The sequence below is a fragment of the Lysinibacter sp. HNR genome (genome assembly GCF_029760935.1).
Classification (GTDB): domain Bacteria; phylum Actinomycetota; class Actinomycetes; order Actinomycetales; family Microbacteriaceae; genus HNR.
Genome location: NZ_CP121684.1, coordinates 344235 through 459577 on the forward strand (window position 1 = coordinate 344235; position 115343 = coordinate 459577).

General features: G+C 56.2%; 103 protein-coding genes, 3 tRNA genes, 1 pseudogene and 1 CRISPR repeat array (2 of these 108 cut by a window edge). Of the genes and pseudogenes, 45 read left to right on the plus strand and 62 right to left on the minus strand.

The genetic code is table 11. From position 1 onward, the window contains the following. The 3 genes from FrondiHNR_RS01500 to FrondiHNR_RS01510 form a co-directional block, all read right to left on the minus strand. On the minus strand, window positions 1-932 hold the 5' portion of the coding sequence (locus tag FrondiHNR_RS01500) for a beta-propeller fold lactonase family protein (RefSeq protein WP_279353488.1). 520 nt of this gene lie to the left of the window's left edge; 932 of the gene's 1452 nt are visible here — the first part of the coding sequence; its start codon is at window positions 930-932; its stop codon lies beyond the left edge, outside the window. A gap of 66 nt (window positions 933-998) precedes the next feature. Beyond that, window positions 999-2078, minus strand: a complete 1080-nt coding sequence (locus FrondiHNR_RS01505) for a YncE family protein (RefSeq protein ID WP_279353489.1) — start codon at window positions 2076-2078, stop codon at window positions 999-1001. Window positions 2079-2704: 626 nt separating this feature from the next. After that, entirely contained in the window at window positions 2705-3667 is a 963-nt protein-coding gene (locus FrondiHNR_RS01510) for a cation diffusion facilitator family transporter (RefSeq protein WP_279354442.1), read from the minus strand. Between the two features lie 52 nt (window positions 3668-3719). Here FrondiHNR_RS01510 and proC point away from each other — a divergent pair, with 52 nt between their 5' ends. Then, complete coding sequence (gene proC / locus FrondiHNR_RS01515) at window positions 3720-4574, plus strand: pyrroline-5-carboxylate reductase (RefSeq protein ID WP_279353490.1); 855 nt, start codon at window positions 3720-3722, stop codon at window positions 4572-4574. A gap of 125 nt (window positions 4575-4699) precedes the next feature. Next, complete coding sequence (locus tag FrondiHNR_RS01520; protein WP_279353491.1) at window positions 4700-5254, plus strand: hypothetical protein; 555 nt, start codon at window positions 4700-4702, stop codon at window positions 5252-5254. Window positions 5255-5275: 21 nt separating this feature from the next. Here the strand turns inward: FrondiHNR_RS01520 and FrondiHNR_RS01525 are convergent, their stop codons facing one another. The 4 genes from FrondiHNR_RS01525 to FrondiHNR_RS01540 all read right to left on the minus strand — a co-directional run bounded on the left by FrondiHNR_RS01525 (window position 5276) and on the right by FrondiHNR_RS01540 (window position 8427). Beyond that, complete coding sequence (locus FrondiHNR_RS01525; RefSeq protein WP_279353492.1) at window positions 5276-5530, minus strand: helix-turn-helix transcriptional regulator; 255 nt, start codon at window positions 5528-5530, stop codon at window positions 5276-5278. Beyond that, complete coding sequence (locus tag FrondiHNR_RS01530; protein ID WP_279353493.1) at window positions 5530-6105, minus strand: hypothetical protein; 576 nt, start codon at window positions 6103-6105, stop codon at window positions 5530-5532. Before FrondiHNR_RS01530 ends, FrondiHNR_RS01525 begins: the two co-directional genes overlap by 1 nt. A gap of 221 nt (window positions 6106-6326) precedes the next feature. Beyond that, complete coding sequence (locus FrondiHNR_RS01535; protein ID WP_279353495.1) at window positions 6327-6992, minus strand: TrkA family potassium uptake protein; 666 nt, start codon at window positions 6990-6992, stop codon at window positions 6327-6329. After that, on the minus strand, window positions 6985-8427 hold the full coding sequence (locus FrondiHNR_RS01540; protein WP_279353496.1) for a potassium transporter TrkG: 1443 nt from the start codon (window positions 8425-8427) through the stop codon (window positions 6985-6987). The genes FrondiHNR_RS01535 and FrondiHNR_RS01540 overlap by 8 nt, the downstream gene beginning before the upstream one ends. 96 nt (window positions 8428-8523) lie before the next feature. Between FrondiHNR_RS01540 and FrondiHNR_RS01545 the strand changes: the two genes are divergently transcribed. Beyond that, the gene (locus tag FrondiHNR_RS01545) at window positions 8524-8955 is read left to right on the plus strand and encodes a metalloregulator ArsR/SmtB family transcription factor (protein ID WP_279353497.1); all 432 of its coding nucleotides are present in this window, start codon (window positions 8524-8526) and stop codon (window positions 8953-8955) included. Window positions 8956-9102: 147 nt separating this feature from the next. Beyond that, window positions 9103-9201, plus strand: a complete 99-nt coding sequence (locus FrondiHNR_RS01550; protein WP_003792170.1) for an AURKAIP1/COX24 domain-containing protein — start codon at window positions 9103-9105, stop codon at window positions 9199-9201. 56 nt (window positions 9202-9257) lie between these two features. Here FrondiHNR_RS01550 and FrondiHNR_RS01555 read toward each other — a convergent pair whose 3' ends face one another. After that, window positions 9258-9503: a helix-turn-helix transcriptional regulator gene (locus FrondiHNR_RS01555; RefSeq protein ID WP_279353498.1), complete on the minus strand. Its 246-nt coding sequence runs from the start codon at window positions 9501-9503 to the stop codon at window positions 9258-9260. 155 nt (window positions 9504-9658) lie between these two features. Between FrondiHNR_RS01555 and FrondiHNR_RS01560 the strand changes: the two genes are divergently transcribed. After that, window positions 9659-9931: a glutaredoxin family protein gene (locus tag FrondiHNR_RS01560; RefSeq protein WP_279353499.1), complete on the plus strand. Its 273-nt coding sequence runs from the start codon at window positions 9659-9661 to the stop codon at window positions 9929-9931. Continuing rightward, window positions 9932-10234, plus strand: a complete 303-nt coding sequence (locus FrondiHNR_RS01565; protein WP_279353500.1) for a Dabb family protein — start codon at window positions 9932-9934, stop codon at window positions 10232-10234. Between the two features lie 12 nt (window positions 10235-10246). Here the strand turns inward: FrondiHNR_RS01565 and FrondiHNR_RS01570 are convergent, their stop codons facing one another. From FrondiHNR_RS01570 to FrondiHNR_RS01580, 3 genes are all read right to left on the minus strand, one after another. Beyond that, complete coding sequence (locus FrondiHNR_RS01570) at window positions 10247-10906, minus strand: HAD-IA family hydrolase (RefSeq protein WP_279353501.1); 660 nt, start codon at window positions 10904-10906, stop codon at window positions 10247-10249. Between the two features lie 16 nt (window positions 10907-10922). After that, complete coding sequence (locus tag FrondiHNR_RS01575; RefSeq protein ID WP_279353502.1) at window positions 10923-11411, minus strand: YajQ family cyclic di-GMP-binding protein; 489 nt, start codon at window positions 11409-11411, stop codon at window positions 10923-10925. 75 nt (window positions 11412-11486) lie between these two features. Next, on the minus strand, window positions 11487-12116 hold the full coding sequence (locus FrondiHNR_RS01580) for a hypothetical protein (RefSeq protein ID WP_279353503.1): 630 nt from the start codon (window positions 12114-12116) through the stop codon (window positions 11487-11489). Window positions 12117-12291: 175 nt separating this feature from the next. Between FrondiHNR_RS01580 and FrondiHNR_RS01585 the strand changes: the two genes are divergently transcribed. Further along, window positions 12292-12373, plus strand: a tRNA-Tyr gene (locus FrondiHNR_RS01585). 263 nt (window positions 12374-12636) lie between these two features. On the opposite strand, the gene FrondiHNR_RS01590 is transcribed toward FrondiHNR_RS01585, so the two are convergent. Together FrondiHNR_RS01590 and FrondiHNR_RS01595 are read right to left on the minus strand one after the other, a co-directional pair. Further along, on the minus strand, window positions 12637-13257 hold the full coding sequence (locus FrondiHNR_RS01590) for a hypothetical protein (RefSeq protein WP_279353504.1): 621 nt from the start codon (window positions 13255-13257) through the stop codon (window positions 12637-12639). A gap of 320 nt (window positions 13258-13577) precedes the next feature. Continuing rightward, entirely contained in the window at window positions 13578-15236 is a 1659-nt protein-coding gene (locus tag FrondiHNR_RS01595) for a glycoside hydrolase family 13 protein (RefSeq protein ID WP_279353505.1), read from the minus strand. Window positions 15237-15492: 256 nt separating this feature from the next. Between FrondiHNR_RS01595 and FrondiHNR_RS01600 the strand changes: the two genes are divergently transcribed. The 3 genes from FrondiHNR_RS01600 to FrondiHNR_RS01610 all read left to right on the plus strand — a co-directional run bounded on the left by FrondiHNR_RS01600 (window position 15493) and on the right by FrondiHNR_RS01610 (window position 17666). Next, a tRNA-Thr gene (locus FrondiHNR_RS01600) sits at window positions 15493-15564 on the plus strand. A 49-nt stretch (window positions 15565-15613) separates the two neighbouring features. Next, window positions 15614-15687: transfer RNA gene (locus tag FrondiHNR_RS01605), tRNA-Met, on the plus strand. Window positions 15688-16226: 539 nt separating this feature from the next. Beyond that, a complete protein-coding gene (locus tag FrondiHNR_RS01610; RefSeq protein ID WP_279353506.1) occupies window positions 16227-17666 on the plus strand; it encodes a M1 family aminopeptidase in 1440 nt (479 codons plus the stop codon). Between the two features lie 105 nt (window positions 17667-17771). Here the strand turns inward: FrondiHNR_RS01610 and FrondiHNR_RS01615 are convergent, their stop codons facing one another. After that, window positions 17772-18587, minus strand: a complete 816-nt coding sequence (locus tag FrondiHNR_RS01615; RefSeq protein ID WP_279353507.1) for a serine protease — start codon at window positions 18585-18587, stop codon at window positions 17772-17774. A 284-nt stretch (window positions 18588-18871) separates the two neighbouring features. On the opposite strand from FrondiHNR_RS01615, the gene FrondiHNR_RS01620 reads away from it, so the two are divergent. Further along, a complete protein-coding gene (locus FrondiHNR_RS01620) occupies window positions 18872-19546 on the plus strand; it encodes a GAP family protein (protein WP_279353508.1) in 675 nt (224 codons plus the stop codon). Window positions 19547-19662: 116 nt separating this feature from the next. Continuing rightward, window positions 19663-20904: an acyltransferase gene (locus tag FrondiHNR_RS01625; RefSeq protein WP_279353509.1), complete on the plus strand. Its 1242-nt coding sequence runs from the start codon at window positions 19663-19665 to the stop codon at window positions 20902-20904. On the opposite strand, the gene FrondiHNR_RS01630 is transcribed toward FrondiHNR_RS01625, so the two are convergent. From FrondiHNR_RS01630 to FrondiHNR_RS01640, 3 genes are read right to left on the minus strand one after another with little or no spacing between them, the layout of a single operon-like run. Further along, a complete protein-coding gene (locus FrondiHNR_RS01630) occupies window positions 20893-21369 on the minus strand; it encodes a GerMN domain-containing protein (protein ID WP_279353510.1) in 477 nt (158 codons plus the stop codon). The two genes, FrondiHNR_RS01625 and FrondiHNR_RS01630, sit on opposite strands and share 12 nt — an antisense overlap. Then, on the minus strand, window positions 21366-22811 hold the full coding sequence (locus tag FrondiHNR_RS01635) for a HAMP domain-containing sensor histidine kinase (RefSeq protein ID WP_279353511.1): 1446 nt from the start codon (window positions 22809-22811) through the stop codon (window positions 21366-21368). The genes FrondiHNR_RS01630 and FrondiHNR_RS01635 overlap by 4 nt, the downstream gene beginning before the upstream one ends. Continuing rightward, window positions 22808-23482 carry a response regulator transcription factor gene (locus FrondiHNR_RS01640; RefSeq protein ID WP_279353512.1) on the minus strand — a complete coding sequence of 225 codons (675 nt, stop codon included), beginning with the start codon at window positions 23480-23482 and terminating at the stop codon, window positions 22808-22810. Before FrondiHNR_RS01640 ends, FrondiHNR_RS01635 begins: the two co-directional genes overlap by 4 nt. A gap of 126 nt (window positions 23483-23608) precedes the next feature. Between FrondiHNR_RS01640 and FrondiHNR_RS01645 the strand changes: the two genes are divergently transcribed. The 10 genes from FrondiHNR_RS01645 (at window position 23609) to FrondiHNR_RS01690 (ending at window position 32732) form a co-directional block, all read left to right on the plus strand. Further along, window positions 23609-24373, plus strand: coding sequence for an SGNH/GDSL hydrolase family protein (locus tag FrondiHNR_RS01645; protein ID WP_279353513.1), 765 nt, complete (start codon window positions 23609-23611; stop codon window positions 24371-24373). A 149-nt stretch (window positions 24374-24522) separates the two neighbouring features. Then, window positions 24523-25908 carry a glycine--tRNA ligase gene (locus FrondiHNR_RS01650; protein WP_279354443.1) on the plus strand — a complete coding sequence of 462 codons (1386 nt, stop codon included), beginning with the start codon at window positions 24523-24525 and terminating at the stop codon, window positions 25906-25908. Window positions 25909-25910: 2 nt separating this feature from the next. Next, the gene (locus FrondiHNR_RS01655; RefSeq protein ID WP_279353514.1) at window positions 25911-26915 is read left to right on the plus strand and encodes a type II CAAX endopeptidase family protein; all 1005 of its coding nucleotides are present in this window, start codon (window positions 25911-25913) and stop codon (window positions 26913-26915) included. Window positions 26916-26959: 44 nt separating this feature from the next. Next, window positions 26960-28369 carry an FAD-dependent monooxygenase gene (locus FrondiHNR_RS01660; protein ID WP_279353515.1) on the plus strand — a complete coding sequence of 470 codons (1410 nt, stop codon included), beginning with the start codon at window positions 26960-26962 and terminating at the stop codon, window positions 28367-28369. 89 nt (window positions 28370-28458) lie between these two features. Then, on the plus strand, window positions 28459-28998 hold the full coding sequence (locus FrondiHNR_RS01665) for a hypothetical protein (protein ID WP_279353516.1): 540 nt from the start codon (window positions 28459-28461) through the stop codon (window positions 28996-28998). Further along, window positions 28995-29402 (plus strand): phage holin family protein, encoded by a 408-nt coding sequence (locus FrondiHNR_RS01670; protein ID WP_279353517.1) that lies wholly within the window; start codon window positions 28995-28997, stop codon window positions 29400-29402. The genes FrondiHNR_RS01665 and FrondiHNR_RS01670 overlap by 4 nt, the downstream gene beginning before the upstream one ends. Beyond that, complete coding sequence (locus FrondiHNR_RS01675; RefSeq protein WP_279353518.1) at window positions 29392-29802, plus strand: DUF3618 domain-containing protein; 411 nt, start codon at window positions 29392-29394, stop codon at window positions 29800-29802. The genes FrondiHNR_RS01670 and FrondiHNR_RS01675 overlap by 11 nt, the downstream gene beginning before the upstream one ends. 262 nt (window positions 29803-30064) lie before the next feature. After that, the gene (locus FrondiHNR_RS01680; protein WP_279353519.1) at window positions 30065-30838 is read left to right on the plus strand and encodes a uroporphyrinogen-III synthase; all 774 of its coding nucleotides are present in this window, start codon (window positions 30065-30067) and stop codon (window positions 30836-30838) included. 68 nt (window positions 30839-30906) lie between these two features. Beyond that, window positions 30907-31368: a hypothetical protein gene (locus FrondiHNR_RS01685; RefSeq protein ID WP_279353520.1), complete on the plus strand. Its 462-nt coding sequence runs from the start codon at window positions 30907-30909 to the stop codon at window positions 31366-31368. A gap of 65 nt (window positions 31369-31433) precedes the next feature. Further along, window positions 31434-32732 carry an alpha/beta fold hydrolase gene (locus FrondiHNR_RS01690; protein ID WP_279353521.1) on the plus strand — a complete coding sequence of 433 codons (1299 nt, stop codon included), beginning with the start codon at window positions 31434-31436 and terminating at the stop codon, window positions 32730-32732. A gap of 58 nt (window positions 32733-32790) precedes the next feature. Here FrondiHNR_RS01690 and FrondiHNR_RS01695 read toward each other — a convergent pair whose 3' ends face one another. The 4 genes from FrondiHNR_RS01695 to FrondiHNR_RS01710 all read right to left on the minus strand — a co-directional run bounded on the left by FrondiHNR_RS01695 (window position 32791) and on the right by FrondiHNR_RS01710 (window position 35846). Next, window positions 32791-33810, minus strand: coding sequence for an MDR family oxidoreductase (locus tag FrondiHNR_RS01695; RefSeq protein WP_279353522.1), 1020 nt, complete (start codon window positions 33808-33810; stop codon window positions 32791-32793). A 70-nt stretch (window positions 33811-33880) separates the two neighbouring features. Beyond that, complete coding sequence (locus tag FrondiHNR_RS01700; RefSeq protein ID WP_279353523.1) at window positions 33881-34699, minus strand: ABC transporter permease; 819 nt, start codon at window positions 34697-34699, stop codon at window positions 33881-33883. Then, on the minus strand, window positions 34696-35595 hold the full coding sequence (locus tag FrondiHNR_RS01705; protein WP_279353524.1) for an ATP-binding cassette domain-containing protein: 900 nt from the start codon (window positions 35593-35595) through the stop codon (window positions 34696-34698). The genes FrondiHNR_RS01700 and FrondiHNR_RS01705 overlap by 4 nt, the downstream gene beginning before the upstream one ends. Window positions 35596-35690: 95 nt before the next feature. Beyond that, a complete protein-coding gene (locus FrondiHNR_RS01710) occupies window positions 35691-35846 on the minus strand; it encodes a hypothetical protein (RefSeq protein ID WP_279353525.1) in 156 nt (51 codons plus the stop codon). A gap of 113 nt (window positions 35847-35959) precedes the next feature. Here FrondiHNR_RS01710 and FrondiHNR_RS01715 point away from each other — a divergent pair, with 113 nt between their 5' ends. Further along, entirely contained in the window at window positions 35960-36526 is a 567-nt protein-coding gene (locus FrondiHNR_RS01715; protein WP_279353526.1) for an acyl-CoA thioesterase, read from the plus strand. A gap of 114 nt (window positions 36527-36640) precedes the next feature. On the opposite strand, the gene FrondiHNR_RS01720 is transcribed toward FrondiHNR_RS01715, so the two are convergent. Beyond that, window positions 36641-37483: a siderophore-interacting protein gene (locus tag FrondiHNR_RS01720; RefSeq protein WP_279353527.1), complete on the minus strand. Its 843-nt coding sequence runs from the start codon at window positions 37481-37483 to the stop codon at window positions 36641-36643. 104 nt (window positions 37484-37587) lie between these two features. Between FrondiHNR_RS01720 and FrondiHNR_RS01725 the strand changes: the two genes are divergently transcribed. Continuing rightward, the gene (locus tag FrondiHNR_RS01725) at window positions 37588-41337 is read left to right on the plus strand and encodes a bifunctional proline dehydrogenase/L-glutamate gamma-semialdehyde dehydrogenase (protein ID WP_279353528.1); all 3750 of its coding nucleotides are present in this window, start codon (window positions 37588-37590) and stop codon (window positions 41335-41337) included. Window positions 41338-41446: 109 nt separating this feature from the next. Here FrondiHNR_RS01725 and FrondiHNR_RS01730 read toward each other — a convergent pair whose 3' ends face one another. Next, window positions 41447-42031 (minus strand): helix-turn-helix domain-containing protein, encoded by a 585-nt coding sequence (locus tag FrondiHNR_RS01730; RefSeq protein WP_279353529.1) that lies wholly within the window; start codon window positions 42029-42031, stop codon window positions 41447-41449. 153 nt (window positions 42032-42184) lie between these two features. Here FrondiHNR_RS01730 and speB point away from each other — a divergent pair, with 153 nt between their 5' ends. Further along, entirely contained in the window at window positions 42185-43195 is a 1011-nt protein-coding gene (speB, locus tag FrondiHNR_RS01735) for an agmatinase (protein ID WP_279353530.1), read from the plus strand. A gap of 20 nt (window positions 43196-43215) precedes the next feature. Next, window positions 43216-43413, plus strand: a complete 198-nt coding sequence (locus FrondiHNR_RS01740; protein ID WP_279353531.1) for a PLD nuclease N-terminal domain-containing protein — start codon at window positions 43216-43218, stop codon at window positions 43411-43413. A gap of 71 nt (window positions 43414-43484) precedes the next feature. On the opposite strand, the gene FrondiHNR_RS01745 is transcribed toward FrondiHNR_RS01740, so the two are convergent. Beyond that, complete coding sequence (locus tag FrondiHNR_RS01745) at window positions 43485-45140, minus strand: PucR family transcriptional regulator (RefSeq protein WP_279353532.1); 1656 nt, start codon at window positions 45138-45140, stop codon at window positions 43485-43487. Window positions 45141-45299: 159 nt separating this feature from the next. On the opposite strand from FrondiHNR_RS01745, the gene FrondiHNR_RS01750 reads away from it, so the two are divergent. The 3 genes from FrondiHNR_RS01750 to FrondiHNR_RS01760 are packed head-to-tail and all read left to right on the plus strand — an operon-like array spanning window position 45300 to window position 49534. Continuing rightward, on the plus strand, window positions 45300-46802 hold the full coding sequence (locus tag FrondiHNR_RS01750; protein ID WP_279353533.1) for a sodium:solute symporter: 1503 nt from the start codon (window positions 45300-45302) through the stop codon (window positions 46800-46802). Window positions 46803-46826: 24 nt separating this feature from the next. Beyond that, window positions 46827-48557: a thiamine pyrophosphate-binding protein gene (locus tag FrondiHNR_RS01755; protein ID WP_279353534.1), complete on the plus strand. Its 1731-nt coding sequence runs from the start codon at window positions 46827-46829 to the stop codon at window positions 48555-48557. Beyond that, a complete protein-coding gene (locus tag FrondiHNR_RS01760; RefSeq protein ID WP_279353535.1) occupies window positions 48554-49534 on the plus strand; it encodes a C-terminal binding protein in 981 nt (326 codons plus the stop codon). Before FrondiHNR_RS01755 ends, FrondiHNR_RS01760 begins: the two co-directional genes overlap by 4 nt. A gap of 807 nt (window positions 49535-50341) precedes the next feature. On the opposite strand, the gene FrondiHNR_RS01765 is transcribed toward FrondiHNR_RS01760, so the two are convergent. The 5 genes from FrondiHNR_RS01765 to FrondiHNR_RS01785 all read right to left on the minus strand — a co-directional run bounded on the left by FrondiHNR_RS01765 (window position 50342) and on the right by FrondiHNR_RS01785 (window position 56533). Beyond that, window positions 50342-51307 carry a bile acid:sodium symporter gene (locus FrondiHNR_RS01765; RefSeq protein WP_279353536.1) on the minus strand — a complete coding sequence of 322 codons (966 nt, stop codon included), beginning with the start codon at window positions 51305-51307 and terminating at the stop codon, window positions 50342-50344. 9 nt (window positions 51308-51316) lie between these two features. Continuing rightward, a complete protein-coding gene (locus FrondiHNR_RS01770) occupies window positions 51317-52756 on the minus strand; it encodes a rhamnulokinase family protein (protein WP_279353537.1) in 1440 nt (479 codons plus the stop codon). A 70-nt stretch (window positions 52757-52826) separates the two neighbouring features. After that, complete coding sequence (locus FrondiHNR_RS01775; RefSeq protein WP_279353538.1) at window positions 52827-54863, minus strand: bifunctional aldolase/short-chain dehydrogenase; 2037 nt, start codon at window positions 54861-54863, stop codon at window positions 52827-52829. Window positions 54864-54911: 48 nt separating this feature from the next. Continuing rightward, window positions 54912-56081 carry an L-rhamnose isomerase gene (gene rhaI, locus FrondiHNR_RS01780; RefSeq protein ID WP_279354444.1) on the minus strand — a complete coding sequence of 390 codons (1170 nt, stop codon included), beginning with the start codon at window positions 56079-56081 and terminating at the stop codon, window positions 54912-54914. A gap of 50 nt (window positions 56082-56131) precedes the next feature. Then, window positions 56132-56533, minus strand: coding sequence for an L-rhamnose mutarotase (locus tag FrondiHNR_RS01785; RefSeq protein WP_347567114.1), 402 nt, complete (start codon window positions 56531-56533; stop codon window positions 56132-56134). A gap of 193 nt (window positions 56534-56726) precedes the next feature. Here FrondiHNR_RS01785 and FrondiHNR_RS01790 point away from each other — a divergent pair, with 193 nt between their 5' ends. Then, on the plus strand, window positions 56727-57662 hold the full coding sequence (locus FrondiHNR_RS01790; RefSeq protein WP_279353539.1) for a pirin family protein: 936 nt from the start codon (window positions 56727-56729) through the stop codon (window positions 57660-57662). A 29-nt stretch (window positions 57663-57691) separates the two neighbouring features. On the opposite strand, the gene FrondiHNR_RS01795 is transcribed toward FrondiHNR_RS01790, so the two are convergent. The 8 genes from FrondiHNR_RS01795 to FrondiHNR_RS01830 all read right to left on the minus strand — a co-directional run bounded on the left by FrondiHNR_RS01795 (window position 57692) and on the right by FrondiHNR_RS01830 (window position 65267). After that, a complete protein-coding gene (locus tag FrondiHNR_RS01795; RefSeq protein WP_279353540.1) occupies window positions 57692-57931 on the minus strand; it encodes a hypothetical protein in 240 nt (79 codons plus the stop codon). Further along, window positions 57820-58215, minus strand: a complete 396-nt coding sequence (locus tag FrondiHNR_RS01800) for a hypothetical protein (RefSeq protein ID WP_347567115.1) — start codon at window positions 58213-58215, stop codon at window positions 57820-57822. Before FrondiHNR_RS01800 ends, FrondiHNR_RS01795 begins: the two co-directional genes overlap by 112 nt. Window positions 58216-58344: 129 nt before the next feature. Beyond that, the gene (locus FrondiHNR_RS01805) at window positions 58345-58575 is read right to left on the minus strand and encodes a hypothetical protein (protein WP_279353541.1); all 231 of its coding nucleotides are present in this window, start codon (window positions 58573-58575) and stop codon (window positions 58345-58347) included. Window positions 58576-58727: 152 nt separating this feature from the next. Continuing rightward, window positions 58728-60195: direct repeats of the CRISPR family, unit length 27 nt; unit sequence GGATCATCCCCGCTACGCGGGGAGCAC. A gap of 278 nt (window positions 60196-60473) precedes the next feature. Next, window positions 60474-61493 carry a LacI family DNA-binding transcriptional regulator gene (locus FrondiHNR_RS01810; RefSeq protein WP_279353542.1) on the minus strand — a complete coding sequence of 340 codons (1020 nt, stop codon included), beginning with the start codon at window positions 61491-61493 and terminating at the stop codon, window positions 60474-60476. A 27-nt stretch (window positions 61494-61520) separates the two neighbouring features. After that, window positions 61521-62156: a heme utilization protein gene (locus tag FrondiHNR_RS01815; RefSeq protein WP_279353543.1), complete on the minus strand. Its 636-nt coding sequence runs from the start codon at window positions 62154-62156 to the stop codon at window positions 61521-61523. Window positions 62157-62209: 53 nt separating this feature from the next. Further along, on the minus strand, window positions 62210-63541 hold the full coding sequence (locus tag FrondiHNR_RS01820; RefSeq protein ID WP_279353544.1) for an extracellular solute-binding protein: 1332 nt from the start codon (window positions 63539-63541) through the stop codon (window positions 62210-62212). Further along, window positions 63538-64356: a carbohydrate ABC transporter permease gene (locus tag FrondiHNR_RS01825; protein ID WP_279353545.1), complete on the minus strand. Its 819-nt coding sequence runs from the start codon at window positions 64354-64356 to the stop codon at window positions 63538-63540. Before FrondiHNR_RS01825 ends, FrondiHNR_RS01820 begins: the two co-directional genes overlap by 4 nt. After that, window positions 64353-65267: a sugar ABC transporter permease gene (locus FrondiHNR_RS01830; protein ID WP_279353546.1), complete on the minus strand. Its 915-nt coding sequence runs from the start codon at window positions 65265-65267 to the stop codon at window positions 64353-64355. The genes FrondiHNR_RS01825 and FrondiHNR_RS01830 overlap by 4 nt, the downstream gene beginning before the upstream one ends. Before the next feature lie 138 nt (window positions 65268-65405). Here FrondiHNR_RS01830 and FrondiHNR_RS01835 point away from each other — a divergent pair, with 138 nt between their 5' ends. After that, window positions 65406-66377, plus strand: a complete 972-nt coding sequence (locus FrondiHNR_RS01835) for an inorganic phosphate transporter (RefSeq protein ID WP_279353547.1) — start codon at window positions 65406-65408, stop codon at window positions 66375-66377. A gap of 2 nt (window positions 66378-66379) precedes the next feature. Continuing rightward, window positions 66380-67027, plus strand: a complete 648-nt coding sequence (locus tag FrondiHNR_RS01840) for a DUF47 family protein (protein ID WP_279353548.1) — start codon at window positions 66380-66382, stop codon at window positions 67025-67027. 159 nt (window positions 67028-67186) lie between these two features. On the opposite strand, the gene FrondiHNR_RS01845 is transcribed toward FrondiHNR_RS01840, so the two are convergent. Then, window positions 67187-69517: a glycerophosphodiester phosphodiesterase family protein gene (locus tag FrondiHNR_RS01845; RefSeq protein WP_279353549.1), complete on the minus strand. Its 2331-nt coding sequence runs from the start codon at window positions 69515-69517 to the stop codon at window positions 67187-67189. Window positions 69518-70215: 698 nt separating this feature from the next. Continuing rightward, the gene (locus FrondiHNR_RS01850) at window positions 70216-71565 is read right to left on the minus strand and encodes an MFS transporter (RefSeq protein WP_279353550.1); all 1350 of its coding nucleotides are present in this window, start codon (window positions 71563-71565) and stop codon (window positions 70216-70218) included. Window positions 71566-71727: 162 nt separating this feature from the next. Here FrondiHNR_RS01850 and FrondiHNR_RS01855 point away from each other — a divergent pair, with 162 nt between their 5' ends. Together FrondiHNR_RS01855 and FrondiHNR_RS01860 are read left to right on the plus strand one after the other, a co-directional pair. Then, window positions 71728-72897 (plus strand): UDP-N-acetylglucosamine--N-acetylmuramyl-(pentapeptide) pyrophosphoryl-undecaprenol N-acetylglucosamine transferase, encoded by a 1170-nt coding sequence (locus tag FrondiHNR_RS01855; RefSeq protein WP_279353551.1) that lies wholly within the window; start codon window positions 71728-71730, stop codon window positions 72895-72897. Window positions 72898-72944: 47 nt separating this feature from the next. After that, on the plus strand, window positions 72945-73928 hold the full coding sequence (locus tag FrondiHNR_RS01860) for a GDP-mannose 4,6-dehydratase (protein ID WP_279353552.1): 984 nt from the start codon (window positions 72945-72947) through the stop codon (window positions 73926-73928). Between the two features lie 27 nt (window positions 73929-73955). On the opposite strand, the gene FrondiHNR_RS01865 is transcribed toward FrondiHNR_RS01860, so the two are convergent. Together FrondiHNR_RS01865 and FrondiHNR_RS01870 are read right to left on the minus strand one after the other, a co-directional pair. Next, complete coding sequence (locus FrondiHNR_RS01865; RefSeq protein WP_279353553.1) at window positions 73956-75323, minus strand: HAMP domain-containing sensor histidine kinase; 1368 nt, start codon at window positions 75321-75323, stop codon at window positions 73956-73958. Continuing rightward, on the minus strand, window positions 75320-76000 hold the full coding sequence (locus FrondiHNR_RS01870; RefSeq protein WP_279353554.1) for a response regulator transcription factor: 681 nt from the start codon (window positions 75998-76000) through the stop codon (window positions 75320-75322). Before FrondiHNR_RS01870 ends, FrondiHNR_RS01865 begins: the two co-directional genes overlap by 4 nt. Before the next feature lie 715 nt (window positions 76001-76715). Here FrondiHNR_RS01870 and FrondiHNR_RS01875 point away from each other — a divergent pair. From FrondiHNR_RS01875 to FrondiHNR_RS01885, 3 genes and pseudogenes are all read left to right on the plus strand, one after another. Further along, a pseudogene (locus FrondiHNR_RS01875) lies at window positions 76716-79418 on the plus strand (family 78 glycoside hydrolase catalytic domain); the annotation flags it as partial. Beyond that, window positions 79416-81782 (plus strand): alpha-L-rhamnosidase C-terminal domain-containing protein, encoded by a 2367-nt coding sequence (locus FrondiHNR_RS01880; RefSeq protein ID WP_279354447.1) that lies wholly within the window; start codon window positions 79416-79418, stop codon window positions 81780-81782. The pseudogene FrondiHNR_RS01875 and the gene FrondiHNR_RS01880, both read left to right, overlap by 3 nt. 104 nt (window positions 81783-81886) lie before the next feature. Next, window positions 81887-82585, plus strand: coding sequence for an SDR family NAD(P)-dependent oxidoreductase (locus FrondiHNR_RS01885; RefSeq protein WP_279353555.1), 699 nt, complete (start codon window positions 81887-81889; stop codon window positions 82583-82585). A gap of 276 nt (window positions 82586-82861) precedes the next feature. Here FrondiHNR_RS01885 and FrondiHNR_RS01890 read toward each other — a convergent pair whose 3' ends face one another. The 5 genes from FrondiHNR_RS01890 to FrondiHNR_RS01910 all read right to left on the minus strand — a co-directional run bounded on the left by FrondiHNR_RS01890 (window position 82862) and on the right by FrondiHNR_RS01910 (window position 88653). Continuing rightward, a complete protein-coding gene (locus FrondiHNR_RS01890) occupies window positions 82862-83287 on the minus strand; it encodes a hypothetical protein (protein ID WP_279353556.1) in 426 nt (141 codons plus the stop codon). Between the two features lie 492 nt (window positions 83288-83779). Then, window positions 83780-84820 carry a rhamnose ABC transporter substrate-binding protein gene (rhaS, locus tag FrondiHNR_RS01895; RefSeq protein WP_279353557.1) on the minus strand — a complete coding sequence of 347 codons (1041 nt, stop codon included), beginning with the start codon at window positions 84818-84820 and terminating at the stop codon, window positions 83780-83782. 49 nt (window positions 84821-84869) lie between these two features. Continuing rightward, window positions 84870-85937 (minus strand): ABC transporter permease, encoded by a 1068-nt coding sequence (locus tag FrondiHNR_RS01900; RefSeq protein ID WP_279353558.1) that lies wholly within the window; start codon window positions 85935-85937, stop codon window positions 84870-84872. After that, entirely contained in the window at window positions 85934-86884 is a 951-nt protein-coding gene (locus FrondiHNR_RS01905; RefSeq protein WP_279354448.1) for an ABC transporter permease, read from the minus strand. Before FrondiHNR_RS01905 ends, FrondiHNR_RS01900 begins: the two co-directional genes overlap by 4 nt. 131 nt (window positions 86885-87015) lie before the next feature. Next, window positions 87016-88653: a sugar ABC transporter ATP-binding protein gene (locus FrondiHNR_RS01910; RefSeq protein WP_279353559.1), complete on the minus strand. Its 1638-nt coding sequence runs from the start codon at window positions 88651-88653 to the stop codon at window positions 87016-87018. 136 nt (window positions 88654-88789) lie between these two features. On the opposite strand from FrondiHNR_RS01910, the gene FrondiHNR_RS01915 reads away from it, so the two are divergent. After that, on the plus strand, window positions 88790-89836 hold the full coding sequence (locus FrondiHNR_RS01915) for a LacI family DNA-binding transcriptional regulator (RefSeq protein ID WP_279353560.1): 1047 nt from the start codon (window positions 88790-88792) through the stop codon (window positions 89834-89836). Between the two features lie 3 nt (window positions 89837-89839). On the opposite strand, the gene FrondiHNR_RS01920 is transcribed toward FrondiHNR_RS01915, so the two are convergent. Next, complete coding sequence (locus tag FrondiHNR_RS01920; protein ID WP_279353561.1) at window positions 89840-90136, minus strand: hypothetical protein; 297 nt, start codon at window positions 90134-90136, stop codon at window positions 89840-89842. A 144-nt stretch (window positions 90137-90280) separates the two neighbouring features. Here FrondiHNR_RS01920 and FrondiHNR_RS01925 point away from each other — a divergent pair, with 144 nt between their 5' ends. Next, window positions 90281-91516, plus strand: a complete 1236-nt coding sequence (locus FrondiHNR_RS01925; protein WP_279353562.1) for an N-acetylmuramoyl-L-alanine amidase — start codon at window positions 90281-90283, stop codon at window positions 91514-91516. A 49-nt stretch (window positions 91517-91565) separates the two neighbouring features. Here FrondiHNR_RS01925 and FrondiHNR_RS01930 read toward each other — a convergent pair whose 3' ends face one another. Next, window positions 91566-93101, minus strand: a complete 1536-nt coding sequence (locus FrondiHNR_RS01930) for a sigma factor-like helix-turn-helix DNA-binding protein (protein WP_279353563.1) — start codon at window positions 93099-93101, stop codon at window positions 91566-91568. A gap of 205 nt (window positions 93102-93306) precedes the next feature. On the opposite strand from FrondiHNR_RS01930, the gene FrondiHNR_RS01935 reads away from it, so the two are divergent. Together FrondiHNR_RS01935 and FrondiHNR_RS01940 are read left to right on the plus strand one after the other, a co-directional pair. Further along, window positions 93307-94116, plus strand: a complete 810-nt coding sequence (locus FrondiHNR_RS01935) for a thymidylate synthase (RefSeq protein ID WP_279353564.1) — start codon at window positions 93307-93309, stop codon at window positions 94114-94116. Then, the gene (locus FrondiHNR_RS01940) at window positions 94113-94718 is read left to right on the plus strand and encodes a dihydrofolate reductase (protein ID WP_279353565.1); all 606 of its coding nucleotides are present in this window, start codon (window positions 94113-94115) and stop codon (window positions 94716-94718) included. The genes FrondiHNR_RS01935 and FrondiHNR_RS01940 overlap by 4 nt, the downstream gene beginning before the upstream one ends. Before the next feature lie 29 nt (window positions 94719-94747). Here the strand turns inward: FrondiHNR_RS01940 and FrondiHNR_RS01945 are convergent, their stop codons facing one another. The 3 genes from FrondiHNR_RS01945 to FrondiHNR_RS01955 all read right to left on the minus strand — a co-directional run bounded on the left by FrondiHNR_RS01945 (window position 94748) and on the right by FrondiHNR_RS01955 (window position 96318). After that, window positions 94748-94990 (minus strand): hypothetical protein, encoded by a 243-nt coding sequence (locus tag FrondiHNR_RS01945; RefSeq protein ID WP_279353566.1) that lies wholly within the window; start codon window positions 94988-94990, stop codon window positions 94748-94750. A 63-nt stretch (window positions 94991-95053) separates the two neighbouring features. Beyond that, window positions 95054-95404, minus strand: coding sequence for a hypothetical protein (locus FrondiHNR_RS01950; RefSeq protein ID WP_279353567.1), 351 nt, complete (start codon window positions 95402-95404; stop codon window positions 95054-95056). Continuing rightward, on the minus strand, window positions 95401-96318 hold the full coding sequence (locus FrondiHNR_RS01955) for a 3-methyladenine DNA glycosylase (protein WP_279353568.1): 918 nt from the start codon (window positions 96316-96318) through the stop codon (window positions 95401-95403). The genes FrondiHNR_RS01950 and FrondiHNR_RS01955 overlap by 4 nt, the downstream gene beginning before the upstream one ends. A gap of 59 nt (window positions 96319-96377) precedes the next feature. Here FrondiHNR_RS01955 and FrondiHNR_RS01960 point away from each other — a divergent pair, with 59 nt between their 5' ends. Both FrondiHNR_RS01960 and FrondiHNR_RS01965 read left to right on the plus strand, forming a co-directional pair. After that, window positions 96378-97043 carry a YigZ family protein gene (locus FrondiHNR_RS01960; RefSeq protein WP_279353569.1) on the plus strand — a complete coding sequence of 222 codons (666 nt, stop codon included), beginning with the start codon at window positions 96378-96380 and terminating at the stop codon, window positions 97041-97043. Window positions 97044-97313: 270 nt separating this feature from the next. Further along, a complete protein-coding gene (locus FrondiHNR_RS01965; protein WP_279353570.1) occupies window positions 97314-97880 on the plus strand; it encodes a hypothetical protein in 567 nt (188 codons plus the stop codon). A 7-nt stretch (window positions 97881-97887) separates the two neighbouring features. Here the strand turns inward: FrondiHNR_RS01965 and purL are convergent, their stop codons facing one another. After that, window positions 97888-100209 (minus strand): phosphoribosylformylglycinamidine synthase subunit PurL, encoded by a 2322-nt coding sequence (gene purL / locus FrondiHNR_RS01970; RefSeq protein ID WP_279353571.1) that lies wholly within the window; start codon window positions 100207-100209, stop codon window positions 97888-97890. Between the two features lie 28 nt (window positions 100210-100237). Next, window positions 100238-101617 carry a solute carrier family 23 protein gene (locus FrondiHNR_RS01975; protein ID WP_279353572.1) on the minus strand — a complete coding sequence of 460 codons (1380 nt, stop codon included), beginning with the start codon at window positions 101615-101617 and terminating at the stop codon, window positions 100238-100240. A 369-nt stretch (window positions 101618-101986) separates the two neighbouring features. Here FrondiHNR_RS01975 and FrondiHNR_RS01980 point away from each other — a divergent pair, with 369 nt between their 5' ends. After that, complete coding sequence (locus FrondiHNR_RS01980; protein ID WP_279353573.1) at window positions 101987-102301, plus strand: RCC1 domain-containing protein; 315 nt, start codon at window positions 101987-101989, stop codon at window positions 102299-102301. Window positions 102302-102441: 140 nt separating this feature from the next. Here the strand turns inward: FrondiHNR_RS01980 and FrondiHNR_RS13115 are convergent, their stop codons facing one another. Further along, on the minus strand, window positions 102442-102696 hold the full coding sequence (locus FrondiHNR_RS13115) for an SDR family NAD(P)-dependent oxidoreductase (RefSeq protein WP_347567117.1): 255 nt from the start codon (window positions 102694-102696) through the stop codon (window positions 102442-102444). Between the two features lie 342 nt (window positions 102697-103038). Here FrondiHNR_RS13115 and FrondiHNR_RS01990 point away from each other — a divergent pair, with 342 nt between their 5' ends. Beyond that, window positions 103039-103890, plus strand: a complete 852-nt coding sequence (locus FrondiHNR_RS01990) for a M15 family metallopeptidase (RefSeq protein ID WP_279353574.1) — start codon at window positions 103039-103041, stop codon at window positions 103888-103890. Between the two features lie 467 nt (window positions 103891-104357). On the opposite strand, the gene araA is transcribed toward FrondiHNR_RS01990, so the two are convergent. The 8 genes from araA to FrondiHNR_RS02030 form a co-directional block, all read right to left on the minus strand. After that, window positions 104358-105869 (minus strand): L-arabinose isomerase, encoded by a 1512-nt coding sequence (araA, locus tag FrondiHNR_RS01995; protein ID WP_279353575.1) that lies wholly within the window; start codon window positions 105867-105869, stop codon window positions 104358-104360. Continuing rightward, window positions 105856-106560 carry an L-ribulose-5-phosphate 4-epimerase gene (locus tag FrondiHNR_RS02000; RefSeq protein WP_279353576.1) on the minus strand — a complete coding sequence of 235 codons (705 nt, stop codon included), beginning with the start codon at window positions 106558-106560 and terminating at the stop codon, window positions 105856-105858. The genes araA and FrondiHNR_RS02000 overlap by 14 nt, the downstream gene beginning before the upstream one ends. Then, on the minus strand, window positions 106557-108245 hold the full coding sequence (gene araB, locus FrondiHNR_RS02005; RefSeq protein WP_279353577.1) for a ribulokinase: 1689 nt from the start codon (window positions 108243-108245) through the stop codon (window positions 106557-106559). Before araB ends, FrondiHNR_RS02000 begins: the two co-directional genes overlap by 4 nt. Next, window positions 108238-109746 (minus strand): alpha-N-arabinofuranosidase, encoded by a 1509-nt coding sequence (locus FrondiHNR_RS02010; RefSeq protein WP_279353578.1) that lies wholly within the window; start codon window positions 109744-109746, stop codon window positions 108238-108240. The genes araB and FrondiHNR_RS02010 overlap by 8 nt, the downstream gene beginning before the upstream one ends. 23 nt (window positions 109747-109769) lie before the next feature. Further along, window positions 109770-112250 carry a glycoside hydrolase family 3 N-terminal domain-containing protein gene (locus FrondiHNR_RS02015; protein WP_279353579.1) on the minus strand — a complete coding sequence of 827 codons (2481 nt, stop codon included), beginning with the start codon at window positions 112248-112250 and terminating at the stop codon, window positions 109770-109772. A gap of 79 nt (window positions 112251-112329) precedes the next feature. Continuing rightward, window positions 112330-113202 (minus strand): carbohydrate ABC transporter permease, encoded by an 873-nt coding sequence (locus FrondiHNR_RS02020; protein ID WP_279353580.1) that lies wholly within the window; start codon window positions 113200-113202, stop codon window positions 112330-112332. Then, window positions 113202-114149: a sugar ABC transporter permease gene (locus FrondiHNR_RS02025; protein ID WP_279353581.1), complete on the minus strand. Its 948-nt coding sequence runs from the start codon at window positions 114147-114149 to the stop codon at window positions 113202-113204. The genes FrondiHNR_RS02020 and FrondiHNR_RS02025 overlap by 1 nt, the downstream gene beginning before the upstream one ends. 7 nt (window positions 114150-114156) lie before the next feature. Beyond that, window positions 114157-115343, minus strand: the 3' portion of a protein-coding gene (locus tag FrondiHNR_RS02030) for an extracellular solute-binding protein (RefSeq protein WP_279353582.1). It continues 106 nt past the right edge of the window; 1187 of the gene's 1293 nt are visible here — the last part of the coding sequence; its start codon lies off the right edge, out of view — the gene reads right to left on this strand; the stop codon is at window positions 114157-114159.

Consider the following 115343-nt stretch of genomic DNA (forward strand, 5'->3'; position numbering starts at 1 on the left):
GGGTGGACGGCTATCCCCACGGGTGCCACCCCGGTGTAGCCCGTGACCTCGCCTATAGGTTCGTGATTACTGACGTTAACGGCAGTAACCGAGTCGCTCCCGGTGTTGGCAATATATGCGGTAACCCCGTCGCGCGAAAATGCCACTCCCCAGGGTTCTTGGAACGGTGTGTAGTTATCGATCGTTTTTATTTGGTTTCTTGTCGCAACATCAATGATAGAAACAGAGTTGGTTCCAAAATTAGTGACGTATGCGGTGGCTCCATTAGGCGAGATTGCGATTCCCCGAGGGTCTGTTTGGTTATAGTTAGCAACCGTATAAACCTGTTTATCTTCGGTGGTGTCGATGATGGAGATGGTGTCGTAATTGATAACGTACGCGAGGCTGCTTCCAGGTACCAGCGCGATATCTTTGGGAGAAGTGCCGTCATAGTCAGTGACTAGCCTCTCCTGCTTTTTTGTGGTGGTGTTGATGACAGAGATGGAGCTGTTGATTGAATTAGTGACGTACGCGGTCGTTCCATCGGGTGAAAAAACCACACCCGCGGGGCCGACTTGATCGTAATCCTCGATTGTCCCGGTTTGTTTATGCTCGGTGACGTCGATAATGGAGACGCTGTTACCAAGGAGGTTGGTAACGTACGCGGTCGTTCCGTCGGGGGAGAAGGCTACGCCCCACGGGCCACCGCCCACGAAATCCACAACGTTCCCTATCTTGTGATTAGTGGCGACGTCGATAATGGAGACGGAGTTGCTGTCCAAGTTAGTGACGTAAGCGGTTGTTCCGTCGGGCGTTATGGCTATATTCTCAGGCCCGTTCCCAATGGACTCGGTGATAGTTCCTGTTTGGGCGGCGAGGGCTGTATCGGCCGAGGCGCTCTGTGCTCCCAAGGGTATTAAAAGTAGGGATAGCACCGCCACTAAGATAGGCATTTTTATTGCGTTTCTTCTGTGTGTGCGGAATAGCACGCCGTGTGAAATGTTAATTTTGCAACCTCGCTAATTAGTCAGTGACGCACATTTAATAGTGTTTGATTTGTTCCACTCTCGTGCCAGTGTAGCTATGACACCGAGGGCGATGAGCAGTCCTGCCAGAGGTGTAGGGGTGTAATCTGTGCTGCCGGTGTTTGCAAGCTCCCCCGCCGTGTTTATTACGGGTGCTGCGGGCTTTGGTGGAGCAACGACAGTGAGACTATACTCCTGGGTCGCATCTGGGACGACGCCGTTACTGGCGACAACGCTAAAACTGTAGGTTCCGGGCTGTGCCGTGCTTGAGATAGTGCCCGACAGGACTCCCGCGGTATTCACGTTCAATCCACTGGGAACACTTGCGTTTCCGGGTGATGTTGCCTCGGTATTTGTGTTGGGAGCAAAGGCTGTTGCCGGCGTGGGGAACCCGGTTGTTGCAAATGTAAATCCGACATAGGGCGACCCGACAGTGCCTTCTGTCGGTTGAGCTGGGTTGAGTATGGGTGGGGTCGGAAGACGCAGAACGGATACTGAGTTGCTATAGGCATTGGTAACGTAGGCAGTGTCCCCCAGCGGCACAATGGTAACGGGACTTAGCCCCGTGTAGTGTGCGACCACACCCGTCTGGGTGCCACTGTTCACCTCGATAACAGACACGGAGTTACTCCCACTATTGGCGACGTAGACTGTGGTGCCGTCAGGCGAAAAGGTGAGGTCCCAGGGCGTGTTTCCCGTGTAGTTGGTGACCGTCCCGGTTTGGATACCGGCGGTGGCGTTGATGATGGAGACGGAATCGCTGCCGTAGTTGGTGACGTACGCGAGAGTTCCGTCGGGTGAAAAAGCGATGTGCCAGGGAGCGTTTCCCGTGTAGCTGGCGATTGTCCCGGCTTGTTTGTTTTGAGTGGTGTCGAGGACAAACACAGAGTTGCCCTGGGGGTCGGCAACGTATGCAACACTTCCGCCGGGTGCGAGCTCCAGGCTCCAGGCTGTTCGGCCGGTGTAGTCGGCTACTAGCCCGGTTTGTGTGTGGTTAGCGGTATCGATGATAGAGATAGAAGCGCTCTCAAAGTTGGTGACATACGCGGTGGTTCCATCGGGTGAAAATGTCACATCTGAGGGCGCATTCTCCGTGTAGTTATCGATGATTTCGGTTTGTACATTGTTTATGGCATCGATAACTGAAATGGTGTCACCAACAATGTTGGTGACATAGGCGACCGTTCCATCGGGTGAAAAAGCGATGCTCCACGGTGCGCCCCCGCTGTAGTTTGCGATAAAACCGGTTTGTGTGTTGCTGGCAACGTCGACGATGGAGACAGACTCACTGTCGGTGTTGGCAATATATGCGGTGGTTCCATTGGGCGAGATTGCCGCTCCCGAGGGAGACTGGCCGCTATAGCTGGCTATAAGAGCTATTTGCTCGGCAATGGGAGTGACGGCTGAGGCGGGCTGTGCCCCGAACGAGATAAAAAGCAGAGACAGTACAGCTGTGAAACTAAGAGGTGTTCTTGCATCGTATTTTTTTACATGACATGAGCCACGGTATGAAGTATCTATTTTGTTACCTCTTATGTTAGTAAATATGATTCACGTTTGGTTTAGTATACAAAATCAATAGCGATTGTGGCGATATTTATTGACCGACACCTCACTGTCGATACCCCAAAGGTGTGCGGGATGCTGCTTTTACCGCATCCGCCTATTGGGGCTGCTCTATCTATACCTGGGCGTGCGCGCTAGTCGGAGCTTCTCAGCACAATAGCCTCCGTGGAGGGTGCCGGGTCGTGAGGATCGATGTATACGTCGGGCTCGAGATAGATCACGCGCGCTGCGGGAACCGCGTTGCGGATGCGCTCCTCGGCTTTATTAATTAGTACCGAGAGCTCAGCAATGGTTTTGCGGGGAGAAACAGCGATCTTTGCCCCGATCAGAAATTCGTCAGGGCCAAGATAGAGGCTCTTCATATGGATGATTCGCTCAATCTCGTCGTCCCTGAGCAGAGCCTTCTCAATAAGAACGATATCTTCGTCAGAGGCGCCCTCGCCAACAAGCAGGCTCTTGATCTCTACGCCAAGAATGATCGCAACGGCAATGAGAAGAATACCAATAAGGATTGTTGCAATACCGTCAAAAAGGCCATTACCCGTGATGGTGGTGAGCCCCACACCCAACAGTGCAATGACAAGACCGGCAAGGGCGGCAACATCCTCGAGCAAAACCACGGGAAGTTCGGGGGCCTTGGAACGCCGCACAAACTGAACCCAGGATTTATTGCCGCGCAGGGGATTGCTTTCGCGGACGGCGGTGCGCAGCGAGAAGCTCTCTAGCACTATAGCCACCAGCAGCACACCAACGGGCAGCCACCACGCCTCAAGCGGGTGAGGGTCTTGAATTTTATTCACACCCTCGTATACAGAGAAAACGCCGCCGACAGTAAAGAGAATGATGGCAACTACAAACGCGTAGACAAAGCGCACGCGTCCATAACCAAAGGGATGCTCCCGATCTGCCTTTTGCCTGGCGCGTTTATGCCCCAGGAGTAGCAGAAGCTGATTGCCGGAGTCGGCGAGAGAGTGCACTCCCTCCGCCAGCAGCGCGGAGGAACCCGAGATAAACCACGCAAAAAACTTTGCAATCGCAATTCCGAGATTTGCTCCGAATGCTGCGATTATGGCTTTTCTTCCGCCTGAAGCGCTCACAGGTTCTCCGATTTCTGCGGTGGGGGTGTTCATACCATTCTATGATGGTGGGGTGACCGCCCATAAAGAGAATATTCAATTACCCATTATTGCTATCCTTGGACTCGGATCGATGGGGGGTGCCATTCTCTCGGGACTACGTAATCCGCTGGTGCGGCCCTCGGGGGGCATCCGTGTGACCAACCGAACCGCGTCAAAAGCGGCGGCTTTTGACGGAGACGATGACGTTATCGCCTACGCGCTCGAGAATGACCCCGACGCAAATCGCAGGGCGGTGACTGGAGCGCAGATCGTTTTGGTTGCGGTGAAACCCTGGATGGTTTCAGATCTTATGGCCGAGATTGCCGACGCCCTTGAACCCGGCACCATTGTGGTGAGCGTTGCCTCCGGGGTGGCCTCCAAAACCTATGAGGACGCTCTGCCCCCAAACATCTCCGTGCTACGTTCGATGCCCAACACCCCCGCCGTGGTGGGGAAGGCCGTGACGGGCCTGAGCCACGGGAGCCGGTCGAGCGAGGCTGACCTGAAACTTGTTACCGCTGTTTTTGAGACGGTTGGCACCGTGATTGTTGTTCCCGAATCCCAGCTAGACGCGCTCAGCACCATCTCGGGATCGGGGCCCGCATATGTTTTTCTCTTTATCGAAAAACTGATGGCGGCGGCTGTCTCCCTGGGGTTCGATGCAGAACAGGCCAGGGTGCTGGTGGAGGGAACGTTTGCCGGTGCGTCCGAACTTGTGGTTGCTACCGGCACCAACCCGGCTGAGCTGCGACGGCAGGTAACGAGCCCGCAGGGAACCACAGAGCGCGCGATCGCGGTGTTTCAGAAACATATTCCCGACAAGGTGTTTGTTGACGCCGTCGAGGCTGCTCTTGCCCGTGCACGGGAGTTGGGCTCTTCCCCCTAAGCGCGGTCGTCAGCGCAACGCACCGATTTGAGGAGGCTGTATCGTAGGGTGCAGCCATGTTGTGTGCGTGAGTCGGGTGGAAAAGAACTCGAAAGATCGAGCCTGAGTGGGAATAGAATGGGCCTATGGTGCGAGCATCCAATATTCCCGCAATAGAAAAAGCTACGCAAAAAACCTGGGCGCAGTGGCTCGATTTTTTTAATTCCCACGGCGCCGCGCAACTTTCTCATCCAGAAATTGCCGCTCTTGCCTACGAAGAAATCGTGAGCCTACCGATTAACTCGGGGTGGTGGGCACAGGCAACCGCGATCGCTTTTGAACAGCAGGCGGGTCTTCGTTCCCCCGGGCAAAGTCGCCGAGGAAGCTTTGCTGTGACCGTGAGTAGAACACTGGTGGGAACGGTGGACGGCGCTCGCGATAGGTGGGAGACATTTATTGCCGATCGTCAGGATTTTAATACCGTTCCCGTCGAGGGGGAAGCCTCAATCAGCGGCGCAAACGAGTGGCGCTATTGGCGTTGCCGCCTGGAGGACGGCTCCCGAATCAGCGTTGATATTTACCAGAAGGTGCCGGAAAAGGTTACATTTTCGCTGAATCACAGCAAGCTGGAATCGGCGGAGAAGGTAGAGCAGTGGCGAGCGTACTGGAAGGGCCTATTGAAGGACTTTGTGGTGGTGTAGCTTCGCAAGAACCTCTCACTATTACTGAGGCCCTTCCCCAGGGCGGACGGCGGGGTCGATAACCAGAAGATCCCCAACTTCGCAATTAAGTTCTAAGCAGATTGATAGAAGGGTTGAGTATCGGATTGCTCTGGCCCTGTTGTTTTTGAGTACCGAAAGGTTAACCAGGGAAATGCCCACCCGTTTGCTCAGCTGGGTGAGAGTGATCCTGCGGTCTATGAGTAGTTCGTCAAGGCGACAGTGAACGCCGGTTTCCGTCGGCTCTGAAAACGTCACTAGATGAGCCCTTCCGTGTCGCGCTGTATGCGCTCACCGGTTTCAAAAGTCAGCGCAATAACAAGAACAATGACCCCGGCGATGATTGGTGTCGTTGTGATATTAAAACTGAAAGGCCAGTAGTAGTCCACGTTTCTCGTTCCGTTGAGTTGCTCTGCAACGAACCATCCGCCAAAACCGTTGAGCGCTTGGCTGAGCAGTGAACCGATCATGAGGGTCGCTCCGAGTATTATGAAACTTCGTGTAATGGGAGGTCTAAACGGGTGTCCACGCAAATTGCCCCAGCTAAGCAGCGTGACCGACACCGCGATCGTCAGGGTTGTGAGGAGGGATATGAGGCGTCCGGCGATAAGAAACGTGACGGCGGCGGGTGTGATGTCTGAGACGAGAAGGTTGGCCGAGGTGAACGTGCCTGTATTGATAAGGGCCGTTCCAAAACTATCTGGAACCGGTGTTTCTGCGTTGAGTGTGACGCTGTACTGCCCTGAAGAGAGCTGAATAGCTATGCTCACAACCGTCAGTATAAGCGCGCTGGTACCCGTGATGATGGCCGCAATAAACACTAACCAGAGCACCGCTTTGTTTCCCCATCCCGATTTTGTTGCGGCGCGTTTTCATTGCGGTCTCATGGTGCTCCTTGGCTTTCACCGACAGGAAAAACTTATCGATTATCGTTAAGTTATCGCTCATCGATGAGATTAGCAAGAGGCTATGTCTGTGTGTACTCTGGATGTGTTTTACATCCTGGCAGCGTCCCACAGGCCGGGACTCATAAACCCGGACGCTTTCTCAGTGACTACATGGCCGCAAAGCGCTCGATGTCAGACTCGGTTCCCGAGACGATAATCAGGTCGTGATTGGAGACCACGGTTTCCCCGGTGGCGTAGGTAAAGTCTTTGCCCGGGGTTTTCACCCCCACGACGGTGACGCGGTATTTAGAACGCACCCCGCTCTCGTTGAGAGAGAGACCGCGGATGGGCTTCGGGGGATACATCTTGACCAGCACAAAGTCGTCGTCAAACTGGATGAAGTCGAGCATCCTACCGGAGACCAGGTGGGACACGCGTTCCCCAGCCTCGCGTTCGGGGTAGATCACGTGGTTGACTCCGATGCGCTCCAGTATTGTGCCGTGCGACTGCGACATGGCCTTGGCCCAGATCTGGGGAATTCCCAGGTCGACCAGGTTGGCTGCGACCAGTACGCTGGCCTCCACCGAGGAACCCACCGCCACAACGGCGATATCAAAGTCTTTGGCTCCCAGCTGGATGAGAGCATCCATTGAGCGGGCATCGGCCTGTACCGTGTGGGTCACCCGGTCTGCCCATTTTTGTACCAAAACAGGGTCGATCTCGACAGCAAGGACCTCGCGATCCAGGCGATCAAGTTGACCGGCTGTGGCAGCCCCAAAACGCCCGAGTCCAATGATGAGCACGGGGGAGTCGTGACGAATACGATCAACCAACGATTGGCCTCTCTTCTGGTCTGCGGAAAAATTGCGAGCGGGTGCTCGCGGCCACTGCGGCGGCGAGAGTAACTGTACCAACTCGACCGGCCCACATGGTAGCGGCAAGAACATATTTTCCTGCGTCCGGCAGGTTTTCTGTGACACCCGTGCTGAGTCCGCAGGTGCCAAACGCCGATATTACATCAAATAGCACGTAGTCGAGGGGTAGCTTTGTCATCTGGAGCAGGATGATTGTTGAGGTGGCAATAATGGTCGCGGCCCACAGCACAACGCTCACCGCAACCCGCAGCACCTCGGTGGGAATTCGTCGTTCAAACGCCTGGATGTCTTTGTACCCTCGAGCTTCCGCAAAAGCGGCTAAGAACAAGACCGCCAGGGTTGTTACCTTGATCCCGCCCGCGGTTGACGCCGATCCGCCCCCCACAAACATGAGCATGTCCATGCTGAGCAGGGTGGAGCCGTTCATCTCGCCCACGTCAAGGGTCGAGAGTCCGCCCGAGCGGGTCATGGTCGACATAAAGAGGGAAGAGAGGATGCGCTGACCAAACGTCTGTTCACCCAGCGTTGCGTCGTTGTCCCACTCCAACCCGGCAATAGCGAGGGCGCCCAGGGCAATGAGAGCTCCGGTGGTGAGAAGAGTGAGCTTGGCGTGCAGCGGCAGCCTGTGAGGTCTGCGCCAACCGCGCGCTCGGGCAAACCGGTAAAGCGCAAAAATGACCGGAAACCCGATACTCCCGAGGGAGACTCCCACGCCCAAGACTATGAGCATGTACGGATCGGTTTTAAAGGGTTCCATTCCGGCGGCGGTGGGCACAAAACCGGTGTTGGTGAAGGCGGAGGCCGCAAAATAGAAGCTCTGCCACAGGGAGGTGAGAAACGTTTCCCCCGTGAGCAGCAGGCGGGGAAGGATGAGGAGGGTGAGGGTTCCCTCAATCACCAGAACGCTGGAAACAATCGCTCCCAATAATCCGCCGATATCGCCGAGACGCACCGTTTGGCTCTCCGCCACGGGGCCGTGGTGGGCGCGTGCCGGGTTGTTGTCGCTTGCCGCGAGTAGGCGCTGTTTAAGCCCTAGACGCCGTGACACGGCAACCCCCAGGAGACTTGCTACCGTCAATACGCCGATGCCACCAATTTGCAGACCGAGGAGCACAACAATATTTCCGAAGGTGGACCAGTGCGTGGCCATGTCAACAACCGTCAATCCGGTGACACAGATGGCAGACATCGCTGTAAAGAAGGCGTTGACCAACGGGGTGGGGGAGCCATCCGCGGCAGAGATGGGAAGCATCAACAGCCCGGTGAAGAGCAGAATCAGCGCGCTAAAGACCGTGATTGCAAAGCGAGCGGGCCACGACTCTACAAAATGATTCATCGCCTTGCGGATGCGCTTCAGCAGTGGAAGCTGCGTAGCGGCTATGGGGCGGGTCATTCGTATCCTTGGTACCGCGCGAGGGGAACGCGATTTATTTTAGAAGTTTTCTTAGTTGTTTGCCATGCTACACACAAAGGCAAGTACCCTGTATGTATGCCAGATATATTCAATGTTATTGCGGATGCGACTCGACGCGACATTCTGCTTATTCTGCTTGAACGATATCGGCAGGAGAAAGAGATCAGCGTCTCTGAAATTGTGGCCAAGCTTGAGCTGAGTCAGCCAACCGTTTCAAAGCATCTTAAAGTGCTACGTGAGTCGGATCTGGTGTCGGTCCGCGAGGAGGGGCAGCATCGCTTCTACACGCTTTCTTACGAGCCGTTAGAACAGGTCGAAGACTTTGTTGTGCCGTTTCTGAGTGCCGACTTTGACGGCGACGTTACGGTGGAGTTTGTCGATGTAGAAGATGACGACCAGGTTTTGAGCGAGGGAGTGGAGAGCGCAGCCGCTTCGCTGGGACGTGCTGCTGCGGATGCTGGGCATACCGTTCGTGAACTGGTTGCACGTTTCCGGCTGCGTTCTTGAGCCGGTGTTCTTGAGTTGCGGTTTACGAGATGAGGGAAGATTCTCAGGCACCTGAGTTTCGCAGTTAGGGTTTTTGCCCACTAGAATGGTGTTTCTGTCGGTAGTTTTATCTTTTGACTAAATTTTATAGATCGTGTGAGGTTTTTTGTGGGTTCTGTAATTAAGAAGCGCCGCAAGCGGATGGCAAAGAAGAAGCATCGTAAGCTGCTTCGTAAGACTCGTCACCAGCGTCGCAATAAGAAGTAACAGCTTTCTTTTGAAAAGTGTGAGCGCTAGGGCCCTCATTGGTTCTAGCGCTCTTGTTATGCCTGGGATTCGTCGGTGATTCCGTGGACAAGCTCTGCCATGTCTATTTGAAGGGCTATGCAGATTCTAAACAGTGTTTGGAGTGTGGGTGATGTGTCCCCGCGTTCGACCCTACCGAGACTGGTGGGGTGCATCTCGCACTCCTCCGCAAGGCTCTCAATGGTGAGCTTTTGCACTCGACGGGCTGAACGGATTCGAGAGCCGACGCGCTCCGCCACCTTCTGTTGACGCCAACTATTCATCTTTTTAGTAAATTCACTTGTCTATTTTGTATCCAGAGTTTATTTTCATGCGGTGTAAAAACTTAGGGCGATGATACTGGTCGATTGGGACTCCTTGGGTCCATTTATGACGGTCTGAGGCTGCCCTGGAAACGAGGGGACTAAGCTAGGTGATTATGGCAACAACCGAATTGACGCTGATAGGTAAAGCCGGTTGTCACCTCTGTGATGATGCCCGAGACGTGGTTACCGCGGTGCTCGCGCATCCAACACTGATGGAGACGGGAAGGGACTTTGAACTTGTTGAGAAGTCGATACTCGATGACGAGCAGCTTTTTGAGCGTTACGTTGAGGAAATTCCGGTGCTACTCATAGACGGAAAAGTTCATAATTACTGGCGCATTGATCCCGAGCGCCTACTCCGAGCACTTCATGCAGAAAGTAGATAGATGGCTATCCGTCACGTTGTGAGCTGGAAAATTGCAGCGGATGATCCCGATATACGGGCATCCCAGATCGCGGCGTTTAAAGCCGCGTTGGAAGCATTACCCACGCAGATTAGCCAGATTAAGAATTTGCAGGTGGGGGTGAACTCTCTGCGCGAGGAAACTAATTGGCACCTCACGCTCATCGTTGACCTTGAGAGTGCTGCGAGTCTCGAGGCGTATGATTCACACCCCGCTCATCTTGAGGTTGTTGCGGGCCATCGACACATTTTTGCCGCGCGTGCCGCAGTGGACTTTGAATTCTAGGGTGTGTTTCCCCTAGTCAAAAACGTTCACGCGAGTTCCGTTTGCTGTCTGCTCTGCCCGCACCGCGGTGAGGGAGTCTGTGGTGATATCCGCATTGAGTGGACCCGCCACGTGATCTCCCACCAGCCCGAGGGTTGCGCACCCCGCCGTTCGGGCCGCCGTGAGACCCGCCGGCGCATCCTCGAACACGAGGCAGCGTGTGGGGTCTGCGCCGAGCCGGGACGCTCCTAGGAGGAACGGTTCGGGATGCGGTTTTCCCTGAGAAACGTCGTCAAAGGTCACCATACTATCGGGCTCTGGCAGCCCGGCAGCGCGAAGCCGAATACGCGCCAGCACCCGTGTGCAGGAGGTAACGATTGTAAAGGTTCCGGATGGTAGTGAGGTGAGAAGGTCTATTGCTCCGGGAAGAGCAACGATGCCCTCGGTGTCCGACTCTTCTAACTCGTTAATGCGCTGGAGAGCAGCTTCTACGCGCTCGGCTGGAACGAGAGTGCGTAGCGTGTGCTCGGCGGGTTTGCCGTGGCTGTCAAGAAGCAGTCGCGGATCAAAACCCTCTTCTTGGGCAAGCCGCAGCCAGGAACGAATGACCGACGGTGTTGAATCGATAAGCGTGCCGTCTAGGTCAAAGAGCAGTGCGTCAAATACGTCGGTGAACTTTATATTGTCGGTCATCGCTCAGCTCTCCATATCAGCGGAAGTTGACAAATTGCAGGTCAACCTCAACGTCGGCGGCACGCAGTATCGACATGGTTGCCTGAAGGTCGTCTCTGCTCTTGGAGGAGACCCGAAGCTCTTCTCCCTGAATCTGGCTTTTAACGCTTCGGGGTGCCTCGTCTCGGATCAGCTTGTTCAGCTTTTTGGCGTTTTCCTGGTCGATGCCCTCTTTAAGGGCGGCCTCGATGCGGTGCTCCTTGCCACTGGGGTAGGGGTCTTCGACCTTTAAGCTTTTGAGCGAGATGCCGCGCTTAATGAGTTTGGATTGAAACACATCAAGAACAGCTTTTACTCTCTCGACGGTGTCGGCCTTGACGAGGATCTTGTCTCCGCTCCAATCGATCGATGCCCCAACACCTTTAAAATCGTAGCGCTGCTCAATCTCTTTTTTGGCCTGGTTGAGGGCGTTATTCGCCTCCATTTTGTCGACCTTGCTTACAACATCAAACGAAGAATCTGCCATACCTATATGGTAGTCAGAATTCTTGTGGGTACCAATTGGTTTGTTGTACGAGCGTCATATGACGGTGACGTGGGACTAGAGAAGATCGTCGTCATCTTCCTCATGGGCTGCGAAGATTTCAAGGGCTTCCTCATCAAGTTTGTCGGCGGGGAGCCCTGCGTCTTCGCGCACGGCGTGGCGACCCAGGATGAGAAGTTCACGATCCTCGAGAAGCTGTGCAAGCTCATTGAGGTTGAGGTCGGACGCATCGTCGATGAGTTGATCCATCATGCGAATGCCGCGATCAAACCAGTCGAGAGCCTGCTCGGTGTTGTGAAGCTCTGCGTAGGTCTCACCCACGAAGGAATAGACCATGGGGTCTTGGGTGTTCTCTTTGCCTAGGGTATCCGCGAGTTTTTGTGCTTCGGGTTGTTGATTTGTTCGCAGAAGCGCATCCAGGAGATAAACGCGTTTATCCGGGGCGACCTCGCCCTCCGCATCCTGTGCCTCCCGTGCAGCTTCGTAGGCGCGACGCGGTAGGCTCGCGTCGTGGAAGCACTCCGCGGCTGCTATGTACAGCGCGGCGGGTGAGGTATCGTCGCCGTATTCCGTGTGTGAATCTCTGGCAATCGCGAGGAATTTCTCTGCTGTTATCCGGGCGGTCTCCGGCGTTTCTGCCGCAAAGCTGGTCTCATCGATGTAGTCCCACGTAACTGTTTTAACCATGCGCTCAGTGTAGCTCTTCCCGAGGAGGGAGGCGATGTGAAGCGGGGTAAATGTGAGGAACAATCAGAGCTGTGGAGAAATGTGATTTTTCTATTCTTAATTGGCTTCTGGGTCAGATTCATACTATTCTTGTCGAGTGCCTTGGTGCCGTACTGGTTGCGGCTTAGGGCAAAAAGGCGAGTTACCCAAGCGGCCAAAGGGATCTGACTGTAAATCAGCTGTCATCGACTTCGGGGGTTCGAATCCCTCACTCGCCACCGTTGTGATGAGTCGGGACATATGTCTCACATGAGTTGTGACTGCGTCTCAGCTTGTTGTGTTGGGGTGGGTCGGTCAGCGACCTGGTTGTTTTTTTGGGTTGTATCAGTAGCTGCATCAGGGTGTTGTTGTAATTGGTAAAACCGAACTGGAGACCCCTCGGCTCAATCGTATGCGATGAGCACCCCGCTAAACCCCGAAGAGCCGGCTTAGTGTTTGGAAACCATTCTCCGCGGCCCGGTAGACAACCCTTTCCGGGTTGCTACACGACCCGAATTCGGGTGAGCTCGTTTGCAACGATTTCGCCCACGCCATCCACGTCAACCTCAATATCGAGGCGATCCGGAACTGCGCGGTATTCCGTCGGGAACCACTCGCGTCCACGTTCAACAGCAATAAGAAGCCCATTTTCATCGCCGAGAGGGCGAAACCTCGGACCTCCCGGGCCGAAGGGTTCAAGACCAATCTTTTGCGCCTCGCGCTCGAACACGGAAACATCGGTGACCGGAACTCCGACCTCACTAACCCCGAGGATGCTTGCCCCGCTGAAGGTGCCCTCCTTGTCGTTTGGTACGTCACGTCGGACGATGAGTTCAAGCACGCTGCCGTCTGGCCCCTCAAAATAGACCGACCGCGAATTCCAGGATTCCGGGCCCTCAAAATCATCTGCGCCCTCGTCCCAGAACAGACTCGTACGTGATTTCAACCACTGCTTAGCAGGTTCGAATTGGTTGCGCGGGATTTCGAAGGCCAGGTGCTGTGCACCGTGAACCGCACCGGAGCCGCTGATCACAAGCTTTGTCCAACCGACTGTCACTACCAGGTGTTCGTGTGTGCGCTCCACCGGCAACTCGAGCATCGTGTGATAAAACTTTTCTGCCACGTCTAAGTCGGAAGTTCCAAAGTGAACTCTTTTGACGATAATGATGCTCCCCTTTCTGAAGTGCGCATCCCCTAATTTAAATGCGTATTCTGCTCACTATATTATAAAGTTCCTCGCAAGAAAGCGGCGGTCTCTTCTCAAGCAAACACTTTCTGATTAACGGCCACGCGCATCGTCATCTCCGCATCCACAAACTTGTGCTTCACCGAGTGCGGCGTGGTGTGCAGATAACACTTTTGTATTCAGTGTTTGATTCGTTACCGTAAGGGGGAGCATCGAGAGAGGGTTCGACTTGTGTGATGAGGTCCTGTACCACCCCGCTACATAGCCCTCATCCACACCGTTGACTCGGGAAGGAGAGACTCCCCGGCTGTACCTGATGAGCGCAGCAGCACCTCACCCTCGGGGAGTCGATGGGGAACGGTACCAAAATTGGTGAGTACCCGGACGTTTCCGACCTCAAACGCAGTAACATTGTCCGGGTATTCTGCCAGCCACCTGAGTTGTGTGGAACCTAGCGAGTATTCCCGACGTAGCCGAAGCGCTGCCCGGTACAATTCGAGCGTGGAGCCCTCGACCCTTTCCTGCGCGGAGCGAGCGAGAGCACTCCAATCATCCGGCTGAGGCAGCCAGCTTTTACCCGTGCTATTAAAGCCGTAGGCCGGGGTGTCAGCCTCCCAGGGGATCGGCACTCGGCATCCGTCACGACCGTAGCGTTTGCCGTTGTTGCGAAACCACGTGGGATCCTGACGGGCCGAATCGGGGAGGTCAATCACCTCGGGCAGTCCCAGCTCCTCACCCTGATAGATGTAGGCAGAACCGGGTAGGGCAAGCATGAGGGCGGATGCTGCACGGGCCCTGCGCAGCCCGACCGTGGCATCGGGTAGTCCCGGTGAGCGTGGCCCAATTCCGTCACCCTGAGGATTGTCCGCGGTGAGGGCAAGGCGGCTTGCGTGTCGAACAACGTCGTGGTTGGAAAGAACCCAGGTGCTCGGTGCCCCCACGGCGCTAAAGGCCGCGATGGAGTCGTCAACAATCTTGCGGACTGCGCATGCTGACCACCCCGTTGTCAGATAGGAAAAGTTAAACGCCTGGTGCATCTCGTCGGGACGCACCCACAGCGCGAGTTGCGAAAGGGGCTCCACCCAGGCCTCGGCGCACAAAACCCGGTCACCCTCGTAGGAGGCAAAGATGGTGTGCCAATCGCGATACACCGTGTGCACTCCGGGCTGTCCAAAGAAAGGAGGAGTCTGATTGTTTTCGAGGCTCCCGCCCATGCTCCCTGCCTCGCGAGGGGGAGTCCAATCGGGAAGGCCATCCGCCTTGTAGAGGCCGTGCGCAACATCAACCCGAAAACCGTCTACACCCCGATCGAGCCAGAAGCGAAGGATCGAGCGAAACTGTTCGTGAACCCACGGATTGTTCCAGTCAAAGTCGGGCTGCGAAGAGTCAAAGAGGTGCAGATACCACTGGCCGGGGGTTCCGTCCGTGTTGGTGGTGCGGGTCCAGGCGGGGCTGCCAAAGACACTCTGCCAATTGTTGGGAGGAAGTTCTCCATCAGAGCCGCGGCCGTCACGGAAAATGTATCGGGCGCGGGCCTCGCTTCCCGGAGGAGAAGCGAGCGCTTCCTGAAACCAGGGATGGGCACTCGATGAGTGGTTGGGAACCAGATCGATAATCACCCGAAGGCCCAGTTCGTGCGCCCGATCGAGCATACGATCAAAATCGGAGAGAGTGCCAAAGAGGGGATCAACGTCGGTATAGTCTGCGACGTCGTAGCCCGCATCGTTTTGCGGAGAGGTATAAAACGGTGAGAGCCATATCGCATCAACCCCGAGGTTTTGAAGTGCGCTTAGGCGATCCGTAATACCCGGGATATCACCGATGCCGTCACCATTGGAGTCGGCAAACGAGCGGGGATAAATCTGATAAATGACGGCTGTGCGCCACCACTCGTTTCCCGGTGTGGTGTGAGTCATGATTTTGGTTCTCCAATCACGGTGTGGAAATAGGTCCCTTGGGTTGGACTGTCCCTGATCCTTTTCTATCGAAGTTGGCTGGGTATAAGCAAGGCACCGTCCTTGTCTGTAGGTTTTCCGGGTGCGCTGCGGTGCGGGGCACCCCAGAAGAGAGGTGATTGAAAAGTTGTGTCTGGATTGGCGTTTGTGTCCCGGAAGGTGCTATTCTCTAACGGTTGCTCTTTTGCGTGTTGTTTTTGAACGCGTGTGAGTAAGCGCCCCGATAGCTCAGTGGTAGAGCACTTCCATGGTAAGGAAGGGGTCGCCAGTTCAATCCTGGCTCGGGGCTCTGGCTTTGATAATAATCGCACTCCAGCGGCTTGAACCAAAGCTATTATGGCTGGGTAGCTCAGTTGGTGAGAGCGCACGACTCATAATCGTGAGGTCGCGGGTTCAAGTCCCGCTCCAGCTACACATGTCCTGAGTCGCGACATCGTTGACAAACGGTGTCGCGACTCAGGTTTTTCGTAGAGAGCGGCAGATCGGGTGTTTCACCCCTCTTCCTGCCCATCTAGGGCGGAGCTAGAGTTCTCCATCGGGAGTCTGGCGTAGTGTTCATATTTTGGGGTATCTTGACGGTTCGGTGCGGACACTCAACAAAGACTTATGCTGGGTCTGGATGCTTGGAATACAGGTATAATCGCCACGTGATTCTCACGTCACTCGAGGTCTTTGCTCGTGCGAGTTGTAGCGCGAGTCCCACAGCACCTTACCTGCCGGGGGATTGTGCGGCGAGGGTTTCGGATTGAGTCTGTTCCCCGAGGACGCCGTGAAGGAATGGATTGAGCACCAGCCTTCAAGCCTATAAGTCCAGTACCCGACTGTTAACACACATGACCGACAATCTCTCAGTAAAGTGCGACGGTCTTGCGACCATACCTTAACCTATTTGATTTATTAGATCACTAACTTTGGTGTATCCCTCTTAAGAATCATTAAGGAGAAGAGATTATGTATTTCAAACGTCTCGCGTATTCACTCATGGGTATGCCGCTATTGTTTGCTCTAACCGCGGCGCCTCCTGTATCGGCGCAAACCTTGTCTCCCTCAGGAGCGGGAACGTGGCTGCAAGCACCCCTTGGCGAATCTGATATCCACAGTGATGGAAGTCAGTATGAAGATGCTAGCTACACTGAAGCGCTTCATTACGCAGTTGACCTGAAGATTGATCCTGTTACAAAGGTTCTCAGCGGGAAAGCGAAAATAACGGTGAGAACTCTATTACCTGCCACAAATCTTAAGTTTCAATTCAAGAAGCAGTTCGAGGTCTCATCTGCTCTTGTCGATGGAAAATCTGTGAGGTCGATTGAGCATTCAGAGTCAAATGATCTTGTTCTTCATCTTTCAGGGCAGGTTGAGGCTGGATCCTCTTTTGAGGTCGAAATAACCTACTCTGGGCCAATGGTTATTGATATGGATACGGATACGGAATCAGGTTGGCTCAAGAATGAAGCGGGCGAGTTATTGACTGCGTTTGACAGTGACACTTTAATCTTTCCGTCTACCCTGAACGCTTCCGGTCGGGCAACCAGCCTTATCACTCTTACCACCCCTGCGGGATGGAAGGGCGTTTCTGTTGGAAAGCTTCAGGAAGAAACTACGCTGCCGGACGGCAGTAACCAGTTGACCTGGAACGCAACAAAAGAGCTGTCGCCGCGTAGTAACTTTGTTGCTGTCGGAAAATTTGACATTGAGCGTTCTGTTCTTCCCGACGGTATGGAGATGGTGAACGCTTTCGGTGAGGGAACCCTTCCTAGCGCTCGGAAAGCAGTTGAAAAGATCTCTGAAACCCGTGATTTTCTTGAGGATCTTTTTGGTTCGTACCCTTATGATTGGATTGGAGGGGTCTTTATGGAGTTTGGTGATGGACCCGCTGTTGAAAAAGCCGGTCGTTCATTATTTTTGTCGCTTAAAGACACTTTCACGCCGTCTGTTATGGCCCATGAGATGGCCCATACCTACTGGGGCGATCTCGTGACCGGAATCGGAGAAAATGGCTTTTGTATGAGTGAGTGCCTTGCGAGTTACGCCCAGTGGAGATGGGATGACCGTAACGGAGAGGCGAGTGCTTCTGATACCTATAGAAAATGGGTGGCTTCCGCCGATGCTGACCCGGAAAAGTGGAATGGTCTTGGCGGGTGGAATGCCTACTCGAAAGGCCCCGCGGCCTTTTATGCACTAAGTCAGTTTATGGGGAGGGATAAGCTTGATGAGGCTCTGCGGAATTTTATACGTGAGAACCGTCATAACACCACTGCTCCTACCCCGTGGAGTGTTCTCGAGGCTGCTATTCAAGCTGCGACGGAGAAAGATCTCAGCGAATTTTTCCAGGAGTGGTTCCACTCAGGTACTAGGCCACGTAGCGAGTTTGTAGATTTCCCCGCTGTCTAACGAGTTGAACGGTGTGTGATCCGTGACAGTCGGAGGGGGCGGTGAGACGTTCGCCGCCCCCTCCGACTACCTCATCGGTAATTTCATAATTGTGTCTGTGCGGGGTTAGAGCCGAGGGTAGATCTGAGTCATTCCATCGAGGAAGCCCGGCGCTGAGGTTGAGGCAAAGATTCCGGGTTTGCCCCGATCGCCACAAACCGCTTCGCCCCTGCTTACCACTCCGAGCTGAACTAGTTGGCCGTTTTTCTCTACCAAAAGAGGCCCACCCGAGTCGCCCATGCACACACTAGCGCCCCGTATGCCGGCGCAGATATCTGCGTCGGTAACCTCGTCACCCCACAGAGCTTTGCACTGACTCAAGGGCATGATGGGTGCAGTTACTTTTTGGAGAATTGACGGGGAAACGGCGTTCCACGCCTGGGTTCTGCCCCAACCAATTGCTGTCGCATCACCCACCTGTGCTGTTGCTCCAGGCTCTGGGAGTTGCACGGGAATGATATCCTCAATGGCCCTATCTAGAGTAATGAGCGCCGTGTCATTTGACTCTTTGCTCACAATTTTTGCGATCTTCCGGGTTTGCCCGAGGGATTTGTCTACAATGTTATGGCTTCCCACGGTTACGGTCGTGTTGTTTATAAGTGTGTCGCTTGTCAGATCGCTCACGCAGTGTTCTGCTGTCAATATGGTTTGCTGATCAATGAGTGAGCCGCCGCAGAAGTGCCTGCCGTTATCCTGTATTGATGTTGCAAAGGGGAACTCCCCTTGGACGGCATTTGTGCCTCCTACGATGCGAGGAGAGATAGCGGGGTTGTTGTTTATCGGCTCCGAGATTTGCTCCGCTTGGGCGCTGAGAGTTCCAGTAGTAAGTGCTAGTAGTGCAGCCGCGGTATAGCTCAGTGCTGCAACGAATGTTTTGCGCAATATGATACTCCTTTGGCATTTCTAATTTTATTGATTTAATAAATTAGCATAGCTAAGAAATATATAGCTACATATTTAGTTGCGCTAAATGATTAAATCATTTCTGTTGAGACGAACGGTTAGGGTGCGTGTTTGGTTGAGTCGTGGTACTGGCAACAAAGTTTGTGGTTCTTTTGCCTCCCGCTTGCTCTTTTCAATCTGGTTGTGTGTGCCTCGGGGTGGGGTTGAGAAAAATAATATTTGCCCTATTTCATATTGAGTACGATGCATATAGCATTATGAATATGTTTTGGGAAACTATCGGAGAGATTGTTCCTCTTGCTTTTGGTATTGTTATCTCGCCAATGCCGATTGTTGCCGTAATTGCCTTGCTGCTTGGTCCTAAGGGCAAGGGGAATGCGGTTGTGTTCACACTTGCCTTTGTCATAGCAACCTTTGTTCTCACGCTCATCTTTGCGTCAGGTGTGAAGAGCACAACCTCGTCCGATTCCTCCTTTACGACTCTGCTGCATATTGTTTTGGGATTTGTGTTTGCCGGACTGTTCTTTTTTCTCTCTTGGAAAAGCTGGAACGGACGTCCTCAAAAAGGCAGGGCGGCGGCGGAACCAAAGTGGTTGGCCGCGATTGACTCCTTCAATCTGGTCAAGTCCGTCGGGTTAGGATTGCTCCTTGCAATTATCAATGTTAAAAATCTGCCCATCATCATTGCCTCGGGTACTGCGATTGGAACCGCACGTTTAGCTTGGCCGCTGGTTCTGATTGCGGTTACCGCATTCGCCCTCTTGGCGTGTCTTGGGCTGATCGTTCCAACCGTCATTGGCAGTAGTGGCTCTGCAAGGGTTACTCAATTTCTGAGTTCCGCAAAAGGTGCTCTCATTGCACACAACAACATCATTATGACCGTGTTATTTCTGATTCTTGGTGCTATTCAACTGGGCAAGGCGATCGGGTCGTTTTGACGAGGTGACGAGGCTCACTATAGTGCTCGGGCTTATTGCGACTTCCCAGAGAGTCGCGCCCTGATTGTGACACAACAGCGATATTCGTGACACATCGGGGCGAGATGGTTGACGGTATGTCACCTTCACCTTCTGCGCCTTCCGTTACAAGCAATAGTCTTGCTCACCCTCAGGGGCAGAGGGCTTATATTCCCGCTTTGGATGGACTGCGTGGTCTTGCAATTTTTGGCGTGTTATTATTCCACACGGATAATTTAGCGGGTGGATTCCTTGGGGTTGATCTCTTTTTCGCGCTATCGGGGTATCTCATCACCGATCTGCTTCTCAGGGAGCTTAATCGATCTGGAGGCATCTCTCTCCTTGGTTTTTGGGAGCGACGGATACGCCGACTTTTTCCCGCTCTAGCCCTGATGATTCTAGCGGTGACCGCTGCTGTCTGGATAATGGGTGACAGCGACCTTATGAAGACAACCCGCTCAGATGGGCCCTGGGTTGTGTTTAACCTCATGAACTGGCACCTACTAGCGGAGTCAGCGGGATACTGGGATCGGTTTGGGGTGGGACGCGTATTTGAACACCTGTGGAGCATCGCGGTTGAGGAACAATTCTACGTGGTGTGGCCATTGTTGGTGCTTCTTGTTGCGTTTATTGGCTATCGCACACACCGGATCATAGCGTTTTTAGCCGCCGGAATTGCGATTGTGTCGCTGGTGTGCATGATTGTGCTGGTTGATCCGGGTGACCCCACCCGTGTGTACATGGGAACAGACACGCGTGCGTTCTCGCTACTACTGGGCGCGGTTGTTGCGACCGGTCCGGTACGTCTTATTCTGGGACGTGTCACCCGCGTGTGGGTGGGAGTCATTGGAGCGGTGCTCCTGGTCGTGCTCGGGGCGGCCTGGTTTACGGTGGAAGGGACCGGGACGAATGGGTTGTTTACCGGCGGTCTATTTGCCCACTCCATTGGCGCGGCCGTGTTAGTGGGGTTGATTGCACAGGGAAGCGACGATCTCATAAGCCGCTTTCTCTCCTTCCCTCCCCTACGGTGGCTCGGACTCATTTCCTACAGCCTCTACCTCTGGCACTGGCCCGTAATCGTGTTGCTTCCCCCCGAGAAAACGGGTCTTGAAAGCTGGGTGCACTCGGCGTTGGTCATTGGTATTTCGATTGTGTGTGCATACGCATCCCTGCGTTTGATTGAGAACCCGATTCGATTTCACGCTCCCTGGGCTTGTGGACGCACTGGGGCAATTGTGTTTGCCGGGTTATTAATTTTACTGGTGGCAGTGTGGTTTATGCTTCCCTCAGGACCCGTGACGATGATTGATGTTGACCGTCTGGGATCATCAATTCAGTAGAGGGCAGGTTCGTCCCCGCACTGAGCCTGGAGTACCCATCGTAAATCTGACCGTGACAGTTGCCTTTTCTGAACCGCCAGCTTGAATGTGGCTTGCCAGGGTCGTGCAGACGATCTGATCAATGCCCGTTTCAGTTGCCTCGTAATCGGCCAGGGGAACCCGCAGTGTGATTGTGTTGTCGCTTTCATAGACAAAGACGTATGCACTCGCCTCTGGAATTTCGGTTGTGAACCCAGAGGGTGGCGGACCCTGTATCAGCGAGGTGAGGGCCTCTGCAATCGTACCGAGTGAACCCCGACGCTGCTTGAACGGTTGGAGCTTTCCGTCTTCTCCTACGAAGTAGAGAGTCCAGCCCTCTGCAAGACCGGTGGGTGACTCCTGCATATCAATGACACCGCTCGGTTGAATCCCGCAGCCGGTCACTAGGAGAACAACGCACACAGCGGACCACATCGTTCGTTTCACTCGGGTTCCTCCTGTGTTTTAGCGGGCTTTTGGTCCCGGCCCTGTATGCGTGGGAGTGAGAGGAGAAACTGGGCGCCACCATGCTCAACGCTGGTAGCGGTGATAGTGCCACCGTGTAGCAGCGCATTCTCGCGTGCTATTGCAAGCCCCAGCCCGCTCCCATCGCTTCGAACGCGTGCGGCATCGGCCTTGTAAAAACGGTCAAATATGTGTGAACCAACCTCTTGAGAAAATCCTGGACCGTGGTCAATAACCTTTACCTCAACCGTGCTCTCTGTTGTCGAGATAGCAACCTGTACTGGAGGTTTACCGTGGCGTATTGCGTTGCCAATCAGGTTGGCAATGATCACATCGATTCGCCGATGATCAAGCTGACAGAACAGGCTTTTGGGGCCTACGACCTCAACCTGATCTCCCCATCCGCGCAGCGCCAGGCAATTGTGTATGATCTCTATGATGTCTGCCAGCTCAACCTTCAGCAACGCCGTTCCCGCATCGAATCGTGAAATCTCCATGAGGTCTTCCACTAGCCTGACGAGTCGATGGGTCTCGGTGATTGCTAGCTGTGCGGATTCTTGCACCTCTGGTTTCATATCTGCGGTGGCATCCGTGAGTACTTCGGTAACCGCAACCAGGGTGCTCAACGGTGTGCGTAATTCGTGGGACATATCGGCGGCAAATCTTCTTGCATCGGCTTCCATCCGCTCCATCGTTTTTATCGATTTTTGTATCGAGTTTGCCATGTCATTAATTGTTTGGGTAAGCTCCGTTAGTTCGTCTGAGCCTGTGGGAAAAGAACGGGCATTGAGGTCGCCAGACGCCAGCTGTCGCGCGGTATCTCGTAGATCTCGTATCGGTCGTAAAACGCGGCGAGTGACCAGCAACGCAAGTATCCCCGAGAGGGGAACGGCAAAAGCTGTGGTGAGCAGGGCTGCCTGGACTGTTTGATCAATCTGGTTTTGTACGTCGTTGAGGCTTCGGATCGTATACACCTCAACTCCTGAGGGTCTGCGTACACCGTTTGGGGCGGTGAGCATCACCGGTGTTCCCAGGAGGAGATTTTCCTCGTTTGGGGTTGTGGTTCTTTGAATCACGACTCTTTCCCCCGAGCTAACTGCTCTGCGCAGATCGTCGCTGAGAGAAAGCTCGGTGGAACCTGTTGTGAAGACGCGATCTCGGAAGGAAACTGTCACCGTCCCTCCAACCGATATGGCAATCTGCTCAAGGGTATTTTCGTCGGGAGGATAGCGTAGGCGCGGTGTAACGGCTTCTATCCGACTCGCGAACTCGGAGGCCAGTTGCTGCTCACGCAGGGCCAGCAGTGAGGACGTCGTTGATGCACCGCTTGCCCAGGCCGCCGTTCCCACGCTCACCACCGTTACGCAGATAAAAGCCAGGATAAACCGGGAGCGAAGCCCGTGAAGCCGTAACTTTTGTGTCATAGGGGACCAAAACGATAGCCAAAACCGCGCACGGTTTGAACATACTCAGGGTTTGCCGGATCGTCTTCAATCTTTGCGCGGAGGCGTTGAATACCGTTATCAACCAGGCGAGAATCACCCAGATAGTCGTGTTCCCACACGAGTTCTAGCAGCTGCTGTCTGCTGAGAACCTGTCCCGGCGTGCGCGACAGGGTGAGCAATAATCGTAGCTCAGTTGGTGTGAGCGGAACGGGTGTGCCCCGGAGAGTGACGGTGAGGGAGGTGGTGTCGATATGGAGTTCTCTGTGCACGCGGATACTCTCGTGTGTGCTCTCTGAACGACGCAGCACCGCACGGATGCGTGCGTCGAGAACGGTTGGTTGAGCGGGTTTAACAACGTAGTCGTCCGCACCCGCTTCTAAGCCGTTTATGATGTCAAAGTCATCATTGCGAGCGGTGAGTAAGATGACGGGAGTGCAACTAGCCTGACGGATACGTCTGCACGTTTCGAAGCCGTTTATTCCCGGTAGCATCACATCTAGCACAACCAGATCGGGCGGTGCGTTGTGAAATTTTTGCAGGCCTTCCTCACCGGTGCTGGCTACGCTGAGATCGTGACCGTGTCTCCCCAGAGCAAGCTGTAATCCGCGCTGAACCAGGGGGTCATCTTCTATCAATAAAAGCTTTGACATCTTAGATTCAAGTATTTACGATTTTGGTCAGGCTCGCCACCCTGTCCGGCCGGTTACAGCCTCTTTGAGACGTGTTTGCGACACAATGGCGGTGCGGCTGGGACGCTCTGTCCAGATCGTAGAGTCATGAATAAAACTAAGAAAAATACTATTGTGGGTGTGCTCGGGACTTTATTGCTTGTTCTCACCGCCTGCTCTACCGTCAAAAGCACAGCCGATGCTGAAGGCCAGACCGATCCCGCCGGCAACGGACTCTCTTCTGTCGTTTTTATAGGGGACTCAATCGCAGAGGGAATCTCCCAACCGCTGAAGAGCGCCTTTGAGTCCGCTGATGTTAAATACAGTGCATATGTGCAGGCCGGGGGTGGATCTCTTGTCGGACCTATCGCCGATGAAACCTGGAAGAAGCTGCCGGCGCTGATCAAAACTGCCCAACCAAACCTCGTTATTTATCAGCTTAATACGTATGATTGGGGCGATGAGAGCGAACAGACCGCCGCTTACGAACGACTCTTGTCAACCGCTTCTGAGGCCGATGCAAAACTTGCTTTTGTTACCATGCCACCGATTCAACCGGACGAATTCTACGAACCACACATGGAAGATATTCTACGCACTGCGAGTGTGGCGCAGACTGTTGTGAGTTCCTCTGGAGGAAAAGCATATTTTCTGGACGCAAAAGAAGTGTGGGGAGAAAACTACGAGCGTATGAGAGATGGCAAGGTATATCGCAGTGAGGATGGTATTCACACCTGTCAGCAGGGTGCCGCACGCCTTACTCAATGGCTGCTCAACCAACTCACCGTCTTGTACCCCGATTTCACACCACCCGCTGCGGATAAGTGGGCAAACTCGGGGTGGTCCTCTGCTAAGCAATTTACCGGCTGTTAGCCTGTCGCATCACGTTGCGGCGTGCTGAGCAACATGATGTCGTTTGTGCCGCAGCAGCCGCGAGCGGCTCCACGATAGACTAATCGGGTATGTGGTTCGTGCTTCCGCGCGAGCCTTCCCGAATGTCATCTCCCACCATTGGAGCCGCCGTGGCCGCTGTTAGCCGTCTTGATAAAGTTATCGCCCTTGCCCGTCACCGCGGGTTTGTTTTCCAAGCGGGTGAGATTTATGGTGGGTCTCGTTCCGCGTGGGACTACGGTCCCTTGGGAACAGAGCTCAAAGAGAACATCAAAAAGCAGTGGTGGCGTCACATGGTGACCAATCGCGACGATACGGTGGGTATCGACTCCTCTGTTATTTTGCCCCGTCAGGTGTGGGAGGCGTCCGGTCACGTTGAGGTCTTTAGTGACCCCCTGGTGGAGTGCACAAGCTGTCATAAGCGTTACCGTGCTGATCACCTCGAGGAAGAATACGAGGAGAAAAAGGGGCGAGCCCCCGAGAACGGCCTAGCCGATATCGTATGTGTGAACTGCGGTACCCGGGGTCAGTGGACAGAGCCGCGCGCGTTCTCCGGACTACTGAAAACCTACCTGGGGCCGGTTGACGATGAGGTTGGCATGCACTACCTCCGGCCCGAGACGGCTCAGGGGATTTTTGTAAACTTTGCCAACGTGTTGCAGGTATCACGAAAGAAGCCTCCGTTTGGTATTGGGCAGATCGGGAAGAGCTTTCGTAACGAGATCACTCCCGGAAACTTCATCTTCCGCACCCGTGAGTTCGAGCAGATGGAGATGGAGTTTTTTGTCGAGCCCGGCACCGATGAGACATGGCATCAATACTGGATCAACAACCGCCTCAACTGGTACATCAACCTAGGAATCGACCCCGATAACCTGCGTCTTTTTGAGCACCCCTTTGAAAAGCTCTCGCACTACTCCAAGGGCACCACCGACATCGAGTACAAATTCGGGTTTGCGGGTGGTGACTGGGGAGAACTTGAGGGAATTGCTAATCGCACGGACTTCGACCTGAGCACGCACTCCAAGCACTCCGGTAAAGACCTTAGCTTCTTTGATCAGAGCAAGAACGAACGCTATGTCCCCTACGTGATTGAACCCGCAGCCGGTCTCACGCGCTCACTCATGGCCTTTCTGGTGGATGCCTATCACGAAGAAGAAGTGCCCAACGCAAAGGGTGGCACGGATACTCGTACGGTGCTTAAACTCGACCCTCGCCTGGCCCCTGTGAAGGCCGCTGTTCTTCCCCTCAGCCGCAACGAGACTCTTTCCCCGCTGGCGCGTGAGGTTACAAACAACCTGCGTGATCAGTGGAACATCGATTTTGATGATTCGGGTGCCATCGGTCGCCGCTATCGCCGCCAAGACGAGATCGGAACCCCCTTCTGCGTGACGGTGGACTTTGACTCTCTCGAAGATCATGCCGTGACGGTGCGTGATCGCGACACCATGCAGCAGGAGAGGGTTCCCCTCGATAAGCTTTATGTTTATCTGGCCGAAAGACTTAAAGGCGCCTAAACATGCCCTATGCGGAACAAGCGGTAAGTGCCCTTCCCACTCCCCGGTTGGAGTACCAACGGCTTTTCCGCGGTCAAAAAAACTATCGCTGGTGGAAACCGCTGCTTGCGGTTGTTCTGAGCGCGCTGTTCATTGGTGTTGCGATGAGTATGCTTTTGGTGGCGGTGGCCGTTTTCGACCTGATTTTTGCGGCGAGCACAGGCCGTCCCGGGTATTTTGTGTCGCTGGACGGGACGATGAACCAGGAGGCTTTTACACGAACAGACGCCGCCAACCCCCTGAGTCTGTTGATTAACCTGGCCACAATTGCGCTCTGGATACCGTGCGTTTTGCTGGCCCTGTGGGTCTCGGGTATTCGCCCCGTGGGTCGGGTGCACTCGGTGGCGATGCGACTTCGGTGGCGCTGGATGGGGGCGTGTGTGCTCCCCGCGCTGGGGGCGACAGCTCTCATGATGGCGATCGGGACGATCGTTGCCCCCCTCATCATCGATGAGGCACAACCAGAACCGCTCCCGCTTCCCGGTACCTTTGCGATAGTTGTGTTGATCATTATTGTTGTGGTTCCCCTGCAGGCTGCGGCGGAGGAGTATGTTTTTCGCGGTTTGCTCACCCAGGTTTTGGGGGCGTGGATAAAGTTTCGTGTGGTGGCTCTAGTGGTTCCCACCCTTATCTTTGCCTCACTGCACAGCTATGACGTGTGGGGGATTCTCAACGTGGCCATCTTTGGCATCACGGCGGCCTGGATCACACTGCGTACCGGTGGCCTAGAGGCTGCGATTGTGCTGCATACGATGAACAATGTTGTGCTCTTTCTTCTTCTTGCCACCGGCGCGAGTGGTGATACGCGAGTTGCTACGGAGACCGCGGGGCCCGTGATACTCATTGGGACAAGCGCCATGATGGCCCTTTACGCGTGGTGGGTCGACAGAAAGCGTCAGAAGGTAGGGCTGGAAACTACCGGTGCGTACGATACAGTTGTTCCCGGGGCGGCCCCGTCCCACGGTTAGGCTCTTGCGCCGTATAAGTTCCAGGGAGAATCAGGGGGTGTCGTATGGATCAGGATAAAAACCCTCTTCCCGATGATGTTGATGCCGTTGTGATAGGAGCCACCCTCACCGGGCTTATAGCGGCCTGGGAGCTGGTTCGCACCGGAGTAAGCGTTGTGGTGGTTGATGCGGTAGAGGATTTGGCGGAAACACCAGCCTCAATTGACCTGGTGTCTTCCACCGTACGAGATCCACGGGGTACTCTTGCGCAGCTGTTTCGTGATCTTGAGATTGAGGACCTGGCCATTGTTTACCCCACGCCTACAGTGGCTGTCTCGCGTTCCACGGGCAAGCCTCTGGTGCTCGACTATGAGAATGTTTTGGGGATACCCGTCTCACCCCTGGACCGCAGGGTGTCTGCTGTGGTGGGCGCGGGATCGAGCTTTCGAGGCTATCTTGATCGGATCAAACCGGTGCTCACGGTAGGGAAGGAGCGTTTTATCGGTCCCCTGGTGCGACAGCGATTAGGACCCGGAATTGCACAGTATCTAGTAGAACCCGTGCTGAGGGATCGTTTTGGTATCTCGGGTGATGAGATTGAGGTAAACGCCGCAATTCCGGGACTTAACGAGGCCCTGACTCGTGTGGGGTCGCTCTCCGGAGCGGTGCTCTCCGTGAGCGAGGAGATGGTCGCTCACGAAACCCTCCACTCACTCGTGGGAGGCCTGGGGCTTATCTACAGCACGCTCTTGGAGCGAATTGCATTTTTCGGTGGGCGCTTTATCACCGGGTATTGTGCGGAAAATGTTGAAGAGAGCCTTAACCCGGGTGTGGTGGGACACGAGTGGGTCATAAACTTTAGCGGCGATAAGTCGCTCTCCGCATCCGCTGTCATTATTGCGTGTGAGGGTGACAACCTCACAATTGATCCCCGCACAGTGTCCGAGTGGCCCCAGATCACAGAGAAGCGCACTCGTCTACGGGGGGAATATGGCAACCGGAACCACGCAGTATATTCCATATCTGTTATGCAATGTGACTCTTCCGCTCTGGTGGATACTCCCCCCTATGTTGTTGCAGAAAACGATAGCTCAGAGATTTGCCGGGTGGAGAGGGTAAGTGTGCTCTGGCCCCACACGGTAGAAGAAAGCCCGGACGGGTATGAGCTTATCCGGGTAATTCGTCGCCAAAAATCAGGACTTTCTCTTCAGGAGCAGACGCAAGAGATAGCCGACTTTATGGGAATGTCGCAACTTGATTCGGCCACTCTTGTGAGGGAGTTTTCCTCGAGCTTGTCACTGGACGAGGCGCGGGTTGTGTTGCTTGCCGACGATGATTCAGATGCTGCGCGAGAGCCGATTCCCACGCTGTCATACCTGCCGCTGTGGCCAAGGAATACCCAGCTTGACCACGTTGTAGAGGCTACTCGGCTCCTTTCTACGGGCATCCGTAGAACCATTCTGGGAATCGTATAGTATTTTTGGAATATACATAGTTACCGGATGGGGCTACTCTGGTAGAAGGAGTAGCAATAAACGAACACAAACCGTAAGGATTAGTAGGTATGAAAGGCAAGATTGCTTTTATACTGGGAGCATTGCTTGGCTATGTTCTTGGTGCGCGCGCCGGACGCAAACGTTACGAGCAGATAAAAGCCGGTGCAGAGAAGGTATGGAACACCCCTCCCGTCCAAACCGCTGCCGAACACGTAAAGGACTTTTTAGGGGCGCAGGGTACCGCGGCCCAGTCTTTTGCGGGAGACGCTGTGAGGGCGGGGCTTGCACTCCTCGCGGAACGTCTTTCATCACCGCGGGGCGGGGCAACGGAAGATACCCCAACAGGTGATAACCAACAGAGCGCCGGAGCCTCTGCCGCCTCATCAGGGGAGACGGTTCCGTCAGAGGATACAGCCCCAGGGAATGCCGCTGCGGCGGAAGATGTCTCTTCTGCCGCAACGACCTCGGGTGTAGCCGGTAAAACTGGTGGATCGGGTAAAACCACTAAAAAAACATCCTCTGCGAAAAAGACCTCGGGTGGTTCAAAAGCGTCGGGTGCGAGTCGCGCCTCGGGCGCAGCAAAATCTGCACGGGACGGTAAAAAATGAGGGCGAATGAACGGGGTTCGACGGCATCTCTTTTCACACTCATCACCAGGCTTTTTGCGCAGGTCATTTCGCTTGCCCGAGCCGAACTAGACAACGCTAAAAAAGAGATCATCCGCAAGCTCAAAAAGCTTGGTTTGGGAATCGCGCTTCTGATTGTTTCCCTGTTTTTTGTTTTCTTTGCAATTGCGTGTTTTGTAGCGGCAGCTATCGCGGGTATCGCAACCGCTCTCCCCGTGTGGCTCTCGGCCCTGATAGTGGCCGTTGCTCTGCTACTGATCACCGCAGGCTGTGTGTGGTGGGGTATTCGGAGCCTGCAGAAGGGTGTTCCGATTCCCGATGAAACGCTAGATAGTATCGAGGAAGACTTTAAATCTATGAGTGAGGCAACGGGTAATGGTCGCTAAATCGGATGCTCCTGGGAGCGATGAAACACACTACGGTGCGGCGGGGGCAACCGCAGAGAGCTCCGGGGGGTCGGAGCGAAGCCCGTATCAAGACGATAGCTTCACCGAGCGCAGCGACTTCTCGCGTGCCGGGGAACGTAGCGAAGCCACCGGCTTCGATCGGGTTGGTGGTTCAACATCGCAGGATATTGAACGTCTCCGTGAAGAGATCGGTGAAACGTTACGTGCCCTCGAAGACAAGCTTAACGTGGGAAAGCGGGTTGATGAGGCCGTGGATCGGACGTGTGAACGGGTATCCGATCTGCGCGATAACAATCCGGTTGCATTTGTTATTGGCATCGCCGGTGTTGCCGTACTGGCAGGGGCAGCCGTGTGGGCGATAGCGCGCAAGATCTTGTGAATTAATCTTTTTACGCCAGCACTGTGGTTGTCACTGATTTTTGTTCGGGTACAGAACAGATACGAAGGCTTTTCTCGCACCTTGTGCCTGAACTAAACTATTCCTGTTGTTCTCTTGGCTATCGAATCGTTGAGTTTGGCTCAGCGAGCAGAAGGGGGCACAATAGAGAAATGACGAGCGAGGGTTGCATGACGCTAATCGTTGTTGCAGATACACGAGGCGTGACAACTCCTGAGCAGATTAGAGTCAGGGCTTGTTGCTAATGACAGAGTTAAAGACGCTGAGCGGGTGGCGCATACTTGTGCCTCGGGGTGGCCCCTGGGGAGATCGTGTTGCCGCTTCACTGCGTAACTATGGCGCCCAGCCCGTGATTGCCCCGTTGATCAACTTTGCCCCCACCGACGAGGCGGAGTCTCTGCGGGTGGCACTCGACCGTCTTGCGGCTGGAGAGTTTGCGTGGATTACCGCAACGAGCGCTACAGTGGTTGATGTTTTGGCCCATCACAATGTGGTTATTCCTCCCCACACCAAAGTTGCTGCGGTGGGTGAGACAACCGCGGCTGCCTTCACCGCGGCCGGTTACACGGTTGATATCACCCCGGTTGCAGAAAACAGTACGTACGGTCTTTTGAACGAGTGGCACGAAGTGAGGGAGAGCCCGTCGCTTAAAATTCTTACACTCCGCTCCAACACGGCTGTGCCGGTTCTGACCAAGGGACTCTTGGCTCTGGGTCATGACGTCACCCAGGTGGTTGCCTTTCGCACCGTGGGTGTTCCCGTTGCCGAACGGGTTCGTCAGGATGTGAGTTCCGGACGTATTAACGCTCTGCTCATCACTTCCGGTTCTGTTGCCGAACAGGTTCGTCTGCAATTTCCTGAGCTTCCCGAAGGAACCCTGCTGGCGTGTGTGGGGCCACAGACCAAAAAAGATGCTGAAGCTCAGGGGCTACGCATTGACGTGGTTGCTGATGAGCGCACAACCGAATCCTTGGTAAACGCAGTGGCTTCTGTGGCTGACACCGATAGCGAATACTAGACCTCTCGGTTTTTGAAACACCCGTAACATCGGTCGACGCGGGAGCTTGAACAAGGCACACTAGGAGTATGGCAAAAATACGTGTGCACTCGGATCGGGTGGAGATCAAGCTCTCAGCCGTCGAGAAGACACTGTCCTTTCACCGAAAAGACATCGTTATTCGCCGTTCAGACATCACCTCAGCGGTTATCACCGACGAACCCTGGGGGTGGATGCGGGGGGCGCGTTCACCGGGAAACTCTGTCCCGTATTCGTATGCTTTTGGTACCTGGAAATTTTACGGTGGAAAAGATTTTTTGCTGCTGCGAGGACGTCGTCGCCGGGCAGTTGTGATCGATATTGAGGTGGAGGATATCCCCGAACAGCCCACCGAGCCGGTAGATGTTGTCGGTGAGGAAGCGGTAGCAGTGGACGAGGTTGATCGCTTCTCACGCATCATCGTGTCGACCGAGCACGCCGCAAAACTTGTGACCGCTCTGAGGCTGAACCACACGGGTGAGGTTCATATCGCAGCTCCGGGAAAGCCCTAGTGTTTGACTCACGGCTTCTTGTGTAACCATCAAAACGTTGCCCCTACAAAAGATTTTTTCTCCTCATGATCACTCACGAATACACCATCCCCGGTCTGCACATTCGCGACCACACGGTTTCTGTTCCACTTGACTGGAGCGCGCCTGAAAGCTCTCCCACTCTCCAAATTTTTGCCCGGGAAATTGTTGATCCAACTAGGAGGGAGCACAACCTACCCCTGCTTGTTTTCCTGCAGGGCGGTCCGGGAGGAAAGTCACCGAGACCGGTTGATCGAAGTGGCTGGCTGGGGGAGGCCCTGACTCGTTTCCGGGTGATTCTCTACGATCAGCGCGGCACGGGCCGTAGTGCGCGTATCCAGGCGCGAGACATGGAGCGTTTTGCGGATGGAGACGCGGCGGCTGAGTATCTGCTCCATTTCCGGGCGGACTCCATAGTTCGTGACCTGGAACACCTCCGGCTCACCGAGTTTGGTGGGGTCCGTTGGCACACCCTCGGACAGAGCTACGGCGGTTTTCTCACGCTGAGCTATCTCTCGATGGCCCCGGAGGGTGTGGCGGCTTCTTACATTACCGGAGGTCTGCCCGGCCTCTCGGCTAATGCAGAGGAAGTCTATCGACGCACTTTCCCTCGCACAACCCAGAAGAATCGTGAGTTCTACTCCAGATATCCTCACCTGGAAAAACGGGTTGCCGGTATCGCGGAATACCTAGAAACACACGATGTGCGCTTACCCGACGGAGACAGGCTTACCGTGAAGCGACTCCAAACACTCGGTTTCAGCTTTGGTGCGATGCACGGAGCAGATACTGTTCACTGGCTGCTAGACGAGGCCTGGGGAGGCTACGACGCGTCGGTTGGCCTCTCCGATGCCTTCCTTACGCAGGTGATGACGGCAACGGGATACGATCAAAACCCCCTCTACGCGGTGCTGCACGAGAGCATCTACGGTAGTGGTCCTGGCGCTACCCAGTGGGCGGCACAGCGGGTGAGAGAGGAACACTCCGAGTACGAGGCCTCCGTCAGGCCGTTATTTTTTACCGGTGAAATGATTTTTCCCTGGATGTTTGAGGAGATTCGTTCCCTGCGCGGATTCCGCGATGCCGCAGACGCGTTAGCGCAGCGGACAGACTACTCGCCTCTGTACGATCACAAGCAGCTTGCGAACAACGAGGTTCCCGTGGCGGCGGCCATCTACGATGATGATATGTATGTGGACGCGGGCCTCTCGAAAGAAACCGCGCACACAGTGAAGGGTCTGACCCCGTGGGTTACCAATGAGTTTGAACACGACGGCATCGCCAGCGGTCGGGTGGTTACCCGACTGTTTGACCTGGTTGATGAGCGCGGCGGACCCCTGAGTTAACAGCGCCACCGGATGGGTGTTCGACCCGCGTTGTTGGGTGTGAGTGGGCATCATCCGGTTAGCGTTTGACCCGCACCACCAGCCGCCCGCGCACCTTGCCCTCCGCGAAGCTCGGCGCGTGGTGAAGAACCTGGTCTAGCGTGATCTCGCGCGTGAGGCTGTTGAGGGATTCTTCCGTAAAGACCTCGGTGAGATAGTTCCACGCGCGCTCCCTCGCGGCGGCGGGGGCATCCACCGAATTGATACCGCGGAGGGTGACGGCACGCAAGATAAAGGGCATGACGGTCGTGGGAAGATCGCCCCCTTGCGCTAGGCCACAGGCCGTGACGATCCCACCGTAGCGTGTCTGGGAAAGAATATTGGCGAGGGTGTGGCTGCCCACAGAATCAATCGCGGCTGCCCAGAGCATTTTTTGGAGGGGTTTGCCCGGGGAACCTAGCTCCTGTCGATCGATAATGCTGTGGGCACCCAGCTTCGAGAGATAGCCTTCTTCTTCCTCTGCCCTGCCGCTGGAGGCAACCACCTGATAGCCCGCGTGAGCGAGCAGGGAGATCGCTATCGAACCAACACCTCCGGCGGCCCCGGTCACCAAGATTGGTCCGTCTGCCGGACGGATTCCGTGGTCGCGCACCGCCAAAACCGAAAGGGCCGCCGTGAAACCAGCGGTGCCGAGGGCCGCCGCCCATCGGGCGCTGCGAGTCTCAGGAAGACGCACCAGGCTTTGCCCTCGCACATGAGCACGCTCAGCAAGACCGCCGTGCTGATTCTCGCCAATGCCGTCACCGTTGAGGATGACGTGATCACCCGGTTGCCAACGATCGTCGCTGCTTGTGATAACGGTGCCCACCAGGTCGATTCCGGCGACCAGGGGGACAACCCTGGCCACACCACGATTGCCCGCCAGGGCGAGGGCGTCTTTAAAGTTGAGGCTGGAGTATGCTACCTCCACCCAGACGGTACCGTCTGGGCTGCCGAGGTCGGACTCAGTGAGGTCGGCAAGACGGGCCAGTGTGGGCCTATCGTCTGTTTCGCCGTAGGTTTCCTCCACAAGTAGTGCTCGATACGTTTTGTCCACCATGATCTTTCTCCTATGAAATCTTTTGAAGCCTCTTCCCGATATTGAGTTTTTCTGATTGCGACAGGACGCGTCAGCTCACGTCGCGACGCCAGCTCACGAAGTAGCCACCCGCGGTGGTGATAATCGCGTAGGCCAGCAGGACCAGACCTCCTGCCCACCAGAGCAGAGCCGTGGAGCCAGCGTCCATGGTGTAAAAACTGATTCCCACCAGCGCGTCTCCTGCAGCTCCCGGAAGAAATTTTGCGATGTCCGCGGACCAGCTGGTGAGATTCCCGGCAAAGCGTAACAGGGGTTCCACAAACTGGGTGAACACCAGGATGGTGATGATCGACCCCACCTGGCTAGGGATAAGGGAACCAAGCCCCACCCCGATAAGGCCCCAGAGAGCGAGGACGAGAACTACGCGGCCGAGCATTGCCCAGGTGTCTGAGCTACCAAACTCCGTGTCAATCCCAAAAGCAGCCAGCACGGCTCCGCTGACTCCGGCGGAGGCGATAACGGCCACAACACCGTAGACAGCTCCCCACACAAACGCGGTGACGCTTTTTGCGGTGAGGACGACTATGCGATTGGGGTTTGCGAGGAAGGTTGGTGTGACGGTCTTGTGGCGAAACTCCTGGGTGACCATCATCGCGGCAAATATCACGGGAAATACGAATCCCACGGAACTGCCAAACGAGTAGAGGAGCAGGGGGTCGAGAGGCGGCATAGCCTGGGCGTCCCCCACTATAGCTGCTAAGTTTGCGTCCCGTGTGGTCACTAACAGAGCTGCCATGAACCCGGCGGTAAGCCCGACATAGCCAAACATGATGAGCGCGAGAAACCACCAGAGGCGAGTGCTAAGTATTTTGAGGAATTCCGCGCGAAGAGCAGATGCAAAAGTGCTCATGATCCCTCCTCGCGAATCAGCTTGAGGAAGGTGTCTTCCAGATCCGTGGAGTGGCGCTGCAGGGCGTGGAGTTCTATTGCGTTAAGAAAAGCAATGCGTCCCACGCGGGCAGTATCGGTGTCTGACACAACTAGACCTTGACGCCCCTGATGCACAACAAGGCCCTCAGCGACCAGTGCATCTTTCAAGCGCCGCCGATCGGGAGTGTCGACCGTGACCCACGACTCGTTGCGCTCTTCGAGGTTGAAGAGGGAACCCGTAAAGACAAGCTCGCCCCGTCGAATGACCAGTACCTCATCCACCGTCTGTTGAACCTCGCTTAACAGGTGTGAACTGATGAGCACAGTGCGCCCTTCGTCGGCTAGGTGCCGCAGGAGTCCACGAATCCACTTGATGCCTTCGGGATCAAGACCGTTAACCGGTTCGTCAAGTACAACGACGCTCGGGTCGCCCAGGAGCGCACCGGCTAGGCCGAGCCTCTGCCGCATGCCCAGGGAGTAGCCGCCAACACGCTGTTCGGCGGAATCGTTCAGCCCCACCAGGTCAAGAACGGTGTCTACCCGCTCCAACGGGATGCGAGCGGCGCGAGCGTATACGCTGAGGTGATTGCGGGCTGAGCGTCCGGGATGAAAACTGGTGGCCTCAAGCGCTGCCCCAACCGTGGTGAGCGGAGAAGCGAGGTCTTTGTACGGTGTATTTCCCACCAGGGCGCTTCCTTCGGAAGCCGCGACCAAGCCCAGTAGAATGCGGAGGGTTGTGGTTTTTCCAGCTCCATTGGGACCGAGGAAAGCCGTAACTTTTCCGGGTAAAATTGTGGCGGTGAAGTTGTTGACGGCCAGCACTGAACCGTAGCTTTTAGAGACACCGGAGAATTGGAGGGGGAGTCCTTCAGCCATGTAGAACCTCTCTTCAGTCGTGTGCTTCATAGCTTAGCGTTGAGTGCTCCAATAAATGCTTTAACTTGATTAAAATTCATCCATAAACACTGCGACTACGATTTATCCTCGAATGGCGTCCGCGGGATGGCGGATGCCGCGACCAGGGCCGGGTAGGTAGCGGTGAGCGCCCCGGTGACGGTTCCTGCGAGAACGCCCACTCCCAGCGGGTCGGGTTCGCGAAGGTGGCCTGTGATGTCGCGAGGTGCCACTGTGTGCGCCACTGCTCTGAATGTGGCGGTTGTTGGCATATTTTCGTGTACCAGAAAGTGAATACGCGTTCTAACCCTTAGGCTTCGTCTGCGAAAAATTGTCAAAAGGGGATATGGTGGGCCGGGTGAACATGATTCTGCGGATGTTTTTCCTCACCCTCCGCTCAAAGCGGGGGCCACGCCTACAGCCCTGGGATGTGTGCCGCACGCGTTTTCGCGTGGTGCTCACCGACCTGGATGTGCTGCGTCACATGAACAACGGGCGCTACCTCTCCATTATGGATCTGGGGCGCCTTGACCTGATGTACCGATCACGCATGTGGCAAAAGCTCAAGCAGCGAGGCTGGTACCCCGTGGTTGTGGCCCAGAGTATCACGTATCGCAAATCACTCACCCTGGGGCAGTCGTTTATTGTGGAGACCCAAATGGTGGGACACGACACAAAGGCTTTTTACCTGGAGCAGCGGTTTACGGTTGGCGGTGAAATCTACGCGCGGGCCTTCCTGCGCGCGCGATTCCTCAAGAGAACGGGAGGGGCGCTCCTCGCCACGGAGGTTGTTGAGGGGCTCGGTGTTGACGATATCCCTGCGAACAGGATGCCGGAGTGGGTGCGGAACTGGGCCGAGGCCTCAACGCTTCCCGCGACTAAGGCGCCGGCCCCCAGCGTGTGGGACGACTAAGCTACAGCGTCCGCTTGGTGCCGGTGGTATGACTCCGGCTCCAGACGTGTGGAGCAACCAAGCAGCGAGGTGCGCAGATGGGGGATGACCTTAATCCTGGGCGGAGAGAGAAGCCTACTCGGGATCGGTTTCGTCGAGCGGTGCGTGATGGTCAAGGTTGACTACGCCCCGCTTCCAATAGCCCTGCACATCAACCTGTTCGCGGGCAAGACCCAGCTCGCGACGAAGGTAGCGCCTCACGGGAATCAATTCGTTTGCCTCTCCCGCTGCCCACACGTAGGTGTCCTGGCCGATACTGATTGACCGCACCGCCTCAAGCAGTTGCCCCGGGCCGTCTTCTCGGTAGAGACGTTCGACGGAGGCACGTGTGTGAAGCGTGGGTGGTTGCAGGGGGTTGCTCAGGTAAGGGTCAAAATCTTCGTTCTCAGTGAGCAGGATTGCGCTGACCCCGGTCTGTGAGGGAAGCAACTGTAGCCAGCGGGTGAGGGAGGGAAGCGCCGTTTCGTCGGCGATGAGTATGGCCTCCGGTGAGTCCGTGGGAGCCAGGGCTGATCCGCGTGGACCCCCAACAACCACCTCGTCTCCTACCGCTGCACCGAGGGCCCAGGAGGTGGCTGGACCCGGGTTCTCATGGAGAACAAACTCGATATCGATGCTGGCCGGGCGCTCCGGCGTGGCGGGAACGTAGCGTAGCGGGGTGTAGTCGCGGGATATCGAGACTCCAGAGTCGGGACGTTGAATGCCGCCGTCCTCTGCTATCCACGGCGCGTTAAGTTGCCCGGTAGCGGGATCGGGGAAGAAAACCTTGGCGTGATCGGTGGGGCCGTCCGAAACAAAATCATTAAGATCGGAACCCGCGAGTGTGATTGATCGGATGCCCGGCACAACATCGTGAATGGAAAAAACTGCGAGCCGACGCAGTGCCAAGTCGTAACGAACGTGTTCGCGCGTGTGCATGCAATGACCTCCCCGAGACGGTGTACGTCTATTTTAGATGGGTTTTGCCGTATTTATAGTCGCAAATGAGCCGATTTTTTATCGTCGCGGCCTAGGCTTGGACTATGGCCGACTCAGCAGATCTGATACATCCGCGCAATCTTGCCGACGACGCAATTCTTCTGGTGAGGCAGTGGCTGACGGACAGCGAGTCCGCGGACACAGGGGCAACGGGGGAATCACGCTTGCTTTTTGAGCTGCTCCGTGACGATGATGGGCTCACTTTCATCAAAGATTTTATCGACGGTGTTATTCAGCCCGAAGATGCATTTGTGGCTGCGATGAACCTCAAAAGAGTAGCGGCACGGGCCCCGGAGTCGCTTTCTCCCGCGTTGCGGCTGGCGGTTCAGGCCGGCGGCGTGGCCTCCCTGGCGCTCCCCTGGGCCGTTATTCCCTTGGCTAAGGGTGCCCTGCGACGCACCGTGAGTCATCTGATTATTGATGCCCCGCCGGAGGGGAACAGCCCGGGGAAGAAACCCGATGTGCTGGGTAAGGCTCTGGCAAGGATACGGGCCGCCGGGCACGACCCCAGCGTGAGCGTGCTCGGAGAGACCGTGCTCGGGGAGAAGGAGGCGCGGCGCCGGGCGGGAATTATTCGCGAGGTGATCAAGCGTGACGATGTGGAGCGGATCTCGCTCAGACTTTCCTCAATCGCCAGCAATATTACGCTGTGGGGTTTTGAGGAGACGGTGAGCAAAATTAGCGCGCGGCTCCTTGTGCTGTACGAATTGGCGGCGCAGACCGGAACCTTTATCACCCTGGATGCGGAAGAGTTCGGTCACTTTGATCTGACAAATGCTATTTTTCGAGACATTCTCAACCGGCCGCAGTTACGTTCGATGAGTGCGGGCATCACACTACAGGCCTATCTTCCCGATTCGTACAAGGCTCTCAAGCAACTCACCCGGTGGGCAATGAAACGTGTAGAGAACGGGGGCGCTCCTCTCTATGTGCGATTGGTAAAGGGTGAAAGCCTGTCGGCGGAGGGCGTGAACTCCACTCTGAACGGTTGGCCACGGCCCACCTTCTCTTCGAAGCGTGAGACGGACACAAACTATAAACGACTGCTGGACTATGCCCTGCGCCCCGAGCATGTCCGTGCCCTGAAGGTGGGTGTGGCAACCCACAACCTCTTTGATGTTGCCCTGGCTCACAAGTTGGCCGAGCGTCGCGGGGTTTCTGATTCGGTGCAGTACGAGATGCTTTTGGGTATGGAGCCCGCCCACATTGACGCGGTGTCCCGCACCGTGGGGAGTGTTCAGCTGTACACTCCGGTGGTGGGCCCCGGAGAGTTTGATGCCGCCGTCTCCGCCCTGGCTCGCAGGCTGGAAGAGGGTTTTTCTGCCGACAGCTTTTTATCGGCGTTCCTTTTCTCTGATGACAAGGAGGAGGTCTTTACCCGAGAGAGTGAACGCTTTGTCTCGTCGCTTGCGCGCCTCGGTGTAGATGTTGCGCCGACAAGTAGAAGAACGCAGGATCGCAGTACGGAGCATCAGGTAGAGAGCGAGGACAGCGCACTCTTCCACCGCAGGGCCGAGGAACCGGGTCCGGACACCCTCGACGAGGGCATGACTCAGGCCGTGATGCGGCTCAGCGATATGGAGGAGGCTTCCCACCCGATCCTTGAACCGGCGGCGCTTCCAGATGATATTCCCGTGGTCTCGCTCACCGGCTTTGTGAACGAGCCCAACACCGATCCCTCTCGAGCGGCCAACAGGGCCTGGGCCGAGGGATTGCTTGCCCGTGCCGCGGATACTGTTCTTCCCGAAGAGGCCCTTGCCGCGGCGGCGGTGAGAAGTCCCGCGGAAATCAACTCGCTGATCGTCTCTGTGAGGGAACGTGCCGTTTCGTGGGGAGCCATGTCGGGTGCGGATCGCGGGGCCATTCTTCGCCGCGTAGCGTTTGGCCTGGTGGCAAATCGTGATCGATTTATTGAGTGTCTTGTGACAGAGGTGGGTAAGCCCCTCACGGAGGCCGACCTGGAGGTGAGCCGGGCGATCGATTATACGCGCTACTACGCGGCTCGGGCGGCGGACCTTGACACGGTTGTGGGTGCTCGCTTTGTACCCTCTCGTCTCACTGTTGTTACCCCTCCCTGGAACCGTCCCGTATGCACCACAATTGGGTCTACCCTGGCGGCGCTTGCAGCGGGGAGCGGTGTTATTCTCAAACCGGCACCGCAGGCGCGACACTGTGGTGCGCTTGTTGCTGAGGTGCTGTGGGAGGCCGGAGTTCCGCGTGACCTTCTGGCGCTGGTGGACATTCTTGACGCCGGCATCACCGCTGACGAAGACACTGTGCAGGCCGACACCGGTGTGCTTCTTTTTACCGAGACGAGTGACCTGAGTCGGGCCATCGGAATTCCGGAAACACAGCCGAGCGAGGGTGGATTGGGACGCTACCTGGTTTCTCACCCGGGAGTTGACAGGATTGTGCTCACCGGTTCCTGGGAAACGGCGCAGCTTTTTCAGCGGCAGCGCCCCGAGCTGCAGCTCGTTGCTGAAACCAGTGGCAAGAACGCGATTGTGGTAACCCCGAGCGCTGATGTTGACGCGGCCGTAGCAGCTATTGTATCGAGCGCCTTTGGATATTCGGGGCAAGATTGTTCTTCGGCAAGCCTGGTAATCTTGGTGGGGAGTGTGGCTCGTTCCAAACGCTTTATGCGCCAGCTCGAGGATGCCGTGCGCTCGCTCGCGGTGGGCAGCGTTTTTGACTCCGCAACACAGGTGGGGGCCCTCGTCGAGGCGCCGTCGAATGATCTCTGGGGGGTGCTCACCTCTCTTGAGCCCGGTGAATCGTGGTTGGTGGAACCGAAGCCCGTTGATGCGGCGGGGCGCCTCTGGTCTCCCGGGGTTAAGCTCGGGGTTAAGAGGGGTTCGCCAATGCATCGCATGGAGACTCCCGGACCCGTTCTTGGTGTAATGACAGCCCTCTCACTCACGGAGGCCATCGATATTCAAAACTCCACAGGGTACGGACTCACCGCGGGGCTTCACTCCCTGGATGCCGAGGAGGTGGGTATCTGGGTGGACAATGTTCAGGCCGGAAATCTGTGTGTGAACAGGGAAATCACAGGTCTAATGGTTGAGCGTCAGCCGTTTGGCGGGTGGAAAAAGTCGAGTGCCGGTGTGGGCTTCAAAGCGGGTGGACCGAACTATCTGCTCGCTCTGGGTGATTGGGTGGCCGATGAGGGTGATCAGAGTTCAACACTGCATCTGCGCGGCTTGGACGATCGGGTAGCGGCGCTGATTGAGGCCTCTCAAGAGCTGCTTTCCTACGAGGAGTTCGATGTGCTGCGCCGCGCCGCGCTGAGTGATGCCTACGTGTGGGGAACCGAGTTTTCTCAGGTGCATGATGTCTCACAGCTGGGTATCGAACGTAACCTGCTGCGCTACTGGCCCGCTGACAGCATGATACGGAAGTCAGAAGATGCTGATCTTCCCCAATTGCTTCGTGTGCTTGTGGCAGGTGCTCTTACGAGGGCGCAATTAAGTCTTAGCGTTTCTGTGCCCCTGCCTAGGGCAGTTCGTGAGGTGCTAGAGAACTTGGAGATTGATATCAGCATCGAAAGTGATGCCGAATGGTATGAGCGTTTGGCTATTGGTGTTCCCGGTTTGGACCGGGTGCGGCTTGTGGGGGGGCGTAGGGAGGAGGCGGCGCGGAGCCTGGCGCAGCAGCCGGGGGTCCGCCTCTCCGCACAGCCGGTGACAAACTCGGGTCGTCTTGAGATGCTGCCGTTTCTTCGGGAGCAGTCGATCAGTATTACGGCCCATCGTTTTGGGATACCCTCTTCTCTCACGGACACGCTCTTTTAGGGGGAAGACGACGGTTTGATACCGGGAGCTTAAATTCTTTTGCGCCGGGTGTGGTCGCGGGACTTGTCGAGTCGTTCCGCCCTGGATTGTGGCTGGCTGGTCGCCGCCGCTAGGCCGAACCGCTCCAGGCTGCGGGAGCGATTGTCCAGATGACCTCCGCTACCGTGTCGTTCAGGTTTGACCAGCTGTGTGGCTCTTTGCCGCTGAACGTGATGGTGTCTCCGGCTCGAAGCGAAACGTTGCCGTGTCGGAAATGAAGTAGGATCTGGCCGGTGAGAACGTGCAGCACCTCGGTTTCGCCGTTGATTGTGTAGAGATCGCTGCCCCCGCTGGCCCCCGGTTGGAGCGTTGAGCGCAGCACCTGAACGTGTGATTCACCGCGTGGGGTGATGAGGCGTTCTGAGGCCCCCGTTCCTCCCATGTTGATGGTGGGGGCGTCTGCGAGGGGGATGACCTCGTGTGTTGGCGGTTCAAAAAGCGAGCCTACGGGAAGGGAGAGTACCTGACAGATGGTGATGAGGGTTGCCACGCTGGGGGAGGTTTCGTCGCGCTCGACCCTGCTGATAAAACCTTTGGTGAGTCCGGTGGAGTCGGCAATCTGTTCAATGGTGAGGCCCTGGGCCTGCCTAGTAGAGCGGAGCTTGGCCCCGATGAGCAGTGGGGTGCTTGACGGTGAGGGGTGTATCGATCTCACTTTTACCCCTTTCAGAAGGCTCCGGCGAATCGGTTAATTTGACAGTGAATACTGATCTAACCCAGTATAGAACCCATTGATTGTTGCTTAAAAAGATACAAAAGTTGTCTGTAGGTAATATGATCGAGTGTATCCATCGAAAGGAGCCGACTCATGGCAGAGTCGCTGAACTATCCGAACCTTCCCAGTGCACTAAGCGCAAACGCTCCACGCGTTGTGGCCGGTGGCTACACTGGACCGGTAAACACCTCGGTGGTGCCCCGGTTTAGCGGGCCGTCAACGTTTGCGCTACTCCCGACATTTCAGGAGGTGCCGCGCGCCGATATCGCGGTTATCGGTGTGCCCTGGGACACCGGTGTCTCCTACCGCCCGGGTGCTCGATTTGGACCCCAGCATATCCGGCAGTCCAGTCGCCTCTTGCGACCCTATAACCCCGCCCTCGAGGTGTCCCCCTTTGGGGTTCAACAGGTGGTAGACGGGGGAGACATTGCCATTAATCCGTTTAATATTGGGGAGGCCATTGAATCGCTCCAGGAAAACGCACACCAGCTGGTGAGCTCGGGTACCCGATTGGTGACTCTCGGCGGAGACCACACCATTGCGCTACCTCTGCTCCGCTCCGTTTCCGCGATTCACGGCCCGGTTGCGCTGCTGCACTTTGACGCGCACCTGGACACCTGGGACACCTACTTTGGTGCGGAGTACACTCATGGAACCCCTTTTCGTCGTGCCGTAGAGGAAGGGCTGCTTGATACCGAGGCTATCTGTCACGTGGGAACCCGCGGCCCGCTCTACGGGCACCGCGACCTTGAGGATGATCGCCGCTTTGGGTTCGGCATCGTGACCTCCGCCGATGTTTTCCGCAAGGGTGTTGACGAGATTGCAGCCTCGCTGCGTGATCGTGTGGGTAATCGCCCGCTCTATATTTCAATCGACATCGATGTCCTCGACCCCGCCCACGCCCCCGGCACGGGAACCCCCGAGGCGGGAGGGCTCACCTCGCGCGAGCTGCTCGAGATACTTCGTGGCCTGGCGGGGATGAATGTGGTTGGTGCTGACGTGGTCGAGGTTGCCCCCGCCTACGATCATGCCGAGCTCACGGGTGTCGCCGCGTCACACGTTGCGTATGACCTGCTCTCCCTGATCGCCCTGCGCAAGGGATAGAGAAGTCCTATACTCAACGTATGGTGTTAGTGAGTATTCTGATTGCTGTTTTTGACATCTGTTGTCTCATTGACTGTGCGCTCTTTGATCGTACGAGGCTGCGACGATTTACAAAGTGGGCTTGGCTGGCAATTATCTTTTTCCTTCCCGTGCTTGGCGGACTGCTCTGGTTTGCCTTCGGCCGCACCTGGAGAAAAACCGCAGCGGGGGTTGCTTAAGTCGTCCCTCGGGTAGCACCGTGGATTGGAAGGACGCCTGAGTCTGGGGTATTCGGGTGCTGGGTGAGTGTCTATGGGCTGGGGCGGTTTTCCAGGGCCACAAGCAGGTCTGCGCGAACGAGCGCGTTATCGAGATCTCGTCCGAGTAGCGCACCCGCTGTGCTCACGTAACGCCGTACGGTATTGCGGTGTAAGCCCAGAATCCTGGCCGTGGCATCCCAACCTCCGTTGTTGAGCAACCACGAGTGTAGTGTGGTGAGGATGGCCTCCGTCTCGGGATGATTCGACGTGCTGACGGGCTCCAGAGTCACCGCCGAAAAGGTGGAGACGAGTCCGGGTGGCACGAGGGCGCTGAGCGATCCAAGCTCTTCGGAGAACATGAGGGATCGTCTCAGTTCGCGCGCTCGGGGAACAAGCAGCTCAGCCTCGCGCATGGCTTCGCTCAGGCGGTGCCCGGGATGTTCAGAGCTGACGCTCAGTACCCAGCCACGTTCGGCGCAGGTCTCAACAATGGACGCGCTGGGTGGCGCCGACACGATCGCTCGCAGGCGGCCACCTCGGTGATCCACAAAGGGCGTGTTGAGCAGAAGGCGCCACCACGCGAGATCGGTTGCGTGCGCAGACTCTCCCGCGAGCGAGATAGCCGTGATCGCGTACCCTAAACGCCGTCGATGCTCGCCGAGGGAGCTCGTCACAAGCCGATCTATTCGATCCAGCATGGTGGTGGAGGTGGGCGATACGGCCTCGTCAACCAACAGCGTCATCATCAATTGGTCGAGGGCGGTTGACTGTGAACGGGGAAGGACAAGCACAAGCTGAAGAAGGTCAGCGGCTAGCATTAGCCCGGTGCGATCATCGCTCGTGATGCGCGGTTCTTTCACGAGGAGAAGCTCGCTTGTTGCTGTGGCGAGAGTGGCCGAGGGGCGGATGCCGATAGCGGTCACCTCGTAGTGGGTATTATCGGCGGGAAAAGAACCGAACACCTGGTGGAGGGTTTGTCCGCCCAGACGTTCTGAATATTCTCGCACCAGGTCCGCTGCAGAAATCTGGGTGGGAGCCGTACCCGTTTGAAACAGGTCTTCGCCCTGGCGGAGAACAACCCAGGAGTGCGTCATCTGTGAAAGCGTGGTGACGAGCTGCTTGGTGGGGTTGGGGAGGAGTGCGGCCTTCGTGAGGCGTCTTGCCATGGTGCTCACGTAGTGCAGCCCGCGCAGGCGGTTGTTATGCATCTCGTGGGAGAAACGGTTAGTGACCTGCACAAAACGCACCTCGGCGTCGATACGAACGAGGGGCAGGCCACGCCGCGTGCACGCCTCAATCAGAGGCTCGGGTACTTCGGTGTAAACGGGTTCTACCCCAAACCCTAGGGCGGCAACTCCCGCGTCACAGAGCCGGAGCACGTACTCGTCGATATCTTGCTCAGACGTGGGAAGCCCCAGGCCGGTGATAAGCAGGAACTCGTGACCGTAGAGATATTGGCGCGGGTCGTTGAGCTCAATAACCGCCGTGGTCACGAGCGAGAGTGCTCGGGCGCTCTCGCGCTGCGTGACGGGACTCAGCAGGGTCATCATGAGTTCTGGCGTGTCGAGGAGAACACCGAGCGGGATCCCGGAGCGATCATCACGCTGTGAGAGCCCTCGGAGGATAGCGATGTAGCCTCCCGGCTCTGTGGGAGGAACGCCCAGGGGGCCGGTGCGATGTTCGGGGGGAGGAGTGGGAATATCCATGAAGATAATTTATCCTGAAATCATTCCATTTTGGGATCAAATTCTGTTCGCTCGCGGGAGGAAGCGAGACTAGCGTTACGTAGATAACGTATCGAGTGTTGGTTCTACCAACTCAAAACTTTTTGTTGGCCTTGCGCCAGCCAAAAATAGGGAGACAACGTGGTCCTGGATTACACTGTGATGGCCGTATACATCATCGGCATCCTCGGGGTGGGCTATTGGGGGATGCGCAGATCCGCGTCCAAAAGCGACTACCTGGTGGCCGGTCGAAGACTGGGAACCTTCATGTACTCGGGTGCGCTCTCCGCGATCGTTCTGGGCGGGGCATCTACCGTTGGCGGAATCGGCCTGGGGTACACCCACGGTCTCTCTGGAGCTTGGCTGGTAGTGGCAATTGGGCTGGGCATCCTGGTGCTGAGCGCCTTCTTCGCCAAGCGGATTGTTAAGCTCAAGGTTTACACCGTAACCGAGATGCTCGACCTGCGCTACGGGGGTTCCTCCGGTCTCATCTCGGGTCTGGTGATGTTTTTATATACCCTCATGCTCACGGTCACCTCGACCCTCGCCTACGCCACCATCTTCCACGTGCTTTTTGGCATGCCTAACTTCTGGGGCATTGTGCTGGGAGGCGCGGTTGTTGTGACCTATTCCGTAATGGGAGGAATGTGGTCTATCACCCTCACCGACGTGGTGCAATTTGTGATCAAAACCATCGGTATTCTTCTGCTCCTCCTTCCTATCGCAATAGTTAACGCGGGTGGCTTTAGTGGGATGGGAGAGCGCCTAGCTGACTCGTTTTTCTCACCCTGGTCAATCGGTGGGGCCACCATCATCACCTACATCGTGGTCTATACGCTGGGGCTACTCATCGGTCAGGACATCTGGCAGCGGGTCTTCACCGCAAAAACCCCGCGCATCAGCACCATCGGCGGCATAGCCTCCGGTATCTACTGCCTCATCTACGCCGTTGCGGGGGCCCTCATCGGAATGGCCGTTCGTGTGCTCTACCCCACCCTGGCAAACCCCGACGAGGCATTCGCCACGATTGTTCAGGATGTTCTTCCCCCGGGTATCCGCGGACTCGTTTTGGCCGCGGCGCTTGCCGCCATGATGTCAACCGCGAGCGGAGCGCTCATAGCCTCCGCAACGGTGTTGACGAGCGATATCGTTCCTCGGTTAAAAGCCCTCTTTATCCCCGGAAGTCGAACGGCGAGTGCATCTGTTGGAGCGAGTGGCGGGCACCCGGAGGGGGCCGGAATCGCGGGTTACCGGTTAACCACGCTGATCCTTGGTGTGGCCGTGATCGTCATAGCCTCGGCCGTGACGAGCGTGGTGGGTGCACTCACAATCGCGTACAACATTCTTGTGGGTGGACTCTTTGTGGCAATCCTGGGAGGCCTCCTCTGGAAACGGGGTACCCGTTCCGGTGCCCTTGCGAGCATCCTGGTGGGAACCGCGACGGTGATCATCACCATGTTTATCACGGGTATTCTGGCAAACGAACCGATCTATTTTGGGCTCGGCTCCAGCCTGGTGACCTTTATCGTGGTGAGTCTAATGACCCGGCCAACCGACGACGTGATTATGACCGAGTGGTCGCGCCGCCTGAAAATTAGTGACCGTACCGAGGCCAACGAGATTATTGACCTTCCGGTGCGGTGAGTGGAAATTTATAAGGAGCGCGTGATGATCAAGAACCCTGATGACGGCATCCGCATCGGCGGTGACGTTGTACTCGAAACGCTGTGGGCGCTGGGAGCCCGCTCGGTTGTGGGCCTTCCCGGTCAGCACGCGCTCGGGCTCTTTGATGCCCTCCGGCGCTCGCGGCTGCGTTTCTTGGGTGCCCGGGTAGAAAACAACGCCGGGTTTATGGCTGACGGTCTCGCCCGGGTGAGTGGTACGGTCTCACCCCTGATGCTCTCAACCGGCCCCGGGGCCCTCACCTCGCTTGCGGCGCTTCAGGAGGCGGCAAGCTCCTCCATCCCGGTTCTTGCGATCAGTGCTCAGGTCCCCGTTGCCGGGCTTGGCGGAGGCAGGCACGGTTACCTGCACGAGCTTCCCGACCAGGCGGCATCGTTCCGCGGGGTGGTGAAGTCGGTGTTTACCGTGCGCAACCTAGCCCAGATACCCTCGGCGCTCGCCGAGGCCTGGCGCACCTCACTTACGGCCCCCGCCGGGCCCACCCTGGTAGAGATACCGCAGGACGTTCTCCTAGAATCCGCCGCAGGTATTGTACCGCCCGTGCGTCAGATAGACGTTTTACCTGCGCACCCGGTGGCGCGTCCAGAAACCATTGAGGCGGCTGCCGCGCTTCTGGCGGAGGCAGTGCACCCCGTGATCCTCGCCGGGGGCGGGGTTGTGCGTGCCGGTGCACAGGCGGAGCTTCGTACCCTGGCGGAGACGCTTGAGGCTCCCGTGGTCACAACGTTTGGGGGTAAAAACGCGCTGAGTTGGGAGCATCCTCTCGCGGCCCGATCATGGATAGAAGACATCGCCGTTACCGAGTTCCTTGAGAACGCCGATGTGTTGCTCGTGGTGGGGAGCGGATTGGGGGAACTCTCGAGTAACTACCACACATTTTCTCCCCGAGGCCGTGTGATTCAGATTGAGGCCGACCTGGGCAAGGTCAACGCGAATCACGCGGGCTTAGGTATCCATGCCGACGCCAAGCAGGCTTTGCACGCGTTGAATTCCGAGCTGGACAGTCTCAGCTCCGCGTCGGGCGAGGGAGCGGTAGCCAATAGGCAGGAGCGTCGCACAAACGGTCGAACCCGGATTGATATGCTGCTGAACACGGTGCAGCGGCGCCTGGAATCCCAAGACTTGGTTACCGAGCGTGATCTTATTCAAGAACTGCGCGAGGCGGTGCCCGACGGGGCGGACACCTACTGGGACATGACTATTCTTGCCTATTGGGCCTGGTCAGCCTGGGATCCGCGCGACGGGGATTTTGCCAGCGCCCAGGGTGCGGGTGGATTGGGATACGGCCTGCCCGCGGCAATGGGAGCGGCGCTTGGGCATGCCTCGGCTGGTTCGCCTCAGCCCGTGCTTGCCGTTTCGGGCGACGGGGGAGCCCTCTACGGTGTTGCGGAGCTTGCCACCCTGGCGCAGCACCGATTAAACGTGACCTGGCTCATCATCGATGATGGTGGGTACGGCATCCTTCGCGAGTATATGCAGGACACCTTTGGCGAAGCAACCGCAACCGAGCTGTCTCGTCCCGACTATGCTGCCCTGGCTCGGTCGTTTGGGGTCGACGCGGAACGCGTATCACTCGTGGAGGCTCCCGCCGCTGTCGCCCGCGCGCTCGCGACCCCGGGGCCGAGTGTTATTGTGCTTCCCGCCGTCCTGAAGATGTTTGCCCCCACACATCTGGATCGCTCCGTAGCCGGTCCCGGTAGTGGAAACGCGTCGTGAACTCCCGACCCCTGGTCGTCTTCACCGATCAGACCGACCTTGATCCAGAACCCGGACGGGCGCTTCTGCACGAGGCCGGATTTGACACGGTGCTGTTGAACCTGGGAACCGATGAGAGGCATGACGACCGTATTGTGCCGCAGAACGCTCGTGAAGCGGTTGGGCTCGTGGTGGGATATGCTCTCATCGATCGAGACATTTTGGAACAGTTTCCCCGGCTCAGAATTATTGCGACCAGTAGCTCGGGGGTTGACACGGTCGATATGGCTGCCGCTCAAGAGAGGGGCATCTGGGTGAGTAACCTAGCGGATGTTGCAACCGAGGAGGTTGCCTCGCATGCGCTCTCTCTCGTTCTTGCGGTTGAGCGTCAGCTCAGCACATCCATAAGGGTAGCGTTCGGTGGCGGCTGGACGCAGGATTTTGATGCGCTTCCCCGGCGATTGAGCAAGCTTACTCTGGGGCTTTTTGGCTGCGGGAAAATAGCCCGGCGACTCGCTGAAATTGCTGTGCCCCTCTTCGGACGAATCATTGCCTATGATCCCTACCTCACGAATTTTCCTACGGGGGTGACGGCCGTGACACGACAGGAACTTCTGAAAGGGGCCGACGTCCTATCACTGCACGTTCCCCTCACGAAAGAAACCAGGGAGGTGATCGACCACGGAGCGTTTGCCCTGATGAAGTCCGGTTCGAGTCTGGTAAACGTTTCCCGGGGAGAGCTGATCGACCGGGAGGCTTTGACAACGGCGCTTAACTCCGGACGGATTGCGGGGGTTGGTCTGGACGTGCTTGACGGGGAGCCCCCCTCGCCGAACCACCCGCTACGGAGCCATCCCCGCGCGATTGTTACCCCGCACGTGGGGTTTCTCTCTGACGGATCACTGCAACACTACCTCTGTGACCCCAGCCGGATGATCGTCGAGTGGTGGCAGACCGGCAGGCCATCAGTTTACGTGGTTGCGGGAAGTGGGGACTGAGAACTCGGCGTACACTGCCCCACAATGAGCCAGGAAAACACTTACCGATCCTGGCACCTCGAACATGACCACGCCAACCTTCCGATCTCACGCCCACTACATACTTAAACCAGAAGTTCCCACGGTTGTCTCTACTTGGAAGACCGGTCCCATCAAGGAGATGATTTGTCGCACTTCTCAGCGCCAGCCCTGCTGGATGCGGCACGATCTACTGATTACATGGGTGATCTCGTCTCTACGGCGGGGATGGGTCCCGGAAGAAATCAGCGGACTGTTACCCCTCGAATTTCCCCACAACCTACGAATGTGAGTCAGTTCCGAGACAGTGTATGCGTGGATATACGCACAAAACCAGCAGCATCTTGGGTTATGGCAGTACCTTTCCTTGTCGGGTACACAGCTACCCTCAGGCCTTCTAGATGAGTCAGCCTGACGTGTTGTAATTATTGTTGAAAACACTACTGTTGTTCTATGCATTACTTATAAAATCATCTGTTTTTCGACGTGGAAACCGTGTTTTAACAGGGGTAATGCATATGTGTAAGTAATGGTTACAGACAGCTTGGGTTCTTCCGCGGCCGAGCATGCAATATTTGACTTTGCCTTGTCTGTCTCAGGAGGAGCTACGCACCAATATATAGTGCTGGCTTGTGTGATAATTGCGGATGGGTCTGGTTCCCCGTTGGTGCTTCTGCTTCGGCAGACTTGGTGCCCGCGGCTCAGATACCAGCCGGATCAGAGATCATTTCGGACGACCTGCCCGAGATTGATCCCTCCCTGCTGGTTCCGGCAGTGTAGTTATCGGTATCAGGAGCGTACCATTCGGGGGACAAGCCTCACGAGAATCACCATGACCACAAACTCGATCATCGTCTGAAAAACGACAACCAGGGGAACCAGAGCCAGCGTCTCAGAAAAGACCAGTGCCAGGGGTAACACGACAAGAGAGTTGCGGATTACCCCCGAGAAAAGCAAGGCACGGCGGTCGGGAACGCTGAGTCTCCAGAGGGTTCCGGTTCCCCAACCGAGTAGCGTCGCAGCAGTGGCAAAACCGAGGAAAATGGGAACCACGTGAAGGAGTTCCCCGAGCTGATGGCTTACCTGATAGATATGTGCCCAGATCACGGCGGCAAGTGTGAGCATCATGACGGGGATCATCCCGATCCCAGAAAATTTCACGAGACGCTGTGCAGAGCGATTGTGGCGGGTGGCCCACTGCACCGCGCCCGCCACAATCAGTGGAAGCACTATGAGAAGAAGAAAAGCCTCAATAAACGGTGCGGGGTTGAGGTTTACACCAAGGTCGCTACCCGCCAGGAGTCTCAGGTAAAGGGGGAGAAGAGCCATCTGCAACAGCATGAGCAGGGGCGTGACCGCCAACAGCTTGGAGGCATTTCCTCGCGCAAGACCGGCAAAAACGATCACGTAGTCCACGCAGGGGGTCACCAAAACGAGCACCACCCCCACCAGGAGGGCGGTGTTTCCCCGCACAAAAAATGAGATGATCCACACGAGCATAGGAACCATCACGAAGTTGAGAACAAGAACGGCGCTTAAAAAACGAGCATCCCTGAGTGATGCTCGCAGTTCAAGTAGAGGAATCCCTAAAAACGTGAAGAAAAGCAGTACCGCGAGGAGGGGAGTTATCGTGGTTTCTACCAGCACCGCGGTCTCGGGTGCGAGGAATCCTGCGACCCCACCGACTCCGATCGCTCCGAGATAGAGTGTGATCTGCCGACGCTCGCTCCACTGTATCAGGGATGTAAAACTCATCCCGCAATTTTATCCGCGCGAGGCTGTACGCGGGGTGTACCGGATTTGGGACGTTGATGATATGACGAGGGCTCGGAGCGACTCAAGATCTCCCCAAATAACATCCGCCGTCCGGGCTTGAACAAGAACATTGCCCAGCGCGGTAGCCTCAACCGGACCGGCGATCACGGGAACTCCCGTTCTGTCGGCGGTGAGCTGGCACAGCAGCGCGTTTTGTGACCCGCCCCCCACGATGTGAATGGTGTTAACCTTCGAGCTGGATAGCTCCGCCCCCAGGCGGATGTAATGGCTGTAAGTCTCCGCCAGGCTCTGCATAATCGTGCGCACAAATTCGGCCGGGGTCTGCGGCACGGGCTGGTCGGCCTCCGCACAGAGGCGCGCAATCCGTGACGTCATGGGTCCCTCAGGAAGAAGATCGTCGTGATTGACATCAAAGATTGAACCGTGCGAGAGCTCTGTGGCCTCCCCTAAAAGTGACACAAGATCCTCTGGATGACCGGCCGCCTCCCACTCGCGGAGGCACTCGCTTATGAGCCACATGCCCATCACGTTGCGCAAATAACGCACCCGACCGTCAACCCCCGCCTCGTTGGTAAAGTTCGCCCGTCGGCTTGCCTCGGTGAGAACCGGGGCATCGAGTTCAAACCCCACAAGCGACCAGGTTCCCGACGAAATATAGGCGATGTCTCGGTCGACGGAGGGAACGGCCACAATTGCGGATGCCGTGTCGTGCGACCCCACGCTCACCACCGGAGTCTGTGAGGGAGCATTCAGCGTATGTGCGACAGGCTCAAGGAGGGTTCCAACTCTCTGTCCGGGACTGATGAGTTGAGGCAGAAGCAACCGGGGAACATCAAAAACATTGAAAAGGTCATCCGACCACTGCCTCGTGGCGATATCAAGCAGCCCGGTCGTGGAGGCATTGGTCACTTCGGTGCGCCGCACCCCGGTGAGCCAGTAGTTGATCAGGTCGGGGATGAGCAGAATAGAGTCGGCGCTGCTGAGGTTACCCGCGATCCTGTCTGCAGACAATTGATAAAGGGTGTTAAAAGGGAGAAATTGAAGGCCGTTAACAGCATAGAGTTCGGCGTGACTACGGATAGAGTGTGTAGCCGCAACCCCCGCCGTGGTGCGCGGGTCCCGATAGTGATAGGGGATGCCCCGCAATACCCCGTTGCGGAGGCGTCCATAGTCAACCGCCCAAGAATCCACACCAATTGACTCAATTTTTCTCCCGCGGAACGCCTCACGTAACCCCTCGCCAACGCTGCGGTAGAGCTCAAGAATGTTCCAGTGCATACCGAGATTTGCTCCTTCCCACACCGTGACGGGGTTGTTGGCAAAGCGAGCTGTCTGGGTGAGCCTGATCGACCGCGGTGTCACCCGCCCCACGATTACACGCCCGCTGGTGGCACCCAGATCAACGGCAACAACGTTCTTCTCAGACATATCCTGCGACTTTCGGGTTGGTTCTACTCACTCGCTGACACTGCGGAGGGATACTCAAATGCTGGACACGCTAGCGAAGGAAGGCCGCTGCCACTCCGGCGTCCACGGGAATATGAAGTCCGGTGGTGTGGCTGAGGTCAGGGCCGGTGAGAACCGCAACAGCATTGGCCACATTTTGGGGCAGAACCTCACGCTTGAGGATGGTTCGCTGGGCGTAAAACTCTCCCAGATTCTCCTCGTCGATACCGTAGGTTTTTGCGCGATTTGCGCCCCACCCCGAGGCAAAAATACCGGAACCCCGTACCACACCGTCCGGGTTAATTCCGTTTACTCGGACGCCGTGCTCACCCAGCTCAACAGCCAGCAGTCGTACCTGGTGCGCCTGGTCGGCCTTTGTCGCCGAGTAAGCGATGTTGTTTGGTCCGGCAAACACGGAGTTTTTCGAGGAAATGTAGACGATATCTCCCCCCAGTCTCTGCTCGATCAGGATACGCGCTGCCACTCGAGACACCAGAAAGGAGCCCTTGGCCATGACGTTGTGCTGTAGATCCCAATCCGCCTCGGTGGTGTCGAGCAGGGGTTTAGACAGGGACAGTCCCGCATTATTAACAACCAGATCCACGCCGCCAAACGCCAGCACCGCCTCGTTGAGCCCCGCCTGAACTTGAGCCTCGTCGGTGACATCCACCCGCACACCGATTGCCACATCGGTGCTTCCCAGTTCTGCGGCGGCGGCCTGAGCCTTCTCAAGATCAAGATCGGCAATAACCACGCAGGCACCGTCTGCGGCCAGGCGGGTGGCGATGGCCTTGCCAATTCCCGAAGCCGCTCCCGTTACAAAAGCCACCCGTGTGGCGTGTGATCTGGGCTGGGGAAGCCGCTGCAGCTTGGCCTCCTCCAGCGTCCAGTACTCGATGCGGAATTTTTCGGCATCACTGATGGGAGTGTACGCGGAGAGGGACTCCGCGCCGCGCATCACATTAATCGCGTTCACATAGAACTCACCCGCTACCCGGGCGGTCTGTTTGTTGGCACCAAAACTAAACATGCCCACACCCGGCACCAGAACGATCGCCGGATCGGCTCCACGCATAGCGGGTGATTCCTCGGTGGCGTGAGCCTCATAATAGGCGCGATAGTCCGCGCGATACTGCTTGTGCAATTCGTGCAGGCGGGCAATACACTCCTCCACGGGGGCGGCCGCCGGAAGGTCAAGAATGAGGGGCTTTACCTTGGTTCGCAAGAAATGATCGGGGCAACTGGTCCCCAAAGCCCCCAGCCTCGGGTGTTCGGCTGATGCCAAAAAATCAAGCACAGTATCCGTGTCGGTAAACGAACCCACCTGCGGCTTATCTGTCGAAGCCAGACCGCGGATCGTGGGGGCCAGGGCAGCCGCTTTTGCGCGACGCTCTGTCGGGGGAAGCGCGCCGTAACCACTCAGGGGTGAACCAAACGGCTGCGAGCGTCCGTGGGTTGCAATGTAGTCAGACGCCGTAGCGATGATCCAGAGGGAGTTCGCCTCGGCCTCCTCGCTGGTCTCGCCCCAGGCCGTGATACCGTGACCACCGAGTATGCACCCGATCGCTTCGGGGTTGTTCTCCTTGACCGCCGCAATGTCGAGACCCAGCTGAAAACCGGGGCGACGCCACGGAACCCACACCACTTTGCTGCCAAAGATTGTGCTGGTCAGCTCCTCGCCATCAGCCGCGGTCGCAATGGCAATACCCGAATCGGGGTGTAGATGATCAACGTGTGTTGCATCAATGAGGCCGTGCATCGCGGTGTCAATTGAGGGGGCGGCGCCGCCCCGGCCGTGCAGTGTGTAATCAAACGCCGCCACCATCTCGTCTTCGCGATCAACCCCGGGATAAACCTCGGTGAGCGCTCGCAGGCGGTCGAGACGTAAAACTGCCAGACCCTGCTCGGTGAGTGTTCCCAGGTCTCCACCCGAACCCTTCACCCACATGAGTTCTACCGGTTTACCGGTGGCGGGGTCGATTCCCGTGCCCTTAGCTGATGTGTTACCACCGGCGTAATTGGTATTCTTGGGGTCAGCACCCAGGCGGTTTGAGCGGGTGATAAGGGTTGCTGCTGTGTCCGAAGTCATGTTTTTTCCGTTCGATCAGAATGGGGGTGTGATGTTGTGTTCTGTAGGCTATGCGCCCCAGCTGGCCTGGGAGCCGCCCACGCGTTCCGCGTTGATTCGTTCCTGGTAACCGGATGCCCTGTATGCGGCGATCGGGTCGGCCGGGAGTCCGCGTGATTCGCGCCAGGCGGCAAGCTCCGACCGAACATCCGTGTAGAAGGCGTCGGTAAAGATGCGGTTTGCCTCGAGTACGTCTCCGTTGTCCTGAGCAGCCCGTAGCGCCTGTCTGTCGACAAGAAGCGCTCGGGCGGTCATTTCCTGCACGTTGATGACGCTACGGATCTGGCCGGGGATTTTTTCCTCAATATTGTGGCACTGATCGAGCACAAACGCCACCTCCTGTGCGGGGTCGAGTGCACCGCCACGAATTACCTCGTACATGATGCGGAACAGCTGATAGGGGTCTGCTTCGCCCACGATGAGGTCATCGTCCCCATAGAAACGTGAGTTAAAGTCAAATGCCCCGAGCTTACCTAGGCGAAGTAGTTGAGCCACGATGAACTCTATGTTTGTGCCGGGGGCGTGGTGTCCGGTATCCAACACCACTTTGGCCTTCTCTCCGAGGGCTATCGTGTGGACGTAGCTGGTTCCCCAGTCTGGCACGTCCGTGTGGTAAAAAGCAGGTTCAAAAAATTTGTATTCCAGCAGGAGGCGGTGATTGTCGCCCAGGCGTTCATAGATTTTTTGCAGTGATGTGGCGAGCCGGTCCTGCCGTGCCCGGATGTCTCCCTGTCCCGGGTAGTTGGTGCCGTCTGCGAGCCAAATCTTGAGGTCTTTTACACCCGTAGCGTGCATGATATCGATGCATTGAAAGTGGTGGTCGATCGCTTTTTGTCGGATCGCCGGGTCGCTATGGGTGAGGCTGCCCAGCTTGTAGCTCTCCTCCTGGAACGTGTTGGAGTTAATGGTTCCTAGCGAGATACCTTCGTCTTCGGCGTGCTGTCGCAGGGCTCCGAAGTCGTCAACCAGGTCCCAGGGAATGTGCAGTGCTACGGTGGGAGCGAGCGCTGTGAGCTTATTGACCTGGGCGGCATCCGATACCTTTTCGAAGGGGTTCCGGGGTGTGCCGGGTGTGCCAAAAACACGAAACCGTGTTCCCGAATTGCCGTAGGCCCACGAGGGAACCTCTATGGCCTGGGATTCGAGTGTGGCAAGGATGTCAGTGCTAAGACTCACGATGTGTCCGATCTATCTGTGTGGTGAACCTGGGGTTCGTAATCTGCGGTGGGTTAGAGTGTTGCGAGTTGGTCTTCGAGGTGGAAAATCTCGGCAAGCTGTGTGAAACCGGTATCGGGGGCCTCATCGAGGCCGACAAAGAACGGGGACATTTCTTTTTGCCAGCGCTTATTGACCTCGGTTGCTGCCATACCTTCCCGGGCCGAGGCAAGGTTGGGCGTTTCAAAGTAGCCGATGAGGAGTCCATCGTCTCGGAGAAAGAGGGAGTAGTTATTCCACCCGTGCTGTGCGAGAGCATGGAGCATCTCTGGCCAGACTGCTTGGTGGCGTGCGCGATATTCCTCCAGAAGTTTCGGGTTTACCTGTAGTTGGAAACATACGCGGTGTTGTGGTTGTTCAGGGGTGCTCAACACTGAGTCCTCTCGGTAGTTAGGTACATAGTCATAAGTGGGCATTAAGGATAAATGAATCGTTTCAAATTCTGAATTTAGACTAGCCTCTCGTAAAGGTTGCGTCAAACTTTTCTCTCACGGTTGCAGATAAAAGCTCATTATAAAAAAGTTTCTTTTCTATTTGGGGGAGGCTGCCACCGAAATAAAAAACATGGTGCCAGGGGTAGGCTAGAGAAGACAAGACAAAGGTGATGCCGTGAGCAATAGCGAACTAAACGTAACTATTATTGAGGCCCGCGATGTTCCTCTGGGTGGGGTTCGGGCCCTCAACGTGCGCAGAACGCTTCCGCATCGTAACCGCACCACCGTGGGGGCCTGGTGCTTTATCGATCACTATGGCCCGGACAATACCGAGAGCGGTGGAATGCTTGTTCCGCCACACCCACACACGGGCCTTCAGACCGTGAGTTGGCTCTTCGACGGTGAGATCGAACATCGTGACAGTGTTGGTAGCCACCAATACGTGAAACCGGGTGAGCTTAACCTCATGACAGCTGGATACGGCATTAGCCACTCCGAGGTCTCAACTACAAAAACGCAGTGGCTCCACGGAGTGCAATTATGGACGGTGCTGCCAGAGGCCTCACGCAATGTCTCTCCGCACTTCGAACACCACGTAGCCCGCCACACCACCATTGACGGGGCTGATGTTCTGGTTTTTGTGGGGGAACTTGCCGGGGCGTCAACCGACGCTATAACCTACAGTCCACTTCTCGGTGCAGAGATTCGCATTCCCGCACACACCAGCATCACAATCCCCACGTCACGCTCGTTTGAGCACGGAATCCTAGTGGACTCTGGTGACGTCTGGTTGAACGGTACCCACATCCCTCGATACGCGCTGGGTGTTGTCGAACCGGGGCTCATAGATATCCGGGTTGCAACCGGGGACACACCGGCCCGCATTATTTTTCTCGGCGGCGAACCGTTGGGCGAGAGTATCGTAATGTGGTGGAATTTCATTGGTCGCAGCCACGAAGATATCGTAAACATGCGGGAACAGTGGCATCGTGACGTGGTTGATGCCGGTTCCGCAGCAAGCCCGTACAGTCGGTTTGGGGTGGTGGCAGGTTACCCGGGGTCGGTGCTTCCTGCGCCAGCAACCCCTATCGCGCGCCTTAAACCGCGATAGGGAACCCGCTGTTGCCCGCAACCCACGCATCAAGCTCGGTGTTTAACCGCGCTTTTCTTGCGGGCGAAGAAACGAAGCATCGATCGAGGTACGTGCGAAGCTCCGTGACTGATCTGCGGTGATTCCCAGAGCATCACGCACGGCAATAAAAGCATCCCTAATATAGCCGCCACAATAGATGAGGGGCCGTCTGAATTGAGGGTGATCTGCACGCCGGCATCATCCAATCGAAGAAGCGGGTGTGCAGATAGCTCGGGAGCCGCACGCAAACGTACGCTCGAGAGTGGATACACGGTGAGAGCGATCCCTCTGCCGAAAGCTGAGCTAGGAGCTCAGGACATTCGACAGCATGAATCTCATGATCGATGCGTTCCGTGCCCAGTAGATTAAACGCTTGACGAATATACTCGGGTGGGCCCTCTTCGCCTGCGTATGCCACCGTATGTAATCCGGCAGCTCGCGCTGGGGCAAAGACCCCCTCGGTGGATAACCGACCTCGATCGAGTCCCGTGCCCAGAATCCGATTGTTGCGGGCACAGGGAGAGTTCAGCACCTTCTCCGCCGACTCAACCGGTTAATCGCGAAGGAAACACAGAATGAGTCGGCTGGTGATATCGAGGTTGTGTTCAGCCTCTTGCAGGGCGCTACCGATACCGTCAACGAGCGCCTCAAGGGGAACACCTCAGGCAGTATCGACTTGTGGGTCGAAGAAAAGCTCAACGTGATGAAGACCCTGATATGCAGCAGCGCGGAGATAGCGCCGGGTGCGCTCAGCACAATCGTCTGCCGGGCGCAAAACACTCATTGTTACATAGTGGAGATCGAGAAACGATTGAAGCTCAGTGAACGTATATTGCTCTGCCAGATGCTCCGCAGAATTGACAGGAAGAAACAACCCGTTGTGACGAGCCAACTCGAAAGCTAGCTCCGCTTCGAGGGTTTCCCCAATAGGCAGGTGTAATTCGGCTCTGGGCAGGGTGAGTCGGGTGGTGTCGGACAGAGTTGGGACTATATCTCTGATTCTGCTTACGCAGACTTCTGTGCCGCAGTCTGGGCGCTTGCGAAGGGTCGTTGCCGTTACGGGGGGAATACGGAACATTGCTGCTCCGGGGTCGCACAATGCGGGTCATCCCCGCTACGCAGGGAGTAATTCTTCCCCGGAGAGCACCATTAGCGCCTCCGGGGGTCATCCCCGCTACGCAGGGAGTAATTCTTCCCCGGAGAGCACCATTAGCGCCTCCGGGGATCATCCCCGCTACGCGGGGAGCACATTCGGCAGCCATTCTTGCGAGAGGAATGCTGAGGGATCATCCCCGCTACGCGGGGAGCACGCCTCGACACGATCAGTCGCGCCGTGTGTAGCGGGATCATCCCCGCTATGCGGGGAGCACTGGCGGAATTTCATCGTCGCCGTGCGCTCCTGCGGATCATCCCCGCTACGCGGGGAGCACCGGAAGGATGATCGCCAAAAACCCGACGGGTTGGGATCATCCCCGCTACGCGGGGAGCACTTCATCAGCATCGCCATAGCGATAGCTGTACGCGGATCATCCCCGCTACGCGGGGAGCACCCTGACCGCCCAAACATTTGTACGGCCAGAGCGGGGATCATCCCCGCTACGCGGGGAGCACAAACCCTGGCCCGCATCGAAAAAACTGTGCGGCGGATCATCCCCGCTACGCGGGGAGCACGATTTTCTGGGACACATGCTTCTGCGAGAGGAGGGATCATCCCCGCTACGCGGGGAGCACCTAGTTGGGTGGGTGACTGACGGTATTAATTTACGGATCATCCCCGCTACGCGGGGAGCACCAGGCGCACACGGGCACCCGCACGCAGGTAAAGGGATCATCCCCGCTACGCGGGGAGCACATCGAGGTCTACGGACCCCAGTGTTGGCTCCGCGGATCATCCCCGCTACGCGGGGAGCACCGCAGGTTGAGTTTTTTCCAATCGATCCGTCAGGGATCATCCCCGCTACGCGGGGAGCACGGGTTATTGAAAACGTCCCCGGTGCGCCACTTGGGATCATCCCCGCTACGCGGGGAGCACCTCCGTGATGCGCTCAAGGAAAACGAGGACGACGGATCATCCCCGCTACGCGGGGAGCACTAGAGTTTCGGGGAGAAGTGACGGCGGTTGCCGGGATCATCCCCGCTACGCGGGGAGCACCAGTCGCCATGTTAGGACGTGTGGCTGTCTCCCGGATCATCCCCGCTACGCGGGGAGCACCTTCCCGGTATTCTTTTGTGGCCGCCAACAGTGGGATCATCCCCGCTACGCGGGGAGCACTTTCTCACCAAGGCAATGAGCTTGATATTAATAGGATCATCCCCGCTACGCGGGGAGCACTTTTTCGTGTAACAAACGATTCCATTACAATTGGGATCATCCCCGCTACGCGGGGAGCACTAGAAACGCTCCAAGGGTATGTGGCTGAGGGTAGGATCATCCCCGCTACGCGGGGAGCACGGCGATGAACGGCAGCAGCGAGAAGCTCGCCTCGGATCATCCCCGCTACGCGGGGAGCACACTATTTGATCAGGTACTTTACTTCATAAAGTGACTGTTTGGCATCACTTTTACGCCGCTAAGGGCACGAATCATATTTGTGTCTCATGAATTTTACTATGAGTACTGCAGCTTTTTGGTCTAGGGTCATGGCATCCTTTCTATCTATTGGTAGCCGGTAGTGTTAGTACGTTCTAAAAATGAGCCGCTATTTACTCCGTGCGAGTGGAATGGTGGTGGGTCATCCGGCACCAATCATGGTTATGAACTTATCCCATTAGTTGTGTGGCCACAACACACTATGTGATGTTTCGGCTTGTGCTTCCAGGGACAAGAACTCCGGGGATGGCGGTGTGTTTGACTGTGAAGGGTGTTTCGTTTGTGAGTTCTACCATGCGTTGTATAGCCATCTTTCCGAGTTCTGCAACCGGGAGTCGGAGCGTTGTAAGTCCGAGGAGGTCGCCACCGGGGAGAAGCCCGTCACATCCGGTGATAGAGACGGCTTCGGGGTAGCGTATTCCGCGGATCTGTGCTTGGCGCATGACGTCGAGCTGGCGCCTGTCGGTGGGACACATGACGGCAGTGACGTTATCGTGTTCTACGGCGTTGAGGGCTTCGGTAATGCCATCAAGGCGATCTCGAGCGGGAAAAACGAGGGGAGTTGCACCGGTATCTGTGATGCGGGTGATCATGGTGGTGGATCTGACCCATTCGGGGTAGGAAACGTCGTGATCGGTGTGAATAACCGCGATACGCTGGTGTCCCTGGCCCAGGATATGCTCGGCAAGGAGTTGCCCGTTGCGTACCTCGTCGTAGGATACAGCGTTGATGCCGGGGTCGGTTTCTGGTCGTCCTACTCGGAGGGTGGGAACTTCGTGGAGGAACGGTCGAAGCTGGTCGCTGGTGATGCCTCCGGTTGCGACGAGTAGCCCGGCAACGCGTAGCCCGAGGAGTCGTCGCAGACCGGAGAGCTGTTGCAGCCCATCAGGGTCATTGGAGACAGTGACTGAAACAATATCAAGGTTTTGAGCTGCAGCGGACAATTGTAGATTGGAAAAGAGCGCACCGTAGGCGGGGTTGATTGAGTCTCGGAGGAGGAGCCCGATTGTGTTACTGCGACCGGCAGCTAGGTCGCTGGCGAGTGTGTTGCGGACAAAACCGAGCTCGTCAGCTGCGGCTAGAACCCGGGCGCGGGTTTCTTGGGAGATTCGACCGGTGCCGTGAAGCGCACGTGAGACCGTTGAGCGTGAGATTCCGAGATGTTTTGCCAGGTCGGTTTCTGTCATTTTGAGGCGCGGGGTGTTGCTTTTGGGACTCACGTATATCTTTTCTTGGGACGGCATTTGTTATGACGGATGGAGTGTGTTGCTCGGGACTAGCTTCCAGGAGCGGAGATGTTCCCAGGAGAGGTTTTCCCACCAGTGTCCAGACCAGTCGGGCGCGGTGAACCTGTAGAGAGCCACAATTCTGGCGTCGAATTCTGATGGGGGAACAATAGGAAGGGCGCGGATGAATTCCTCCACTTCTGAAGAAAGGTCGGGACGGAAAACTAACTCGTGAGAAGCGAGTGATAGGTGAGCGCGAAAACTGTCTTTATCAAACGGTTGAACGAGGGTCGCCTCGATCGGCACAGCCAAGGGTGTGAGCACTTCGTTCACTTGGACAGCCAGCTTGAGTAGGTTGTGATTTTGTGTTCCGTCGCTGTTCTTATCAATATCGTAGGTGATTGCGGTAGCGTATCTTTGGATTCCCCCATTGATAACCGTGAATTGACGCCGTCCAGATAAGACGGGGTTGAGTGCGGCAATGACCGCTTCGGGATCTTGTGGAATTGCAACGGAACCGGCCAGCGTCGCGTGTGGGGGAAAGGCCGCCGCTGAGACCAGTCCAAATTGTTGCTTTACCTGAAATGTGATGGTAGAAACGGCGGAGGCGGTTATAGGATCTGGGAGTAAGAAAACACCGTATACATGTGGATTCATAAAAGAGATTCTTCCTGATAAATAGGGGTAAAGACAAGGGGTCGAATTGGATGTTAGCGGCGCTCGTTGTAGGTAGCGATTGCTTTGTTCCCTGCTTCTTCTGCGTTGCGAAGCGCCGTTTGTGGGTTGCCGCCACCGATGATCTCTTCGAGTGCTGACTTGACCAACGGGCGCGCCTGCCCCATTGCCCCGGTGTGGCATCCGGCGCTTGCCGTGGTGCTGGGTGTGTTCTCTAATTGATTCAGAAGTACAGATTGCATCGCATTTGTTGCTGGTGACTGAGAAAGAGAGTTCAGGGCACTGAGCGAGGTAGGGAGGTAACCTGTTTCGGCAAAGATGCGCTCTTGTGCGGCGTCAGAGGCGAGAAACTCCCCAAAACTTGCGGCCGCAGCTAGCTCTTGATCGCTGTGACCTTCTTTGATGATCCAGACTGAACTACCCCCGGGAACCGCTCCACCGTTGGAGGAGGATACCGGAAATGGCCAGACACCAAAATCGAAGTTAGCGGCAGCCTTAACATCGCCATAGATACGTGAGGACTGCACCATCAGCGCTGCCTGGCCGGTGCTGAACGCGGTGAGAGACGCGGTTCCGTCGCTACCGGTGTTGAGCATTGCACCCGAGCGAACCAAATCTTGAATTTCCTGCCAGATGTCAACCTGAGTATCAGAAGCATAGTTAAATTTTTCGGCGGGCTCGGCACCAACTCCATTCTCAGGAGTGCAGTACTCGAGGCCCGCTGCAGCGGAGAACTGTTCAGCCCACCACGGGTCGGTGAACATGGTTAGCCCGGCAGTTCCTGAGCTGGAGTGAATCTGCGCGGCGAGGCTGAGAAGCTCCGTGATACTTGTCGGTGCGTTGGCCGGGTCGATCCCGGCCTGAGTGAGAAGTTCGGTGTTGTAGATCACGGCCGGCTGAGAAACCATTATTGGATACGATGATAGTTCGCCATCGAAAGTGTAATAGTTTTTGATGATGGGAACGAGGTCCGTACCGCTGTACTTTTTCCCTTCGCTGTTTGTGACTGATCCTGGAGGTGCAGTCAACCCGGTGTCTTTGAGATAGGTTGAGAAGGTGTCTCCTCCCTGAATCAACACTGGGAGATCGCCCGCTTGTACCGCGTTTGTGAGCTTTGAAATTGATTCGTCGTATGAGCCTTGAAAGAGAGGTTTGACGACGATCTCTCCAGCGTGATCCTCGTTAAATTCGTCAACGAGAGTGCCTAGGGTTGTGGCGGGCACGCCAGAAACGGAGTACCAAAAATCGAGTTCAACAGCGTCGCTAGTCGTGGAGGTGTCTGTGCTACTACAGCCCAGTAGAGCACCGAGTAGAACGACACCGAGGGCGGTGCTGAGAGTACGAACGTGGGGGATATGGGTTGTCATTTTACTGCTCCTTGTGTAAGGCCCCGTGCTAAAAATCTTTGTCCAATAAGCACGAGAAGGATGGTGGGAATTACGGCGATAACGATTCCGGCTAGGGCTGGTCCCATATTTGAACCGGATTCGTCGGTGAGGATTTTGATGCCAACCTGCACGGTGCGGGTGTCGGGTGTGCTGGAGACGATCAGTGGCCAGAGGTAACCGTTCCAGGCAGCAATTGCGGCCATGAGCGTTACCGTCATAATGGTGGGGGCGGTCAGTGGTACGAGGAAACGGAAAAGAAAACGGAGAGGACCGACCCCATCCATAATTGCAGCCTCGTATATTTCTTTCGGGAACGCCAGGAACGTTTGTCGAAGTAGAAAGATAGTGTAGGCGGAGACCACAAACGGTAGGAAGATGGCGATGACGGTGTTGGCGAGACCCAGTGATCGAATCGTGAGATAGTTTGCGACCAGGATGGTCTCACCGGGAATCATGATGGTCACTAGGATTATGCCGAATATCAATCCGGCGCGGGGCAGCCGTCCAAACACGAGGGCGTAGGCGGCAAGCAGCCCGGTGAGAACCTGTCCCAGGGTTTGTGCTAGAGCAACGATCACAGAGTTAAGCATTTGTTGCACCAGTGGTGCCCGGCGTAAAGCCTCGCTGAAATGCTCCAGCGTGAAACCGGTGGGAATCATGTCGGAGAGGGTCCCGCTTAGCACGGGAGCGGGTCGCACCGAGGCAAAGAGAACATAAAGAATCGGGAAGATAACCAGGAACGAGGTTATACAGAGATATCCGATGAGGAACGTGCGAGAAAGAAGCCTGCTCACGAGTAGTTAACCTTCCGTTCTAGAAAGCCAAACTGAATGATTGTCATAAGCCCGATTAGTACGAGCAGCACGATTCCGCGTGCTGAGGCACCCGCGTAGTCGGCGGTACCGCCAAATGCAAAACGCCAAATATCAAAGACTAATGTTTGGGTGGCCCCGGCTGGCCCGCCGTTTGTAACCACGTTAATAATGGTAAATTCACGAATGGCCTGCACCGATTGGGTGACAATTACAAAAAATAGTGTCGGTGTGATGAGAGGGATGGTTATGGAGCGAAGTTTTCGCAGCGCACCCGCACCGTCGATCGCGGCAGCTTCAATAACATCACCGGGAATGCTGTCGATAGCAGCAATGAGTAGTAGCGTGACAAACCCGATTGCCGTCCACACATCAACAACGATGATGGAGAGCATCGCCATGAGGGGGTCTGTAATCCAGCCGGCTGGACTCCCGGTGAGTGCTATCGCGATTTGATCAAGAATGCCGGTGGTGGGCATCATCATTGCTCGAAATGCAAGACCTCCCACAGCGGCGGATACTGCCATGGGAATCAGGACTGATGCCCGTGCGAAAACTGTTCCTCGCAGCCGTTTGGCTAGCGGAACCGCTAGGGCCAGGCCCACGATGAGCTTGCCCACAACACTGCCTACGGTAAATACGGTTGTTATCCATAGGGTGTGCCAAAAATCTGTGGACCCGAACATGTCCGCGTAGTTATCAAACCCCACAAACCCTGCCGCACGACCGAATAGGTCTGATTTTTGAAACGACAGGATGAACGTCTGTAAAAGAGGCCAATAACTAAAAACTGCTAGCACGATGAACGTTGGTGCAAGACACCACCACGCCCATCGCCTAGAGCGTGCACCCCCTCGGCGAACCGAGGGTTTATGGGGTAGAGAAATCGCCAACCAGTCCTCCTTGACCCAGGGATTTATGACTTTAAATCCTTGGTTTATATATGCGGGAGCGCGACCGCACATAAATGATAACATCTTGGGAAACGAAAAAGCGATTCATTTTCTTAACGCGACCAGAAAGGAAGGTTAATGGGTAGTGACGTGTTTTTTATTGTGAACCTCGTGGCTGCCGCGTTCTTTATCGGCCTGGTCGGGCGCAATGACGGGGCACCTCTAGTGGCACTCGCACAGCAGACGTCTCGTGGCAGCGGGCTATGGGCACCCGTTCTTGTGGTGGCCGCATTGCCGATATTGCCGCTTCTGGGAGTGCGTGGAGTGGCTGAGTCCCTTGAGGCGCTTATGTTTGGCGTCTATTTCTCTGATCAGGCCCGTTTTTCGCTTCTTCTCGCGGTCGTTATAACAATCGCTTTATCTGCGGTTCTGGCTGTTCCTAATAGCATCACGTTAGCGCTTGTCGGGGCTCTTGTCGGGGTGAGCCTCGCTAACGATGCGTCGATCAATGGTGAGATTGTGCTGAGGGTGCTTCTTTTGGCCGCTATTGCGCCGATCCTGGCAATGCTGCTGGCCTGGATGTTGGGGAGTTTGCCGCTTAGGTTGGCACCGGGACGTGCACCACGGGTACTTTCTATTCTTCGAAAAATTGCCTTTGCTGCGCTGGCGCTTGTGTACTCGGCAAATGACGGACAAAAAGTTCTTTTTATAGCTACCTTCACAACGGGAATATCCTTGGCTGCAGCAGCAAAAAACCCGGTTCTGATCGCGGTATCAACAACGTTTTTCCTGATTGGAGTTCTTGCCGGTCTTCGTCGTTCAGGCCAAGCACTAAGGCAGGGGTCTGTCTCCCCCGGCCCGATCCAAGCATTGTGGGCTCAACTTTCGGCGGTAACTGTTCTCTCGATAGGGACTGCACTCGGCGCTCCGCTGAGTATGACACAGTCCATCGTGGGAGCTGTGGTCGGGTCGGGGCTCACTCGCGGTTGGCGGTCAATTCGGTGGATGCCCGTGGCTCGAATTGCCGCTGCCTGGCTGTGGTCGTTACCTATTTCTGCCTTTACCGCCTGGTTTCTGACCTCATTACTCACCGTGTTCTCGAGAGGATGATGATGTTCCAAAATATTTTCCGCCGTCGTAAGCGTCTTCCAAAGGATCGACCAAAGCGCGGCTCAAAGCGCCGTACTATTCCGGCTCTTTTAATTCGGCAAATTAACTTTGCGCTGGAGGGTGCGGAGCTGGCGCACAGGGTCTGCACCAAAACAGTCATCGACGGTCGAGACAAGATGACCCGCATTGAACACAATGGTGATGATGCCCGCAGTGACCTGATCGAATACCTCTCGGGGACGCTCACCACACCACTTGATCGTGAGGATATTTTTCGTGCGTCTCGCTCCATTGATGATGTGCTCGATAACCTTCGAGACTTTGTGCGTGAAAGCGACCTTTGGGCGGTCTCTCTCCCTCGTCAGGCCGAGCACGCGGTGGAAGCAATTGGGGAGGCTCTTCGTCATCTCCGGCACGGGGTCGAGAACATCCGTATCTCTTCGTCACAAGAGCACCTGCGCTGTGCCCGAAAAGAAGCAAAAACCGTGCGAAAGCACTATCAAGCTGGCTTAGCCGTAATATTTACCGGCGATTTCACTATGAACACCCTGAAGCAACGCGAAATGCTTCGACGTCTCGATGTTGTTGCCCTGCGCCTCATTGAAGCAGCGGATGCGGTGATGGATGGCCAGATCAAACGAACGATGTAGGTTTGAGTCTCTCGGAAGCAGGTTTGTTGTATTGATTTGTTGTATTACTGATGGGGTAACCATTTACTGAGGGGACTGGAAGATTCTCCCGAAAGCATAGCGGTGATGCACTGTGGCATGTGCTATCGGGAGAATCTACTACTGAGAGGTGGGTGGTTATTAGCTGCCGTCACCATCAATGGTAGGAACGAATGTGCTGGTTCTCTCTTTGCGGTTCATGGAGGCGTTCCACGTTGTGTATGCCGTAACATTGTTTGGCTCGCGAGGGCAGCCGATATTGCGCGGTACTATTTCATCAGGAGGATAGAACTTATTCAAATAGAACGCTCCCTTTGCTACACAGTCATTGGGGCTGATAGTATCGTAATCTTCAAGATCAACACTCAAAAGTATTGTGTCGAAGCCAGGACTCTGTGCGAGTTTCAAGGGAACGTTGCTTCCCGGATAGATATCAAGAGCGTGATCCTGTTCTGTGTGGAAGAAGATCGATCCTGTGCCTTGTGGGGGATTCGCATTGGGGGACATTATGACTGTTCCAAAAAGATTACCCGGGGATTCGCCATCAATATTATTGACTGTGAGTTTTGCTATTTCGAAGTTTGTCCAGTGTCGTCGTATTGAGTAATTAATTGTGACGGAGCCATGGGTAGTGTATTTTCCTTTTCCTGGAATTTCATGTTCTACACCGGCGGTTGTTTTGTAGCTTTGTTTGATCTCTTCGGTAGTTGCTGCTATGTTGATTTTGGCGTAAGCAATAAGGTCGTCAGGCGAGAGCGTGTCTCTATCCCAGAGTTCAACAGAGATGTCTCCTCCATGGAATAGAGCCTGTCCACTGAAAGCATATGGTGTCTCTGTTCCCGGGGGTCCTGTGAGAGGCATGTATTGATTGGGATAGATGGGCAGGCTGTTTTCAGCGGTTCGTTCAAATAGTACTGTGCCATAAGAACTGTCATCGCTGATAGACACACTTCCGTAGAGGTCACCCGGTGCCTCCCCATCGATATCATTCACACGGATGGAATCGATTGAGACCATCATCAGGGGCGAAGTGAAACGTTGATTGGTGTTGGAACTAATGAGCGAGTTCATTGCAGCAGGTGCTGGCTCTATCGTTCCGTCCCAGACTTGACCAATATTATACAACTTGCCGCGGCCCTCAAAGTAATAGTCGATACTGTCGGTATCGTCTGAAGTGAGAACGGTTGCGCCAATATCTTCCAACCAAGGCAAGAGCATTCGGAGGTCGTTTTGCTCCGGATCATTCCCATGGTCGGCGATACGGAACTGTAACGCGTAGCAGCATTTTGAATTATTCTGGAAATACGCGTCTTTTGGAGTAATCTGTGTGGTGTTACCCCAGACACTGGGGAGTGGTTTCTCCCAATCGGTGAAGTTTTTCCGCCAAAGAACCCAGTCAGGAATAGGAACAAACTGCCCCAGCGGCTTATTCGAGGCTCGAACGAGAGCAGTGAGTTGCGCCATCGTTCCTTTTCGCGTATTTGATTCGGATATGTCACGTGGGGCATAATATCGTTCGATTTCTGCGAAAGGGGCACGATCACCGTACCCCCTGTGAGGAAAGTTGTTGTAAAACCCAACGGAGTCTTTCATTGTTACTTCCACGCTGAGGACACCATCGGTTGTTGCGTTAGATTCTGCCCAGGTTTTTGTGCCGTAATAGCTTGGTGTCATGCCCGGTGGTGTAGATAAGTCGAAACGCTTGTCGACTTCGTTGGCAATTGCGCGGCTGACTGCTACCTGTGTCAAAGGGGTGCGCGGAAGTTCGTATAGGTCCTTGAGAGAGTCTTTCCAAAGCTGAAAGGTGGGGTAAGCGCTGAGTCTAAATTTAAACACCACTCGGTCGAAGATATCTGCCTCTGGAAAAGCTTTGTGGAAGGCAAGTACTTCCCTCACTGTGGCGTGGACGTCATTATCCGATTTGATCTCTACAAAGAGAAGGGAGGCTGCTCCTTGAGTAACAGCATCTTGAAGAAACTCGTGAAAAGTGAGTATCTTGTAGTTGGTGGGGTTGCGGTCAATGGTTACTAGGTTCTTTTCCTTGAGTTGACTGAGTGTTAAAGTACTTAGTTCCGCGTTAGGGCCGGTGTTTGTTTCTGGGTCGTAGGTGGGCTCCATCATTTTGCCAATATGTGTGTCATGGAACATGACCAAATGGTCATCGGCTGTGCGTCGTAGATCTGTCTCGACACCGGGACGACAAGAAGAGTATGAGTTTCGAAACGCTTGCATGCTGTTTTCTGGTGTTGTGGCGTCAAAGTCTCCCCTGTGACGAATGGTCATAAACTCTTGCTGCCCAGCAAGCTTTTGCATTTGATGAAGGACTCCGGCAGCTGAGTGAGTACAGTGAAAACTGTTTTTTGGTGTGTTCTCAGGAGCAACATCGACAGTGTTTGCTAAAGCTGCGCTGGGAATAATAACTTGTAGAATAAGTGTCAATAAAGAGCAGATTGCGATGAACGACTGTTTCATTGTAGAGGCTTCCCCAATTAGAAATGTTGCATTCGGCTGAGTGCATTCAGAGTCTACGGGGTGTGCTGAGGAGTGGTGAAGGGTTTTTTTGCCTAGTTGTGGGTGAAAGTTCTGTAATTATTTTAGTAAAAATATATATTGCAATCAGGCTGTGGCTCTAGACTAGCTATGTTGATTTCGGCATGAGAGTTTGTACGGATAGGGATTTGGCTGAGAGTCACGGGTCTTTTGTGCCGGTCTGGAAACTGTGCTTGATGTTCTCTCTGAAGGCAGGTTTTTGTGATTTTGGTTTGGTCTACTACAGAATCATGATTTGTGGGTTATTTGCCTCACGGGGGCCTTCGAAGACCTCAGAGAGTAGTGCTAGCAACAGGGATCATCCGCGCTACGCGGGGAGTTTGGGCCGTTCAGTGTGCGAAGCGTCAAGTTCCCGGGATCATCCCCGCTACGCGGGGAACTCTGCCGATTCGCTCGTGCACACGCGGCTTGTGGCGGATCATCCCCGCTACGCGGGGATGAAGGGCTTACCAGAAACAAAAGGTGCTCCTCGAATCTGGGCTAAGCCATTGGTTCGAGGAGCACTTTACCTTATGTGTTTCCTGATGACTCATCACCTTGTTCGCCCAGAAATTGTGCTACCAATAACCTCATCTCTCTCGTAGCCGTTTCATGCATACCCCCACCTTCGCAACGGGACACTAACGCCCCACTTCAACCACCACCCGCTTTGCGCTGAGCTCTTCCTCGTTGTCCAACCAGTTGAGCCCGCGGTTGTGCAGGAAGAAGATGTAAACCAGGAGCGACGCCCCGATGGTGATCGTGGTGTAGACGATAAAGGCGGTCACGTTCTCGGTGCTGAGCGCCGCGCTGTAGAGAAGCGGAGCGGTGCCGCCAAAGATTGAGTTGGCGAGGGCGTAGCCGAGCCCGAGACCGAGGGCACGAATGTGGGCGGGAAAGAGTTCCGCCTTAACCACCGCATTAATCGAGGTATACCCGGTGATAATGACAAACGCCCCGCAGAGGATGAGGAAGGCCACAATAGGGTTGGCCGCTGAGGGCAGGGCGGTATAGAGGAATCCGGTGTAAAGTACGCCGCCGACCCCAAAGAAGACCAGGAGGGTTTTTCGGCCCACGATGTCGCTGAGCCAGCCGCCAAAGGGTTGGAGTACCATCAATACGCTGAGCGCAATGAGGTTGATCACGGTTCCGGTGATGACGTCGTCATCGGCGAAGCTCGCCTGGATAATCTTGGGTCCGTTCACCGTGTACGCGTAGAAGGCGAGTGTGCCGCCCATAGTCACGAGAAAGCACAGGATAAAGGGACGCCAGTAGTGCACCAGCAGTTCACGTAGTGAACCGGCCGACTTGTCTTTGCCGGAGCGGGCCGCATCAATCTGCTTCTTGTCCAGGGATTCATCCATGGTGCGGCGCAGCCAGAATACGATGAGGGCTCCGATGCCGCCGATAGCAAAGGCGACTCGCCATCCCCAATCGGTGATTTCCTCTGGGGTGAGAGTTGTGAGCATGATGAGTAGTGTGAGCTGGGCGAGCACGTGGCCGCCAACCAGGGTGACGTACTGGAACGACGAGAAGAAGCCGCGCCGTCCGGGAAGGGCCGCCTCCGACATGTAGGTTGCGCTGGTGCCGTACTCGCCGCCGGTGGCAAATCCCTGAAGGAGACGGCACAGAATGAGGATCACGGCGGCGCTCATGCCGATGGATTCCCGTGCGGGAGTGATAGCGATGATGAAGGAGCATCCTGCCATGAGCGAGATGGAGAAGGTTAGCGCGGCTCGGCGTCCGTGTCGGTCGGCAAAACGTCCGAAGAACCAGGAGCCAACCGGGCGCATTAGAAAGGTGAGGGCAAAGATCGCCCACACGTAGATCTGTGAGTTTGTGTCGCCCTGTGCAAAGAAGTGAAACTCGAAGTATGAGGCAAAAACCGCATACACGTAAACGTCGAACCATTCGACGAGGTTGCCCGCCGAGCCTTTTAGGGTGTTTGATGCTGAGCGTCGGAAGGGGGAGTACTCCTTTGTAGCAGACATGTCGAAAATTATATAGTGAGCTTGTTTCTGCGCGAAGGTCAAAGGTAAGTTTTTACCTGAACCGGAAAATTTTATTTCGCCTGACGTTCTCTCTAAGCCCTCAGGCTTCTCCGTCGCCCCAAGATTAAAAAGCGTTTAATTCTCGTTCTTTAGCCTCGGAATATGAACAGCACACAATTATCTGAGGCTAGCCTGATGCAGGCGAGGCCGCTCCGAGTGGCGATTGGGGCGGGAGGAACCGGCGGGCACATTTACCCGGGACTTGCTGTTGCTCAGGCACTTCAGGAGCTCCACCCCGCCGCAGAGATTACGTTTTTTGGCGCGCGTGGCCGGCTGGAGGAAAAGATCGTTCCCCAGCATGGTTATCCGCTGTACACAACGACGGTGGTCGGGTCAGTTGGGAAGAAAGCTCCTTTGGCTCCCTTTCTCTTAGCTTCAGCGGCTCTTCGCTGTTCCTCGTACCTTCGACGTTGGGGTGCGCACGTGGTGCTTGGTATGGGAGGTTACCCGAGCCTGCCCGTTGTGTTTGGTGCTCGGTTTGCGCGCTTGCCGATCATAATTCACGAGGCAAACGCGGTTGCCGGGCGTGCGAACCAGTTAGCGAGTCGTTTCACTAAGAATATTGCAGTGGCACACGTTGACGGCGGAGTGAGATTGTCCAGTAGCAACCCGGTCAGAGCGTTGGGGATGCCTCTTCTGAAGCAGTCTGTCGAATCACAACGACCGGGGTTTCGCAGTGAGTCCCGGCGCGCTTTTGGTGCCTCGGAAGAGGAAATTGTTGTGCTGGTGTGTGGCGGCAGTCTTGGTGCGCAGAGTATCACGAACGCCGCAATCAGCGCCGCGCTGTTGGCGGCTAAGACGGAGCGTATCCGCTTTATCATCAAGACGGGCGCGAGCGATGAGGAACGCGCTCAAAGGCAACTTGCCAACGTGTCAACTGCAACGGCTTACGCCTATATTGATCGGATGGATCAGGCGTATGCGGCCGCAGATATTGTGGTTGGTCGATCCGGGGCAAGCACGGTGGCGGAGCTTGCCGAGGCTGGGCTGGCGAGCATTCTCATTCCCTATCCGCACGCGATTGGTGATCATCAGAGGGTCAACGCCCAGCGACTGGTTCGTGCCAACGCCGCGGTCGTTCTGGAGGATGATCTGGTTGACGGCCCCGCCCTGCTGCGGGAAATCGTGAAATTGACTCGGCCCGGTGTGCGAGAACGGATGGGAGCTGCCGCTCGGGGGGTTCACCGTCCCGATGCGGCAGAAGAACTTGCGCGCTGGGCTATCAGTCTGGCGTACCCGGACAACACTCATCAAGATCAATCGCAAGTATAAAAGTTAGCACTATCAAGCTGTCTAAGCCCTAAGGAAAGAGGTTAAAAATGAATAATTTTTGGAAAAATCGTAGCGTCGTTGTGACAGGCGGAGAAGGATTTATCGGAAGTGTCCTCACCGAGGAGCTTCTTCGGGCAGGCGCACGGGTTACCGTTTTTGCCCACTACAAGCCCTACGGTACCCGAGGTCACCTTTCCCACCTCCTAGACGATATTAAAATTGTGAGTGGAGACATTCGTGATGCTGAACAGATCCGAGAGGCCACCAAAAATACAGACACAGTGTTTCATCTTGCTGCGCTGATCGGTATCCCCTATAGCTATGCGGCCCCTCATACTTACGTGACAACAAATGTTGAGGGAACTCGGAACGTGGTGGCTGCGTGCCAGCAAAACGGTGTACGCCGAGTGGTACACACCTCCACGAGTGAGGTTTACGGCACGGCGCTATCGGTGCCAATCTCGGAGGAACATCCGCTACAGCCTCAATCTCCCTACTCCGCGACCAAAATAGGGGCCGACGCAATTGCAATGTCTTATTACCACTCGTATGATACCCCGGTATCGATCTGTCGACCCTTTAACACGTACGGTCCGAGGCAGAGTGCCCGGGCGATAATTCCGGCGGTGCTCCAGCAGTTATTGAGCGGAGTAGACGAGCTAAAAGTTGGCTCTCTCACACCAACTCGCGACTTCACCTTTGTTTCGGATACGGCACAGGGTTTTATGGCTATTGCGGAGAGCGACAAAACCGTGGGACGCACCCTCAACCTCGGCGCGGGTGAGGAAATCTCAATCGGGGCTTTGATCGAGCTTCTTAAGAAAATCACCCAGAATTCGGCACGTGTCGTCCACGACCCTGAACGCACACGGCCAACGGGTAGCGAGGTTCACCGGTTACTCGCAGATAATCGATTGGTTCGCTCGCTCACCCGGTGGCAGCCAACTGTGTCGCTGAAGGATGGACTCACGCAGACGGCAGAGTGGTTGGCCCTTCAGCCAATTTTGCGGGCATCAGAATACGCGGTGTGAGCGGAAAGTGGAGGCCGAAGCGTTCGTCTAGGCCGGTTCTGTGCGATTGATTGGGAAGAAGACTCGAAAGTGTGTGCCCCCACCGGAACGTTTTTTAATCGTCACCTCTGCACCGTGGGCATCTGCAATCTGTTTTACCATCGCTAAACCGAGGCCAGATCCCGGAAGAGAGCGGGCTGTGGGGGTGCGATAGAAACGATCAAAAACGCGGGCCAGATGTTCCTCAGAGATACCGGGTCCACGGTCATCTACCGTAAACACAAGACCTTTTCTTGTCGGTTGGCAGGTCACGTTGATCACCCCCTCGGAGGGGCTAAATTTTGCCGCGTTATCCAGCAGGTTTGAGATAAGCCGCGCAAGCCGTTCCGGTGACCCCGTCAGAGAGGCTTGCGTAACATCTGTGCGGAACTCTACCGTAGGCCAGTGGCGCTGTGCCGCAGCAGTCTGCTGTTGGACAAGCTCTCCGAACTCAACCGTTTTGTGGGGGCGAGAACCTTCATCGCCTCGAGCAACATCAACAACATCCGCGATCAGGCCGGTCATCTCCTCAACTCCCTCAACCAGATCCTGCACGATTTGTTTCTCCTGGGTAGCGTTGAGTCTGCTATCCCCCAGCAGTTGAGTGTTTGTGCGGATACTTGTCAGAGGGGTTCGTAACTCGTGTGAGGCGTCTAGAATTAGTTGCTCCCGTGCCTTTTCCGAACGGTCGAGTTCTCCCAGCATAGAGTTAAAAGAACGGGCTAAACGGGCAAGCTCATCTTTCCCCGACTCAAGGATACGCACATCAAACTTACGATCCGCAGCAACCTGTTCGGTGGCCAGCGTCAGTTTTCGTATGAGACGCACCGCACCGCGAGAAACAAGAAATCCTAGGATTCCGCTGAGTGCAACCCCCAAAGCAGCTATACCAAGAAATAGCAGGGCAAGGCGGCTGAGCTGTGTATCTACCCGATCATTGCGAAGCGTGACCATTACGGCTTGGCCGGTGTCGACCTCCATAGCGTAACTGCGTGCGGTAGATCCCTCGAGATCAAAGTCGAAAAAATATCCCGGCTCCGTCCCCGCGGCAACCTCAACCACCCGCGGTGGAACGGGTACTGATCCGTCGGTGTTCCCCTGCGTATCCACAATCTGGATGCACGCAAGGCGAGGGGTGTACTTGCATCCGTCAGAGGTGATTGCCCAACTGTGGTATGTGATCGCTGCTTGAATCCCGCCCGCTGATCTTTGAAGCTCCGTGTCACGCTCGTTTTTGAGCGTGTTCTGTACAACGATGAATGCTCCGACCAGGCAGGAGAGAACAACAGTTGTCACCGAGAGGGCGATGCCGAGCGAAAGACGAGTTCGCAGCGACAGTTTTTGTCCGAATCCTCGAGGGGATTTCTGGCTTCTCACCCGTTGGACCCAGTCCGCAACGTGTAACCAAACCCACGTTCGGTATGGATCAGAGGTACCTCATTTTCCTCAGTAATTTTTTTCCTGAGATAGTTGATATAAACCGCGAGGGAGTTCGAGGTGAGTTGGGAGTCTTCGCCCCACACTCGTTCTTCCAGTTGCTGCCGAGAAAGAACCTGTTCCGAATTGAGTATAAATCTTTCGAGTAGGGCGGCCTCCGTGTGTGTAAACGTAATCTCCCGGTTACCTCTGCGTCCGGTTCTGGACGCGGGATCTAGCGTGAGATCTGCGTATCGCAGGGTGCCAGCCTCGGCGGTGCTTTTACGCCTCACTAGGGCACGGACACGAGCAAGAAACTCCGACAGGTCAAACGGTTTTATCAGATAGTCGTCCGCACCGGAATCAAGGCCCACAACCCGGTCTGAAACGCGGGTGCGAGCCGTCAGGATTAAAAGCGGTGTGTGGTCATTCATCCTTCTGAGCACTCGACACAGCTCCACCCCGTCGAGATTTGGCATCATCCAGTCGACTACAAAAAGGTCTGGGTCAAAGTGAATAAGTGATTCCAGTGTCTCACGCCCATCGCTCACTGCGCACACCTCGTATCGCTCGAGTTCGAGAGCGGTGGTTAGCGACCGACGGACAGCCGCGTCATCATCGGCAACCAATATTTTCATGGGCCTAATACTATGAACTCTCACTGAGAAATAGGGTGATGGAAGTATCAAAAAACCTGAGAGCTCAGTGATGTTTTGGGTTGTAGTTATCCGGGGGTTTCAATTTAGGTGCTCTGGTTGTTGCCCTGTGCTTTCTAGAGTCGCGGATCGGTAGTTCTCGCGGAAAAGTTGCTTTCATTAAAACTTATTGAACAAAACGGTTGCTTTCTTTAAAAAATCTGATGTAGGATCGGCGGTATTGTTCAGTTATGAATCGTTTCAATTTAGAATGATCACCGCGTGTTCAAGGAAACGCGTGTGATACCCAAACACAAAATAGGCAATGCAAGAAGTGCCCGATGGCCTTCACTCACAAACATCTAATCGCAAAAATCACCGGCTCAATGGAGAGGTATAACAAACAATGTCGCGTAACCCCCTATCGCGTGCATCAGCACATTTGTTTCACGCAGCCCACACCGGGTTTCGATTCCCTACCCCGCGCTCGATCATAAAACGCTCCGTAGCAGTCACCGCGGTCATCGGCCTTCTTACGAGCGGCATCTCTCTGGCCTCAACGGTAAACGCGCCCACCGCAGTTGCGGCCCCCACCGCGACCCCAACCGGCAGCATAGCGGTAACCGCTCTGCGCGTTAACGGCCTGGTGGAACCGCTTGGCATCCCGGGGAAAGACCCCGTTTTTAGCTGGAAGAACGAGTCCGACGGACGTGGCATTATGCAGACCGCGTACGAGGTGCGGGTCGCCACATCCGAGGGTGAGCTGCCACAAGCCAACGTGTGGTTATCGGGCAGAGTAAACTCCGAAGAGCAGCTCAACGTGGTGTACGACGGCCCGGATCTGGTCTCCCGCACCGCATATGCTTGGCAGGTTCGTACCTGGAACAACGCCGGTATTCGCTCGGAGTGGAGCGCCCCCGCGCACTTCGAAACCGCCATCCTGGACTCTGGCGAGTGGAATGCCGAGTGGATCGGCGGTCCCGAGGAGGGCGACCAGATGGCTCGCTGGACCGACTACACGGCATCAATCGACTTCACCATGGATAACCTGGTGCTGGGAGTCTATGCGCGAGCATCCGATGTTTCCAACGCCTATATGTGGCAGCTGAGCGTCGCCGACGGCACACCAAAGCTCCGCCCCCACAAGAAGGTAAACGGTGGCTTCTCGCTGCTCGAAGACAAGGACATCTCACAGTTTGTGTCGCTGGAAGATCTCACCGCGGGGGTGCACAACCTCACCCTCACGCTTGACGGGAGTGAGATTATCACCCTGCTCGACGGTGAAGAAATCGATCGGCGCACCGACTCCTCCCACGCGAGGGGATACATTGGGTTCCGTCAGGTTGTGGCCGCGGAGGGCCTCGAAAATGCCACGGTTCGCGGTGTAACGGTCACCTCACCAGACCACGGCGTGCTGCTAGAAACCGACTTTACAGACGGCAGAAACCCCTTTGACGGGGGCAGCGTCACGGCAAACGGTCTTGAACTGAGAGCACCCATCGAGACCATCCTCCGATCACGCACCGCGGAACCGCTTCTGCGCAAGGAATTTCCCGTGGCCAAGACCGTGACTCAGGCTCGAGTCTACGCCTCGGCCCGCGGTGTGTATCAGCTGAGCCTCAACGGTACAAAGGTTGGCGATCAGGAACTCGCACCCGGCTGGACCGACTATAACAAGCGGATCAGCTTTCAAACCTACGATGTGACCAACCTGATCTCTTCCGGCATCAATGCGTTTGGTGCCATGCTGGCCGACGGCTGGTAAGCGGGGCACATTGCCAGCTTTGGGCCGGGGATCTGGGGTACCCAAACATCGCTCATCGCCCAGTTACGCATCGACTACTCCGACGGTAGCCACGAGTGGATCAACACCGACTCTAGCTGGAAAACGACCGCCGGCCCCCTGCTTGAGTCGGACATGATCATGGGTGAGAGCTACGATGCCGGCCTGGCCCACGAGGGATGGGGTACTGCGGGATACGACGACTCGGCCTGGATACCGGCCGGTGTCTATACCGCTTCGGAAGACACCGCTGCAAAAGCACTGCTCGAGCCGCAGACCGACGATCCCGTGCGGGTTACCGAGGAGCGCACCCCGATCAGCGTTACCGAGTCGGCTCCGGGAACCTGGATCTACGACCTGGGACAGAACATGGTTGGGGTTGCGGCCCTTACCCTGACGGGAACGGCCGGTTCCACGGCGACCATTCGCTACGGTGAGATGCTCAACCCCGACGGCACCCTGTACACGGCCAACCTGCGCAGCGCAAAGGCCACCGACTACTACACGTTTACCGAGACCGGAACGGCCAGCTACACCCCGTTCTTTACCTTCCACGGGTTCCGCTACCTGGAGATCACCGGGGTTTCAACGCCCCCAACTGCCGATCAGGTGACGGGACTCGTGTGGGGGAGCGACCTCACCAATACCGGATCGCTCTCCACCTCAAGCCCCATGCTCAACCAGTTGCAGAGCAATATTGTGTGGGGTCAGCGGGGTAACTTCCTCTCGATCCCCACGGACACCCCGGCCCGTGACGAGCGCCTGGGGTGGACCGGAGACATCAACGTCTTTGCTCCCACCGCCAGCTACAACCAGGACACCCTCGCTTTCCTGGGCAAATGGCTTGTTGATCTGCGCGATTCGCAATCAGCAAATGGTGATCTTCCCGGCGTTGCGCCCCGCGCGAGCGGATGCTGCGGCGGAGGAACGGGCTGGGCGGATGCCGGAATCACCGTTCCCTACACCCTCTGGTCAACCTACGGAGACACCCGGGTCATCACCGAAAATTACGACATGATGAAAAAGTTCATGAGCTTTGTGGAGACCTCGACGGGAACCTCTTTGATTCGCGACCACAACAATTACGGCGACTGGTTACACCTGAATGACTCCACGAGCGGGAAGTTGCTCGGCACCGCGTACTACTCCTATATCTCGCGCCAGATGAGCGAGATGGCCGAGGCCGTGGGTAACACGAGCGATGCTGAATACTACGCCGATCTCTCCTCCCGAGTGCGCGAAGTGTTTGTGAGGGAGTTTGTGTTGGACGACGGAACCGTTCGGGGCAATAGCCAGACCGGCTACGCCATCGCCATCGGAATGGGCCTTATCCCCGACAATCTCCTGGCGGCGGCGGGTGACAAGTACGTGGCAAAGATCGCGTCTCGCGACTATCACCTCTCCACCGGATTCCTGGGAACGCCGTGGCTGCTGCCCGCGCTCACGATCACCGGTCACCAGGACGTGGCCTATCGGCTCCTGACCAACGAAACGTATCCGTCCTGGGGATACGAGGTCGCCTCGGGTGCCACCACCATGTGGGAGCGCTGGGACTCGCTGCGTCCCGACGGCAGCTTTGGTGACGTGGGCATGAACTCCTTTAACCACTACGCGTACGGCGCGGTGGGCGATTGGATGTACCAAAACATCGGCGGTATTAAACGGACCGGCGTGGCCTACAAAACGTTTGATATTGCCCCCTCGATCGGTGGTTCGCTCACCGGGGGCAAGGGAGCGTTTGAGTCGGTGTACGGCACCATTCGCTCGGAGTGGGAGCAGCAGGGCAACGCCCTCACGCTGAACGCTTCGGTTCCCGTCAACACAACGGCAACCGTGACGATTCCGGCGATTGACCGTTACTCGGTGCTGGAGGGCGGAGTGTCCCTCGACCGGGCATCCGGCGTGACAATCGTGTCGGAGGGCGACGGACGCGTGGTGGTCGAGGTGGGTTCCGGAGACTACTCGTTCTCTGTTGACCCTGCACACAGCGGCCTGGTGGTGGAAATCATCGGCGCGGAAGATACTCTTCCCGGTGTCACGGTTCAAAGCCTGCTACGGGTCACCAATACGGGTAGCGAACCCGTCACGGGTTTTGTTGCCGGACTCAGCCTCTCCGGCTCGCTCGTGGCAACCCCCACCCAGGTTGCGCAGCAGACGCTCGCTGCGGGTGCCAGCCTTGACCTTCCCTTTTCCGTTATGATTCCCGCGGCGACCGCTCCCGGTGCCATTACGGTTACGGCCGATGTGAGCGCCACCGTGGGCGGGGATGCTCGTCACTATCAGATCACCCAGAAACTCTTCACGGTTCTCCCCGCTCTTCAGTTCCAATCGGTATCAACCGCCGTGGAGGGCGTAGAATCTCCGGAGGTTGCCACTGTTAGTGCCGTAGTCGAGAATGCGGCGGTGGAGACCATCACCGGTCGATTTGTGGTGGATGTTCCCGGCGGCTGGCCGGTTCCCGCGCCCTCGCGCCTCGTTCGGGTAAAACCCGGAGGAACGGCAAGTGCCGATACGGTGGTGGCGATCCCGGTTACCGTCACTCAGGAGGAAGCGCCGCTTTCCGTGCGCTTTGTACACGAGGAAACAACCCTCGCAACAGCCTTCACCGCGGCAACGGTCTCCCTTGAAACTCCGCCGAGCGGCTTCACCGACCACGTTGATTTTGGTGACGTGGCCTCGGAGACCGCGCACAACGTGACCACCTCGGGACACGGCGGAAGAAGCACGGAGGCCGGGCTCACGCGACGCTACTCGGGACTCAACAATGTGGGGTCGTGGTTTGGTGCAGACTTTGCGGTTACCTCGGGTGAGCCGTTTGTGATTCGCGGTATTGAGACCTACGATCAGTCGCAGTTTAAGTCCTACGACATCCTCGTTAACGATGTTCTTATTGAGGAGCGCCTGTATCAGCGCAATGCCGGAGGGGCGGGCCTCGTCACCTTCCAGGTGCTGATCCCCGATGATGGAACCCTCACCTCCGCCGGAACGGTGAACGTTAAGTTCCGCTTTAACGGCAAGGGCTCACACGACCCCTCGATGGCCGATGTGTGGACGCTTGACGTTCCCGCAGACACCGTTGCCCCGTCGGTTACCCACGATGTTTCTAACCCCGGTAACGAGGGTTGGCACCTTGAAGGTGCCGCGGTGACCCTCGACGCAATCGACGCGCGCAGCGGCGTTGCCTCCATCGAGTACAAGACGCAGGATACCCCGTGGACGGCGTACAGTGGCGAGATTGCGCTGGAGGAGGGAATCACAGAGTTCAGTTACCGGGCAACCGATAACGCGGGTAACGTGAGCGGGGTGCGCACCGAGCAGCTACGTGTTGATGCCACCCATCCCGATACCTGGGGCTGGTTGGCCACGGAAGGGCACGCCGTGAGCGTCACCCGCGATGGCGGCTCTGGCGTTTCCAACCTGGAGTACTCCGCCGACGGCAGCACGTGGCTTCCTTCGCTGACCCACCTGCTCTCGGGGGTGAGCGCCCAGTCGCTCGACTCCCTGCACCTTCGCGCCACCGATCTTGCGGGTAACACGAGTGAGGTGCTCAACCTCGACCCGCAGGAAGAGTCACCGCTGCTCACTGCTTCTCCCGGCGAAGACCTCGTCATCCACGCCACTGGATTTGCGGCGGGAGATCGGGTGCGGGCTGAGTTGCACTCGGATCCGGTGGTGCTGGCCACAACAACGGCGGATGCCTTTGGTGTGATCGAGATGGGCGCAACTGTTCCCGCGTCGGTTCTTTCGGGGGATCACCACCTGGTGTTTGTGGTCGAGTCTGGTGACAACGGTGGGGGCGGTGGAGGCGGTAACTCCGATGGCCCCGGTGGAAGCGACTCGGACAAAACCCTCAGGGTGCCGATCAAGATTGGAGAGCGACTCAGCACCACAGGAACCGAGACGGGTCTGATTCTCTGGCTAGCGGTTGCGCTGCTCGGCCTGGGAACAACCGTGTACGTGGTGAGGAGTATGCGCCGGCGTAACCGGGTGAACACTCGCTGATGCTCCGCTTATAGCGGTTGATCGGTGGGGGCGGATGCTGTGCGAATATCCGCCCCCACCGATGCGACGCAGCGGTTGAGGGTGGCCATAATATAATTCTATGCATGAATATATTGGTGGTTGGAGCAAGTAGTGGTCTGGGTCGGGCAATAGTTGAGGGTCTTCTCTCCGATGGGAGATCCGTCACAGGGGTGTCTCGCCGCCGTCCTGAAGACCTGAATACGCCGTGGATTGAGGCTGATTTCTCCTCACCGGCTGCAGCTGCGGCCACTCTTGGTGAGCAGGGTCCTGGGCAGATCGATACGCTCATTTGGAACTTGGGTGTATGGGAGCCGACTGCGTTCACTGAAGAGTACAACTTCGGCACTGAGAACAATGAGACCACAGAGCGACTTATTGCGACCAACATTACGGGTCTGATTCTCGCGGTCCGCACTCTCTTACCGAATCTGCTTGAGAGCTCAGCGCCCAGATTGATTATTACGGGATCAACGTCGGCACTGCCTCGAAATGGGCGTCCCGAAGTTGCGTTTGGTGCCAGTAAAACAGCGCTCAATGGCATAGCCGATGCCCTCCGTGAAGGCTACCGTGAACAGGAGCTCCGCGTGACGGCATTGCAGCTTGGGTATCTCAATACCGAGGATGGGCTGGACATACCGAGGGAAGAGGCTGCAAGTCGAGGAGCAGGAGCGCTGGTGCCCGTGCACGATGTTGTCGACGTTATCCGGATGCTTCTCGGTTTGTCACCGGCTTCGTTCGTTCGGGAACTTGTTATGCCCGCGGTGCTTGATGAGCGCTTCTAGGGTCGGTTTTTACCTTATAGGATATTTGGATTGAGATGATCAGTTGTGATGCAATCTCCTGCTCCTCCCTTCACGCTTTGTGATGGTGGTTGGGACGCATTGGTGTTTTGCAGGAACAGCGAATGCCTTTGGTGTGGTTGAAGTTGGCGCAACTGTTCTCGCGTCCGCCCCCATTCTGGGTGTATAGGTTAAGGGCTGCTCGGGTGGCGGCTCTGAGTAACCTATCGGTTCTGCGCGTTGCTCGATTCTCGTCTGGTCGGACACTGCACAAAATGATTAACGAGTTTCTTGAGTCTGATTTTTGATGATCAACCTTCTGATTTTTAATGATGAGTTAAAAAATGCTCCAGTGATCATCACGTTGATCACAATAGTTACAAGGTTAAGAGCATCGTAGGATTCCGTGAAGGACACTGCTAGCAGGCTCACTGTTTGAAGTGCAAAAATACACCCGATAACGATTCCAGCAGTTGGTTTTTCGGTCAGCCTCCACCAGGGACGAGGCTTTGTCGTGTCTTCGCTACTGCCACGGAAAGTTCTCGTAAAGAAGAGAAGAGCCACAAGTTGCGCAATCGTCAGTAGTGCAAAAGTTACTAACGTACCGAAAGCCATGCCGAAGAAAACTATGATGGGCACCGCAAGAACATAAAAAACCACGACTGCGGTGATTTTATACTGCGGTGAAACTATACGTATTGTCATTGCGGTACCCTCCGTCGTTAATTCACTACGCTGTATGTGTAATAGCTGCAGTAGTTGAATCCGTAGTTGTAGTAAACGGCTTTAACGCGTTTTTTCTGGTAATGAGCGCTTGAGAGAGCATCCGCTAGTGCTGGTGATACTGAAAATGCGATGAGTGTAGTTACGACAATTCTGCTTGTGCGACTTGCTTTCACTCCCATTCTTTTGTGTGATGCTGATATCAAAATATTTCTTTTGACAAATGGAATCGTATTGTATAAAGCTCAGGATTTTATTACTCATGAGGATGATTTTTGGCGGCTTGCCTGAGCTTTCGGAGGTTTTTCTGGGACGCGGTGCTTTGTTGCTTAGAGGGACCTCTAGCTCATCGTGTTATCCATTCTCCTGTTAACCGGGATATACGTACCTACAGAGTGATTGCGGACTAAAAACAGGGGTTGTTCACCGGTAACCTCCCGGGGAGCAACCCCCTGTCATGTGAGAACGAGGCTCCTAGAAGTCGAAGTCTCCGATGTTCTGCTTGTTGAAGCGGAAGGGATCGCCCAGCAGCACGGTCTGATCCGCACCGACCGTGAACTCTCCCAGCTTGCCAGCGGTGAAAGTATCGCCCTTTTCTCCGCTAATGGTTCCGTCAACAAGGGCCGCCGCTGCAAAGGCAGCGAGATATCCGAGGTCTTCCGGGTTCCACAGCGCGAACTCCTGCACGGTTCCGTCCTCAACATATTCGCGCATCTGGTTGGGGGTCCCTAGGCCGGTAATTGCTACCTCTCCCTTCTTGTTGGAGGTGGAGAGGTAGCGGGCGGCGGAGGCGATACCAACCGTGGTGGGCGCGATGATGCCCTTGAGGTTGGGGTAGGTCTGGAGCAGGGCTGCTGTCTTGTCAAAGGAGGTTTGGTCGTCGTCATCGCCGTAGACGGTGTCTACCAGGGTGATATCCGGGTAGTTGGCCTTCAGATGCTCCTTGATGAGTTCGATCCACGCGTTCTGGTTGGTGGCGTTTGCCGCGGCCGAGAGGATGGCGATTTCTCCCGACCCACCAATCTGCTCGGCGACCATCTCAACCTGAACGTTGGCAATACCCTCGGCATCCGCCTGGTTGACAAAGAGGTCGCGGTATTGCGGGTCGGTGTCGGAGTCGAACGTCACAACCTTGGTTCCCGCAGACATTGCCTCGCGCAGTGCGGAGCCCACCGCGGTGGGATCGTTTGCCGAGATGACGAGTGCATCAACACCCTGCTGCGCCGCGGTCTGAATGAAGGGAACCTGCGAGTCCGGGGCCGCCTCCGAGGGACCCACCTCGGCAAACGTACCGCTGAGCTCTGCAACCGCCGCTTTGCCACCCTGACTGGAGGTATCAAAGTACGGGTTTCCCAGGTTCTTGGGGAGGAAGGTGATGGTGAGGTTTCCGCTTCCGTTGGAGCCTCCGTTGGTGGCGGTGGGGTCGCTTCCCGCGCAGCCGGAGGCGATGAGTGCAAAGCTCACAGCGAGTGCGGCCACCGCGCCGAAGCGGCGGCCCGTGGTGCGAAACAACATTGTGCCCTACTCTCTTGTGTGTTGGTGCCGAGAGGGCTCGGCGGTCAAGCTAACTCTTGGCGAGAAATGCTTGGGTGTGTGTTCCCGGGGAGGTTGGACGTCTGCGTCCGCGTAACCATCCCAGGAAGCTGGGTGAAATAACCGAGAGAACCAGGAGGGTTCCTACGATGATGCGGCTGATATCGGAGGTGATATTGGCCAACCGGAGGGCGCTCTCGATGGTTCCGATGAGAAATACGCCCGCGATGACACCGTGAATGGCGCCTCGTCCTCCAAAGATGGACACTCCGCCCAGGAGCACCGCGGCAATCACGGTGAGCTCAAGACCCAGCCCGTTTTCGGCGCGGGCGGTGCTTGTCTTGAGGGTGAGGTAGATCCCGGCGAGCGCTGCGAGCGTCCCGGCGAGCAGGAACAGAATGAATCTGGTGCGCTCCACGCGGACGCCCGAGAACTGTGCCGCCTCTTTGCTCAACCCGATTGCAAAGATACCGCGCCCGAAGGGGGTGAAGTGCATGATGACGGCAAAGACGATGATGAGTAGCAGCACCACGAGTGAGAGTACGGGGATTCCGGTGGCGCCGATCCTAGTGGAGGTGAGGGTGGTCCACTCCTCGGGAAATGTGGTGATGGCCGTGGTGCCGAGGAGTCCCTGGGCGATGCCGCGGAAGGCCGCCATGGTTCCAATCGTGACGGCGAGCGCTGGTAGACCCACAACGGTCACGAGGAATCCGTTGATGGCGCCGCAGACCAGCCCGATGACGAGGGTACCCACGATGGCGAAGGCGACGGGCCATCCCGCCTCGATCATCATGCCAAACGTCACGCTCGAGAGGGCAAGCACGCTAGCAACGGAGAGGTCGATGTCTCCCGTGAGAATGATGAGCGTCATGGGGAGCGCAATGATGAGAATGGGGGCAATATCGCGCAGTAGGTAGTAGAGGGTGATGTCGCTGGCAAAGTTGTTAACGGCGATCGAGGCGTATGCAACCACGAGGATGAGTGCCAGTATGACGGCGGATTCCGTGGTGAGGAGTGCCCGCTTCCAGAAGGGTCGGTCGTAGTCGCGGTAGGTTTTTGCGCGCGAATGAGCCTGTGCGGATGCCCAGATTGTGGTCATGAGAAGCTGCCCTTCGTTGTGATGAGCTTTTTGTGTTGTCTGAGGGCAAGGACCCGATCAAGAACGATGGCACCGATAATGAGAATACCAACTACCGCCTGCTGCCAGAAGTCTTGGATGCCGAGTACGGGCAGGGCGCTTCGAATGGTGAGAAGGAGGATGGCTCCGCAGGCGGCACCCCAGAGGGTTCCGACACCTCCGGAGATTGCGACCCCGCCGATGACCGCCCCGCCGATGGCGGTGAGTTCTACTCCGAAGCCGGCGGCGGAGTCGATGGTTCCGTAGCGCGCGGCGTAGAGCACTCCGGCCAGGCCAGCGAGGGCGCCGCTCAGGGTGAAAGCGATAAGGTTGCGCTTGATTACGTTGAGGCCGTAGAGTTCCGCGGCCTCCGGTTCTGAACCGAGCGCGTAGAACTCTCGTCCGCCCCGGGTATTTTTCATGTACCAGGCGAGGAGGGCAACCGCGACGATTGAGATGATGGTGAGCACGGGGATGGAGAGGATCTGTGCGGTTCCGAGCGAGGTGAAGTCGCGGGGCATATCCTGCGGGTTGATCCTGTTACTTCCGGCCCAGGCAACGTTGATGCCGCGGTAGGCATACATCGTGCCGAGGGTGATAACCATAGCGGGTACACGAGCGTAGGCCACGAGTGCGCCGTTGATCAGCCCGAGAAAGCCACCGCCGAGGATACCGGCGAGGAGCACCGCGGCGATCGGGATTCCCGGGATGTCGATGAAGAGTCGACCCGTGAGGTAGGCGGTGAGTCCCAGGATTGAGCTAACCGAGAGGTCAACGCTGCGGGTGATGATCACCACGGCAACCCCCACCGAGAGCAGGATGTAGATCGAGGGGTTGAGCAGCAGGTTGCGGAAACCGTCGGGTGAGAAGAGGAACTGGTCGTTCACGGTGGTGGCAGCGGCAACAACAACTAGAATCGCGATGATGATGCTGGTCTCGCGCCGTTTAAAGACGGACCCGAGGACCTGTCCCGCCGGGTGTGACCCGGTTTTGCGATGTTCTGGCCGGGGGCGTGTTGAACCCGAACGTGCTGATGTGTCGGTGAGGGGGGTGGGGCTGGTCACCGTTTTTCCTCCGGACTCTGGGTATGTGCTGCGGTTGGCGTGTTGCTGATGCTCTGCGCATCTTCGAAGCTTTGTAGGCTCTTGGTGTTTGAGTCCTGGGGGTTTTGCGTCTCCCCAGTGCGCATGTCTCCGGCGCTCTGTGTCGCCGCAAGCATGACAGTCTCGGCGGTTGCCTCGTCACGGCTGAGTTCTGCGGTGAGGCGTCCCTCGCGCATGACAAGCACGCGGTCGGCCATGCCCAGCACCTCGGGAAGCTCGGAGGAGATCATGAGGATGCCCATGCCCTCACCCGCGAGCTTGCTGAGGAGGCGGTGCACCTCTGACTTTGTTCCCACGTCGATTCCGCGGGTGGGCTCGTCGATGATGAGCAGGTGTGGCTGGGTAGCAAGCCACTTAGCGATAACAACTTTTTGTTGGTTTCCACCCGAGAGGGTGCCCGCTCGGGTGGAGAGTGCGGCGGTTTTCACCTGGAGCGTGCTGGCCCACCCGTCGGCGGTCTTGTTTTCGGCGTGGGCGGTGAGGATGCCTCGGGAGGCAAGCCTGTTGCGGATGGCGAGGGTGATGTTGCGACCCACGGGGAAGTCAAGCACAAGGCCCTGTTTGCGGCGGTCTTCGGGGATGAGGGCGAGACCTGCGCGCATCGCGTCCGTCACGCTGTGCTTTTTGAGTGTGGTTCCCCGAAGCGCTACGGTTCCGCGATCGTAGTTATCCACCCCAAAGACGGCGCGTGCGACCTCGCTGCGACCGGCGCCAACCAGCCCGGCGAGCCCGACGATTTCTCCCGCCCTGACGCTGAAGGAGATGTCTTCAAACATTCCAGCCGAGGTGAGGCCCTGCACCTGGAGAAGCGTGTCTCCGGCCTCGACCTCCTCCTTGGGGAAGAGATCGGTCACGTCGCGACCCACCATGAGGCGTACGATTTCTTCGACACTGGTGTGTGCGGTTTCGACGGTGGAAATGTATTCGCCGTCGCGCATGACCGTGATGATGTCGCAGAGGTCAAAAACCTCGTCGAAGCGGTGCGAGATGAAGACGAGCGCCCGGCCCTCGTCGCGCAGGCTGCGGGCCACGGCAAAGAGCCGTTCTGCCTCAACGCCGGAGAGTGCCGCGGTGGGCTCATCCATGATGAGTACGGTTGCCTTCAGGGATATTGCTTTGGCGATCTCGATGATCTGTTGGTCGGCTATCGAGAGGCCGTCTGCCAGGCGATCCGGGTCTATGCGCACCCCGAGACGTTCGAATATCTCAATTGCTTCCTCCCGCATCGCTCGCCGATCGATCCGACCAAACCTGTTGGTGGGTTGGCGGCCCATAAAAATATTTTCGGTGACGGAGAGGTCGGGGAAGAGCGTGGGCTCCTGGTAGATGACGGCCACGCCCGCGGCTTTTGAGTCGGCGGTTGTCTTGAAGGAGGCATCTCGACCCGAGAGGCGGAAGACTCCCTCGTCTCGCTGATAGAGACCCGCAACGATTTTTACGAGGGTGGATTTGCCCGCACCGTTTTCGCCTACGAGCGCATGGATGCTTCCCGCATCAACGACAATATTTCCCGAGCGGAGTGCAACGACGGAGCCAAAAGACTTGGCTACCTCGCGCAGCTCAAGTGCCGGTGGGGATACGGTGGGTGACGACATTGGCAAAGACCTTTGGTGCTCAGTGAAATCGTGCTTGTGAATCGTTTCAATTATGCGATCTTTTCGATCGTAGGGTCAGACTGAGGCGTTCGTCAAGTTATAGGATGAATTTATTATACGAATGACCTGAACAGACATGAAGAAATGGGAGATTATGGTGGCCGCCAGTGTCAAAGATGTTGCTGCTCGCGCGGGGGTATCTGTGGGTACGGTATCCAACGTACTTAATCGACCCGGTAAGGTGAACCAAGAAACCGCGCGTCGGGTTCACGACGCTATAGAGGCCCTTGGGTTTGTGCGAAACGATGCGGCCAGGCAGCTTCGGGAAGGCCGCAGCCGAAGCATTGGGCTTGTGGTGCTGGATGTGGCCAATCCGTTTTTTACCGATGTTGCCCGCGGAGCGGAAGATCGCGCCGCCGAGCACGATCTCACGGTGCTGTTGGGAAACTCGGACGAAAACGAATCTCGCGAGGAAGCGTACCTCGATCTTTTTGTTGAGCAGCGAGTTCAGGGTGTGCTTCTCTCGCCGCGGGGAGATGTTGGCGACCGCATCGAACTCATGCGCCGTCGCGGGACCGCCGTTGTTCTTGTTGATCGCAGCGGTGCCGAACACGGGGTATCCTCCGTATCGGTTGACGATGTTGCCGGCGGATATTTGGCGGTGAAACACCTGGTAGAGATTGGGTGCAGACGTATCGCGTTTGTGGGGGGTCCGCACAGTATTAGGCAGGTGTCTGATCGATTGGAGGGTGCTCGCCGGGCGATTGCAGACCATCCTGAGATCTCGTTAGAGGCGATCGAGACGGAATCCCTCACCGTTCTGGCCGGCAGGGCGGTCGGTGATGCGATTGAGTCCCGTGCAAAAGACACCCGCCCCGATGCAATCTTTGCCGCCAATGACCTTGTGGCCATGGGGCTGGTTCAAGCGTTTGTGATGACGGGAACCGTCAGAGTTCCCGACGACATTGCCCTGGTTGGATATGACGATATTGCGTTTGCAGAGGCAGCAGTTGTTCCCCTATCGTCGATCCGCCAGCCCAGCGAACTCATTGGATATACCGCTGTTGATCTGCTTCTTGCGGTGGCGGCAAACGATCCCGATTTTGCGCCGGAACACATTGTGTTTCAACCCGAATTGATCGTTCGGGAGTCAACCGTGGGTGTAAAACGGCGCGACGGGTGAGGGCTATTCCTCAAGAAGCGTCTTCCATGCTCCGTGAGTGAGGCGGGTGAGGGAGTGGTTCAGGATTTGCGCGTGGGCGTTTGTGGCTGCGACAACGTGGTCTGCAACCTGGTGCGCTACCTCATTGTCTTCCGCGGTGAAGCGAATGACAAGGCGGGGCTGCCTCTTCACCAGGCGCAGGTCTGAGGCCTCAAGTGTGGTGAGCTGTGCGGCTGCGTGCGCTGCTGCCGGAAGGACCTCGGAGGGTATTTTTCCCGGGTGGAGCTCTCCTATCGAGAGTGTTGTGCGAAAGGATGGCATACTCCGATTTTACGTGAATAAATGAAATTTCATACCGGGTTAACTCTTCCGCCTCGCAGTGTTTTTTACTGCAGCATATTTGTGAATCCTGCTTACATGAATTTTGTTGAAACCGATCCACTTATTTGAAAAGAGGTCTGGACGATGGGAATCAGCAAAATCAAGAAGATTGTCGTGGGGCTAGTGCTGGTAGCGGCCTGTACCGTGGGAACCACCCAGATGTCATTCTTTGGGAATAGTGGGGCGCAGGCTGTAACACCTAGCGAAGCGCAGAAGAAGCCGTTGGGTGAGAAACCCCTGCCGCAACCGGTGGCACCGAAAATAACTTCTTACTGGCTGTCTGACATCCCTATGGAAAAGACACCCGGGCTTGCGCGTGCACGCCTGGGTATTGCCCCAACCTCACACCCGGAAGAAGTTCGGACCAAAACTCAAAAGGGCCTTGCACGTTTTGATGCGATAGGTCTCAGCTGGACAGAGGCCTCAGCAGAAGAAATAGAGGTTCGGGTGAGGGTACTCGAGAATAATGGCTGGACTTCGTGGGAAGAGTTAGAGCGAGACGACGATTTCACCCCATCGGGAGAGGCTGCAAAGCCCGGTACGGAACCCCTGCTAACAAACGGTGCAAAGGGTTATCAAATTGCCCTCACAACACCGGGTGGGTTTGTGCCGCAGGATGTGAAAATCACCCTGGTTGATGCGGGCGAGAGCCCCTACGACCGCACTATTGGTAACTCCGAGGTGACTGCCGAGGGTGGCAAGCCGCGGATTATCACCCGCGAAGAGTGGGGAGTTGATGAGAACATCTGTAGCGACTCTGTAACGGGAGAGCCGCGACGGTGTGACTGGCCCGAAGAAGAGATGGACAGTGTGCGGGCGATGACGATTCACCACACGGCGGGTACTAACGACTACACGCCAGAGGACGCCGTCCGCCAGGTTCGCGCCCTCTACGCTTTTCAGGCAGTGGAGAGAGACTGGGAAGATATCGGCTACAGTTTTGTGGCAGATAAATTCGGGCGGCTCTATGAGGGGCGAAAAGGAAGCATTGATCGTCCCGTTATTGGTGCTCACGCTCTGGGCTTCAACCAGATAACTATGAGCGTTTCTGTGATGGGAAATTACGAGACGGAAAAACCCATACCAGTCTTGTTGAATAGCTTGGCTGCGGTCTCTGCATGGAACTTGGATAAATACGGGGTGGTGGCAGATCCGAACAAGATAGTGACTTTGCCCTCGACTATCGGCCCGGCAAAAGATGTCCATATTATCCACGGACACAGAGATCTGGCCGACACACTGTGTCCGGGAGAATATCTCTACAAAAAGATGGATGAGATCCGTGCTCTAGCCGCGCAGTATCAACTATCTGGGGAATAAAACTACCAGCTCATAGTGAGGGCCGCGCCCAGTGGTGCGGCCCTCATCTTTAGAGCGAGGGGGGCGGAGACTTCCACAGAACATAATTCACCACGGAGGGGGCAGGAAGTCCAATATCGCTCCCACCGATATAAATTGTTTCTGAGGAAATGATACGACCGCTGGTTTTACCGAGAATCAGGAGTCTTTGATACCGTGAGTGGTTTGGTGAGGTCAGGCGAAAAGCGACTCCCTCTCGACCGCCGCGGTCGGTCACCTCACCCACGAGCGTGAAGTTCTGGAACGAAGCAAAAAGCTTCAGGATTGCCGCGTGTTCTCGCGGGGTGAGAGTCCACTCCCCGAGAAGGGCTTGAGTTGCATTCATGTAGTCGATCGGATCGTTTTTATCGGTAATGCCGTAATTTTTTTCCAGATATTTACGCATCTCGTCTGCGTTTGAAGGGGGAAGAGTGCTGAATAAGACGGGTATGGTTCCCGCAGGATAGTTTTCGTCTCTGAGTGCTGTTCCCTGTGGTGGAATATCTGTTCCCCCCACCAAGCTGTCGCTGTTTGAGGGTTCGTAGGCTTGCCCGGCACGAGCCGTAATCGTGCCGGAGAGATCGTCAGACCAGAGGATTTCTGTTTCTTCGGGGATGATAGCCCCCTGAGTGTTGGTGGCGCTCTGTTCCCCCAACTGGATGTACCAACTCTCAAAGAACGCTGAGCGGCGTGGGAGTTCTTCTGCAAGGGCCGCGGCCTCAAGCTGGGCAATAAACCGTGTGACGCTCTCGGTAGTCTCTGTAGTGGAATTCTCAATCTCGAGCATGGCGGGAATAGCCAGGGCGCGTTCCGAACCGGTGGGTGCGGCCCACGGTCTGAAAAAACCGACAGCCCCGGCAAGGAGCGCGACGATAACTACCGGAACTATAAAGCGTGGTCGTGCCCAGCGGAGGACAGGGCTGAGAGTTCCCGTGGGGGAGGCGGTTATTTTGTGGAGGTCGGCCACCGCCCGACGATCCAGTGCGAAGCTTTGGGGAATAAGCGTGGGATCTGCGGCCTGGATGTTCTCGGAAAGAACAGCGTTTGCGCGCGAGGTGCCATCCGTTGCAGAGAACTCTAAATCTGTCTGTGGTGTTGAGGGCTGCGGTGAGGTTTCCAGTGTTTCGCGTAACGTTGCCTTGGCCCTGTCGATCCGTTTCCACACGCTTTCCTCTGTGAGACGAAGCGTGACACCCGCTTCTGCGGCGGTGAGGTTTTCCCAGAGTGTGAGCTGGAGGCACTCCCGGTTTTTATCGGGGAGCTCTTTCATCGCGTTGAGAACTGCGGTGGCACTGTCCCGAGCGATTGCGGAGGGGTACAGTAGATCTTCTTCAGGACGGGGAATAGTGGGTTGCGGGGCGCGGGATAGAACGGAATCGCGCGCTATACGCAGGAGCTTGGCAAGGGGAGGGTAACTTTTTGGAACATATCTTACCCAGGCGGTCGTGAAGCACTCCGCGACGATCTCCCGTGTAATATCCGGGTCCGCGCAGCGGCGATCAACAAAGCGCCACACCGAGTAGTAGTGCGCTCGGTAGTACGCTTCGAATTCCTCTCTCGCTGACAAACTTTATCTCCCGTTGGTCGTGAAGGCCGTCTGGACACCTGTTGACCACATAACTTTACACGCTGTATCTCGTGGACACTATTGTGACAAGTCCACCTTTAATTAGGCTATATAAGAGTTGTGTATTGAGTGAGAACGAGAACATTTGGGCCGGGCGATTTTGCCGCACTCGCAAAGTTACTAAAAAACGCCTACCCTCGAAGTAATGAATACTCAGATTGCCACTCCATACGAAGACCTCTTACGCCACACACTCGCCACTGGAACGCATAAAAATGACCGTACCGGCACGGGAACCACAAGCATTTTTGGCGCTCAGATGCGGTTTAACCTGCAAGAGGGATTTCCCCTCATTACAACAAAGCGTGTACATTTCAAATCGGTAGCATACGAATTGCTCTGGTTTCTTCGGGGTGACAGTAATATCAGCTGGCTCCAGGAGCGGGGTGTGCGCATCTGGAATGAGTGGGCTGATGCCGCAGGCGACCTGGGCCCCGTATACGGCGTGCAGTGGCGTTCCTGGCCGACCCCCTCCGGGGAGCACATCGATCAGATCTCTCAGGTTATTGATCAGCTACGGAATGATCCGGACTCCCGACGCATCATTGTATCGGCCTGGAACGTTGCTGACATCCCGCAGATGGCTCTGGCCCCCTGCCACGCGCTCTTTCAATTTTATGTTGCGGAGGGCAAGCTCTCCTGTCAGCTTTACCAACGCAGTGGTGATCTCTTTCTTGGTGTGCCCTTTAACATCGCCAGCTACGCGCTACTCACCCACCTGGTAGCCGAGCAGGCCGGGCTTGAGGTGGGTGACTTTGTGTGGACTGGGGGTGATTGCCATATCTATGACAACCATCGAGAACAGGTTATCGAGCAGCTTTCGCGCGACCCCTACCCTTCCCCGCAGCTAAAAATCCTGCGTACCCGTGACAGTATTTTTGACTATGAATATGACGACTTTGAAATTGTCGGCTACGAGCATCACCCGGCGATTAAAGGCGTGGTAGCGGTGTGAATAAAACCAGCACGACCGCTGTCAATCGTGAGACAGCACCAAACAACATACGAATCGGAATGATCTGGGCACAGGCCATCAACGGTGTAATCGGTAAAGACGGTCTGATGCCCTGGCATATACCGGAGGATTTGGCGCACTTTAAGCGACTGACCTTGGGGAAACCGGTGATCATGGGACGACGTACCTGGGACTCCCTGCCGGAGCGGTTTCGTCCCCTGGAGGGGCGGCGCAACATCGTTGTGACGAGACAGGATCAATGGGTGGCCGACGGCGTCAACGTATGCCACTCGTTTGCGTCTGCCGTGGCGCTGGTTGACGTTGAAGCTGGTGCTGGTGCTAGTGCTGGTGCTAGTGCGGCGGCTTTAGACGCCTCCCATCACTCCGAGGTAGACGTATGGGTTATTGGTGGTGGTGAGATTTACCGGCAGGCAATGTTGCAGGCCACGATTCTTGTGGTCACCGAGATCAATCGACACTGCGAGGGTGATACCTACGCTCCGCAGATCACGGGGGAGTGGACGCCCACCCACGAGCAGCTTCCACCCTGGCAGCGTTCGCGTAGTGGACTTGAGTATCGTTTTATTACCTATACGCGCTAAATGAGGGTGCTCCGTTTCCGGTAGCATAACTAACCCGCGTCGATGACGTCTTCTTCGAGACTCCAGATGCGATCGCCGCTGTCGCTTGTGGCGAGAGTTATCACGAGGGCGTGGGCGTCAACATCGTCGGCGTAGAGACTTTCGCGCGCCGTGGCGATAACCTCGTCCCGATCGCTCTCTTCCTCGTGAGACTCTTTTGCATCAATGAGTGCTTCCCGATACAGCGCTAGTGCGGCGCTAAATTCATCTTCGGTGAAGTGTGGAGATGCCATGAGAAAATCCTTGTTTATGGTGCTTGTGGTACCAACGTTACTCGGTGTGACACAGAAATAGGCCTAAACGTTTAGTTTTCCCAGCATAATCCACACGGCAGTGCTTAATTCAGGGTAAGCCTGGGCAATACGGTGCAGCATCTGTGCCTCTAAAAGATCGGCGTTGTGCCGGTGCTCGGAAGCATCGTGTACCGAACTTTTTCCCGCCAGGCGCGCGAGACTGTACTCCGCTGCTAAGCCCTGAACGTGCATTCTCTCGCTGAGGATCGTACTCACCACCAGCTCGTCCACTGACGGTATCTCCGCCATGAATTCTGCCGGATCTTCGCCGCCGCGTGCACGGTGCTCAATAAGTGCCTCGCGTTCAAGCTGTGCGTTGTGACGCATAAACTCGATGGTGTCGGGAGCGGTCACGCGGCTACCTCAGTCTGGGAAGCTATTATTCGGGCCTGGGTAATGGCGGTGACCACGCGCTCACGAAGCTGTTGTGAAAGGGCCGAGAACTCCCGCTGCTGGCGCACATACTCCGCCTTGCCCTCGTCTGTCTCAATCGCTACCGGAGTGAGGCCGTAGCCTGAAACATCGTAGGGGGAGGCCCGCATATCCAACACCCGGATGTCGCGCGCGAGCTCAAAACTGTCAAGCAATAGCTCACCGGGAATAAGTGGGCCGAGCTTGATCACCCACTTGTAAACGTCCATGCCGGCGTGCAAACAGCCCGGCTGCTCGATAGCGGGCTGATTTTCTCGGGTGGGGCGGAGCGTGTTGAGCCCGACGGCGGGTGCCGTAAAAAATCGGAACGCATCGTAGTGGGAACACGCAATTTTGTGAGACTCCACGACTCGATCGGTTTCTTGCGGCGAGAGGCGAAGCGGCGTGTTCGCGTGGCGAACCGTATCCGCGGTGAGCCGGTACACCATTGCCCACTCGTGCAGGCCAAAACAGCTAAATTGCGCGGGACGGGCTGCCGTGCTTCGCATCAGGCGTTCAATAAAATTGAGCGACGCCGACTTCCGTGCGATAAACGCTGCAGCATCCACCACAAGTGATTCACCTCGGCCGGTGTACCAGCGCCACCGAGCTCGCTCCTCACGGCTGGCACGCTCGAGCTCAACCCCGGCACCGGGGTGCCAGCGCCGTAAAAGCGAGGGTTTAAACGGATAGTAGGTGAATAAAAAATCTTCGATAGCATGGCGCTCACCGGTTTGCTGCCGCTGCCTCCACCCCGCCGTTAAGTTGTCTGCCCGGCGCTGGTGCAGCACCTCGCGCTGCGTCCAGTCACCGTGGCTCAGCGCCTGTGACTCGGCGGTCAGGGGGGTGTTCTTCATAGGATAATTCTAGGTGAGTTATCAGACGGGGGTGCACCGGTGGTTTTGAGAGGGCGCGCTTGAGGGGTACCCTCGGAAGGGTGACGACCGAGAGCTTTATGGTGACCTCGTACCGCACACTTTTGCGTGCCGTGGAAACGGAGAGCGAGGTGAAGCGCTCGCGCTTTATCTGCTATCTTATGCCGGTTGCCAGCGAGGGGGCCGCGCGTTCCAGCATCGCGGAGATTCGCTCCCTACACCCGAAAGCACGCCACCACTGCAGCGCGTTTATTATAGGACCGGGCCAGGAACTTCAACGAACCAACGACGACGGCGAACCCTCTGGAACTGCCGGGGCTCCCATGCTCGACGCTCTGCTCGGGGCGGGTCTCAGTGACGTGGTTGCGGTGGTTGTCAGGTACTTTGGTGGCACCCTGCTGGGAGCGGGGGGACTTACCCGAGCGTATCGAGCATCCGTTGCCCAGGCGGTTGAGGCGGCCGAGTTGATTATTCGTGAATTACGAGCCACGGTGGAGGTCTCAAGCGACTATGCCGCTGCCGCCGTGATCGAGGCGGAGGCCCGTCGCTTGGGGTGGGGTGTTGTGGGGAGTGAATACACGAGCGAGGTTCTTATGACACTCTCCGTCCCGCCCGGGCAGCTTGCCCTGCTACGGGAGAGGGTGGCTGAGCTGACGGCGGGTACGGCTGTGCTGAGTGAGGTTGGGTTGGGGTACGTCGCTATCTGACTTGGTTATGGGGCTTATTCTGCACGCTCACGATTAGTTTGTTATCTCAATAGTGGGTTGATGGCGTGTGCCGGTGACGGGGTGTCCTAGGGAATGAATATATAAATAATATATTCAAAATTAAGGATTTAAATAGTATTTTTTATATATATAGCTGACTAGATATTTGCAGTTTGCTGCTTCTCTGGTGTTAGTTGAATAGTAATCGTACGGAATTTGCTACGTGGATATCTAAGCGTTGTTTATGTAAATGAAGTGTGAGGAAAAGCCATGAAAAACACGATTCGTAAGATTTTTGTTCTCACCGCGGGAGTGGGCCTACTTGTGGGAGGAGGTGTTGCCATTGGGGTGCCTGCAAACGCGGTTTCGGAGGAGAGGGTAACTCTACCCTGTGAGTTACCCTCGGGTTGGACACCGGGTCCAGAAAGCCCGCAGGGAGACGGTGGTATTGGGGCTACCACAACGCGGGTTAAAATCACTATTAATAATAATCATCCCCATATTCGACTGGCCTCAATCGTTACTATAGAAGCTGAAGAAGTGGGAGGATGGATCTTCGAGACTACCGTGATGAACTCTGTTGCCAGTGGTGGTAGTTTCAAGCCTTTTTATGGTCTGCTGAATGTGGAGAATCTCTGTGATCCGGAGACAGTATTCTTTGACACGTCATATTTTGATTTGAGAGCTAAGATACCTGATTTTTCTCTGCAGCTGTTTGACGAAAAAAAGAATTTTATCGGTGGAGTGTACTCGCAAGAATCTACGCTGAGGAGCAACTCGATCTTCTCCTCCGAGGCTCATGCCGGGGGAAAATCTTCTTGGTTTCTACGGGGGTAGAAAAAACTTATTGTGAGTTTTGACCCACCACCGGACCAAAGTGAGCGGGTAGGGTCGCACCCGAGACGGAGCGGAGCTCCTCGACCGGGACGGTAAACGTGTCCTGGATCTCAAGCTCAGTGCCGCTGGTTACCCCGATGCGCAGCACGGGGTAACCGCGCCCTTCACAGAGCCCCATGAACTTGACATCCTCTTCACGGGGTACGGACACAATGACTCGGCCGGTGCTCTCAGAGAAGAGGGCTGTGAGGGCATCTACCTCATCCCGCTGGATGATTTCGTCGAGCCAGATGCGGGCACCCACTCCAAAGCGCAGGACACTCTCGGCAACTGCCTGGGCGAGTCCGCCGTCGGAGAGGTCGTGGGCCGAGTCGATGATCCCGCCCTGGGCACCCGCCTGCAGCAGTTCAGCTAGGCTCCTTTCCGCAGCCAGGTCAACCCGCGGTGGGCGTCCGCCGAGATGATTGTGTACGGTTTGTGCCCAGGCCGATCCGTCAAGCTCGAGAGCCGTTGTTCCTAGGAGATAGATATTGTGTCCCTCGTCCTGCCACCCTGAGGGCAAGCGGCGAGCAACGTCGTCGATGATTCCCAGAACCCCCACAACGGGTGTCGGGAAGATGGGGGTGTCTCCGGTCTGATTGTAGAACGAAACGTTTCCTCCCGTGACAGGTATCTCCAGCGCCAGGCATCCGTCGGAGAGCCCCTCCACGGCCTGTGAAAACTGCCACATTACCTCGGGGTTCTCCGGGCTACCAAAGTTGAGGCAGTCAGTTACGGCGGCAGGAACCGCGCCGGTCACGGCGACATTGCGATAGGCCTCGGCAAGGGCAAGCTGGGCACCCACAAAAGGATCAAGCTGGCAGTATCGCCCGTTGGCGTCGGTTGCGATGGCAACGCCGAGACCGGACTCCTCGTCAACCCGAATCATCCCGCCGTCATCGGGAAAGCTGAGGGCGGTATTGCCGCGCACGTAGTAGTCGTACTGGTTGGTGATCCAGCTTTTATCGGCAAGGTTGGGGCTGCCGAGAAGAGCGAGGAACTGCTGACGTAGCTCCTCGTGTGAGAGGTTGCGAGGGAAGCGACCCGCACTATCGGCCCGAAGAGCGTCGATCCACGAGGGGTACTCCACGGGGCGATCATAAACCGGACCGTCGACGGCAACCGTATTGGGATCAACGTTAACGATCTCTTCGCCGCGCCAGTTAATAATCAGGCGACCGGTATCGGTGACCTCACCAAGCACGCTCGTCTCCACGTCCCACTTGCGGGTGACCGCAAGGAAATCATCCAGTTTTTCGGGAGCCACAACCGCCATCATGCGCTCCTGGCTCTCCGACATGAGAATCTCTTCGGCAGTGAGGGAGGGGTCGCGCAGTAGCACCCGATCAAGTTCGATAAACATTCCGCCATCGCCGTTGGCGGCCAACTCACTGGTGGCGCAGCTAATACCGGCGGCACCGAGGTCTTGAATGCCCTCGACCAGGTCGTTGCGGTAGAGTTCGAGGCAGCACTCGATAAGAACTTTTTCGGCAAAGGGGTCACCCACCTGCACCGCGGGGCGCTTGGTGGGGCCGCCGTCATCAAAAGAATCTGACGCGAGAATGGATGCCCCACCGATGCCGTCGCCCCCCGTGCGCGCACCAAAAAGCACAACCTTATTGCCTACGCCCGACGCATTAGCGAGGTGTAGGTCTTCGTGTCTAAGAACCCCCACGGCGAGGGCGTTTACGAGCGGGTTGCTCTGGTAAACCGGGTCGAAGTAGGTTTCGCCGCCAATATTGGGCAGGCCAAGACAGTTGCTATAAAAGCTAATGCCCGAGACAACACCGTGCACAACGCGTGCGGTGTCGGGGTTATCGATTGCGCCGAAGCGCAGCTGATCCATGATGGCCACCGGGCGGGCACCCATCGAGATGATGTCGCGCACGATTCCGCCGACCCCGGTTGCGGCGCCCTGGAACGGTTCGATATAGCTGGGGTGGTTGTGGCTCTCAACCTTAAACGTAACGGCCCAACCCTCCCCAACATCAATAACTCCGGCGTTCTCTCCCATGCCCACGAGGAGATTTTTTGTCATGGCGGGTGTGACTTTTTGGCCAAATTGGCGCAGATATTTTTTAGAAGACTTGTAGGAGCAGTGTTCGCTCCACATCACGGAGTACATCGCGAGCTCACCCGAGGTGGGCCTCCGTCCGAGGATCTCGCGGATCATATGGTACTCGTCGGTTTTCAGGCCTAGCGCTTCGTAGGGCTGCTCTTTTTCGGGAGTGACGAGGGCGTTCTTGACGGTATCGGGGATATGAGCGGTTTGCTGGGATGTGTGAGTCACGCGACAACGGCCTATCGGTTCGGGGAGGTCAAGGCTCCAGTCTATCCTGAGGCTTGGGGTTCTCTGATTCGTGAGCGCTGTGAACTCGCGGGGACTCCTGGGCGGCGGGAGCCTCGGTGAGCCGGGAGGTCTCGGAGCGCCGGTGCATCCTCTCGATGGCGTTCATAAAATGGTAGACCAGTATGGCCGCGAGTGTCCCCATCGCAATTCCATTGAGCTGGAAGGAACCGCTGATAAATTGGACGTTTGCGATGGCAAACGCGAGGGCCAAACCCGCCGTGAACTGGTTGATGGGTTTGCCAAAGTCCACCCTATTGTCCACCCAGATTTTCATCCCGATAATACCGATGAGTCCGTAGAGAGCCATGGTGACGCCCCCGAGAACACCGGCGGGAATTGAGAAGATGAGTGCGCCAACTTTGGGTGAAAACCCTAAGAGAATTGCAAAGGTTCCGGCAACCCAGTAGGCGGCCGTGGAGTAGACCCGGGTGGCGGCCATCACGCCGATGTTTTCGCCGTAGGTTGTTGTCCCCGAGCCCCCAAAGAGCCCGGCGAGGGTGGTTGAGATTCCGTCAGCAATGAGCGCTCGTCCGGTGAGCTTGTTGAGGTTGGGATCGACCATCTGTGCGACACCGCGAATGTGTCCCACATTTTCGGCGAGTAGCACAAGCAATACGGGGACGAACGCGGGGAGAACGGCAAGAACCGTGGGGTCTGCAAACGGATTTGCGGGGAGCGTAAAATCGGGAAGCCCGAGCCAGGGTGCCTCGTGAAACGCGCTGAAGTCTACTTCCCCCAGAAACATTGCGGTCACGTATCCAATCACGACGCCGACGAAGATTGATACCCGTCCGATAATCCCTCGAAACACCACGGTACAGACGATGACCGATCCCAGGGTGATGTATGCGGTCAGGGGAGAAACTGTGAAGTTTTCGTACGCCGTGGGGATGAGGTTAAACCCGATAAGGGCAACGATTGCACCGGCCACAACCGGGGGCATGAGGGTGTTGATCCAGCCGGTACCGTAGCGCTGGGTGACCCCACCGATCGCGGTGAAGAGGATGCCGATGATCACGATGCCCAGCAGGGCCCCGGGTATGCCAAACCCCGTTTGTGCGGCGAGGATGGGGGTGATGAAAGCAAATGAGGAACCGAGGTAGCTGGGCATCCTGTTTTTGGTGAGGATCAGAAAGAGCAGGGTTCCGAGCCCGGAGAAGAGTAGTGTGGTGCTCACGGGAAAGCCGGTGATGATGGGCACAAGGAAGGTGGCGCCAAACATGGCGATCACGTGCTGCATACCGATACCAATGGTGCGCGGCCAAGAGAGCCTTTCGCTCGGGGCAACAACCCGGCCCTGGATAACGGTTTTTCCGGTTCCGTGGATGGTCCAGGGGCTACGTTTCATGTTTATCCTCGACTGCTAGGGAAAGATCCGTGGTAATACTACATCACGAATAGTCGTGGAATTTTGTACCCTTATAATCTGAGGGTGGGTCACTTGACGTCCCGATGCCCATGCGCTTCGAAAGCCTTCGCTGGGAGAAGTTCCCATTTTCTGACCGTTCACATCTGGGAAACCACTGTTTCCCAGATTGCTTGATTATTCCGATGCAACGGCTAAAGTCATACGATCTTTGTGTTAAGCCTATGAAATAATAATTTTCTTGCCCCTGCGAAGGGCTCGCATATTAAATTTCTCAGCTCTGATCTTCACATATAATAATGCGATCGTTTTGGCATCACGAATAACAATCGCAAAGGGGAAGGGGGTTATATGCTACGCAGCGCTCTCTTCGCGGTGGCTGGTCTCTTAGTTGCTGCTGCGTTTATGATGAGTACTTCATTTGTTGTAGATGTTGCTGCAGAGAATACTATGACACCCACCGTGGGGCCAGACGCTGGTGGCACAACAGTCACCGGAACAATACCCATCGCAACTTACACACATATCAGCACAGGTTCCAGTCACACGCTTGCGATAGGCAGCGACGGTTACACGTATGCGTGGGGATTTAACGGCAGTGGCCAGCTCGGCAACAACACAACTGTTGGGGGCAATTGGCCATTCGGGGAACAGCCAATAGGCTGACGCCTGTTCTTGTGCGCGCACCCTCAGACGTGAAGTTTACGCAGGTCAGCTCAGGTGGGGGTAACTTCTCGCTCACTCGTGGTGATGACAATAACACCTAGGGCTGGGGGTGCAACCTCAATGGACGACTGGATGATAACTCACGCATTAACACAGATGTTCCCGTGCGCGTTCACGCTCCCGACGGAGTGCAATTTACTCAAATCAGTGCGGAAAACACCCATTCGCTTGCTGTTGGTAACAATGACACGCTTTATGCCTGGGAGCCGTTCCGCGCGTCGCGCCGCTAGGACGAGGTTACCGCCCCGAGCCGCAATTGTGCGGGCAAATTCTTCTTCGAGCCCGGAGCTTGCCCCGGTGATGAGGGAGGCGCTCTGTGAAAATTTTATGGTCACGACTGCCTTTTGAGGGTTAAAACTGGGAGTCTTGAATTTCCACGCCTCGCGGTTTTCAAAGGAAATTCAAGGTGTTGTCGCTGACAATAGTATGGGTTATGTAGACAGTATGTTGTCGATGTCAACATCGTTGCGAGAGAGTCTGGGTGGACCAATTTAGTGTCCCAATTCAGCCGCTGCCCGCCTGAGAATCACGGAGTCGCTCGGTGTTGTAACTCAGGCGGCTGTGGTCTTTTCTTGTGGTGTTAGGTCAGAGATGACGTTACTCTGCAAGGTGGGCGGAATTCCTAAAAATCGTCACACATTTGCCAAAGGATCAAATTAAGAATTATGCTAAGATTCATGCTTGCTAATAAAATTTATACTGGTTTTAGTCTTGCAATGTTTAGTGTACTATTCGTACTTGTGCCCGGTGGCGGTGTGAGTGCTGCAACGATCACTGGGATCCAAAATCCGGAGGGCTTTGTGTTGCTCTCGGAGGTCGATCCGACGATCCAACAAGAGATTCGGTATTTTGGTGACTACAACTTTATGGGACACGCATCCGAGGGGTATGAGGTTCCCGCCTGTGTACTAACCATCGAAGCGGCCCAAGCGTTAAAAAAGGTGCAGGCAAACCTGGCCGATGAGGGATTGGGGTTAAAGGTCTATGACTGTTACCGGCCGCAACGAGCGGTCAATGAGTTTGTTCGCTGGGCTGAAGATCAGCAAGATACGAAGATGCAGGAACAGTTTTACCCGTCTGTGCCCAAAGATCGACTATTTGAGGAGGGGTACATAGCGGCTCAATCCGGACACAGTCGCGGGAGTACGGTGGATCTGACCATCGTTGTCCTGGGTCACCCGAGTGCGGGAGAGCCTTCTATTGACACTAAAGCGTGCGGCGTGCAGCCGGGGATTGTGCCAAACGGCGATGAATTAGACATGGGCAGTGGTTTTGACTGTTTCGGCCTGATTTCGCACCCCTCTTCAACCCTGGTGAATGAACACCAACAGGAAAATCGCCAAAGACTTATGTCTGCCATGGGCGACCAGGGGTTTGCTGTCCTTGATACCGAGTGGTGGCACTATACGCTTCGGCCCGAGCCGTTCCCCAATACCTATTTTGATTTCCCTATTACCGATCCTCTATTTCAAAATGGAATTTTGGATTCCTTGGGCCCCGATCCCAGGGGTTCTCGCGGCGATCGCTAGCCACTCAACCCAAAATCCCAACCCAGCACTTTACGGTTGCGTCCGAGACTGTCTTGGTTTGACGAGCGAACACGGACATGCCTAGAGAGTACAAGCCCACACACCATGAGTGCCCCGCTCTGGCTGCACACTCGCGGGTGACAGCAAAGAAGATTACCCTTAAATTCCAAAACCGTATCGCACCGGCTTAATTCAGTGAAAATCCAGGGTATCGTTGCGGAGGAACGCGTCACAGTATGTTGTCAACGACAACACTGGGATTAAATAGAAAACATGAACACGCAGAAATATCATCACGGTAATGTGCGTTCTCACCTGCTTGAGCAGGCAGAAACACCCTTGAAGAGCGCGGGATCGACGCGCTCTCGCTGCGGGAGCTTACCCGTGAGGCGGGCGTAAGTCATTCGGCTCCGCGCCGACACTTCACCGACAAACAGGTACTGCTCCATGCCGTTGCCCGAGCCGGTTTATATCCCCCGGGTTAGACGATAGTAGGCGGCGTTCCAGCGCAGTTCACGTAAAAAGTCTTCCTCTGTGGTGTCCTTATTAATCAGGAGAAACTCGGTTCCCGTCATCCGTGCAAATTCGGCAAAAGCCTCTGCGCCGAGTGCCGTGCTAAGCACGGTGTGGTGAGCTCCCCCGGCGTTCAGCCAGGCCCAGGCTGAGGTTTGCAGGTTTGGTTCTGGCCTCCAGATTGCGCACCCAACGGGAAGCCGAGAGAGCGGTGCAACCGGCTCCACCACCTCCACGGCGTTTGCAACAATGCGGAACCGGTCGCGAATGTCGCACAGTGCAATAACAACCCCGGGTCCCGGGTCCGCATGAAATACCAGACGGGCCGGATCTTTCTTGCCCCCTATCGAGAGGGGATGGACCTCTAGTCGGGGTTTGTGGCGGGTGAGTCCGGGACTCACCTCAAGCATGTGGGCACCCAGAATCGTCTCGGCTCCCGGAGTGAGGTCATAGGTGTAGTCCTCCATGAGCGATGCACTCCCCGGTAGGCCGCTCCCCATCACCGAGGCGACTCGAAGCAGGAGAGCGGTTTTCCAATCCCCTTCGGCACCAAAACCGTAGCCCTCAGCCATGAGACGCTGCACGGCAAGCCCCGGAAGCTGTGGAAGTGTTCCCAGGTCTTCAAAATTTGTTGTGAACGCTTCACAGTTTCCGTTCTCGAGGAAGGCACGTAATCCCAGCTCGATTGCTGCCGCTTCACGCAGGGTCATCGCCCGTTCGCCCGATCGGCGCAGCTCCGGTGCCACGCTGTAGGACTCCTCGTACTCCTCGATGAGCTCATCAATCTCGTGCTCGCTGACTGTGGCAACAGCGTCGGCAAGTTCGGTGACACCCCAGGTATTAACCTGCGTGCCAAAAACGTACTCGGCCTCTGTCTTATCCCCCTCCGTCACCGCCACCTGTCGCATGTTGTCGCCAAATCTGGCGATTTTTAGATTGCGTGAGGTTGCGACACCCGCTGCCGCACGCATCCAGACGCTTACGCGAGACTGTAATTTTTTGTCTGATACGTGACCCACAACCGTTGCGCGTTCAATCCCCAGCCTGGACTGTATATAACCAAATTCTCGGTCGCCGTGAGCGGATTGGTTAAGATTCATGAAGTCAAAGTCGATCGTGCTCCAGGGGAGTTCGACGTGGAGCTGGGTGTGCAGGTGCAATAGGGGCTTCTGAAGCGCGCTCAGGCCGCTAATCCACATTTTTGCCGGGCTAAACGTATGCATCCAGGCGATAACGCCGATGACCGTGGAGCGGGCATTGGCCTCCAGCATCGTCGTGTGGATGCTGTGCGTGTCCGTCAGTACGGGTTTCCATACGAGTCTCACCGGTGTTGTCGCATCGAGGGTCGTGCTGATTGTTTGTGATTGCTCTGCGACCTGCGTGAGAGTTTCAGCTCCGTACAGGTGCTGACTGCCCGTGAGAAACCAGACCTCGTACTGATCAAGAGTGGTGTTAGTGCGTGTCATGACGTAACTCCTCCGTGTTTTGGCCGTAGGCACTGTGATATCGATCAAATAGTTTTTTAGCCACCGGGTCGGGAATAAGCACAAGCTCTCCTCCCTGGCGTGCAATGTGTATTGTGCGTGCCACGTCCTCCGTCATTACCGCCGCTTTAACCGCCTCTTTTGCGTTTTTACCGATGGTGAAAACACCGTGGTTCTGCATGAGTACCGCCGGAGAAGGGTGTCCCGAGAGCGTGGTGACGATACCGCGCCCAATCGAATCGTCGCCGATGAGTGCCAAAGGACCCACGGGAATTTCCCCACCAAACTCATCCGCCATGGCGGTTATCGCGCAGGGGATCGCCTCTGCACGCGCAGCCCAGGCCGTTGCGTACGTGGAATGAGTGTGTACAACACCCCCAACATCGGGCATATGACGGTAGACGTAGGCGTGCGAGGCCGTATCGCTGGAGGGGAATCCTGAGCTGCCGAGCGAGTCCTCAACCACCGTCCCGTCCAGGTCACAGAGGATCAATGACTCAGGGGTGATGCGGTCATAGTCGATCCCGCTGGGCTTAATAACAAAGAGTTCTGTTCCCGGGACACGCCCCGAAATATTTCCCCCGGTCCACACCACCAGAGAGTTGCGGACCAGTTCTGTGTGTAGCTCTGCAACCTGGGTACGAATGTGCCACACTATGTCGTGATTGATCACGCTGTAACCTCCCTGCGCAGCTCTTTCAACCGGTGCATGATACCGTGTGCTCCGCGCCCAAAGTGATCGTGAAGGCGGCGGTATTCGGCGTAGAGGCGGTCGTAGATGCCCGTAACTTCTGGGCGTGGGGTGTAGACCGAACGATGAACCCGACCCATTACTGCCGCGGCCTCCTGCACGCTGGCATAAGAGCCCGCAGCAACAGCGGCGTAGATGGCGGAACCCAGGGCTGGGCCCTGGTCGCTGGCCAGGATGGAGATGGGCATCTGTAGCACGTCGCTGTAGATCTGCATGAGGGGCGCGTTGCGGGTGAGGCCACCCGCCGCAATAAACTCGGTGACCGGAACCCCCGCCTCGATAAAGGTTTCAACGATCATGCGAGTTCCAAAAGCCGTAGATTCCAGCAGTGCTCGAAAGCAGTCCACCGCAGAAGTAGTGAGAGTGCTCCCGAGGATAAGACCGGACAGCTCATGGTCAACCAAGACGGATCGATTACCGGAGTGCCAATCGAGGGCTATCAAACCGTGAGACCCAACGGGCCACGCCTCGCTGAGTTCGGTCAGATGCTGGTGTATGCTCAGCCCGCGCTCGGCCGCTTCATCGTGGTAACGCTGCGGCACGTGGGTGTGAACGTACCACGCAAAGATATCCCCGACTCCGGACTGTCCTGCCTCGTAACCGTAGAGCCCCGGGACTATCCCCCCTGGAACAACCCCGCACATTCCGGGGACGGTCTTCAGGTGTTCCGCGCTCATGATGTGGCAGGTTGAGGTTCCCATAATGGCAACCATCTGCCCGGGATGAACGGCCTGAGCGGCCGGTGCGGTCACGTGAGCATCGACGTTTCCCACGCACACCACGGTGCCCTCGGACAGTCCCGTCCACTCGGCGGCCTCCGCCGTGAGAAAACCCGCAATAGAGCCCGGTTCTCCCAGGTGATGCGCGACTTTTGTTTCTGCAAAAGAGGCAAACTGGGGGTTGAGGGTGCCCAGGAAGTTTTTGCCGGGGTAGGAGTCATCCTGCAGCATTCCTTTATACCCTGCGGAGCACGTGTTGCGGGTGTAGCGGCCGGTGAGCTGCCACACGATCCAGTCGGCGGCCTCTATCCAGTGCCGGGTCGCGTCATAGACCTCGGGATCCTCCTCTAAAAGCTGCAGGCCTTTGGCAAATTCCCACTCGCTGGAGATGCGTCCACCATAGCGTTGCAGCCAGGCATCGCCGCGCTCCGCGGCAAGCACGGTGATGCGATCCGCCTGCCTCTGAGCCGCGTGATGTTTCCAGAGCTTCACGTAGGCGTGGGGCCTGTCGGTAAAACGAGGAATCTCACACAGCGGGGTTCCCTGCGCGTCGACGGGGAGAACGGTGCAGGCTGTGAAGTCGGTTCCGATCCCAATGACGTTATCGGGATGAACATTGGCGTCTAGTATCGCGGCGGGTACCGCGTTTTTCAGAGCTTCGATGTAGTCGTTGGGCACCTGGAGCGCCCAATCGGGGGGAAGCGCCGTGCCGTTTGGCGTGAAGATTGAGTCCATAACGCCGTGTTGATACTCGTGCACGGCGGTTCCGAGTTCCGCCCCGTCTGAGACACGAACAACAAGAGCGCGGGCGGAGAGAGTTCCAAAGTCGATCCCAATGACACAGTCTGTGTCTTGGTGAGGCGACAAATTATTCTGTGTGTTAGTCACTGAGGGAGACCGCCGTCCATGATATTGGGGGGAGAACTATCGTCAGGATTCCGTTGTGTAGCTTTGCCGTTGAGTTTGGGATGGGGCGAACCCGGTTTTGCTCGTGGAAAACATTCTGTGCATAGGCATCTTCGTCGTGTATTCCAAACGCCTCCGTAATCGATTGGACCCCGAGGCTCTCCACGTTGATTCGAGCGGTGAGCGGTTTGTCCTGCGTGCGATTCACCAAGAAGATTGATGTCGATCCGTTCTTCTTGCTGTGCGTCGCAACGGCGTCCAGCAGGGGAGCCTCCCCGTATGCCGCGGTGTTGTAACCATCCACGATGATCCTGGGTCGCAAAACATTTCCTTGGGCTAAACGGCTGGTGGCTGCAAAGGGGTAAAACGTTGTCTGTCTCCAGGAGTCTCCCCCGGGCTCGGTCATGATCGGTGCGATGACGTTAACTAGCTGCGCGAGGCTTGCCGAGGTAACCCTGTTGCTGTTCTTGAGTAGTGTGATGAGGAGGCTGCCAAAAACCACGGCATCGGCTACCGAGTAGGCGTTCTCAAGCAGTCGAGGTGCGGTGCTCCACTCCTGGCTCGCATCGCCTGAGGGGCCGTCTTCGCTCATGTACCAAATATTCCATTCATCGAACGAAATTTTTATTTCTTTTTTGCTGCGAAGCTTATGTTGCACGTGGTCGATTGCCGCGGCAACGGCCTCAATAAAATGCTGCATGTCGAGGGATGAAGCCAGATAGGATCCAAGATCGCTCTCACGCTCTTGGTAGTAAGCGTGACAGCTCACGTAGTCAACATGTTCGTAACAGTGTTCCAGTACTACACGTTCCCACTCACCAAAGGTGGGCATTGCGGAACCGGAGGATCCGCAGGCAACAAGTTCCAGGTTCGGATCGGCCATTTTCATTGCGGATGCCGTTCGTGCTGCTAGCTTCCCATAGTCATCGGCGCTGAGATGTCCGATTTGCCAGGGCCCATCCATTTCGTTACCCAGACACCACATTCGAACGTCGTGCGGCTCGACCGAACCGTTTGCGATTCGCAGGTCGCTCAGCGTCGTTCCCGAGGGGTGGTTGCTGTATTCAAGAAGATCCAGGGCCTCCTGTACCCCCCGAGTTCCTAGGTTCACCGCCATCATTAATTCCAGGTTGGTGAGCGTGCACCATCGGGCAAATTCGTCGAGGCCAACCTGGTTGGTTTCGAGAGAGTGCCAGGCCAGGTCCCTCCGTACGGGGCGTTTTTCTCGGGGGCCGACCCCGTCTTCCCAGCGATAACCCGAAACAAAATTTCCTCCCGGATATCGGACGGCGGTTGCGCCGAGCTCACGAACTAGATCGATAACATCGGTTCGAAACCCGTCCTCGTTTGCGGACGGATGCCCGGGCTCATAAATTCCCTCGTAGACGCAGCGCCCGAGGTGCTCAACAAACACCCCAAAGAGCCTTCGGTTCACCGGCGCGATGACGGAGTCTCGTTCAAAAGAAACGGATCCATATTCCATATTCTTCTCCTTCACGTTTGTTATCACGGTCGTATCCCCGCTCGTTCCACGGGTCGACCGGAAGTGCTATCTTGGGGTTCCATGAGCTTTTGAACGGTCACTATTCGAGGGTCTGCGGGTGTGACGGGGTAAACATCCCCGGTAATTTCGACCACTATCCGAGGGGTTGAAACCGACGGTAGTTTTTTGCTCACGGACTTTTTAAGATTGGTAATCGCGTTTCCCGAGGCCTGTGCCGCGTTTTGTCTCGTGGGGGATGCCGCGGCGTGAGAGGCGCACCACACCTCGACCCCACCGGGCTCAACGATTTTTTTCATGGTGCGATCACTAAACGCAAAGCGAGTAGTGGGGATGGAGAAGGTCACGCGCGCCGACTCACCGGGGTCAAGCTCAACGCGCGCATACCCGAGGAGCTGCGCGACCGGGCGCGTGATGGAGGCGGACACATCGTGTCCGTAGAGCTGGACAACCTCCGTACCGCGCTCCTCACCGGTATTGGCGACGGAGACCGCTGCGGAGAACACTCCTCCCGCGACTACTGAGGGTTCGGCGATAAATTTTCCATACCGAAAAGAGGTGTAGGAGAGGCCAAATCCAAACGGGAGGAGTGGAGTGGAGTCTGCCGCGGTCACCTCGGAGGGCCCGCCAAGAATCGGATGGAGATAGGAGTAGGGTTGGGCCCCCACCCCGCGTGGCATCGAGACGGGAAGACGTCCCGAAGGGTTCACCGACCCCACAATGACATCTGCGATTGCAAGACCCCCGCCCTCACCGGGGAAAAAGGCCTGCAGAACCGCCTGTGGAACGGGTGCATCCCCTCCATCAAGCGCCCAGTCAATGGCGTACGGCCGACCCGTGAGCAACACCAGAATGACGGGAGTGTGAGTGGATAGAATCTCTTGGACGAGCTGACGCTGCACGCCGGGAAGCTCAAGCGATTCAGAGTCGTTGCCCTCCCCAACCGTTCCACGACCAAAGAGGCCGGCCTGATCACCAACCACGATGATCGCAAGATCACTTGAGGCTGCGGCCTCCACCGCCTCTGCAAAACCGCCCCTATCGTCCCCTTCAACCTCGCAACCCGGTGAATAAACGAGATCGGGAACCGTGAGGCCGGCCTCCGTATAGACCTCAGAAATCGATTCGAGCAGGGTGGGGATTCGGAAACCTAGCGGTAATTCAGGATGCGAGACAAGCACATGGTTGGCAAATGAATAGCACCCCTGAAGGGCATCTGCTTGGTGAGCATTTGGCCCGATGACGGCAATTTTTGACACATCACGCTGTTTTCCTCGGGAGAGCGGTAACGTGCCATCGTTTGCAAGCAGAATCACTGACTCCGCGGCCAGGCGGCGTGCTAGTTCTTGATGTCGCGGTGAATCAAGGTCGATAGTGTGTGGCGGATCATCCTCGTAGGAGTGTTTTTCAAGAAGTCCCAGTTCTTCCTTTTGCATGAGTACGCGCAAAACCGCTCGGTCAACGTAGGCTTCGTCAAAAAGACCGCTGCGGATACGCGCCGCAAGCGGTTCCAGATATGTTTTTCCGGTGGGAAGCTCAACGTCGATTCCCGCCATGAGTGCCAACTCTGCGGCCTCTCCCTCGTTCTCTGCAACGGCTTGCATAACCTCGAGGAAGGCAACGGCAAAGTAGTCTGCAACCACGGTTCCGGTAAACCCGATCTTTTTGCGTAAGAGTTCCGTGAGATATTCAGTGTGAGCGGCCATGGGAATACCGTCTATATCACTGTAGGAATTCATCACGGAGCGGGCTTTGCCGTCGTGGATTGCCATTTCAAAAGGCGGCAGAAAAATATCTGCAATTTCCCGAGGTCCCGCGTGGACCGGCGCGTGGTTACGTCCGGCTTGTGAACCGGAATAGCCAAGAAAGTGCTTGAGGGTTGCGTGTACACCCGCACTCTGTAGTCCACGAACATAGGCAGTCCCTATCGTTCCAACCAGGTAGGGATCCTCGCTAATGCACTCGTCCACGCGTCCCCAGCGTGGGTCCCGTACAACGTCTAGTACCGGAGCAAGCCCCTGGTGGATGCCGAGTTGGTGCATTGATTCCCCAATTGCGGTGGCCATTTCCTCGACCAGCTCGGGATCAAAGGAAGCACCCCAGGCAAGCGGGGTGGGAAACGTTGCGGCTTTCCACGCGGCCAGCCCCGTGAGGCACTCTTCGTGCACGAGCGCCGGAATTCCCAAGCGAGTCTCTCGTTTTAAGCGTCTTTGTTCCTCCCAGAGCCAGGCCGCTCTCTCTTGAGGATCAACCGGGCGCGTTCCGTACACTCGTGTGTAGTGTCCGATCCCGTTTTTTGTGACCTCGGATAGTCCTCCGCGTGCTTCTATTCCCGAGGTCATCTCGCTCTGCATGGGAGCAACAACACCGTTCTGATCAAGCCAATAGCCGACGAGCTGAGCCAGTTTTTCTTCCAGTGTCATCCGAGCGTGCAGGCTGTGAACTCGCTCAGAGACGTTGAGTGGAGGAGTGATGGAGGTGGTCACGGGAGTATCGCTTTCAGCTAGGTGGTGTGGTTGAAGGGGTGATTTTCTTGGGACGGTTCGGTTGCTCGGGTGGAGCAGCTCACCCCTTGACAGCGCCGGTTAGTCCCCCGACTATCCGCTTTTGGAACAGTGCAAAGAAAATGAGAGCGGGGATCATAGATAGTGAGGTAAACGCAAGGACTCGGGCTGTATCGACGGAGTACTCTGAGGCAAAAGCCTGCACTCCGAGGGGCAGAGTAAAGGTTGATTGATCGTTGAGGATAAAGAGCGGTAGAAGATAGCTGTTCCAACTTGCAACAAACGCTAAAATTCCCGTGGTCACAACCCCTGGAATCGACAGTGGAACAACCATTCGAAAGAAGAAACCGAAACGACCCGCTCCATCAATCGCGGCGGCCTCTTCGATCTCATCGGGAATTGCCCTTAAAAAGGGCACCAGAATAATAATCGTAACGGGAAGCGCAAAAGCGATCTGGGGCAGGATGACACCGGCCAGGTTATTCATCAGACCCAAATTCTTGATCAGGATATAGAGCGGGGTGATGGCAACTGTCATCGGAAACATGAGTCCCGCCGCAAATAACGAATACAGTGCCCCTCGCCCCCTGAACCGGTATCGGGCGATGACAAAACTGGTCATGAGCCCGAGAACAACAACACCGACCGTTGTCGCGGTGGCGGCGATCAGGGAGTTTCCCACCTCCTGCCAAAACGTGGATCCGGTGAGCACATCAAGGTAGTTGTCAAACTTCCAGGGTGAGGGGAACCCCGCGGGAGACTCTGTGATTTGCGAGTTGCTTCGAAATCCTCCCAGGATGATGTATGCCACCGGGCCCAGACATATCGCAATAAACACGAGCGCGACAAGGTAGGTGAGGGGACTGCCCCAGCGGTATCTTGCAGCAGCTTTGTGATCTGTGCGGCCACCTTTCTTGGTCAGAATAACCGACATTATTTTTCTCCTTCGGTGAGCGCACCGGCCAGGTCACGGCGGAGCACAAAACGCTGGTAGGTTAGGGCAATAATGAGCGAGATGATAAAGATCACAACCGCTACCGCACTACCAAAGCCGTAGCTTCCCGCGTCTCGACCGTTGGCCACCATATAGGTGGCCATGGTCGAGGTTCCGGCCGTTGAAGAAACGTACTGTCCCCAGATGATATAGACAAGATCGAAGAGTTGTAACGAACCGATAATCGAGAGGAACGCCCAAATTCGAAGCGTTGGGCCCAGCAGGGGGAGCGTTATATTGCGCTGTATTTGCCAGTAACTTGCCCCGTCAATCGCTGCTGCTTCAAAGAGTTCTTCCGGAATGCTCTGGAGCCCGGCGAGAAAGAGAATGACCGCAAAGCCAATATACTTCCACGAAATAATAACCATGAGGGACCAGATTGCGATCTGAGGGTCTGATAACCAATCGGCTTTTAGGGCTCCCAACCCGACGCTGTCGAGGAAATCATTTATTGCTCCGTCCGTCTGTAACAGTAGGCCCCAGCCAATTCCGACAATAACTTCGGAAATAACGTAGGGCACAAAAATCAAGATCCGGATGACCGCGCGCCCCCTGATTTTTTGATTGAGCAGGAGGGCCAGAACAATTGCGAGTGGTCCCTGGAGAACCAGAGACAGTATGAGAATGGTTCCGTTATGGATCAGTGCCTCATGAAATGCGCTGTCCTGAAAGATAGCAAAGTAGTTATCAAGCCCCACAAAGTCACTGGGGGTTCCGTATCCTTTCCACCGAAAAAATCCGTAGTATCCGGCCATGATCACCGGCAGGATAACAAAGGAAACAAAGACCACCACCGCGGGGGCGGCAAAAACAAGAATCTCAAGCCGTTGTCGCCAATTGCTGCTCCGTGGCCGCGGCAAAGCGTGTGTCAGGGGGGAGGTGTTCATCAGAGGACTAGCCTCTGGTCCAGGCGTTATTCACGGCTTTTACGATGTCTTCCGGTGTGCCTTTTTGGGCGAGAAGGTCAACCACAGCAGAGTTCAGAGCATTTCCGACACCCTGCCCGTAAAGCGTGTCCAGCCATACCATGACGTAGGGTGCGTCATTGTATGCCGCAAGAATTGATTGCAGCGAGGGATCTGTGACGGCCTGCTGGGCTTCTTTATTGGCGGGAAGCGTGTGGAAGGCGCTGGCGTAGTTTTCTTGCTGTTGCTTTTGAGCGATGAAATTGAGGAAGGCAGTGCATTCTTTTTTCGGAGCCTGGGCGGAGCAGGAGTATCCGTCGACGCCGCCCATCATGGCGCCAGGTTCTCCCTTGCCTCCGGTAACCTCGGGGAAGGCAAACCAGCTCAGGCTTGCGAGGGGTTTCTGGTCGGGAGTGAGTGAGGCGATGACACCGGGATTCCATGCTCCCATGAGCTCCATTGCTGCTTTATTGTTTGCGACAAGACCGGCGGAGCTTCCGGCACCCTGTTGCGCAGAGGTGGTGAGGGCACCGTCGTTAAAGGGCTCACTCTGCATAAAAGCTTCCAGGTCTTTTCCAGCCTTGAGCCAGCAGGAGTCATTAAAGTTTTTGGCTTTTGCCGTTGCGTTTATGGTGTCCTGTGAACAGTTGCGCAGGGCGAAAAAATAGTACCAGTGGGCGGCCGGCCAGGCGTCTTTTGCCCCCAGGGCGATTGCACTAGTGCCCAATTCTTTGATAGCGGAGGAGTCGGACTCTAGCTCACTCACGGTTGTTGGTGGGGTTTCGATGCCCGCCTCGGTGAAAATATCTTTGTTATAAAATATTCCGCCCGGTAACACGGCAATGGGCATGCCATAGAGTTTTCCATCCACTTCAAAAGCGCTCAGTACCCCCTGTCCGATTGCGCCTTCGAGGGAGGGATCAAGGGAGTCGGTGATGTCTAAAACCTGATCGGCCTCTACGATGTCTGCAAGTTTGCCGCCGCCCCGGGCCATAAAGATATCGGGGGCGTCACCCGAGTTGAGTGCCGTTTGTAGTTTGCCGTCCATGTCTTCGTTTTGGATGGGCTGAATCTTAACCACGGTGCCTGGATTATCTTTTTCAAAGTCAATCGCTGTTTTTTCCCAATACTCTTTGCCCTCTCCTGTGGTTGAGTTGTGCCAGAGGGTGAGGGTGG

What these genes read in the sequence shown, in the direction of transcription:
- FrondiHNR_RS01520 (WP_279353491.1), top strand. Translation starts at nt 4,700, where the DNA reads ATGGTGCGAGCATCCAATATTCCCGCAATAGAAAAAGCTACGCAAAAA.
- FrondiHNR_RS01540 (WP_279353496.1), bottom strand. Translation starts at nt 8,427, where the DNA reads ATGACCCGCCCCATAGCCGCTACGCAGCTTCCACTGCTGAAGCGCATC.
- FrondiHNR_RS01545 (WP_279353497.1), top strand. Translation starts at nt 8,524, where the DNA reads ATGCCAGATATATTCAATGTTATTGCGGATGCGACTCGACGCGACATT.
- FrondiHNR_RS01555 (WP_279353498.1), bottom strand. Translation starts at nt 9,503, where the DNA reads ATGAATAGTTGGCGTCAACAGAAGGTGGCGGAGCGCGTCGGCTCTCGA.
- FrondiHNR_RS01560 (WP_279353499.1), top strand. Translation starts at nt 9,659, where the DNA reads ATGGCAACAACCGAATTGACGCTGATAGGTAAAGCCGGTTGTCACCTC.
- FrondiHNR_RS01565 (WP_279353500.1), top strand. Translation starts at nt 9,932, where the DNA reads ATGGCTATCCGTCACGTTGTGAGCTGGAAAATTGCAGCGGATGATCCC.
- FrondiHNR_RS01570 (WP_279353501.1), bottom strand. Translation starts at nt 10,906, where the DNA reads ATGACCGACAATATAAAGTTCACCGACGTATTTGACGCACTGCTCTTT.
- FrondiHNR_RS01575 (WP_279353502.1), bottom strand. Translation starts at nt 11,411, where the DNA reads ATGGCAGATTCTTCGTTTGATGTTGTAAGCAAGGTCGACAAAATGGAG.
- FrondiHNR_RS01580 (WP_279353503.1), bottom strand. Translation starts at nt 12,116, where the DNA reads ATGGTTAAAACAGTTACGTGGGACTACATCGATGAGACCAGCTTTGCG.
- FrondiHNR_RS01595 (WP_279353505.1), bottom strand. Translation starts at nt 15,236, where the DNA reads ATGACTCACACCACACCGGGAAACGAGTGGTGGCGCACAGCCGTCATT.
- FrondiHNR_RS01610 (WP_279353506.1), top strand. Translation starts at nt 16,227, where the DNA reads ATGTATTTCAAACGTCTCGCGTATTCACTCATGGGTATGCCGCTATTG.
- FrondiHNR_RS01620 (WP_279353508.1), top strand. Translation starts at nt 18,872, where the DNA reads ATGTTTTGGGAAACTATCGGAGAGATTGTTCCTCTTGCTTTTGGTATT.
- FrondiHNR_RS01625 (WP_279353509.1), top strand. Translation starts at nt 19,663, where the DNA reads ATGTCACCTTCACCTTCTGCGCCTTCCGTTACAAGCAATAGTCTTGCT.
- FrondiHNR_RS01635 (WP_279353511.1), bottom strand. Translation starts at nt 22,811, where the DNA reads ATGACACAAAAGTTACGGCTTCACGGGCTTCGCTCCCGGTTTATCCTG.
- FrondiHNR_RS01640 (WP_279353512.1), bottom strand. Translation starts at nt 23,482, where the DNA reads ATGTCAAAGCTTTTATTGATAGAAGATGACCCCCTGGTTCAGCGCGGA.
- FrondiHNR_RS01645 (WP_279353513.1), top strand. Translation starts at nt 23,609, where the DNA reads ATGAATAAAACTAAGAAAAATACTATTGTGGGTGTGCTCGGGACTTTA.
- FrondiHNR_RS01655 (WP_279353514.1), top strand. Translation starts at nt 25,911, where the DNA reads ATGCCCTATGCGGAACAAGCGGTAAGTGCCCTTCCCACTCCCCGGTTG.
- FrondiHNR_RS01660 (WP_279353515.1), top strand. Translation starts at nt 26,960, where the DNA reads ATGGATCAGGATAAAAACCCTCTTCCCGATGATGTTGATGCCGTTGTG.
- FrondiHNR_RS01665 (WP_279353516.1), top strand. Translation starts at nt 28,459, where the DNA reads ATGAAAGGCAAGATTGCTTTTATACTGGGAGCATTGCTTGGCTATGTT.
- FrondiHNR_RS01670 (WP_279353517.1), top strand. Translation starts at nt 28,995, where the DNA reads ATGAGGGCGAATGAACGGGGTTCGACGGCATCTCTTTTCACACTCATC.
- FrondiHNR_RS01675 (WP_279353518.1), top strand. Translation starts at nt 29,392, where the DNA reads ATGGTCGCTAAATCGGATGCTCCTGGGAGCGATGAAACACACTACGGT.
- FrondiHNR_RS01680 (WP_279353519.1), top strand. Translation starts at nt 30,065, where the DNA reads ATGACAGAGTTAAAGACGCTGAGCGGGTGGCGCATACTTGTGCCTCGG.
- FrondiHNR_RS01685 (WP_279353520.1), top strand. Translation starts at nt 30,907, where the DNA reads ATGGCAAAAATACGTGTGCACTCGGATCGGGTGGAGATCAAGCTCTCA.
- FrondiHNR_RS01690 (WP_279353521.1), top strand. Translation starts at nt 31,434, where the DNA reads ATGATCACTCACGAATACACCATCCCCGGTCTGCACATTCGCGACCAC.
- FrondiHNR_RS01695 (WP_279353522.1), bottom strand. Translation starts at nt 33,810, where the DNA reads ATGGTGGACAAAACGTATCGAGCACTACTTGTGGAGGAAACCTACGGC.
- FrondiHNR_RS01700 (WP_279353523.1), bottom strand. Translation starts at nt 34,699, where the DNA reads ATGAGCACTTTTGCATCTGCTCTTCGCGCGGAATTCCTCAAAATACTT.
- FrondiHNR_RS01705 (WP_279353524.1), bottom strand. Translation starts at nt 35,595, where the DNA reads ATGGCTGAAGGACTCCCCCTCCAATTCTCCGGTGTCTCTAAAAGCTAC.
- FrondiHNR_RS01715 (WP_279353526.1), top strand. Translation starts at nt 35,960, where the DNA reads ATGGTGGGCCGGGTGAACATGATTCTGCGGATGTTTTTCCTCACCCTC.
- FrondiHNR_RS01720 (WP_279353527.1), bottom strand. Translation starts at nt 37,483, where the DNA reads ATGCACACGCGCGAACACGTTCGTTACGACTTGGCACTGCGTCGGCTC.
- FrondiHNR_RS01725 (WP_279353528.1), top strand. Translation starts at nt 37,588, where the DNA reads ATGGCCGACTCAGCAGATCTGATACATCCGCGCAATCTTGCCGACGAC.
- speB (WP_279353530.1), top strand. Translation starts at nt 42,185, where the DNA reads ATGGCAGAGTCGCTGAACTATCCGAACCTTCCCAGTGCACTAAGCGCA.
- FrondiHNR_RS01740 (WP_279353531.1), top strand. Translation starts at nt 43,216, where the DNA reads ATGGTGTTAGTGAGTATTCTGATTGCTGTTTTTGACATCTGTTGTCTC.
- FrondiHNR_RS01745 (WP_279353532.1), bottom strand. Translation starts at nt 45,140, where the DNA reads ATGGATATTCCCACTCCTCCCCCCGAACATCGCACCGGCCCCCTGGGC.
- FrondiHNR_RS01755 (WP_279353534.1), top strand. Translation starts at nt 46,827, where the DNA reads ATGATCAAGAACCCTGATGACGGCATCCGCATCGGCGGTGACGTTGTA.
- FrondiHNR_RS01765 (WP_279353536.1), bottom strand. Translation starts at nt 51,307, where the DNA reads ATGAGTTTTACATCCCTGATACAGTGGAGCGAGCGTCGGCAGATCACA.
- FrondiHNR_RS01770 (WP_279353537.1), bottom strand. Translation starts at nt 52,756, where the DNA reads ATGTCTGAGAAGAACGTTGTTGCCGTTGATCTGGGTGCCACCAGCGGG.
- FrondiHNR_RS01775 (WP_279353538.1), bottom strand. Translation starts at nt 54,863, where the DNA reads ATGACTTCGGACACAGCAGCAACCCTTATCACCCGCTCAAACCGCCTG.
- FrondiHNR_RS01785 (WP_347567114.1), bottom strand. Translation starts at nt 56,533, where the DNA reads ATGCCCACTTATGACTATGTACCTAACTACCGAGAGGACTCAGTGTTG.
- FrondiHNR_RS01815 (WP_279353543.1), bottom strand. Translation starts at nt 62,156, where the DNA reads ATGAATCCACATGTATACGGTGTTTTCTTACTCCCAGATCCTATAACC.
- FrondiHNR_RS01820 (WP_279353544.1), bottom strand. Translation starts at nt 63,541, where the DNA reads ATGACAACCCATATCCCCCACGTTCGTACTCTCAGCACCGCCCTCGGT.
- FrondiHNR_RS01835 (WP_279353547.1), top strand. Translation starts at nt 65,406, where the DNA reads ATGGGTAGTGACGTGTTTTTTATTGTGAACCTCGTGGCTGCCGCGTTC.
- FrondiHNR_RS01840 (WP_279353548.1), top strand. Translation starts at nt 66,380, where the DNA reads ATGTTCCAAAATATTTTCCGCCGTCGTAAGCGTCTTCCAAAGGATCGA.
- FrondiHNR_RS01845 (WP_279353549.1), bottom strand. Translation starts at nt 69,517, where the DNA reads ATGAAACAGTCGTTCATCGCAATCTGCTCTTTATTGACACTTATTCTA.
- FrondiHNR_RS01850 (WP_279353550.1), bottom strand. Translation starts at nt 71,565, where the DNA reads ATGTCTGCTACAAAGGAGTACTCCCCCTTCCGACGCTCAGCATCAAAC.
- FrondiHNR_RS01855 (WP_279353551.1), top strand. Translation starts at nt 71,728, where the DNA reads ATGAACAGCACACAATTATCTGAGGCTAGCCTGATGCAGGCGAGGCCG.
- FrondiHNR_RS01860 (WP_279353552.1), top strand. Translation starts at nt 72,945, where the DNA reads ATGAATAATTTTTGGAAAAATCGTAGCGTCGTTGTGACAGGCGGAGAA.
- FrondiHNR_RS01870 (WP_279353554.1), bottom strand. Translation starts at nt 76,000, where the DNA reads ATGAAAATATTGGTTGCCGATGATGACGCGGCTGTCCGTCGGTCGCTA.
- FrondiHNR_RS01880 (WP_279354447.1), top strand. Translation starts at nt 79,416, where the DNA reads ATGTACCAAAACATCGGCGGTATTAAACGGACCGGCGTGGCCTACAAA.
- FrondiHNR_RS01885 (WP_279353555.1), top strand. Translation starts at nt 81,887, where the DNA reads ATGAATATATTGGTGGTTGGAGCAAGTAGTGGTCTGGGTCGGGCAATA.
- FrondiHNR_RS01890 (WP_279353556.1), bottom strand. Translation starts at nt 83,287, where the DNA reads ATGACAATACGTATAGTTTCACCGCAGTATAAAATCACCGCAGTCGTG.
- rhaS (WP_279353557.1), bottom strand. Translation starts at nt 84,820, where the DNA reads ATGTTGTTTCGCACCACGGGCCGCCGCTTCGGCGCGGTGGCCGCACTC.
- FrondiHNR_RS01900 (WP_279353558.1), bottom strand. Translation starts at nt 85,937, where the DNA reads ATGACCACAATCTGGGCATCCGCACAGGCTCATTCGCGCGCAAAAACC.
- FrondiHNR_RS01910 (WP_279353559.1), bottom strand. Translation starts at nt 88,653, where the DNA reads ATGTCGTCACCCACCGTATCCCCACCGGCACTTGAGCTGCGCGAGGTA.
- FrondiHNR_RS01915 (WP_279353560.1), top strand. Translation starts at nt 88,790, where the DNA reads ATGAAGAAATGGGAGATTATGGTGGCCGCCAGTGTCAAAGATGTTGCT.
- FrondiHNR_RS01920 (WP_279353561.1), bottom strand. Translation starts at nt 90,136, where the DNA reads ATGCCATCCTTTCGCACAACACTCTCGATAGGAGAGCTCCACCCGGGA.
- FrondiHNR_RS01925 (WP_279353562.1), top strand. Translation starts at nt 90,281, where the DNA reads ATGGGAATCAGCAAAATCAAGAAGATTGTCGTGGGGCTAGTGCTGGTA.
- FrondiHNR_RS01935 (WP_279353564.1), top strand. Translation starts at nt 93,307, where the DNA reads ATGAATACTCAGATTGCCACTCCATACGAAGACCTCTTACGCCACACA.
- FrondiHNR_RS01945 (WP_279353566.1), bottom strand. Translation starts at nt 94,990, where the DNA reads ATGGCATCTCCACACTTCACCGAAGATGAATTTAGCGCCGCACTAGCG.
- FrondiHNR_RS01955 (WP_279353568.1), bottom strand. Translation starts at nt 96,318, where the DNA reads ATGAAGAACACCCCCCTGACCGCCGAGTCACAGGCGCTGAGCCACGGT.
- FrondiHNR_RS01965 (WP_279353570.1), top strand. Translation starts at nt 97,314, where the DNA reads ATGAAAAACACGATTCGTAAGATTTTTGTTCTCACCGCGGGAGTGGGC.
- FrondiHNR_RS01975 (WP_279353572.1), bottom strand. Translation starts at nt 101,617, where the DNA reads ATGAAACGTAGCCCCTGGACCATCCACGGAACCGGAAAAACCGTTATC.
- FrondiHNR_RS01980 (WP_279353573.1), top strand. Translation starts at nt 101,987, where the DNA reads ATGCTACGCAGCGCTCTCTTCGCGGTGGCTGGTCTCTTAGTTGCTGCT.
- FrondiHNR_RS01990 (WP_279353574.1), top strand. Translation starts at nt 103,039, where the DNA reads ATGCTTGCTAATAAAATTTATACTGGTTTTAGTCTTGCAATGTTTAGT.
- araA (WP_279353575.1), bottom strand. Translation starts at nt 105,869, where the DNA reads ATGACACGCACTAACACCACTCTTGATCAGTACGAGGTCTGGTTTCTC.
- FrondiHNR_RS02010 (WP_279353578.1), bottom strand. Translation starts at nt 109,746, where the DNA reads ATGGAATATGGATCCGTTTCTTTTGAACGAGACTCCGTCATCGCGCCG.
- FrondiHNR_RS02020 (WP_279353580.1), bottom strand. Translation starts at nt 113,202, where the DNA reads ATGTCGGTTATTCTGACCAAGAAAGGTGGCCGCACAGATCACAAAGCT.
- FrondiHNR_RS02025 (WP_279353581.1), bottom strand. Translation starts at nt 114,149, where the DNA reads ATGAACACCTCCCCCCTGACACACGCTTTGCCGCGGCCACGGAGCAGC.